Source organism: Stenotrophomonas sp. KH_036_B, assembly GCF_057839485.1.
Genome location: NZ_CM174491.1, coordinates 1,419,269 through 1,532,979 on the forward strand (window position 1 = coordinate 1,419,269; position 113,711 = coordinate 1,532,979).

96 protein-coding genes, 3 tRNA genes and 1 pseudogene (2 of these 100 running past the window's edge) are annotated in these 113,711 nt (G+C 67.6%); 40 read left to right on the forward strand and 60 right to left on the reverse strand.

Annotation, left to right across the window (positions count from 1 at the left end):
- The 8 genes from bamA to AC3ITN_RS06550 all read right to left on the reverse strand — a co-directional run.
- Window positions 1–2,052: the 5' portion of an outer membrane protein assembly factor BamA gene (bamA, locus tag AC3ITN_RS06515; protein ID WP_313348418.1), read on the reverse strand. The gene continues 315 nt to the left of window position 1, outside the view; only the first 2,052 of its 2,367 coding nucleotides appear in the window; the start codon lies at window positions 2,050–2,052; the stop codon falls past the left edge of the window.
- Between the two features lie 73 nt (window positions 2,053–2,125).
- On the reverse strand, window positions 2,126–3,484 hold the full coding sequence (gene rseP / locus AC3ITN_RS06520; protein ID WP_313348419.1) for an RIP metalloprotease RseP: 1,359 nt from the start codon (window positions 3,482–3,484) through the stop codon (window positions 2,126–2,128).
- A gap of 34 nt (window positions 3,485–3,518) precedes the next feature.
- Window positions 3,519–4,709: a 1-deoxy-D-xylulose-5-phosphate reductoisomerase gene (locus tag AC3ITN_RS06525; RefSeq protein ID WP_313348421.1), complete on the reverse strand. Its 1,191-nt coding sequence runs from the start codon at window positions 4,707–4,709 to the stop codon at window positions 3,519–3,521.
- A gap of 2 nt (window positions 4,710–4,711) precedes the next feature.
- Complete coding sequence (locus AC3ITN_RS06530; RefSeq protein ID WP_313348423.1) at window positions 4,712–5,536, reverse strand: phosphatidate cytidylyltransferase; 825 nt, start codon at window positions 5,534–5,536, stop codon at window positions 4,712–4,714.
- A complete protein-coding gene (uppS, locus tag AC3ITN_RS06535) occupies window positions 5,533–6,303 on the reverse strand; it encodes a polyprenyl diphosphate synthase (RefSeq protein WP_489392416.1) in 771 nt (256 codons plus the stop codon). Before uppS ends, AC3ITN_RS06530 begins: the two co-directional genes overlap by 4 nt.
- 5 nt (window positions 6,304–6,308) lie before the next feature.
- Window positions 6,309–6,866: a ribosome recycling factor gene (gene frr / locus AC3ITN_RS06540; RefSeq protein ID WP_313348427.1), complete on the reverse strand. Its 558-nt coding sequence runs from the start codon at window positions 6,864–6,866 to the stop codon at window positions 6,309–6,311.
- Between the two features lie 47 nt (window positions 6,867–6,913).
- Window positions 6,914–7,642 (reverse strand): UMP kinase, encoded by a 729-nt coding sequence (gene pyrH / locus AC3ITN_RS06545; protein WP_313348429.1) that lies wholly within the window; start codon window positions 7,640–7,642, stop codon window positions 6,914–6,916.
- 124 nt (window positions 7,643–7,766) lie between these two features.
- Window positions 7,767–9,266, reverse strand: a complete 1,500-nt coding sequence (locus tag AC3ITN_RS06550; RefSeq protein ID WP_313348431.1) for an HDOD domain-containing protein — start codon at window positions 9,264–9,266, stop codon at window positions 7,767–7,769.
- A 276-nt stretch (window positions 9,267–9,542) separates the two neighbouring features.
- On the opposite strand from AC3ITN_RS06550, the gene AC3ITN_RS06555 reads away from it, so the two are divergent.
- A complete protein-coding gene (locus AC3ITN_RS06555) occupies window positions 9,543–10,238 on the forward strand; it encodes an AIM24 family protein (RefSeq protein WP_313348433.1) in 696 nt (231 codons plus the stop codon).
- 299 nt (window positions 10,239–10,537) lie between these two features.
- Here AC3ITN_RS06555 and tsf read toward each other — a convergent pair whose 3' ends face one another.
- The 8 genes and pseudogenes from tsf to AC3ITN_RS06595 form a co-directional block, all read right to left on the reverse strand.
- Window positions 10,538–11,416, reverse strand: a complete 879-nt coding sequence (gene tsf, locus AC3ITN_RS06560; protein ID WP_313348435.1) for a translation elongation factor Ts — start codon at window positions 11,414–11,416, stop codon at window positions 10,538–10,540.
- A gap of 126 nt (window positions 11,417–11,542) precedes the next feature.
- Window positions 11,543–12,352 carry a 30S ribosomal protein S2 gene (rpsB, locus tag AC3ITN_RS06565; protein ID WP_313348437.1) on the reverse strand — a complete coding sequence of 270 codons (810 nt, stop codon included), beginning with the start codon at window positions 12,350–12,352 and terminating at the stop codon, window positions 11,543–11,545.
- Between the two features lie 585 nt (window positions 12,353–12,937).
- A pseudogene (locus AC3ITN_RS06570) lies at window positions 12,938–13,300 on the reverse strand (fimbrial biogenesis chaperone); the annotation flags it as partial.
- Window positions 13,279–13,497, reverse strand: a complete 219-nt coding sequence (locus tag AC3ITN_RS06575; protein ID WP_489392417.1) for a hypothetical protein — start codon at window positions 13,495–13,497, stop codon at window positions 13,279–13,281. The pseudogene AC3ITN_RS06570 and the gene AC3ITN_RS06575, both read right to left, overlap by 22 nt.
- 116 nt (window positions 13,498–13,613) lie before the next feature.
- Complete coding sequence (locus AC3ITN_RS06580; protein WP_489392418.1) at window positions 13,614–14,651, reverse strand: Csu type fimbrial protein; 1,038 nt, start codon at window positions 14,649–14,651, stop codon at window positions 13,614–13,616.
- The gene (locus AC3ITN_RS06585; RefSeq protein ID WP_489392419.1) at window positions 14,648–17,089 is read right to left on the reverse strand and encodes a fimbria/pilus outer membrane usher protein; all 2,442 of its coding nucleotides are present in this window, start codon (window positions 17,087–17,089) and stop codon (window positions 14,648–14,650) included. The genes AC3ITN_RS06580 and AC3ITN_RS06585 overlap by 4 nt, the downstream gene beginning before the upstream one ends.
- On the reverse strand, window positions 17,040–17,798 hold the full coding sequence (locus tag AC3ITN_RS06590; RefSeq protein WP_489392420.1) for a fimbrial biogenesis chaperone: 759 nt from the start codon (window positions 17,796–17,798) through the stop codon (window positions 17,040–17,042). The genes AC3ITN_RS06585 and AC3ITN_RS06590 overlap by 50 nt, the downstream gene beginning before the upstream one ends.
- 7 nt (window positions 17,799–17,805) lie before the next feature.
- Window positions 17,806–18,330 carry a Csu type fimbrial protein gene (locus AC3ITN_RS06595; protein ID WP_489392421.1) on the reverse strand — a complete coding sequence of 175 codons (525 nt, stop codon included), beginning with the start codon at window positions 18,328–18,330 and terminating at the stop codon, window positions 17,806–17,808.
- Between the two features lie 258 nt (window positions 18,331–18,588).
- Between AC3ITN_RS06595 and map the strand changes: the two genes are divergently transcribed.
- The 5 genes from map to dapE are packed head-to-tail and all read left to right on the forward strand — an operon-like array spanning window position 18,589 to window position 24,545.
- Window positions 18,589–19,362, forward strand: a complete 774-nt coding sequence (map, locus tag AC3ITN_RS06600; RefSeq protein ID WP_313348676.1) for a type I methionyl aminopeptidase — start codon at window positions 18,589–18,591, stop codon at window positions 19,360–19,362.
- 2 nt (window positions 19,363–19,364) lie between these two features.
- Window positions 19,365–22,004 carry a [protein-PII] uridylyltransferase gene (locus tag AC3ITN_RS06605; protein ID WP_489392422.1) on the forward strand — a complete coding sequence of 880 codons (2,640 nt, stop codon included), beginning with the start codon at window positions 19,365–19,367 and terminating at the stop codon, window positions 22,002–22,004.
- Window positions 22,004–23,050, forward strand: coding sequence for a 2,3,4,5-tetrahydropyridine-2,6-dicarboxylate N-succinyltransferase (dapD, locus tag AC3ITN_RS06610; protein ID WP_489392423.1), 1,047 nt, complete (start codon window positions 22,004–22,006; stop codon window positions 23,048–23,050). Before AC3ITN_RS06605 ends, dapD begins: the two co-directional genes overlap by 1 nt.
- Before the next feature lie 8 nt (window positions 23,051–23,058).
- Entirely contained in the window at window positions 23,059–23,421 is a 363-nt protein-coding gene (locus AC3ITN_RS06615; RefSeq protein ID WP_489392424.1) for an arsenate reductase, read from the forward strand.
- A complete protein-coding gene (dapE, locus tag AC3ITN_RS06620) occupies window positions 23,418–24,545 on the forward strand; it encodes a succinyl-diaminopimelate desuccinylase (protein ID WP_489392425.1) in 1,128 nt (375 codons plus the stop codon). Before AC3ITN_RS06615 ends, dapE begins: the two co-directional genes overlap by 4 nt.
- Before the next feature lie 476 nt (window positions 24,546–25,021).
- Here dapE and AC3ITN_RS06625 read toward each other — a convergent pair whose 3' ends face one another.
- A complete protein-coding gene (locus AC3ITN_RS06625; protein WP_313348670.1) occupies window positions 25,022–25,705 on the reverse strand; it encodes a pentapeptide repeat-containing protein in 684 nt (227 codons plus the stop codon).
- 82 nt (window positions 25,706–25,787) lie between these two features.
- Window positions 25,788–26,663, reverse strand: coding sequence for a tetratricopeptide repeat protein (locus AC3ITN_RS06630; RefSeq protein ID WP_489392426.1), 876 nt, complete (start codon window positions 26,661–26,663; stop codon window positions 25,788–25,790).
- 315 nt (window positions 26,664–26,978) lie between these two features.
- Here AC3ITN_RS06630 and asnB point away from each other — a divergent pair, with 315 nt between their 5' ends.
- On the forward strand, window positions 26,979–28,670 hold the full coding sequence (asnB, locus tag AC3ITN_RS06635) for an asparagine synthase B (protein WP_489392427.1): 1,692 nt from the start codon (window positions 26,979–26,981) through the stop codon (window positions 28,668–28,670).
- 178 nt (window positions 28,671–28,848) lie between these two features.
- Window positions 28,849–30,243 (forward strand): cation:proton antiporter domain-containing protein, encoded by a 1,395-nt coding sequence (locus AC3ITN_RS06640; RefSeq protein WP_489392428.1) that lies wholly within the window; start codon window positions 28,849–28,851, stop codon window positions 30,241–30,243.
- A 375-nt stretch (window positions 30,244–30,618) separates the two neighbouring features.
- On the opposite strand, the gene AC3ITN_RS06645 is transcribed toward AC3ITN_RS06640, so the two are convergent.
- Complete coding sequence (locus tag AC3ITN_RS06645) at window positions 30,619–32,949, reverse strand: penicillin acylase family protein (protein ID WP_489392429.1); 2,331 nt, start codon at window positions 32,947–32,949, stop codon at window positions 30,619–30,621.
- A 169-nt stretch (window positions 32,950–33,118) separates the two neighbouring features.
- On the opposite strand from AC3ITN_RS06645, the gene AC3ITN_RS06650 reads away from it, so the two are divergent.
- Complete coding sequence (locus AC3ITN_RS06650; protein ID WP_489392430.1) at window positions 33,119–33,607, forward strand: bacterioferritin; 489 nt, start codon at window positions 33,119–33,121, stop codon at window positions 33,605–33,607.
- Window positions 33,608–33,774: 167 nt separating this feature from the next.
- On the opposite strand, the gene parC is transcribed toward AC3ITN_RS06650, so the two are convergent.
- Together parC and AC3ITN_RS06660 are read right to left on the reverse strand one after the other, a co-directional pair.
- Complete coding sequence (gene parC / locus AC3ITN_RS06655; protein WP_489392431.1) at window positions 33,775–36,018, reverse strand: DNA topoisomerase IV subunit A; 2,244 nt, start codon at window positions 36,016–36,018, stop codon at window positions 33,775–33,777.
- A 58-nt stretch (window positions 36,019–36,076) separates the two neighbouring features.
- Entirely contained in the window at window positions 36,077–36,949 is an 873-nt protein-coding gene (locus AC3ITN_RS06660; protein WP_489392432.1) for an AraC family transcriptional regulator, read from the reverse strand.
- Between the two features lie 141 nt (window positions 36,950–37,090).
- Here AC3ITN_RS06660 and AC3ITN_RS06665 point away from each other — a divergent pair, with 141 nt between their 5' ends.
- From AC3ITN_RS06665 to AC3ITN_RS06680, 4 genes are read left to right on the forward strand one after another with little or no spacing between them, the layout of a single operon-like run.
- Window positions 37,091–37,534, forward strand: coding sequence for a MarR family winged helix-turn-helix transcriptional regulator (locus AC3ITN_RS06665; protein ID WP_313348655.1), 444 nt, complete (start codon window positions 37,091–37,093; stop codon window positions 37,532–37,534).
- Window positions 37,531–39,024 carry an efflux transporter outer membrane subunit gene (locus AC3ITN_RS06670; protein ID WP_489392433.1) on the forward strand — a complete coding sequence of 498 codons (1,494 nt, stop codon included), beginning with the start codon at window positions 37,531–37,533 and terminating at the stop codon, window positions 39,022–39,024. The genes AC3ITN_RS06665 and AC3ITN_RS06670 overlap by 4 nt, the downstream gene beginning before the upstream one ends.
- 10 nt (window positions 39,025–39,034) lie before the next feature.
- Complete coding sequence (gene emrA / locus AC3ITN_RS06675) at window positions 39,035–40,216, forward strand: multidrug efflux MFS transporter periplasmic adaptor subunit EmrA (RefSeq protein WP_313348651.1); 1,182 nt, start codon at window positions 39,035–39,037, stop codon at window positions 40,214–40,216.
- A gap of 7 nt (window positions 40,217–40,223) precedes the next feature.
- Window positions 40,224–41,810 carry a DHA2 family efflux MFS transporter permease subunit gene (locus tag AC3ITN_RS06680; protein ID WP_489392434.1) on the forward strand — a complete coding sequence of 529 codons (1,587 nt, stop codon included), beginning with the start codon at window positions 40,224–40,226 and terminating at the stop codon, window positions 41,808–41,810.
- A gap of 760 nt (window positions 41,811–42,570) precedes the next feature.
- Here AC3ITN_RS06680 and AC3ITN_RS06685 read toward each other — a convergent pair.
- Together AC3ITN_RS06685 and AC3ITN_RS06690 are read right to left on the reverse strand one after the other, a co-directional pair.
- Window positions 42,571–42,657 (reverse strand) — tRNA-Leu (locus tag AC3ITN_RS06685).
- Window positions 42,658–42,809: 152 nt separating this feature from the next.
- A tRNA-Leu gene (locus tag AC3ITN_RS06690) sits at window positions 42,810–42,896 on the reverse strand.
- Window positions 42,897–42,996: 100 nt separating this feature from the next.
- Here AC3ITN_RS06690 and AC3ITN_RS06695 point away from each other — a divergent pair.
- Complete coding sequence (locus AC3ITN_RS06695; protein ID WP_489392435.1) at window positions 42,997–43,686, forward strand: glutathione S-transferase family protein; 690 nt, start codon at window positions 42,997–42,999, stop codon at window positions 43,684–43,686.
- A gap of 44 nt (window positions 43,687–43,730) precedes the next feature.
- On the opposite strand, the gene AC3ITN_RS06700 is transcribed toward AC3ITN_RS06695, so the two are convergent.
- Window positions 43,731–43,817 (reverse strand) — tRNA-Leu (locus AC3ITN_RS06700).
- A 127-nt stretch (window positions 43,818–43,944) separates the two neighbouring features.
- Here AC3ITN_RS06700 and rnr point away from each other — a divergent pair.
- From rnr to rlmB, 3 genes are all read left to right on the forward strand, one after another.
- Entirely contained in the window at window positions 43,945–46,416 is a 2,472-nt protein-coding gene (rnr, locus tag AC3ITN_RS06705; protein ID WP_313348811.1) for a ribonuclease R, read from the forward strand.
- A 75-nt stretch (window positions 46,417–46,491) separates the two neighbouring features.
- Window positions 46,492–46,962, forward strand: coding sequence for a GFA family protein (locus AC3ITN_RS06710; RefSeq protein ID WP_489392436.1), 471 nt, complete (start codon window positions 46,492–46,494; stop codon window positions 46,960–46,962).
- A 136-nt stretch (window positions 46,963–47,098) separates the two neighbouring features.
- The gene (gene rlmB / locus AC3ITN_RS06715) at window positions 47,099–47,842 is read left to right on the forward strand and encodes a 23S rRNA (guanosine(2251)-2'-O)-methyltransferase RlmB (RefSeq protein WP_313348807.1); all 744 of its coding nucleotides are present in this window, start codon (window positions 47,099–47,101) and stop codon (window positions 47,840–47,842) included.
- Between the two features lie 425 nt (window positions 47,843–48,267).
- Here the strand turns inward: rlmB and AC3ITN_RS06720 are convergent, their stop codons facing one another.
- From AC3ITN_RS06720 to AC3ITN_RS06730, 3 genes are read right to left on the reverse strand one after another with little or no spacing between them, the layout of a single operon-like run.
- On the reverse strand, window positions 48,268–49,710 hold the full coding sequence (locus tag AC3ITN_RS06720) for a TolC family protein (protein ID WP_489392437.1): 1,443 nt from the start codon (window positions 49,708–49,710) through the stop codon (window positions 48,268–48,270).
- Complete coding sequence (locus AC3ITN_RS06725; protein ID WP_313348805.1) at window positions 49,707–51,677, reverse strand: MacB family efflux pump subunit; 1,971 nt, start codon at window positions 51,675–51,677, stop codon at window positions 49,707–49,709. Before AC3ITN_RS06725 ends, AC3ITN_RS06720 begins: the two co-directional genes overlap by 4 nt.
- Entirely contained in the window at window positions 51,674–52,915 is a 1,242-nt protein-coding gene (locus AC3ITN_RS06730; RefSeq protein ID WP_313348804.1) for an efflux RND transporter periplasmic adaptor subunit, read from the reverse strand. Before AC3ITN_RS06730 ends, AC3ITN_RS06725 begins: the two co-directional genes overlap by 4 nt.
- Before the next feature lie 219 nt (window positions 52,916–53,134).
- Here AC3ITN_RS06730 and AC3ITN_RS06735 point away from each other — a divergent pair, with 219 nt between their 5' ends.
- From AC3ITN_RS06735 to AC3ITN_RS06745, 3 genes are all read left to right on the forward strand, one after another.
- Complete coding sequence (locus AC3ITN_RS06735) at window positions 53,135–53,845, forward strand: response regulator (RefSeq protein ID WP_345785094.1); 711 nt, start codon at window positions 53,135–53,137, stop codon at window positions 53,843–53,845.
- The gene (locus AC3ITN_RS06740) at window positions 53,842–55,254 is read left to right on the forward strand and encodes an ATP-binding protein (RefSeq protein ID WP_313348800.1); all 1,413 of its coding nucleotides are present in this window, start codon (window positions 53,842–53,844) and stop codon (window positions 55,252–55,254) included. Before AC3ITN_RS06735 ends, AC3ITN_RS06740 begins: the two co-directional genes overlap by 4 nt.
- Window positions 55,255–55,404: 150 nt before the next feature.
- Entirely contained in the window at window positions 55,405–58,431 is a 3,027-nt protein-coding gene (locus tag AC3ITN_RS06745) for a two-component regulator propeller domain-containing protein (RefSeq protein ID WP_489392438.1), read from the forward strand.
- Window positions 58,432–58,491: 60 nt separating this feature from the next.
- Here AC3ITN_RS06745 and rnt read toward each other — a convergent pair whose 3' ends face one another.
- From rnt to AC3ITN_RS06805, 12 genes are all read right to left on the reverse strand, one after another.
- Window positions 58,492–59,079: a ribonuclease T gene (gene rnt / locus AC3ITN_RS06750; RefSeq protein WP_313348816.1), complete on the reverse strand. Its 588-nt coding sequence runs from the start codon at window positions 59,077–59,079 to the stop codon at window positions 58,492–58,494.
- Window positions 59,080–59,273: 194 nt separating this feature from the next.
- Window positions 59,274–59,618 carry an RcnB family protein gene (locus tag AC3ITN_RS06755; RefSeq protein ID WP_489392439.1) on the reverse strand — a complete coding sequence of 115 codons (345 nt, stop codon included), beginning with the start codon at window positions 59,616–59,618 and terminating at the stop codon, window positions 59,274–59,276.
- Window positions 59,619–59,749: 131 nt separating this feature from the next.
- The gene (gene phoU / locus AC3ITN_RS06760; protein WP_313348794.1) at window positions 59,750–60,457 is read right to left on the reverse strand and encodes a phosphate signaling complex protein PhoU; all 708 of its coding nucleotides are present in this window, start codon (window positions 60,455–60,457) and stop codon (window positions 59,750–59,752) included.
- 58 nt (window positions 60,458–60,515) lie between these two features.
- A complete protein-coding gene (gene pstB, locus AC3ITN_RS06765; protein WP_313348814.1) occupies window positions 60,516–61,346 on the reverse strand; it encodes a phosphate ABC transporter ATP-binding protein PstB in 831 nt (276 codons plus the stop codon).
- 19 nt (window positions 61,347–61,365) lie between these two features.
- A complete protein-coding gene (gene pstA, locus AC3ITN_RS06770; protein WP_313348792.1) occupies window positions 61,366–62,241 on the reverse strand; it encodes a phosphate ABC transporter permease PstA in 876 nt (291 codons plus the stop codon).
- Window positions 62,241–63,209 (reverse strand): phosphate ABC transporter permease subunit PstC, encoded by a 969-nt coding sequence (pstC, locus tag AC3ITN_RS06775; protein WP_313348790.1) that lies wholly within the window; start codon window positions 63,207–63,209, stop codon window positions 62,241–62,243. The genes pstA and pstC overlap by 1 nt, the downstream gene beginning before the upstream one ends.
- Window positions 63,210–63,316: 107 nt before the next feature.
- Entirely contained in the window at window positions 63,317–64,408 is a 1,092-nt protein-coding gene (gene pstS, locus AC3ITN_RS06780) for a phosphate ABC transporter substrate-binding protein PstS (RefSeq protein ID WP_313348789.1), read from the reverse strand.
- A gap of 772 nt (window positions 64,409–65,180) precedes the next feature.
- Complete coding sequence (gene pstS, locus AC3ITN_RS06785) at window positions 65,181–66,200, reverse strand: phosphate ABC transporter substrate-binding protein PstS (RefSeq protein ID WP_489392440.1); 1,020 nt, start codon at window positions 66,198–66,200, stop codon at window positions 65,181–65,183.
- A 336-nt stretch (window positions 66,201–66,536) separates the two neighbouring features.
- Window positions 66,537–67,748 (reverse strand): OprO/OprP family phosphate-selective porin, encoded by a 1,212-nt coding sequence (locus AC3ITN_RS06790; RefSeq protein ID WP_489392441.1) that lies wholly within the window; start codon window positions 67,746–67,748, stop codon window positions 66,537–66,539.
- A 181-nt stretch (window positions 67,749–67,929) separates the two neighbouring features.
- Entirely contained in the window at window positions 67,930–68,604 is a 675-nt protein-coding gene (gene nth, locus AC3ITN_RS06795; RefSeq protein ID WP_489392442.1) for an endonuclease III, read from the reverse strand.
- Window positions 68,604–68,966, reverse strand: coding sequence for a hypothetical protein (locus AC3ITN_RS06800; RefSeq protein WP_489392443.1), 363 nt, complete (start codon window positions 68,964–68,966; stop codon window positions 68,604–68,606). The genes nth and AC3ITN_RS06800 overlap by 1 nt, the downstream gene beginning before the upstream one ends.
- A gap of 3 nt (window positions 68,967–68,969) precedes the next feature.
- Window positions 68,970–69,752 (reverse strand): enoyl-CoA hydratase/isomerase family protein, encoded by a 783-nt coding sequence (locus tag AC3ITN_RS06805; RefSeq protein WP_489392444.1) that lies wholly within the window; start codon window positions 69,750–69,752, stop codon window positions 68,970–68,972.
- Window positions 69,753–69,919: 167 nt separating this feature from the next.
- Here AC3ITN_RS06805 and AC3ITN_RS06810 point away from each other — a divergent pair, with 167 nt between their 5' ends.
- From AC3ITN_RS06810 to AC3ITN_RS06820, 3 genes are all read left to right on the forward strand, one after another.
- Window positions 69,920–70,621 (forward strand): FKBP-type peptidyl-prolyl cis-trans isomerase, encoded by a 702-nt coding sequence (locus AC3ITN_RS06810; protein WP_489392445.1) that lies wholly within the window; start codon window positions 69,920–69,922, stop codon window positions 70,619–70,621.
- 86 nt (window positions 70,622–70,707) lie between these two features.
- Window positions 70,708–71,511 carry a CoA pyrophosphatase gene (locus AC3ITN_RS06815; RefSeq protein ID WP_313348336.1) on the forward strand — a complete coding sequence of 268 codons (804 nt, stop codon included), beginning with the start codon at window positions 70,708–70,710 and terminating at the stop codon, window positions 71,509–71,511.
- The gene (locus AC3ITN_RS06820; RefSeq protein ID WP_489392446.1) at window positions 71,508–72,416 is read left to right on the forward strand and encodes a sulfurtransferase; all 909 of its coding nucleotides are present in this window, start codon (window positions 71,508–71,510) and stop codon (window positions 72,414–72,416) included. The genes AC3ITN_RS06815 and AC3ITN_RS06820 overlap by 4 nt, the downstream gene beginning before the upstream one ends.
- A gap of 98 nt (window positions 72,417–72,514) precedes the next feature.
- Here the strand turns inward: AC3ITN_RS06820 and AC3ITN_RS06825 are convergent, their stop codons facing one another.
- On the reverse strand, window positions 72,515–73,084 hold the full coding sequence (locus tag AC3ITN_RS06825) for an N-acetylmuramoyl-L-alanine amidase (RefSeq protein WP_489392447.1): 570 nt from the start codon (window positions 73,082–73,084) through the stop codon (window positions 72,515–72,517).
- A gap of 57 nt (window positions 73,085–73,141) precedes the next feature.
- On the opposite strand from AC3ITN_RS06825, the gene AC3ITN_RS06830 reads away from it, so the two are divergent.
- Complete coding sequence (locus AC3ITN_RS06830; protein ID WP_489392448.1) at window positions 73,142–73,669, forward strand: alpha/beta hydrolase; 528 nt, start codon at window positions 73,142–73,144, stop codon at window positions 73,667–73,669.
- Window positions 73,670–73,867: 198 nt separating this feature from the next.
- Window positions 73,868–76,012 (forward strand): bifunctional 23S rRNA (guanine(2069)-N(7))-methyltransferase RlmK/23S rRNA (guanine(2445)-N(2))-methyltransferase RlmL, encoded by a 2,145-nt coding sequence (gene rlmKL, locus AC3ITN_RS06835; protein ID WP_489392449.1) that lies wholly within the window; start codon window positions 73,868–73,870, stop codon window positions 76,010–76,012.
- A gap of 65 nt (window positions 76,013–76,077) precedes the next feature.
- On the opposite strand, the gene AC3ITN_RS06840 is transcribed toward rlmKL, so the two are convergent.
- From AC3ITN_RS06840 to AC3ITN_RS06850, 3 genes are read right to left on the reverse strand one after another with little or no spacing between them, the layout of a single operon-like run.
- The gene (locus tag AC3ITN_RS06840; RefSeq protein ID WP_489392450.1) at window positions 76,078–76,410 is read right to left on the reverse strand and encodes a DUF3325 domain-containing protein; all 333 of its coding nucleotides are present in this window, start codon (window positions 76,408–76,410) and stop codon (window positions 76,078–76,080) included.
- The gene (locus AC3ITN_RS06845; RefSeq protein WP_489392451.1) at window positions 76,407–78,047 is read right to left on the reverse strand and encodes a PepSY-associated TM helix domain-containing protein; all 1,641 of its coding nucleotides are present in this window, start codon (window positions 78,045–78,047) and stop codon (window positions 76,407–76,409) included. The genes AC3ITN_RS06840 and AC3ITN_RS06845 overlap by 4 nt, the downstream gene beginning before the upstream one ends.
- Window positions 78,044–78,367 carry a DUF3649 domain-containing protein gene (locus AC3ITN_RS06850; protein WP_489392452.1) on the reverse strand — a complete coding sequence of 108 codons (324 nt, stop codon included), beginning with the start codon at window positions 78,365–78,367 and terminating at the stop codon, window positions 78,044–78,046. The genes AC3ITN_RS06845 and AC3ITN_RS06850 overlap by 4 nt, the downstream gene beginning before the upstream one ends.
- A gap of 286 nt (window positions 78,368–78,653) precedes the next feature.
- Between AC3ITN_RS06850 and AC3ITN_RS06855 the strand changes: the two genes are divergently transcribed.
- Window positions 78,654–79,889, forward strand: a complete 1,236-nt coding sequence (locus AC3ITN_RS06855; RefSeq protein WP_489392453.1) for an aminotransferase class V-fold PLP-dependent enzyme — start codon at window positions 78,654–78,656, stop codon at window positions 79,887–79,889.
- Between the two features lie 31 nt (window positions 79,890–79,920).
- Here AC3ITN_RS06855 and AC3ITN_RS06860 read toward each other — a convergent pair whose 3' ends face one another.
- The 4 genes from AC3ITN_RS06860 to aptA form a co-directional block, all read right to left on the reverse strand.
- Window positions 79,921–80,319: a DUF4124 domain-containing protein gene (locus tag AC3ITN_RS06860; RefSeq protein ID WP_313348309.1), complete on the reverse strand. Its 399-nt coding sequence runs from the start codon at window positions 80,317–80,319 to the stop codon at window positions 79,921–79,923.
- Between the two features lie 124 nt (window positions 80,320–80,443).
- On the reverse strand, window positions 80,444–81,736 hold the full coding sequence (locus tag AC3ITN_RS06865) for a DUF445 domain-containing protein (RefSeq protein ID WP_313348307.1): 1,293 nt from the start codon (window positions 81,734–81,736) through the stop codon (window positions 80,444–80,446).
- A 312-nt stretch (window positions 81,737–82,048) separates the two neighbouring features.
- Window positions 82,049–82,933: a ParB N-terminal domain-containing protein gene (locus AC3ITN_RS06870; RefSeq protein ID WP_489392454.1), complete on the reverse strand. Its 885-nt coding sequence runs from the start codon at window positions 82,931–82,933 to the stop codon at window positions 82,049–82,051.
- Window positions 82,934–83,004: 71 nt separating this feature from the next.
- On the reverse strand, window positions 83,005–84,357 hold the full coding sequence (aptA, locus tag AC3ITN_RS06875) for an omega-aminotransferase AptA (protein WP_489392455.1): 1,353 nt from the start codon (window positions 84,355–84,357) through the stop codon (window positions 83,005–83,007).
- A 208-nt stretch (window positions 84,358–84,565) separates the two neighbouring features.
- Here aptA and AC3ITN_RS06880 point away from each other — a divergent pair, with 208 nt between their 5' ends.
- Window positions 84,566–85,861 carry an MFS transporter gene (locus AC3ITN_RS06880; RefSeq protein ID WP_313348302.1) on the forward strand — a complete coding sequence of 432 codons (1,296 nt, stop codon included), beginning with the start codon at window positions 84,566–84,568 and terminating at the stop codon, window positions 85,859–85,861.
- Here AC3ITN_RS06880 and AC3ITN_RS06885 read toward each other — a convergent pair.
- Together AC3ITN_RS06885 and AC3ITN_RS06890 are read right to left on the reverse strand one after the other, a co-directional pair.
- Entirely contained in the window at window positions 85,842–86,303 is a 462-nt protein-coding gene (locus AC3ITN_RS06885) for a bacteriohemerythrin (RefSeq protein ID WP_489392456.1), read from the reverse strand. The genes AC3ITN_RS06880 and AC3ITN_RS06885 overlap by 20 nt on opposite strands.
- A gap of 70 nt (window positions 86,304–86,373) precedes the next feature.
- Window positions 86,374–87,714, reverse strand: a complete 1,341-nt coding sequence (locus AC3ITN_RS06890) for a GGDEF domain-containing response regulator (RefSeq protein ID WP_313348298.1) — start codon at window positions 87,712–87,714, stop codon at window positions 86,374–86,376.
- A 1,134-nt stretch (window positions 87,715–88,848) separates the two neighbouring features.
- Here AC3ITN_RS06890 and AC3ITN_RS06895 point away from each other — a divergent pair.
- Window positions 88,849–89,466: a DUF6338 family protein gene (locus AC3ITN_RS06895; RefSeq protein ID WP_489392457.1), complete on the forward strand. Its 618-nt coding sequence runs from the start codon at window positions 88,849–88,851 to the stop codon at window positions 89,464–89,466.
- A 148-nt stretch (window positions 89,467–89,614) separates the two neighbouring features.
- On the opposite strand, the gene AC3ITN_RS06900 is transcribed toward AC3ITN_RS06895, so the two are convergent.
- On the reverse strand, window positions 89,615–90,901 hold the full coding sequence (locus AC3ITN_RS06900; RefSeq protein ID WP_489392458.1) for an NAD(P)/FAD-dependent oxidoreductase: 1,287 nt from the start codon (window positions 90,899–90,901) through the stop codon (window positions 89,615–89,617).
- A 231-nt stretch (window positions 90,902–91,132) separates the two neighbouring features.
- On the opposite strand from AC3ITN_RS06900, the gene AC3ITN_RS06905 reads away from it, so the two are divergent.
- Both AC3ITN_RS06905 and AC3ITN_RS06910 read left to right on the forward strand, forming a co-directional pair.
- On the forward strand, window positions 91,133–92,584 hold the full coding sequence (locus tag AC3ITN_RS06905) for a glutamine synthetase family protein (RefSeq protein WP_489392459.1): 1,452 nt from the start codon (window positions 91,133–91,135) through the stop codon (window positions 92,582–92,584).
- A 162-nt stretch (window positions 92,585–92,746) separates the two neighbouring features.
- Window positions 92,747–93,853: a polyamine ABC transporter substrate-binding protein gene (locus AC3ITN_RS06910; RefSeq protein WP_313348290.1), complete on the forward strand. Its 1,107-nt coding sequence runs from the start codon at window positions 92,747–92,749 to the stop codon at window positions 93,851–93,853.
- 53 nt (window positions 93,854–93,906) lie between these two features.
- Here the strand turns inward: AC3ITN_RS06910 and AC3ITN_RS06915 are convergent, their stop codons facing one another.
- Window positions 93,907–95,247, reverse strand: coding sequence for a flavin-containing monooxygenase (locus AC3ITN_RS06915; RefSeq protein WP_489392460.1), 1,341 nt, complete (start codon window positions 95,245–95,247; stop codon window positions 93,907–93,909).
- A gap of 442 nt (window positions 95,248–95,689) precedes the next feature.
- Between AC3ITN_RS06915 and AC3ITN_RS06920 the strand changes: the two genes are divergently transcribed.
- From AC3ITN_RS06920 to AC3ITN_RS06935, 4 genes are all read left to right on the forward strand, one after another.
- Window positions 95,690–96,823, forward strand: a complete 1,134-nt coding sequence (locus tag AC3ITN_RS06920; RefSeq protein WP_313348286.1) for an ABC transporter ATP-binding protein — start codon at window positions 95,690–95,692, stop codon at window positions 96,821–96,823.
- Window positions 96,820–97,731, forward strand: a complete 912-nt coding sequence (locus AC3ITN_RS06925; protein ID WP_313348285.1) for an ABC transporter permease subunit — start codon at window positions 96,820–96,822, stop codon at window positions 97,729–97,731. The genes AC3ITN_RS06920 and AC3ITN_RS06925 overlap by 4 nt, the downstream gene beginning before the upstream one ends.
- Window positions 97,728–98,570, forward strand: coding sequence for an ABC transporter permease subunit (locus tag AC3ITN_RS06930; protein ID WP_489392461.1), 843 nt, complete (start codon window positions 97,728–97,730; stop codon window positions 98,568–98,570). The genes AC3ITN_RS06925 and AC3ITN_RS06930 overlap by 4 nt, the downstream gene beginning before the upstream one ends.
- 91 nt (window positions 98,571–98,661) lie before the next feature.
- Complete coding sequence (locus AC3ITN_RS06935; protein WP_489392462.1) at window positions 98,662–100,026, forward strand: NAD-dependent succinate-semialdehyde dehydrogenase; 1,365 nt, start codon at window positions 98,662–98,664, stop codon at window positions 100,024–100,026.
- Here the strand turns inward: AC3ITN_RS06935 and AC3ITN_RS06940 are convergent.
- The 8 genes from AC3ITN_RS06940 to miaB form a co-directional block, all read right to left on the reverse strand.
- A complete protein-coding gene (locus AC3ITN_RS06940) occupies window positions 100,023–101,027 on the reverse strand; it encodes a magnesium and cobalt transport protein CorA (protein WP_313348280.1) in 1,005 nt (334 codons plus the stop codon). The two genes, AC3ITN_RS06935 and AC3ITN_RS06940, sit on opposite strands and share 4 nt — an antisense overlap.
- Before the next feature lie 15 nt (window positions 101,028–101,042).
- Complete coding sequence (locus AC3ITN_RS06945) at window positions 101,043–102,293, reverse strand: lipoprotein N-acyltransferase Lnb domain-containing protein (protein ID WP_489392884.1); 1,251 nt, start codon at window positions 102,291–102,293, stop codon at window positions 101,043–101,045.
- A gap of 23 nt (window positions 102,294–102,316) precedes the next feature.
- Window positions 102,317–103,198, reverse strand: a complete 882-nt coding sequence (locus AC3ITN_RS06950) for a CorC family transporter (RefSeq protein ID WP_313348277.1) — start codon at window positions 103,196–103,198, stop codon at window positions 102,317–102,319.
- Window positions 103,199–103,262: 64 nt separating this feature from the next.
- Window positions 103,263–103,871: a hypothetical protein gene (locus AC3ITN_RS06955; RefSeq protein WP_489392463.1), complete on the reverse strand. Its 609-nt coding sequence runs from the start codon at window positions 103,869–103,871 to the stop codon at window positions 103,263–103,265.
- A gap of 32 nt (window positions 103,872–103,903) precedes the next feature.
- Window positions 103,904–104,389 (reverse strand): rRNA maturation RNase YbeY, encoded by a 486-nt coding sequence (ybeY, locus tag AC3ITN_RS06960; protein ID WP_489392464.1) that lies wholly within the window; start codon window positions 104,387–104,389, stop codon window positions 103,904–103,906.
- A 19-nt stretch (window positions 104,390–104,408) separates the two neighbouring features.
- The gene (locus AC3ITN_RS06965) at window positions 104,409–104,945 is read right to left on the reverse strand and encodes a hypothetical protein (RefSeq protein WP_489392465.1); all 537 of its coding nucleotides are present in this window, start codon (window positions 104,943–104,945) and stop codon (window positions 104,409–104,411) included.
- A 5-nt stretch (window positions 104,946–104,950) separates the two neighbouring features.
- Entirely contained in the window at window positions 104,951–105,934 is a 984-nt protein-coding gene (locus AC3ITN_RS06970) for a PhoH family protein (protein WP_489392466.1), read from the reverse strand.
- 594 nt (window positions 105,935–106,528) lie between these two features.
- On the reverse strand, window positions 106,529–107,989 hold the full coding sequence (miaB, locus tag AC3ITN_RS06975; protein ID WP_489392467.1) for a tRNA (N6-isopentenyl adenosine(37)-C2)-methylthiotransferase MiaB: 1,461 nt from the start codon (window positions 107,987–107,989) through the stop codon (window positions 106,529–106,531).
- Window positions 107,990–108,238: 249 nt separating this feature from the next.
- Here miaB and AC3ITN_RS06980 point away from each other — a divergent pair, with 249 nt between their 5' ends.
- The 6 genes from AC3ITN_RS06980 (at window position 108,239) to AC3ITN_RS07005 (ending at window position 113,372) form a co-directional block, all read left to right on the forward strand.
- Window positions 108,239–109,195 carry a lytic transglycosylase domain-containing protein gene (locus tag AC3ITN_RS06980; protein ID WP_489392468.1) on the forward strand — a complete coding sequence of 319 codons (957 nt, stop codon included), beginning with the start codon at window positions 108,239–108,241 and terminating at the stop codon, window positions 109,193–109,195.
- 159 nt (window positions 109,196–109,354) lie between these two features.
- On the forward strand, window positions 109,355–109,975 hold the full coding sequence (petA, locus tag AC3ITN_RS06985; protein WP_313348903.1) for a ubiquinol-cytochrome c reductase iron-sulfur subunit: 621 nt from the start codon (window positions 109,355–109,357) through the stop codon (window positions 109,973–109,975).
- A 2-nt stretch (window positions 109,976–109,977) separates the two neighbouring features.
- Complete coding sequence (locus AC3ITN_RS06990; protein ID WP_313348900.1) at window positions 109,978–111,237, forward strand: cytochrome b; 1,260 nt, start codon at window positions 109,978–109,980, stop codon at window positions 111,235–111,237.
- 37 nt (window positions 111,238–111,274) lie between these two features.
- Window positions 111,275–111,976: a cytochrome c1 gene (locus AC3ITN_RS06995; RefSeq protein ID WP_313348909.1), complete on the forward strand. Its 702-nt coding sequence runs from the start codon at window positions 111,275–111,277 to the stop codon at window positions 111,974–111,976.
- Window positions 111,977–112,134: 158 nt separating this feature from the next.
- On the forward strand, window positions 112,135–112,770 hold the full coding sequence (locus AC3ITN_RS07000; RefSeq protein WP_313348897.1) for a glutathione S-transferase N-terminal domain-containing protein: 636 nt from the start codon (window positions 112,135–112,137) through the stop codon (window positions 112,768–112,770).
- 161 nt (window positions 112,771–112,931) lie between these two features.
- Window positions 112,932–113,372 carry a ClpXP protease specificity-enhancing factor gene (locus AC3ITN_RS07005; protein WP_313348894.1) on the forward strand — a complete coding sequence of 147 codons (441 nt, stop codon included), beginning with the start codon at window positions 112,932–112,934 and terminating at the stop codon, window positions 113,370–113,372.
- 114 nt (window positions 113,373–113,486) lie between these two features.
- Here the strand turns inward: AC3ITN_RS07005 and AC3ITN_RS07010 are convergent, their stop codons facing one another.
- Window positions 113,487–113,711, reverse strand: the 3' portion of a protein-coding gene (locus AC3ITN_RS07010) for a DUF3301 domain-containing protein (RefSeq protein WP_313348891.1). 132 nt of this gene lie beyond the right edge of the window; 225 of the gene's 357 nt are visible here — the last part of the coding sequence; its start codon lies beyond the right edge, outside the window — the gene reads right to left on this strand; its stop codon occupies window positions 113,487–113,489.

Genomic DNA, 113,711 nt, shown 5'->3' on the forward strand with positions numbered 1-113,711 from the left:
CGGGCCCAGCGTGTTGTCTTCGAAGCCGCGCACCGAGTTGGTGCCGCCGGCGTAGAAGTTCTCGAAGAACGGCAGGCCCGACGCGGTGACCACCCGGGTGGTGCCGTCCGGGTTGGTGATCACGCGCGACGTGTCGTTGCCGTACGAGTCGCCATAGCCGATTTCGGCGCGGGTGTTGATGACCAGCGACGGGATGATCGGCCAGTACTTCGAGACCTGGTAGTTGAGCTTGTAGTACTCGACGGTGGAGCCGGGCAGGGTGGTTTCCAGGCCCACGCGCTGGTACATGCCGCGGGTGGGCATGAAGTAGTCGTTACGCGTGTCGCGCGCCCAGCCCAGCTCGGTGCGCCAGGAATGGAAGGTGCGCTGGCCGATGGCGTCGATGTAATCGATGATCGACTGCGGCGTGGAACCGGCGTAGGTCGTGATCTGGTTGCTGTCGATGCCCACCATCAGCGAGACCGTGTCGTTCTCGGTGATCGGCACGCCGAACACCACCTGCGCCGCACCGTTGGTGCTGTTGTACTGCGCGGTGTTGAAGTCGGAGTAGTCCAGCTCGCGCCACGACAGGTTGTAACCCAGCGAAACGCCGTCGTCGGTGAAGTACGGGTTCGTGTACGAGAAGCCGTAACGCTGCAGGTAGCTGCTGCGCGACGCTTCCACGGACACGCGGTTGCCGCCGCCCAGGAAGTTGTTCTGCGACAGCTGCACCGACGTGGTCATGCCGTAGGACTGCGAATAGCCCAGGCCGAACACGAAGCTGCCCGACGTGGTTTCCTTCACGTTGTAGACCACGTCGACCTGGTCATTGCTGCCCGTGACCGGCGGGGTCTCGACGTCCACCGATTCGAAGTAACCCAGGCGCTGCAGGCGGATCTTGGAGCGGTCGATCGCCGCCTGCGAGTACCAGGTGTTCTCGAACTGGCGCATTTCACGACGCAGGACCTCGTCGGAGGTGCGCGTGTTGCCCTTGAAGATGATGCGGCGCACGCCCACGCGCGGGCCCGGCACGACCTGCATGTTGATCGCCACGGTGCGGTCGGCGCGGTTGCTGGTCGGGATCGGGTTCACCTTGGCGAACGCGTAGCCGATGTTGGACAGCGAGTTGGTGATGGTGTCCGAGCTGAACTCCAGCAGCGAGCGCGAGAAGATGTCGCCCGACTTCTGGAACACCATGCGTTCCACGTCCTCCTGCGGGAGGATGGTTTCGCCGGTGACCTTGATCTCGGAGATCTTGTACTGCTCACCCTCGGTCACGCCGGCGGTGATGAACATGTCGCGCTTGTCGGGACTGATCGAGACCTGGGTGGAGTCGATGCTGAAGTCCACGTAGCCGCGGTCCAGGTACCAGGCGTTGAGCTTTTCCAGGTCGCCGGACAGCTTTTCCTTGGAGTACTGGTCATCGCGGCGGTACCACGACGCCCAGTTGTGTTCCTTGGACTCCCAGGTTTCCAGGATGTCTTCAGACGGGTACTTCTCGGTACCCACCAGGTTCACGTGCTGGATCTTGGCGGCCTTGCCTTCCTTGATCGCGATGGTGATGTCCACGCGATTGCGGTCCAGCGGGCTCACGGTCGGGGTGATCTCGACGTTGTATTTGCCGCGGTCGTTGTACTGGCGGCGCAGTTCCTGCGTCACGCGGTCCAGGCTCAGGCGGTCGAAGGTGCCGCCCTCGGTCAGGCCGATGTCGCTCAGGCCCTTGAGCAGCTGGTCGCTCTTGATGTCCTTGTTGCCGGTCACGGTCAGCTTGTTGATCGCCGGACGCTCCTTGACCGTGACCACCAGGATGTCGCCCTGGCGGTCCAGCTGGACGTCTTCGAAGAAGCCCGTCTTGTACAAGGCGCGGATCGACTCGCCGACCTTGTTGTCGGTCAGCGTTTCGCCGCGTTCCACCGGCAGGTAGGTGAACACGGTACCGGAGGTGATGCGCTGCAGACCATCGACACGGATGTCGCTGACGGTGAAGGGCTCGGCTGCCTGGGCCAGGGCGGGCGCGCCGAAACCGGCGGCTAGTGCGAGGGCCAGCAGGCGGCGATTGGGGAGTCGCGTCATGTCACGTCCGGTTGGAGTCGAATGCAATGTTGCGGGATGCCGGCGCATAAGACGACGACAAAAGGGAAAAAGTTCATCGCTGGACCAGACCAAGGATGTCGTTGTAGAACGCCAGTCCCATCAGTCCAGCCAGCATTGCCAGGCCGATGTATTGGCCGGCCGCCATGGCACGCTCGCTCAGCGGGCTGCCCTTGACCAACTCAATAAGGTAATACAGCAGGTGCCCGCCGTCCAAGATGGGGATGGGCAACAGGTTGATGATGCACAGGCTCAGCGACATCACGGCCAGGAACCAGAGGAACCAGTCCAGGCCACGCTGGGCGGTCTGGTTGGCCACGCGGGCAATGGTGATCGGGCCGGAAACGTTCTGCAGTGAGGCGTTGCTGGTGACGATCCGGCGCATCATGCCCAGCGAATCGCTGGCGGCGCGCCCGGTCTCGCGCAGGGCCGCCGGCACTGCGGCGAAGGGGCCGTACTGGAGCGTGGTGTCGTAGGCCGGGGTGCTGGTCTCGGGGAAGCCGATGCCGATCTGCCAGGTGGGCTGGCCACGGCCGTCCTTGCCCTGGCGCGGGGTGAGTTCCAGCGCCAGGCGCTCTCCAGCGCGCTGAACCTCGATCATGCCGGGTCCGCCGCGCTGGCCCAGGGCCAACACGGCAGGGGACACCTGGTCGGCGCCGTCGATGCGCTGGCCATCCACCGCCAGCACCAGGTCGCCGGGCATCAGCACCCCCTGCGCGGCCGAGCCGGGCAGGACCTGCTCGACCAGCGCCGGTTGTACGCGGAACTGCCAGGTCAGGCCGACCAGCGAGGGCACCCAGCGCTCATCGAATCCGGCCGGCAGCTGCGACAGCGGCAGCACCCGGGTGCGCCGCTGGTCCTGGCCATCCAGCACCTCCACCTGCGCGTCCTGGCGGTCCATGGCGGCGGTGGTCAGGGCCATGCTGGCCTGGCCGGCGGTGGCCACGCTGCGCGCGTCCACGCTCAGCACGCGGTCGCCGGCCTGCAGGCCGGCGGCCTGCGCCATGCCGGTGGTGCGGCCGATGGTGGCCGAATAATCCTGCTTGCCGATCACGAACATCGCCCAGAGCAGGGCGACGCAGAGAATCAGGTTGGCGAGCGGGCCGGCGGCCACGATCGCGATGCGCTGCCAGACCGTCTTGTGATTGAAGGCCTGGCCGCGCTCGGCCGGGTGCACCTCGACCTCGCGTTCGTCCAGCATCTTCACATAGCCGCCCAGCGGAATGGCGGCGATGGCGAATTCGGTGCCCGCGCGGTTGCGGCGCATGAACAGCGGGCGGCCGAAGCCGACCGAGAAGCGCAGCACCTTGACCCCGCAACGGCGCGCAACCCAGTAGTGGCCGAACTCATGGAAGGTCACCAGCACGCCAAGGCTGACGATCATCCACCAGACAGAGCCGATGAACTCACCCATGGTGGACGTCGCGGGAAGGGAGCGGAAGGGGCATTCAGGCGTGGTCGATGGCGGCTTGGGTGATCTGTCGGGCGTGCTGGTCGGCGGCCAGCAGGCCCTCCAGTGTATCGGCGGACGTGACCGACAGTGTTGAGAGAGCGTTAGCGACCAGCGTCGGAATGGCTAGGAAAGCGATCCGCCCCTGAAGAAACGCTGAAACGGCGATTTCGTTGGCGGCATTGAGGATGGCCGGGGCGGTACCGCCGGCGGCCATGGCCTGCCAGGCCAGGCCCAGGCAGGGGAATGCCTCGATGTCGGGCGCCTCGAAATCCAGCCGGCCCTGGGCCAGCAGGTCCAGCCCGCCCACCCCGGATTCGATCCGCTGCGGCCAGCCCAGGCCCACCGCGAGGGTGGTGCGCATGTCCGGCAGCCCGAGCTGGGCCAGGGTGGACCCATCGACGAATTCGACCAGCGAATGCACCAGGCTCTGCGGATGCACCAGCACTTCGATGCGCTCGCCCGGCACGTTGAACAGGTGGTGGGCCTCGATGACTTCCAGCCCTTTGTTCATCAACGTCGCCGAATCGACCGAGATCTTCGGGCCCATCGACCACTTCGGGTGGGCAACGGCCTGCGCCGGGGTCACGTCGGCCAGCGCGGCGCGGCTGCGTCCGCGGAACGGGCCACCGGAGGCGGTGAGCAGGATGCGGCGCACACCGGCCTGGTCCAGGCTGGCGTCGCGCGAGCGCAGGCACTGGAAGATCGCGCTGTGCTCGCTGTCGATCGGGATGATCTCGGCACCGGCGGCGGTGGCGCGCTGCATCAGCAGCTCGCCGGCCAGCACCAGCGATTCCTTGTTGGCCAGCAGGATGCGCTTGCCCGCGCTGGCGGCGGCCAGCGTGGAGGACAGCCCGGCGGCGCCGACGATGGCCGCGACCAGGGTGTCGCAGGCGTCGCTGGCGGCCAGCTGGTCCAGCGCGGCCGCGCCGGCGTGCGGCTGGGTGTCCAGGCCGGCCGCGCGCAGGCCGTCGCGCAGTTCGGCGTAGCGGCCCTCGTCGGCGATCACCGCATGCACCGGGCGGTGGGCGGCGCACAGCGCGACCAGCGCCTGCACCTGGGTGCCGGCGGCCAGTACGGTGGCGCGGTAGCGGTCCGGGTGGCGCGCGATCACGTCCAGCGCGGATGCGCCGATCGAGCCAGTGGCGCCGAAAACGGCGACCTGACGGGGGGCGGAGGCGGTGTCCATGCTCAGAACCCGAAGATTTCCTTGCCCAGCGCGAACACCGGCAGCGCGGCCAGCACGCCGTCGATGCGGTCCAGCACGCCGCCATGGCCCGGGATGATGTGCCCGGAGTCCTTGGCGCCGGCATGGCGCTTGATCAGGCTTTCGTAAAGGTCGCCCAGCACCGACGCGAACACGCTGACCACGGCCGTGATGACCAGGCCCACCACGTGGTCCGGCTGGATGCCGGCGATCCAGCCGAACACCAGGGCGACCAGCAGGCCGGCCAGCATGCCGCCGCCCAGGCCTTCCCAGGTCTTGTTGGGGCTGATGCGCGGCGCCAGCTTGGTGCGGCCGAAGGTGCGACCGGCGAAGTAGGCGCCCGAATCGGCGGCCCAGACCACGGCCAGTGCGGTCAGCAGCCACAGGTGGCCCTGGTCGCCGCTGGCGTGGATGAGCACCAGCGAGGCCCACGCCGGCACGATGGCCAGGGTGCCGGCCAGCAGTTTGAGCGAGCGCGCCGGGCTGCCCGGCTCCGCACCGAAGGTGAAGAAGCGCAGCCACAGCAGGGCCAGCAGCCACCAGCCGATGCCGACCAGTGCGGCGATCTGGTACAGCACCAGCGTGCCGGCGTCGGCCCACACGATGAGCACCATCAGCACCAGGTTCAGCACCAGCAGCACGGTGCGGGCGAGGGTGTCTTCCACGTCGGCCAGCTTCAGCCATTCCCACAGGCCGATCAGGAACACGGCGGCGGCGGCGGCGGCCAGCCACTGGGTCGGCAGCAGCAGGATGGCCGCGATGGCGACCGGCGCCATGATCAGCGCGGCGATGACTCGGGTTTTGGTCATGGGTTGGACGTCTCGGTGGCCAGGGCGGCGATCTGGGCGCTGGTCAGGCCGAAGCGGCGTTCACGCGCGGCGTAGGCGTCCAGCGCCTGCTGCAGGATGGCGGCGTCGAACTCGGGCCACAGCACATCGGTGAACCACAGTTCGGTGTAGGCAAGCTGCCAGAGCAGGAAGTTGCTGATGCGGGTATCGCCGCCCGTACGGATGAACAGGTCGGGCGCCGGCAGGTCGGCCAGGGCGACCCGGCTGCCCAGCAAGGCCTCGTCGATCTGCTCGGGCAGCAGGCGGCCAGCGGCGACTTCAGCGGCCAGTTCGCGTGCGGCACGGGCGATGTCCTGGCGGCCACCGTAGCTGGCGGCAATGCTCAGGGTCATCGCCGTGTTGTCGGCGGTACGCTGCTCGGCCAGCTGCATGCGGCTGACCAGGCCAGCGCCGAAACGCTCGCGTTCGCCGATGAAACGCACGCGCACGCCACGCCGATGCAGCTCGTCCACTTCGCGGTCGAGGGCATTGAGGAAGAGCTTCATCAGCGCGTCGACTTCCTCGCTCGGCCGTCCCCAGTTTTCACTGGAAAACGCGAACAGGGTCAGCGCGGACACGCCGCGCTCGAGGCAGAAGTCGATGGTGCGGTTCACCGCGCGCGCGCCGGCACGATGGCCGATGACGCGCGGGCGGCGACGCTTCTGTGCCCAGCGGCCGTTGCCATCCATGATGATGGCAACGTGGCGCGGCACGGCGGCGGTGGAGCTGCTGGTCGGGGCCTGGGTCATGGGGCTCAGACCGACATCAGTTCCTTTTCCTTGTCGGCCACCACACTGTCGACGTCCTTGATGGACTTGTCGGTCAGCTTCTGGATGTCGTCCTCGCCACGCTTCTTGTCGTCTTCGCTGATCGACTTGTCCTTGATCAGCGCAGCGATGGCCTTGTTGGCATCCTGGCGGATGTTGCGGATGGCGATCTTCGCGCCTTCGCCTTCCTTCTGCACCTGCTTGCCCAGCTCCTTGCGGCGCTCTTCGGTCGGCGGCGGCAGGTTCAGGCGGATCACGGTGCCCATCACGTTCGGGGTCAGGCCAAGGTCGGAGGCGTAGATGGCCTTCTCGACTTCCTTGATCAGGCTCTTGTCGAACACGGAGATCACCAGCGAATGGCCTTCCGACACGGAGATCGAGGCGGCCTGGTTCAGCGGGGTGTCGGTGCCGTAGGCCTTGACGGTGATCCGGTCCAGCAGCGCCGGCGAGGCACGGCCGGTGCGGATGGAGGTGAGGGTGTGCTTCAGAGCATCGATGCTCTTTGCCATGCGCGTCTGCGCGTCCGTCTTGATATCGTTGAGCATCGCCCGAATCCTGGATGTCACTGGTAATCGGGCGATTATATCCCCTCTCAGGCGTTGTCGCGGCCCCGGACCAGGGTGCCGATGTTCTCGCCGTGCAGGATCTTCAGCAGTTCACCCGGCTGGCCCATGTCGAATACGCGCAGCGGCAGGTCGCTGTCGCGTGCCAGGGCGAAGGCGGCGGTGTCCATCACTTCCAGGCCGCGGCGGATCACTTCATCGTAGGTGAGGCTGTCGAAGCGGACCGCGTCGCTGTACTTGTTCGGGTCCTTGTCGTACACGCCGTCCACCTTGGTGGCCTTCAGCAGCAGGTCCGCGCCGATCTCGATGGCGCGCAGGGCCGCACCGGAATCGGTGGTGAAGAACGGGCTGCCGACGCCGGCGGCGAAGATCACCAGGCGGCCCTTTTCCAGGTGCCGGATGGCGCGGCGGCGGATGTAGTCCTCGCACACGTCGTTTATTTTGATGGCGCTCATCACGCGCGCCTTGGCGCCCAGCTTCTCCAGCGCGTCCTGCATGGCCAGCGCGTTGATCACGGTGGCGAGCATGCCCATCTGGTCGCCGGTGACGCGGTCCATGCCGCCTGCGGCCAAGCCGGCACCGCGGAAGATGTTGCCGCCGCCGATGACCAGGGCCACTTCGGCGCCAGCCTGCTGGGCCTCGATGACTTCACGGGCCAGGCGGTTGATGACCTTGGGGTCGATGCCATAGTCCTCGTCTCCCATCAGCGCCTCCCCGGAAACTTTCAGCAGGATGCGGCGATAGATGAGATTGGACATGGTGGCCTCTGGATACGTGGAAAACGCGGGAATTCTACTGGAAGCAGCGTCACCAGGTGCGGAAAACTTGCTGCACTGCGGCGCGGCCCCGTCGTGGCTTCCTGTGGCGCGTTGCTGACTCCGTTCAGGCCGGCGCGGTTTGCGGTGAACGCGCGATGACGCGGTTCCTTCCGAGGTTCTTGGAACGGTAAAGCACATCGTCCGCCGCCTTCAGCAGGTCCTGAACATCGGCGAAACGCTCGTAACCGCCCTGGGTGGCCACGCCGGCGGAGAAGGTGACGAACAGGGGGCCGCCAGCCACCTCGGCCATGGGCGTATTGACGATGCTGGCCAGGACCCGGCGCACCACTTCCAGCGCCACCGGCTCGGTGGTGTTGGGCAGCAGGGCGATGAATTCCTCGCCGCCGAAGCGGGCCACGGTGTCGCTGTTGCGCAGGTGTTCCTGCAGCTTGGTCGCGAACACGCGCAGGACCTGGTCACCCATGAGGTGGCCATGGGCGTCGTTGATCTTCTTGAAGTCGTCCAGGTCGATGAAGGCCACCGACAGCGGCCAGCCATGCCGGGTGGCGCGCAGGAACTCCTCTTCCAGCACCGCTTCCAGCTGGCGGCGGTTGAGCACGCCGGTCAGGGCGTCGCGGTGGGCCTGCTCGGCCAGGCGGTTGGCGCGCGCTTCGAACTCGTCGGCGCGCTGGCGGGCCAGGGCGGCGTCCTGCATTTCGCGCAGGTTGCGCAGGGTCGCCAGCTCCTGGGCGTGTTCGATCAGCTGCTGCACCCGCGCCGGCGAAATCACGCTGGTCTCGAACAGGGCGCTGATCTCGGGCAGGGCTTCGCTGATGCGCGCCAGCACCTGGTCGAACTGGGCGCTGTCCAGCTGCAGCGTCTCGTTGACACGCTGCAGGGCATGTTCGCGCGCCGCGTCGGCGTCGGCGCTGAGCCAGATGTCGGCCACGGCACCAGACAGGGCGACGCAGGCCTGGAAGGTGTCTTCGGCGGTGGCGGGCGCCTCGCTGTGGGCGATGGCATCGACCAGGTAGCGCGGCAGGTCCCACTGTTCGGCCATCCAGGCGCCGACCTCGGCGTGGGTGCAGTCCAGGTGTTCGCGCTCCAGCGCCACCAGGGCGTCGTTGTCGCGGGCCTGGCGCAGCAGGGGCAGGTAGCGGTCCGGCTCGCTCTGGGCCAGTACCAGGACACCCAGGTCCTGGAGCAGGCCGGCCAGCATCAGCTCTTCGGCCTTGCGCAGGCCACGGGCCTGGCCCAGCAGGCTGGCCGCCAGGGCGCTGAGGATGCTGCGGCGCCAGGCGCGCTCGCGCACGTCCTGGCCGTGGCCGGGCGCGGTCAGGTCCTGGGTGACGGTGAAGCCCAGGGCGAGGCTCACGGTGGCGTTGAGGCCGAGCATGGTCAGGGCCTGGCCGAGGTTCTCGATCCGGCGGCGGCTGGCGTAGAGCGGGGAATTGGCAATGCGCAGCATGCGCGCACTCAACGCCATGTCGATGGCGATGATGTCGGCGGCGGTGGTGATGTCCGTTTCCGGGTCCTGTGCCAGTTCGATGATGCGCAAGGCAATACCGGGCGGCGAGGGCAGGTTGCGGCAGAGCGCCAGGGCGGCTGTCAGCTCGGGAGGCATGGCGGGACTACTAAGGTGATGTGGCAAGAATACATGGAGTGCGTCACGGATTTGAGTGCCGGGGCTTGCGTTACTGGGCTGAAGTGGCAGCCGACTGGGTGTCCGGCGCGCCTTGCAGGGCAAAACCAGCGGACCCATCGGGTGGCGCGGGTCAATGGCGTCTTTGGTATCACATTCGCTGCCGGATGGGGGAGCTTGGGTGCAGGAAGCGCGATGCTGCGCTGCGCCGGCGGGCGCAGGTACCATGCGCGCTCAAACCAAAAAGGATGCAGTCACATGGCGGTGAAGTCGCTTCAGGAATTCCTCTCGAGCACGCATGAGAAGGATGTCAGTGCGGATGCGTTCGAACTTGAAAGCCTGCACATGCTGGAGGTCCGGGTGGACGGCATGGTCTGGGCCAAGTCCGGGTCGATGGTGGCGCGCAAGGGGGCGGTGAAGTTCACGCGCCAGGGGCTGCTGGAGCAGGGGCTGGGCACGCTGCTCAAGAAAATGGTCAGCGGGGAAGGCCTGCAGCTGATGAAGATCGAGGGACAGGGGCGGGCCTATCTGGCCGATGCGGGCAAGCAGGTAACGCTGCTGCGGCTGGCGGGCGAGTCGATCTTCGTCAACGGCAACGACGTGCTGGCCTTCGAGACCGGGATCGAGTCGAAGATCACGATGATGCGCAAGGTGGCCGGGATGCTGTCGGGCGGCTTGTTCAACATGCGCCTGAGCGGCCATGGGATCGTGGCGATCACGTCGCACTACGAGCCGTTGACCTTGCCGGTGACGGCGCAGGGTGGTCCGGTATTCACCGACCCGAACGCGACGGTGGCCTGGTCCGGTTCGCTGACGCCGGAGATCGTCACCGACATTTCGCTCGGCACGCTGGTCGGTCGCGGCTCGGGCGAGAGCCTGCAGCTGCGTTTCGCGGGCGAGGGTTGGGTGGTAGTGCAGCCGTATGAGGAAGTTACGTTCCAGGCTAAGGGCTAAGAGCTTTGAAGCAGACGCGGCTGCCGGTGGGGCGAGTGCGGGGCCGCCATACCCATGTCTGCGAATGTCCCTCAACAGCGGCTGCCGGTGGATCGAGCGCCGGGCCGCCTTACCCTTTCCGGCGAATGTCCCCCGGCGGCGGCGCATGCCGACGCCGGGGGACATTTGCATTGGGGCCTGCCGGCCGCGGCGGGGCCCTCAACGCTCGCGGCAGATCGGATCGAAGCCCGTGCGCCACGCTTGAAAAAAAACCCGGCGTAAGCCGGGTTTTTTCGTTGCATCGCGTTGGAGGCGATAAATCAGGCCAGACCGGCCTGCTTCATCACTTCGGCGGCGTAGTCTTCCACGACCTTTTCGATGCCTTCGCCAACGGCCAGGCGCTTGAAGCCGATCACTTCGGCGCCGGCAGCCTTGAGCACCTGCTCAACGGACTGGTCGGTGTTCAGCACGTACGGCTGGCCGTACAGCGTGACTTCGTTGACGATCTTGGCGATCTTGCCGCTGATGATCTTTTCCAGGATGTCGGCCGGCTTGGACTTGTCCTTGTCGGACATCTTGGCCAGTTCGATTTCCTTTTCCTTCGCAACGAACTCGGCCGGAACGTCGGCCGCCTTGTTGTGCGGCGGGTTCATGGCAGCCACGTGCATGGCCAGACCACGGGCCAGCTCGGCGTCGCCGCCGGCCAGTTCAACCAGCACGCCGATGCGGCCACCGTGCACGTAGGCAGCGACGGTGTTGGTCGATTCCAGGCGCACGATGCGACGCACGTCGAGCTTTTCGCCGACCTTGGCGATGACCGCTGCGCGGGTCTCTTCAATGGTTTCGCCGGTCGGCAGCTTGGCGGACTTCAGCGCCTCGATGTCCGCAGCGCCCGAGCTCAGTGCCGTGGCGACAACAGCCTTCGAGAAGTCCAGGAAGTTGGCGTCCTTGGCGACGAAGTCGGTTTCGGAGTTGATTTCGACCAGCACGGCGGTGTTGCCGTCCTGTGCAGCCACGATCACGCCTTCGGCAGCAACGCGGTCAGACTTCTTGTCGGCCTTGGCCAGGCCCGACTTGCGCAGCCACTCGGCCGAAGCGTCGATGTTGCCGCCGTTTTCGGTGAGTGCCTTCTTGCACTCCATCATGCCGGCGCCAGTGCGCTCGCGCAGTTCCTTGACCAGGGAAGCAGTGATTTCCACGGGAATTCCTCACGAAAGAAAGGGGTTGGGCCGGCATGGTGGCCGGCCCGTGTGACAGTGTCCTGTCGTCGCGCCGTCGGCAGCGGACAGGAGCGGTGGGCGCCAGGCACCCACCGCGGGCCTGGATCAGGCCTGGGCTTCGCCAGCCTTGTCGGCAGCAGCCTTCTTGGCCGGAGCGCGGCGGGCCGGCTTGGCGTCTTCAGCAGCCGGAGCTTCGGCGAACTCTTCTTCACGAACGGTGGCGGCGTGCGGAGCAGCAGCCTTGCCTTCCAGCACGGCGTCAGCAGCGGCGCGGGCGTACAGCTGCACAGCGCGGATGGCGTCGTCGTTGCCCGGGATCGCGTAGTCGACCAGTTCCGGGTTGTAGTTGGTATCAACCACGGCGATCACCGGGATGCCGAGCTTCTTGGCTTCCTTGATGGCGATGTCTTCGTGGCCGATATCGATGACGAAGATCGCGTCCGGCAGACGGTTCATGTCCTTGATGCCGCCCAGCGAGGCTTCCAGCTTGTCGCGCTCACGACGCAGGCCCAGCACTTCGTGCTTGACCAGCTTCTCGAACGAACCGTCGGTCTCACCGGCTTCCAGTTCCTTCAGGCGGGCAACCGACTGCTTCACGGTACGGAAGTTGGTCAGCGTGCCGCCCAGCCAACGCTGGTTCATGAACGGCATGCCGCAACGCTCGGCTTCTTCGCGGATCGATTCGCGGGCGCTGCGCTTGGTGCCCAGGAACAGGATGGTGCCGCGCTTCTGGGCAATGCTGGAAATGAAGTTCATCGCGTCATTGAAGAGCGGAACGGTCTTTTCCAGGTTGATGATGTGGATCTTGCCGCGGGCGCCGAAGATGTACTGGCCCATCTTGGGGTTCCAGTAACGGGTCTGGTGGCCGAAGTGGACGCCGGCTTCCAGCATCTGACGCATGGTGACCTGGGGCATTGCAATACTCCTGATAGGGAACCGGCCGCCACGGGTAATAGATGGGCGGTCCGCCGTGAGGCGGGAGGTTCCGGGGTTTGGCTTCCCTGTCGCTTCCGTGTCCGAACTCCTTGCGGAGCACCCCGGCACGGATATGGGCGGCAGGTGTGGATTCACCGGTGACGTCCGGTGTTGACGGGTTTCCTGCGCCAAGGCGCGAAGAAATCCGGTCGATTTTAGCCCGGGCAGCGCCGGCAGCGCAATTGGCGGGGTCGGACCGGCCAGCCGCTGCTGCCCCGCGTCGCCCAGGCGGGCGCTGAAATGACCGCCAGCGTAGGCCGAGGCCGGGCCGGGCAAGGGCCAGCGGCGTGAGCGCTGGGCCAGTACGTAACCGGCCAGGTCGGGCAGGATCGGGCGCTCGCGGCCGTCGGCGTCGATGAAGACCAGGTCGGCCAGGCGCGCGTGGCTGCCACCGGCATTGTAAAGCTCCAGCGCGGCGCTGCCGGCGTCGACCTGTACCCGCGCCGTCAGGGCGGGGGCGGCGGCGGGCTGGGGGCCGGCGATGAACACGGGCAGCGATACCTGCAGCGGCGGGGAGTCCGGGCCGGCCCGGATCACCAGGCGATAGCCCTGCTCGGTGGCGGGCGGCGGACCCAGCCGCACCACCCGCACGCGCTGCCTGGCCTGCGCGGCAACACGGAGTACGACGGGGCTCAGCACCACGTCCTGTGCCGGAACCAGGACCTCGGTCTCGCGGGTCTGGTCCCAGTGATACAGCCGCGCCTGGCCGTGCCAGGGTTGCGCCGTGTCGTTGTACAGCCACAGCTCGCCATCGCGCTGGCCGGCGGCGAGGGTGAGGCGCAGCGGCGACACCTCCAGTGCCTGCGCGGCGGCGGGTGCCAGCAGGGCCAGCAGTGCCAGCAGTGCCAGCAGTGCCCAGGCGCGGGTCAGAACGTGAGGGTGAGCCATGGGTGCGCGTCGTCGTCGGCGCCGTCCGGGGCTGGGGTAAGGGCCTGCACCTGTGGCGGGGCCGGGGCATCACCATCGCTGCGCTGGTGGTCCACCGTGCAGCGTGCGGCGGCATCGGGGCGGTCCAGGGTGCACGCCTCCACGATGCGCAGATGCACGCGCAGCGGCGTGGCCGGCTCGGCCAGGGCGGAGGGCATGCAGGTCAACAGGGCGGCGCTCAATGCGAGGCGGACTGCGTTGCGTCGGTTCATCCGGATCGGCGGCGAGGGGTCGCTGCCGGTATCGGCCTGCCGGCGCCGGACTTGAGCGCGGCTCAGTAGGTGATGGTCACCTTGATCTGGTCACTGTAGCTGCCTGCGGCCACCGGACCGGTGCTGGCCGGTGCGCGACCATACACGGTGAGCTGCTGGGCACTGCCCGTACCGGTGCCGCTGACCCTGTCGACATTGGCCGTGCTGCCCCAGCGCTGGCTGCGGTTGCTGTCGCTGTAGAGCTCGTAGGGGATGAACCACGTGGGATCGGTGGCGTGTCGCATTCGCCTGACCGTCCCGGACGGGTACAGGCCGTTGTCCAGTGCGATCGTGTAGGCGGTGCGGTTGAGGCAGGTCAGCCCGATGGTCGAGGTGCGGTCGATGTTGGCGGCGATCGCGCCGGGGTTGCTGCCGAAATCCATGTCGGTGGTGACATAGGTGCTGCACTGGGGAAGCACGTTGGCGGTGACCGTGAACGGGAAGCCGCCGGTGGCGGTCTTGTGGCCGCTGACGCCGCTGCTGGTGGTGCACAGCGCCGGCGCGGAGGCGGTGCCCAGCAGCACTTCGTTGAAGGCGTATTCCAGGCGCACGTTGGCCAGGGTGAACGCGCTGCTGTAGCTGCCCGACGACAGCGTCTGCGACGCCGGCACCCGCCCGTAGATCACCACGGTGGCTTCGCCGCTGCCGCCCAGCAGCGGCACGGAATAGTTGAGGTCCACCACCAGCGGCGCCGGGCTGGTGCCGGGCGTCAGGCCCCAGATCGTGCTCATCGCCGCGCTGGTGTACAGCTGGTAGCTCATGGGGTCGCTGGTGGCGTTGGTCATCTGGCGCAGGGGCGACAGCGTGGCCCCGGTGCTGCCGGTGCCCAGCCCGACACAGGCGCGCACCGAGGCGGTTGCCAGCAGGCTGAGACCGGCGGTACTGCAGGAGATCTTGAAGGTGGTGGTGCTGCTGGTGGGGGTGCCGGCGGCATTGGTGATGTTGCCGAACGCCAGGGTCACCGGCGTCGTGGTGGTGCAGGTCGTATCGGCGCGGGCCGCACCGGCGCCGCCGAGCGCCGCCAGCAGGAACAACCACGGCAGCCACGCGCGCAGGCTCATCGTGGCGGTTCCGGCAGGCAGCGCAGCGGGCCCATCCGCGCCGGCGCCGTGCCGTTGGCGTAGGTCATGCTCAGCGTCACCCGGCAGCGGCCCTGCGCGGTGTCGACCTGCAGCGGGGTCTGGGCGGGCAGGTCTTCCAGGTAGGCTTCGCCGTCATATCCGACCGTGGTGCGGCGACCGTCCGGCAGCTGCACCTGGCTGCCCGCGGCCAGCGGACGCCCTTGCGCGTCATGCAGCACCACGGTGGTGGACCGAGTCCGGCGCAGCCCGAAGTCCACCCCGAGCCCGGCGCTCTGCCGGGGCGTGACCCAGGTGTCGACCCGCTCGGCGCGCATGTCGGCCGGCAGATCCAGGGTATCGATCGACAGCCGGTTGCGCTGCCAGGACAGCAGCGGCGTGACCAGCAGCAGGCCTTTGTCGTTGGTGGTCCCGATGGGCCGGTTTTCCAGCCGCACCGGAATGCCGCCGAATCCATCGGTGGACACCACGGCGAACGCATCGGGCACTTCGCGCGCTGCGAACAGGTGTCCGCCCATCCAGACCACGCTGCCGCTGGCGTTGGCATAGGCGAAGTCGGCGTCGCCCTGGCGGGCCACGCCCAGCGAGTAGCGCCCGACCCGGTTCAACCAGCCCAGCTCGGCCAGCCCGCCGGTGCCGTCGTCGCCGTGCCGGGCCTGCACGCGCCAGCCATAGCCACCCTGGCTGCCGTCGCCGGGCACCGGCTGCGAAACATCCACGGCATACAGGGTGCGGTCGCCGTTGCGCTGCGCCGAGACGCTGCCCTGGCGGTTGCGCCCCAGGTTCACCGACAGCGAGAGGTAGACGCTGCGGTCACGGCTGTCGGACAGGTTCTGGTTGGCCGACACATACGCGGAGAAACGATCGGAGAAGGTGCGGTTCCAGAACAGGCTGGCGTAGCGCGTGTCGTCGCCATCGGGGTAGGACAGGCGCAGATAGCTCGCGCTCAGCGAGCCACCCCGGCCGAGACTGGCGCCGACGGTGAGCTGGTCGATGACTTCCGGCGGGAGTGCGCCCTGCAGGCTGCCCAGGTCCTGGAACTGGCCGTGGGTGCGGCGGGTGGCGGCATTGATATTGAATACCCGGTTGTTCCAGCTGTAGCCCAGCGCCCACTGGCCGCCATCGCGTCCGTCGCGGCGGCTGTGCGCGTAGGACGCATTGAGCACGCCGCCCCGGCCCAGCAGCAGCCACCCGCCGGCGCCGGCGGAGGCCACGCCGCCGCCGCCTTCGGCATGCAGCTCGGCGGTGAAACGCTCGCTGGCGCCATAGCGCCACGTGCCGCTGCCCACCGTGGCGCTGTCGTAGGAGAACGAGCGGATGCCGTAGTCGCGACGCATGCGACCCGCGCCCACCGACCAGTCCGACAGTCCCGGTGCCAGCAGCTGCTGGGTGCCGTAGAAGGCGAAATCCAGGGTCTGCATGCGCCCGTAGGCATCGGTGATCACCACCTGCGCATTACCGGTGCCGCTGATGCCGGGCTGCGCGGCCAGCTGGAACGGCCCGACCGGCACCTCGCCGTTGTATTGGCGCAGGCCATCGACATACAGCTCGACACTGGAGGGCACCACGGCTTCGCCGAGAAAGCTGGGGGTGGGGGTGAGTACGCGGTACGGCTGCAGCCCGTAGTTGCGCCCCACCTGGATGCCGCCCATGCGCACCGGCCGGCTCCAGTCCACGAACCCGCTGAAGAAATCGCCGACGGTGAGGGTCACCGCGCTGTCGGGGAAGTCCAGCTGCCAGCGGCTGTCCAGGCGCACGCTTTCGCCGCGCCAGTCGCGGTCCAGGCCATCCTGATAGGTGCGCAGCAGCTGGCTGCTCTGCAGCACGCCGTTGCCGATCCCGAACACGCGCCATTCGGTGGTGAGGGCCAGGTTGCCCACATCCTGGTTGTGGCTGGCGTACAGGTCGTAGTTGAGCAGCGCGCCCGGCGAGGCGCGGGCCTCCGGCGTGGTCTCGGCGCTGGGGCCAAGCTGGGTGGTCGGCAGGCTCAGCTGCGCCAGGGGAACCTCCAGCGCGAGGGTCTGCAGCGCGGCGTCGTAGCGCATCACCACGCCGCTGATCTGCTCCAGCGGCACGGGGGCGTCGCCGCGCGCGCTGAAGCCCAGCTGCCGCAGCACGGCCGGGTCGGCGCGCAGCTGGCCGGCCAGTTCGGTGAACGGCAGCAGCCCGCGTGGGCTGCCATTGAGGGTGACGTCCAGGTACAGCGTCTGCGGCGCGGTCAACGGCGTGGGCGAGGGCAGCATCGCTTCGCCCGAGGCGCCGCTGGCCCCGATGTCGGCGCCGCCCTCGAGCACGCGCCCGGCGGCCAGCGCGGCGGGCGCCAGACCCGACGAAGCCACGCCTGTCGCCAGCGCGATCCGCACGCAGGCCTCAGCGAGCCGGTGGTGTCGGGGACAGTGGCGTGGGATCCGACGCGCCATTGATCTTTGCCGAAAGCGTCGCCCCGACCATGCGGGCGGCAGTAATGTCCAGCGGCCAGCGCATGGTCTGGCCGCTGAGCACGTAACCCACCAGGCCGGGCTGGACTATCTGCGGCTGCTGCGGCGTGCCTACCGCAAGGTCGGCCAGCTGGGCATGGCCGGTGCCGCGGTTGTGGACCTCCAGCACCAGTCTGCCGTCGGCCTCGGGCAGCACGCGGGCCTGCAGGTCCGGGCGTGGCGCCAGATCGCCTTCGGGCTGGATGAACACCGGCAGCGAGTAGCGCAGCACGAACTGCATCCCCTGCCGACCCGGGTCCAGGGCCGGCACCTCATCGACGATGACCCGGTAGGCCAGCTGCGCCGGCGGTGGGGTGGGGTCGGCGCGGACCACCCGGATCAGCTGCTGCTGACCGGCGGCCAGCGTCTGCATCGGCGGGCTCACCACCAGCTCGGTGGTGGGGTCGAGGGTGTCGCGCCCATCATGCTGGGTCCAGCGGTATACCCGCGCCTGCACATCCACCGGCGCGGTACCGCTGTTGCTGATCCACAACGCTTCGGCATTCTGGCGTGGCGTCAGCTGCAACGAGGTCGGCGCCACCTGCAGGCTGGCCGCCGACGCACCCGCGCAGGCGAGCAACAGCAGCAGCATCCCCCAGGCGCGCCCGCCCGTCGTGGCGCGCGGTGCGCGCCCTCGTTCGAGTTCCGGCATGGCGACCTCAGTAGGAGATGGTGGCGGTGACCGTGTCCTGGTAGCTACCGGTAGCGGCGTTGTTCACGCTGGGATTGGCCACCTGGCCATAGACGTTGTAGGGCACCGCAAGGCCGGTCCCCGTGGCGGCAACGGTATTGGTGCCGGTCGTGGCACCCCATACCGTGTTGTGGCCGGCATCCTGGTACAGCTGGTAGCCCACGAAGTTGTTGGTGGTCACCGCCGCATTGGTGTTCTTCATGCGGCGGGTGGTGACGTCGTTCGCGGTGCCCGGGTTGGAGCCGGCATTGAGCGCGATGGTGTATGGCGTCAGCGCCGAGCACTGCGCGGTGATCGTGCCCTGCGCGTTGGACGGGGTGGTGGCGGTGGACAGGGCCGAGCCGAAATCGACGTCGGTCGCCGCGGCGGCCGTGATCGTGCAGGCCTTGGTGATGATGATCTTGACGTTGAACGTGGTGGTATCGGCCGCAATGGCGGGCGCGGAGACGGCCGCCAGGCCAAGGCTGAACAGCAGGGGTCGCAGGGATCGCATGGGTTTTCTCCTTGGACTGAGGTCCTGGATGAACGAATCGATGCCGCCGTACTGCAGGGGGAGGGCGCCCGGAGGCGCTGACCCTCTTATAAGAGCGGGGTTGTAGGGGGGATGTGACGAAAACTGGCCGGTTTTCACACTTTTTACGTTGCGGGCGGGGCGGCGGCGCCTCCGGGACCCTCACCGGCCCGAACACGGGCTGTCAGCGTTCCAGCAATTCCCGTTCAGAATGGCTCCGGATCGGCGATAATGGCCGGCATGAGCGTGAATCTGAAAACCCCCCAGGAAATCGAACTGATGCGCATCGCCGGCCGGCTGGCCAGCGAGGTGCTCGACATCGTCACCCCCCACGTCAAGCCGGGCGTGACGACCGAAGAGCTGGACCGCATCTGCCACGACCACATCATCAACGTGCAGAAGGCCACGCCGGCCAATGTCGGCTATCGCGGCTTCCCGAAAACGGTCTGCACGTCGGTCAACAACGTCATCTGCCACGGCATCCCCAGTGAAGCCAAGGTCCTGAAGGACGGCGACATCGTCAACATCGATGTGACCGTGATCAAGGACGGTTGGCACGGCGATACCAGCCGCATGTATTGCGTCGGCACGCCGTCGACGATGGCCAAGCGCCTGGTGGATACCACGTACCAGGCGATGTGGGCCGGCATCCGCGCGGTGAAGCCGGGCGCGACGCTGGGCGACATCGGCCATGCGATCCAGTCGCTGGCCGAAGGCGAGCGCTTCAGCGTGGTGCGCGAGTATTGCGGACACGGCATCGGCAAGGTCTACCACGACGAACCGCAGGTGGTTCACTACGGACGTCCCGGCCAGGGCCTGGTGCTGCAGCCGGGCATGACCTTCACCATCGAGCCGATGATCAACGAGGGCACCCGCTACAACAAGGTGCTTCCGGATGGCTGGACCGTGGTCACCAAGGACCGCAAGCTGTCGGCGCAGTGGGAGCACATGATCGCGGTCACCGAGACCGGCGTGGATGTGCTGACGCTGTCGCCCGGCGAATCGCAGGTCTGAGCATGCTGCCGGCGAGCCCGACCCTGGACGCGCCGGCCACCGTCGTCGCCGACCCCGAGTGGGCCGCGGAGGCGCGCCAGACCCTGCAGCAGGCCGATGCGCGCCTGTACCGCCGCTTCGACCAGGGCGACAACATCGAGCGCCTGCTGGCGCTGCGCGCGCGCGCAGCCGATCACCTGATCCGCCTGGCCTGGCAGCGCTGCGTGCCGGCCGGTGCCGGCCTGGCGCTGTTTGCCGTGGGCGGTTACGGACGCGGCGAGCTGTTCCCGCGCTCGGACATCGACCTGCTGGTGTTCGGGCCGACCGCCGCACAGCGCGCGCATGAAGGTGCGCTGGCGCGCCTGTTCGCCCTCCTGTGGGATTGCGGTCTGCCGGTGAGCCATGCGGTGCGCTCGGCGCAGGAATGCGTGCAGGCCAGTGCCGATCAGACGGTCCTCACCGCGTTGATCGAAGCACGCCCGCTTTCCGCGGACGACGCGGCGCGGCAGGCCCTGAAGCAGGCCGTCAATGCCGACGGTCTGTGGCCACCGCGCGACTTCTTCCTGGCCAAGCGCGACGAACTGCTGGCGCGCCATCAGCGTTTCGGCGACACCGCCGACAACCTGGAGCCGGACATCAAGGACGGCCCGGGCGGGCTTCGCGATCTCAATACGCTGGGCTGGATGGCACTGCGCGCGTTTGGCGTGCGCGAGCTGGAAGCGCTGGTCGGGTTGGGGCATCTGGGCCCGGACGAGGCCGCCGCGTTGAAGCGCGAGCGCTGCGCGTTGGCGCAGCTCCGCTTCGGCCTGCACCTGGTGGCCAACCGGCCCGAAGAACGCCTGCGGTTCGACTACCAGAAGACCCTCGCCACGCGGCTCGGTTTCGTTGACGACGTCGAGAGCCTGGCGGTCGAGAAGATGATGCAGGGCTTCTACCGCAGCGCCACCGTGGTGCGGCGGATCAGCGACCGGTTGCTGCAGCGTTTCGAAGAGCAGTTCGACGGCGAGGCCGTGCCCGAGCCGGTCAGCGTGGGCTTCTCGCTGCGCCGCGGCTACCTGGCCGCGAACGACCCGAGCTGGCCGCAGGGCGACATCGAACAGGTGTTCGCGTTGTTCGCCAGCTGGGCCTACAACCCCGACGTGCGCGGCCTGCATTCGCTGACGGCGCGCGCGCTGGCCGAATCGCTGGCCGACCTGCCGCCCTACGAACAGGCCGGGGAGAAAGCGCGCGAGCAGTTCATGGCGCTGCTGCGCAGCCCGCGTGCGGTCGATACGCTGGCCCGCATGGCACGACTGGGCGTGCTGGGTCAGTGGATTCCCGCCTTCGCGCAGGTCTCCGGGCGCATGCAGTTCGACCTGTTCCATGTGTACACGGTGGACCAGCACACGCTGATGGTCCTGCGCAACATCGGCCTGTTTTCCAGCAGCCGTGCCGACGAGCGCTTCTCGATCGCACACGAGGTGTGGCCGCGCCTGCGCAAGCCCGAGCTGCTGCTGCTGGCCGGGTTGTTCCATGACATCGCCAAGGGCCGTGGCGGCGATCACTCGGAGCTGGGCGCGGTGGACGCACGCGCGTTCTGCCAGGCGCATGGCTTGAGTGCATCCGACACCGAACTGGTGGCGTGGCTGGTGGAACAGCACCTGCGCATGTCGGTGACCGCGCAGAAGCAGGACATCTCCGACCCGGACGTGATCCATCGCTTCGGCAGCCTTGTTGCCAGCCGCGACCGCCTGGACTATCTCTACCTGCTGACCTGCGCCGACATCGCCGGGACCAGCCCGAAGCTGTGGAACGCCTGGAAGGACCGGCTGCTGGCCGACCTCTATTTCGCGGCGCGGCGCGCGCTGCGCGACGGCCTGGAAAACCAGATGCCGGCCGCCGAACGCGTGCTGGAGGCGCGCGACTCGGTGCGTGCGCTGGTGCGCGAACGCGGCTATGACGATGCCACCATCGACCGCCAGTTCACGGTGATGCCCGACGAGAGCTTCATCCGCCTGCGCCCCGAGCAGCTCGCCTGGCAGGCCGCCGCGCTGGTGCCGCTCAAGCAGGGCCAGACCCTGGTCAAGGTGCGCCGGATCAGCGCCGATGACGATGCACTGGAAGTGTTCGTGCATTCTCCCGACCGCGATGGCCTGTTCGCCGCGATCGTGATGACCCTGGACCGCAAGGGCTACGGCATCCACCGTGCGCGGGTACTGGACGGTCCGGTGGAGACGATCTTCGATACCTTCGAGGTGACCCCGGCCGACAGCTTCGCCGACGGCGACCCGGTGCGGCTGGAAGCGGCCCTGCGCGATGCGCTGGCCGGCGACCTCACCCGGTTGCGTCCCTCGCGGCGGGTGATTCCGCGCCAGTTGCGGCATTTCCGTTTCGCGCCGCGGATCGAGTTCCGCGATGCCAACGACAACGACACCGGCGGCACGCGCTTCAGCCTGGTCGCACCCGACCGCCCCGGGCTGCTGGCCGACGTCGCTTTCGTGTTGCGCAACCAGGGCCTGCGCGTGCATGACGCGCGCATTGCCACGTTCGGCGAACGCGCCGAAGACATGTTCGTGATCAGCGATGAGCACGACCACCCCCTGACCGACACCGCCAGGCAGCAGCTGCACGACGCCATGCTGGCCTGCCTGGATCCTGATCGAAACGCCGGAGACCCCCACTGATGGCCACCAAGCCTGCCAAGAAGACTGCCGCCAAGACCGCGGCGGCCAAGACCACCGCTGCCAGCGCCACGCCCGCGCCCGCCGTGAAGAAGCCGGTTGCGGCCAAAAAGGCCGTCAAGAAAGCCACCAGCCCGGCCGAGAGCGCGGCCAAGCGCAGCGCCAGCCGCGACGCCAACATCGCGCGCAAGTCGCTGCGCAAGCCGGCCACGCCGGGCGTGGAAGAACTCAAGTTCGGTATTGAAAGTGCCTTCGAGCGCCGCGCCACGCTGACCCTGCACGAACTGGAAGGCTCGACCAAGCCGCTGGTCGGCCGGGTCATCGACGGCCTGGAAACCGGCGAATTCCGCGTTGCCGAGCCGGATGGCCACGGTGGCTGGAAGGTCAACGAGTGGCTGAAGAAGGCGGTGCTGCTGTATTTCCGTGTCAACGACATGGCCGTGGTCGATGCGCGTCCTGCGCCGTTCTGGGACAAGGTCGAATCGCGTTTTGCCGGGTTCGATGAAGCCAAGTTCCGCCGCGCCGGCGTACGCGTGGTACCGGGCGCGATCGCCCGTCGTGGCAGCTACTTCGGCAAGGACGTGGTGCTGATGCCGAGCTTCACCAACATCGGCGCCTACGTGGGCGAGGGCACCATGGTCGATACCTGGGCCACGGTGGGTTCGTGCGCGCAGATCGGCAAGCATTGCCACCTGTCCGGCGGTGCCGGCATCGGCGGCGTGCTGGAGCCGCTGCAGGCCAGCCCGACCATCATCGAGGACCACTGCTTCATCGGCGCGCGTTCGGAAGTGGTGGAAGGCTTCGTGGTCGGCCACCACAGCGTGATCGGCATGGGTGTGTTCCTGGGCCAGAGCACCCGCGTCTACAACCGCGCCACCGGCGAGATCAGCTACGGTTCGGTGCCGCCCTACAGCGTGGTGGTCTCCGGCCAGCTGCCGTCCAAGGACGGTTCGCACTCGCTGTACTGCGCGGTGATCGTCAAGCAGGTCGATGCAAAGACGCGCAGCAAGACCAGCGTCAACGACCTGCTGCGCGGCCTGGCCGACTGAGTCCCGCGATGACGACCACCGTCTACGGATTGAAGAACTGCGATACCTGCAGGAAGGCCACCAGGTGGCTGGACCGTTTCCAGGTGCCGTACACCTTCGTCGACTACCGCGAGCAGAAGCCTTCGCCGGAGACCCTGATCGACTGGGCCGCCCAGGCCGGTGGTTTTCCTGCGTTGATCAACCGGTCCTCCACCACGTGGCGGCAGCTGCCCGAGAACCGCAAGGCGGCCGACTCCGAGGCCGAATGGAAGCTGCTGCTGCGCGAGTACCCGCAGCTGATCAAGCGGCCGGTGCTGGTCAGCGCCGACGGCGTGATGACCCAGGGCTTCTCGGACAACGGCTTCAAGCAGCGGTTCGGAGTGGGCGCGTGAACGACGTCGTTGCCTTGACCTGCGACCTGATCGCGCGTGCCTCGGTGACCCCCGAGGACGCCGGTTGCCAGGCAGTGCTGGCCGGGCGGCTGGAGCGCGCGGGTTTCCAGTGCGAGCACCTGCGGCTGGGCGAGGTCGACAACCTGTGGGCCACCCATGGCGCCGGTTCGCCGGTGCTGGTGCTGCTCGGCCACACCGACGTGGTGCCGGCCGGGCCGGTGTCGGCGTGGACCAGCGATCCGTTTGACCCGGAGATCCGCGACGGCGTGCTGTACGGGCGCGGCGCGGCGGACATGAAAGGCAGCGTGGCCGCGTTCGTGGTCGCCGCCGAACAGTTCGTCGCGGCGCATCCCGATCACCCTGGCACGCTTGCGGTGCTGCTGACCAGTGATGAGGAGGGTGATGCCATCGACGGCGTTCGCCGCGTGGCCGATCTCTTCCGCACGCGCGGCCAGGCCATCGACTGGTGCATCACCGGTGAGCCGTCGTCCACGGCGGTGCTCGGCGATCTGCTGCGGGTGGGACGTCGCGGCAGCCTGTCGGCCACGCTGACGGTGAAGGGCGTGCAGGGGCATGTGGCCTATCCGGACAAGGCGCGCAATCCCATCCACCTGGCGGCGCCCGCGCTGGCCGAGCTCACTGCCCGGCAGTGGGACGACGGCTTCGAGAGTTTCCCGCCGACCAGCCTGCAGGTGTCCAACCTCCAGGCCGGCACCGGGGCCAACAACGTGATTCCCGGCGAGCTGCGGGTGCTGTTCAACCTGCGCTACAACCCGCACTGGAATGCGCCGGTGCTGGAGCAGGAGATCGCCGCGCTGTTGGACCGCCATGCGCTGGACTACACCCTCGCATGGCATCGCAGCGGCGAACCGTTCTATACGCCGGAAGGCACGCTGCGCCGGGTAGCGCGTGAGGTGCTGGGTGAGTTCGCCGGCGGCCCGCCGGAGGAAAGCACCGGCGGCGGGACCTCGGACGCGCGCTTCATCGCGCCGCTGGGCGCGCAGTGCATCGAGGTGGGGCCGGTGAATGCCAGCATCCACCAGGTCGATGAGAATGTGCGGGTCGCGGATCTGGAGCGGCTGCCGGCGCTGTACCTGCGGCTGGTGGAGCGGTTGCTCAGTTGAGCTGGCAACGGGGTACAACCGGCTGATCGCAACGGGCAGATCACAACCGGCCGATGACAACCGATCGATGACAACCGATCGATGACAACCGATCGATGACAACCGATCGATGACAACCGATCGATGACAACCGATCGATGACAACCGATCGATGACAACCGATCGATGACAACCGATCGATGACAACCGATCGATGACAACCGATCGATGACAACCGATCGATGACAACCGATCGATGACAACCGACCGATGACAACCGATCGATGACAACCGACCGATGACAACCGACCGATGACAACCGACCGATGACAACCGACCGATGACAACCGACCGATGACAACCGACCGATGACAACCGACTGGGTAGAGCCGACTGTTAGTCGGCTGCCGTTTGCCGGAACAGCCGACTAACAGTCGGCTCTACCCAGTCGGCTCCACGCAGTTGGTCGTTCCCACCCAGCCATTCCCACCCTGCCATCACGCCACGATCAACCCGAACGCGGCCAGCGCCGCCGCGGCCTGGCGCTGCGAGATCACCGCCTTCTTGAAGTGCTTGCTGTCCATCACGTTCAGCCCGGTGATGTCGGTGCCGCGCAGGTCCGCGCCTTCAAACCGGGTCAGCCGGGTCTGCGCGTTGCGCAGGCTGCCGCCCTCGAACACCGCGTCGCGGAAGTCACAGCCGGAGAGTTCGGCGTCGGAAAAATCCATGCCCTCCAGCTGGGCCTTGCGGAACGACAGGCCGCGCAGGTCGGCGCTGACCAGCAGGCAATCGCGGAATTCCAGCGCCCAGCCGGTCACTTCCTGCAGGTGCGCGCCGGTCAGCTTGCAGTCCTCGAAGCGTACCGAAGACAACGTCGCGCGACGCCAGTGACTGTTGTTCAGATCGCAGTGCGAGAAGCGCGCATCACTGAGCAGGGCTGAACTGAAATCGCACTGGCCACCGCGGCATTTCGTCCACTGGCTCTCCTCCAGCGACCCCGCCAGCCAGCAGGCGCCGGCGACCGAGCAGTGGTTGAACTGGAATCCATCCATGTCCAGCCGCGAGAAGTCGCCGTTGTCGAACGTGCAGCCTTCGAACACGGCCGCGCGTGGATGCGCAGCCACGATGGCCTGCATGCGTTCGCGGGTGATGGTCTCGTCGCGGAAAGTGGCGGTATTCATGCCGCTATTCTGGGCGATGCCAAGGCGAAGAGGCAGACTTGAAAGCGCTCGCGCGGTGTGTACAGCCTGCGCTGCCGCGCCCTCAGTCAAACGTCCAGAACGGCGGCTCGATGGTCTTGCGCCAATACGTCTCGCCGGCCAGGTAGAACCGCTGTGCATACGCCTTCGCGAACCAGCCGGCGGCCGCATCCACATCGCGCGCCACGCCCGCTCGACCGCGGCCCAGCAGCAGGCCGCTGAAATACTGGCCATGGACATTGCCCTGTGCCGCCGCCTGCCCGTACCAGTGCAGGGCCTGTTCGCCATCGCGAGGCAGCCCCATGCCGGTTTCGTACAGGGTGCCGAGATCGACCTGCGCATCTGCGTCGCCACGACGTGCACGCGCCTGGATATCGAGCACCAGCGGGTGCGTCACGCCGTCCTTCGGCGCAATGGCCTGGGGCAGCCGCGAGGATTCCGACGACATGCGGTGGTAGATCGTCGCGCGCAGATCCCAGCGCAGCGCGCTGGCCGCGTCACCGCGGTCGCGGTAGAACCTGGCCAGCATCAACATGGCCATCGGGTTGCCGTGCGCGGCGGCGGCGCGATACCAGCGCTCGGCGCGGCGCGGGGACGGGCGCAGCGCGGCGCCCTGCACGATGTTCGGTCCGCTGCCGTGCAGCAGCTCACCGTGGGTCCAGATCCGGCCCAGCGCTTCTTCGGCCTGGCTGTTCTGGAACGTCCAGGGCGTGACGGCGGCAGCACGCTCGTAGGCGCCCACCGCACGCGGATCATTGAAGGTCTCGTAGGTCCGGGCCGCGTCCAAGAGGCTGTCGACGCTGCCGTCCGCTGCTGCGGTCTCCAGCGACTGGGCGATGCTGGCCGGGGTCCGTAGGGGGGCCGTGCCGCAGGCGGCCAGGGCGAGGCTGAAGGCGACGACGCCAAGCCGCAGGGCGGTGCGTCCGATGCAGGGGTTCATTCCGGTCCGGTGCTGCAGAAGGGGCATGATTATCGCCCCCGACAACCGAAGGTTGCCATCGCAACAGTTGCACCCCGCGAAAAACCGGGGTACGGTCGATCCATGTCCACGCTCCTGGCCACCGCCGTCAACACCACCAACCGCAATAATCTGCGCGCGAATAATCGTGCGCGGCCAATGCGGGACTGCGACCAGGGCTAGAACAAGCAACAAACGCCCGGACCCCAGAAAACCCGCATCGGCCGATGCGGGTTTTTTTTTGGCCGATCGGATGCAGAGACGACGTGTATTCCCCCATCATCAGGAGCTGTTCCCATGTGTTCGATCTTTGGAATGTTCGGCCTGCAGGCCGGCGATGACCTCGCGGCACTGCGCCGCCATGCGCTGGACCTGTCGCAACGCCAGCGGCACCGTGGCCCGGACTGGAGCGGTGTGTATGTCGACGCCGGCGCCATCCTCGTCCACGAGCGGTTGGCCATCGTGGACCCGGCCGGCGGCTCGCAGCCGCTGCTGTCCGAGGACGGCCGCCTGGCGCTCGCGGTCAACGGCGAGATCTACAACCATCGCGAACTCAAGGCCGAGCTGGCCCAGCCGTACGCGTTCCAGACCGGCTCGGACTGCGAAGTGATCAACGCGCTGTACCAGCAGGACACACCTGCATCGTTCCTCAACCGCCTCAACGGCATCTTCGCGTTCGCGCTGTGGGACCGCGACCAGCAGCGGGTGCTGATCGCGCGCGATCCGATCGGCGTGGTGCCGCTGTACTGGGGGCACGATGCGCACGGCAGGCTTGTGGTGGCGTCCGAGCTGAAGTCGCTCGTCGACATCTGTGCCGATGCCGCGCAGTTCCCGCCGGGTCACTGGTACGACAGCGCGACCGACACGCTCACCCGCTACTACGAGCGACCGTGGCGCGACTACGACGCGGTCGAGGGCGTCGAGGCCGACCGGGCCGCGCTGCGCGACGCCTTCGAGCGCGCGGTGCACCGCCAGTTGATGACCGACGTGCCGTACGGCGTGCTGCTCTCCGGTGGCCTGGATTCGTCGTTGGTGGCCGCCGTGGCCGCGCGCTATGCCCGCCACCGCATCGAGGACGGCGATCAGAGCGAGGCCTGGTGGCCGCGGCTGCATTCGTTCGCGATCGGCCTGAAAGGCTCGCCCGACCTCGCCGCGGCCGCCATCGCCGCCGAGGCGCTGGGCACCGTGCACCACGGTTTCGAATACACCTTCGAGGAAGGCCTGGATGCACTGCCGGAGGTGATCCGCCATGTGGAAACCTACGATGTCACCACCATCCGTGCGTCGACGCCGATGTTCCTGCTGGCACGGCGGATCAAGGCGATGGGGGTGAAGATGGTGCTGTCCGGTGAGGGCAGCGACGAGATCTTCGGCGGCTACCTGTACTTCCACAAGGCACCCAACGCGCGCGAGTTCCACGAAGAGCTGGTGCGCAAGCTCGATGCGCTCAACAACTACGACTGCCTGCGCGCCAACAAGTCGATGATGGCCTGGGGCGTGGAGCCGCGCGTGCCGTTCCTGGACCGCGAGTTCCTCGACGTGGCCATGCGCATCGATGCGCGCCACAAGATGGTGGGGCAGGGCGCAAACGGCGCGCGCCGGATAGAGAAGGCGGTGCTGCGCGAAGCGTTCGAGGGTTACCTGCCCGATTCGATCCTGTGGCGGCAGAAGGAGCAGTTCAGCGATGGCGTCGGCTACGGCTGGATCGACGGCCTCAAGGCACACGCCGAGACGCAGATCAGCGACCGGGTGATGGCCGCGGCGGACAAGCGCTTCGTACACAACCCGCCGCAGACCAAGGAGGCCTACTACTACCGGCACGTATTCGAGCAGTTCTTCCCGACCCAGGCCGCGGCCGAGACCGTGCCCGGCGGGAAGTCCATTGCCTGTTCGTCGCCCGCGGCGATCGCGTGGGACGCCAGCTTCGCAGCCATGGCCGACCCCTCCGGCCGCGCCGTGGCCGGCGTGCACGAGCAGGCCTTGGCGTAACAAGGCCGGGGGGCTGGCATCGGGTAGTGCCGGCCGCTGGCCGGCTCCTCGTACGCCACGCATCGCGCGCAGCCGGCGTAGTGCCGGCCGCTGGCCGGCTCCTCGTACGCCAGGCATCGCGCGGAGCCGGCCAGCGGCCGGCACTACCGGGTAACATTCGCTCCTCATGCATTGGGGAATGTTCATGGACGTACAGACCGGAGGCGACGTGCCGCGGATGAAATGGGGTTGGCACTACCTGGCCTGGGCCGGGATTCCGCTGGTCATCGGCCTCGCACTGGCGCGCTACGCCGGGCCGGAGCTGCCGGCCGCCGCAGCAAAGGCGGAGGCCGTGGTCGGCAGCGACTGGGCCCACCACCTGGCGTCGCCGCTCGGCCTGTTCCTGCTGCAGCTGCTGGTGCTGCTGGTCGTCGCCAAAGGCGCCGGTGCGCTGCTGAAGCGGCTGGGCCAGCCGGCCGTGATCGGCGAAATGGCCGCGGGACTGATGATGGGGCCGCTGGTGCTGGGCAGCCTGCTGCCCGACCTGCACAGTGCCCTGTTCCCGGCCAGCTCGCTGGGCCCGCTGGGCATGCTGAGCCAGCTGGGCGTGCTGATGTTCCTGCTGGTGGCCGGGGCCGAGCTCGACCTGGGCGGGCTGCGCGGCCGCCGCCGTTTCGCCTTTACCGTCAGCCATGCCGGCATTGCCGTGCCGTTCGTGCTGGGCGTGCTGCTGGCGATCTGGCTGTTCCCCGAACATGGCCCGCAGGGCGTCAGCTTCACTGCGTTCGCGCTGTTTGTCGGCATCTCGCTGAGCATCACCGCGTTCCCGGTGCTGCTGCGCATCCTGGCTGATCGGGGCCTCACCCACACGCCGCTGGGGCAGACCGCCATCGCCTGTGCGGCGCTCGGCGATGCCACGGCATGGTGCCTGCTGGCGCTGATCGTCGCGGCGGCGCAGGCGACCGGCTGGGTCCCGGCCAGCCTCAGCCTGCTGTGCGTGGTGGCGTTCATCGCGCTGATGCTCGGCCTGGTCAAGCCGTGGTTCTCGCGCCAGGTCATCCGACCGGGCAGCGAAGGCCGCTGGCTGCTGGGCGTGCTGCTGCTCTCGCTGGCCAGCGCGCTGGTCACCGAGGTGCTGGGCATCCATGCGCTGTTCGGCGCGTTCGCCGCGGGCGTGGCGGTGTCGTCCAATGCACAGCTGCGCACGCTGTTGATCGAGAAGGTCGAGCCATTCGCCGTCACCCTGCTGCTGCCGTTGTTCTTCGCCATGACCGGCCTGCGCATGCGCGCCGATGCCTTGCAGGCCAGCGACCTGCTGCTGTGTGCGGTGGTGATCGCGGTGGCCACGCTGGGCAAGCTGTTTGGCACCTGGAGCGCGGCACGCAGCGCGGGCATGCAGAGTCGTGAGGCATGGAAGCTGGGTGCGCTGATGAACACCCGTGGCCTGATGGAGCTGATCGTGCTCAACCTGGGCTATGAGCTGGGCTTCCTCGGCGACCGCCTGTTCGCCGTGCTGGTGATCATGGCGCTGGTCACCACGGCGATGACCGGGCCGCTGCTGAGCGGGATGGAGCGCTGGAAGGCGCGCCCCTGACCGCAACGGCGGGATAGGCGGCGCCGGGATACACGACGGCGGTATGCACCGCGGCCGGATACACGACGGTCGGATACACGACGGCGGGATACACGACGGTCGGATACACGACGGGGTAGAGCGGACTGTTAGTCCGCTGCTCTACGCGTGGCCGGTGAGGGCATCGCCAACGGCAGCGGACTAACAGTCCGCTCTACAGTCCGCTGCTCTGCGCGCGGCCGGTGAGGGCATCGCCAACGGCAGCGGACTAACAGTCCGCTCTACCGTCCGCTGCTCTACGCGCGGCCGGTGAGGGCATCGCCAACGGCAGCGGACTAACAGTCCGCTCTACCGTCCGCTCTACAGTCCGCTCTACCGTCCGCTCTACAGTCCGCGCTACGGCTCGAGCACCAAGGTGTAACGGGCTTCGCCCGGCAGGAACGGCGTCGGCGTGCCCTGCACCCAATCCTCGTGTCCTGCCCCCCAGAACGGCGACAGCGGATGCCCGCTCTGGCCGCCGGGCATGTGGATCAGGCCCTGGTCCTCGTGCCCGGGCGATACCACCATGCGCTGCGAAGCGCCGAATGCCGGTCCCTGTACGCGCGGCATGTCGCGGTCGCCGGGCAGGCCATCGGCCGGCATGCACAGCCACGGCCGCGCGAACGCGGGCAGGGCGCGGCTGATCGGGTGGCAGATGGACGCCGTGTTGCGCTCGCCCCAGGTGCGCCTGGCCAGGTCCGGCCCCTGTCCGGCCAGCTCGGCCTCCGCCTGGCGCGCCGCATCGGCCAGCAGCGCGTCCCAGTCCTTGTACGGTGGCGGCAGCAGATGCGCAGGCCGCTCCGTGACCAGCGGCCACAGCACCCCTTCGATCTGCGCCAGCTTCGGCTCCAGGTACGCCGCGCCCAACGTCGCTTTCGCCTGTGCCAACAGGCCGGCGGACACGATGTCCTGCACCTTGCCGCGGAATCCGCGCGTGATCCGGTAGCTCACCGCATCGGGCGCCGCGCGGCCCTCCCAATGGCGGCTGGCCACCTCCAGCCGCTTCAGCGCCGGATCGTCGCTGTGTTCGACCACCTGCCGCAGCACACCCCACCACCGTTCCAGGAACACCGCGCGGTCGTCCAGCTGGATGGCCAGCAGGTCGTTCTCGTTGAAGCGTTGTTTCGCCAGGAGGTCGTCGCGGATCTGCCGGCCGCGCGCGCCCAGGTCATAGCCGGCATTGCCGGCGACCGCGAGGTCGGCCCCATCCAGCACGCGCCCGTTGGCGGTCCACAACCGCTGCGTGGGTGGGTCGACCAAGGCGGGTGAGTGGTCGCTGCGGATTGACCAGGGGGCGCAGGTCGCGGGCGCGACGGAGGTGGCGCCGTTCGGCGGGCACTCCGCCGCACGGTCGGGGCGTGCGCCGATCAGGCGCCACGCGATCCGGCCGTGCTGGTCGGCCAACAGCAGGTTCTGGGTCGGAATGCCGGCGCGGTCGGCGATCCGCAGGGCGTCGTCCAGGTCCCGCGCACGCGCCAGGTGGGCGAAGTCCAGGCGCACCGCACCGGGCAGCTGGGCGGTCCAGCGCAGTGCCTCGCCGCTGCCATCCGCACGCTCGTGCAGCAGCGGCCCCCACGCGCTTTCGCGCACGCGCAGCATCACATCAGGCTGGCCGGCAACCTGGATCCGCTCCTGGTGCGTGGTGATGCCGCCCGCACCGGCCGGTACGGCCACGTAGTCGGCATTGTCGATGTAGCTGTTGGTGAAGCCCCAGGCGACATGCCCGTTGCTGCCCACCACGATGGCCGGCAGGCCCGGCAATGAGAAGCCGCTCGCATCCACCTTGCCGCCGGGCGCGTCCGGATCGGGAAAACGCACGCGCACGCGGAACCACAGGTTCGGTGCGCGCAGGCCCAGGTGCATGTCGTCGGCCAGGATGGCGCGGCCATCGGCGGTCAGCGCACCGGCCACCGCGAAGTTGTTGCTGCCGTGCACGTCCGCGTCCGCCGCTTTCCCGGCCGCTGCCGAACCTTGATCCTTACCCAATCGCACTGCGTCCGCGTCCGGCAACACGGCATTGCCGCGCGCCTCACCGAACAACGGCGCATCCCATTCGCTGCCATCGTGGCTGAGCAGCGCATACAGCGCCGGCGGCACCACGTCACGGATGCGGCGCATCGCCAGTTCGTTCTGGTTGGTGGGGTCCTGCAGGTCCGCATACATCGCCAGCCCGGTGAGCACCGAATCGGTGGCGGTCCATGCGGCCGGCGCCTGGCGCAGCAGCAGGTACGGCCACGGGCGCACGCGCAGGTCCTGGAGGCCACTGTTGACGCCTTCCACATACGCCTGCACGACCTGCGGGCGGTCACCCATCGCCACAGCAAGATGGGCGTCGGTGCGCGCGCGCAGGCGGTGCGCGCGCATGCGCTGGTCCATCGGCACGGCGGCCGGTCCGAACAGCGCCGACAGCTCACCGGCGGCGGAGCGGCGCATCAGGTCCATCTCGAAGTAGCGTTCCTGCGCGTGCACCAGGCCCAGGGCGCGCATCGCATCGGCTTCGCTGCCGGCGTCGATGGTGACCACGCCCAGCGCATCGCGGGTAACGCTGGCCCGCCCCTGCAGCCCGGTGAGGTGCTGTTCCCCGTCAAGCGTGGGCAGGCTGCCGCGCAGCAGCCACCACACCAGGCCGATCACGACCAGCACCAGCAGCACCAGACCCCACGCACCCCGCTTCAGCCAACGACGCATCCCGGCTCCCTGAAAACCACGTAAGGCCGGGGCGTGCCCGGTTATCCACCCTGCGGTGGAACGCGTTGCCGCCGGCCCCGACTGCGCCTGCGCATGCAACTGATTCCGATTAGATCACGGCGGTCCGGGATAGGGCACCATGGCCCCATCGATTCACTGGAGACCCCCCATGAAAGGCCATCCCGACGTCATTGCCTGCCTGAAGGAGCTGCTGCGCGGCGAGCTGGCCGCGCGCGACCAGTACTTCATCCATTCGCGCCGCTACGAGGACCAGGGCCTGTTCGCCTTGTACGAGCGCCTCAACCACGAGATGGAAGAAGAGACCCAGCATGCCGATGCGCTGCTTCGCCGCATCCTGTTCCTGGGCGGCGATCCGGACATGCGCCCGCACGTGTTCGCGCCCGGCGTGACCGTGGAAGAAATGCTGCGGAAGGACCTGGACACCGAGTACAGCGTGCGCGACAACCTGGCCGCCGGCATGAAGCTGTGCGAACAGCACCAGGACTACGTGAGCCGCGACATGCTGCTGGTGCAGCTCAAGGACACCGAGGAAGACCACGCCTGGTGGCTGGAGCAGCAGCTGGGCCTGATCAAGCGCCTCGGCCTGGCCCTGTACCAGACCAGCAAGATCGACGCGAAGGGCACCGCCGCGCATTGAGTGCTTTCCGGGACCTGCATGCCAGCCAGCGTCTGCCAGCACGCCGCAGGAACCTCGCCCGCTTTGGAGCGACTGGGTAGAGCCGACTAACAGTCGGCTCTACCGTGCAACCAAACGAAAAACGGCCGGGTTTCCCCGGCCGTTTTTTCATGTCCGTCGCAAGGACATCATTCCACCGACAATCCTTCCACCTTCTGCCAGCCACGCGGCAGCAGATGCCCACGCGTCGCACGCGTGCCCAGGTACGTGTCCAGATCCTTGAACGACAGGTTCATGGTGCGCGCGCCGCTGCGCACCAGCAGCGTGTTGCCGGGGCTCACCGATACCACCGCGACCACCCGCTCGGTGGCGAGCTTGGCCTTGGGGATGTCGATGATCTTGTTGCCCTTGCCCTTGTCCAGTTCCGGCAGGTCGGTGGCCGCAATCGCCAGCAGGTTGCCCGAACTGGTGACCGCCACGATCCGGTCGGTGTCCGGGTTGGCGACCACGGCCGGGGTCAGCACCTTGGAACCGGAGGTCAGGTTGAGCATCGCCTTGCCGGCCTTGTTGCGGCCGGTGAGGTTCTCGAAGCGCGTCACGAAGCCGTAGCCATGCGTGGATGCCAGCACGAAGCGGGTGGTGTTCTCGCCACTGGCCAGGGTCATGAACGCACTGCCCGGGGCCGGCGAGAAGCGGCCGGTGAGCGGTTCACCGTTGCCGCGCGCCGAGGGCAGGGTGTGGATCAACGTCGAGTAGGCGCGGCCCTCGCTGTCCAGGAACGCCACCTGCTGGGTGCTGCGCGCGCGCACCGAACCCAGCAGCGCGTCACCATCACGGTAGGACAGCGTGGACGGGTCCATGTCGTGGCCCTTGGCCGCGCGGATCCAGCCCTTCTCCGACAGCACCACCGTCATCGGCTCGCTCGGCACCAGCTCGGTCTCGTCGATCGCCTGCGCCGCGCCCCGCTGCACCAGCGGCGAACGCCGCGCATCGCCGAACTTCTTCGCGTCGGCCACCAGCTCGTCGCGGATCAGCTTGCGCAGCTTGGTCTTGCTGTCCAGGATCGACTGGATCCTGTCGCGCTCCTTGGCCAGCTCATCCTGCTCGCCGCGGATCTTCATTTCCTCCAGGCGCGCCAGCTGCTTCAGCTTGGTTTCCAGGATGTACTCGGCCTGGTCGTCGCTCAGCGCAAAGCGCGCGATCAACGCCGCCTTGGGCTCGTCCTCGGTGCGGATGATGTGGATCACTTCATCCAGGTTGAGGAACGCCACCAGCAGGCCTTCCAACATGTGCAGGCGGCGCTCGACCCTTTCCAGGCGGTGGGTCAGGCGCCGGGTCACGGTGGTGCCGCGGAACTGCAGCCACTCGCTGAGCAGCATCTTCAGGTTCTTCACCTGCGGACGCCCGTCCAGCCCGATCACGTTCATGTTGACCCGGTAGCTGCGCTCCAGGTCGGTGGTGGCGAACAGGTGGCCCATCAGCTGTTCGGCATCGACCCGGTTGGAACGCGGTATCAGCACCACCCGCACCGGGTTGGCATGGTCGGATTCGTCGCGGATGTCTTCCAGCCACGGCAGCTTCTTGGCCCGCATCTGCGCGGCGATCTGTTCGATCACCTTCGATGGCGAGACCTGGAAGGGCAGCGCGTTGATCACGATGTTGGTGCCTTCCTTGAGGAAGGTAGACCGCGCGCGCACGCTGCCGTAGCCGGTTTCGTACATGCTGCGCAGGTCGGCGGCCGGGGTGATGATCTCGGCCGCGCTTGGGTAGTCCGGGCCCTTCACGTGCTCCAGCAGGTCGGCGATGCTCGCCTCCGGATCGTCGAGCAGGTGCAGCAGCGCACTGACGATCTCGTTGAGGTTGTGCGGCGGCACATCGGTGGCCATGCCCACGGCGATGCCGGTGGTGCCGTTGAGCAGCAGGTGCGGCAGGCGTGCCGGCATCCACGTCGGCTCTTCCAGGGTGCCGTCGAAGTTCGGGGTCCAGTCGGTGGTGCCCTGGTTGATTTCGCCCAGCAGCACTTCGGCGATCGGGGTCAGCTTGGATTCGGTGTAACGCATCGCCGCGAACGACTTGGGATCGTCAGTCGAACCGAAGTTGCCCTGGCCTTCGATCAGCGGGTAGCGGTAGGAGAACGGCTGGGCCATCAGCACGAGCGCCTCGTAACACGCGCTGTCACCGTGCGGGTGGTATTTACCGATCACGTCGCCGACGGTGCGCGCGGACTTCTTGGGCTTGGAGCCGGCGTTCAGCCCCAGCTCGCTCATCGCATAGATGATGCGGCGCTGCACCGGCTTGAGGCCATCGCCGAGGAACGGCAGCGCACGGTCGAGCACCACGTACATCGAATAGTCGAGGTACGCCCGTTCGGCGTACTCGCGCAGGGGCAGCTGTTCAAAGCCGTGGAAGGCGGGGCGGGCAAGATCGGTCATGCGGCATTGTTACCTGTGGCAAGGGACGGCGACGGCTGACGCCCTCGCAGGCGGTCGATTATCCGGATGCGGCGGGGGATGCCAAGCCGCGTGTTGCAGGCAGGGGGTGGCTGCCGCGCGCCAGGTAGCGTCCGGGCGGACTGCCGAAGTGGCGGCGGAACACGGTGACGAAGGCGCTGGGGCTGCTGAAGCCCAGTTCGTGGGCGATGGCCGAGACGCTGGCGCCGTCGGACAGGCGGCGCAGCCCTTCGGCCAGGCGCGCCTGCTGGCGCCACTGCGCGAAGCTCAGCGTGGTCTCGTCGCGGAAGTGGCGGGTCAGGGTGCGCGGCGAGAGCCCCGCCCACTGCGCCCACTGCTCCAGGCTGCGGTCGTCGGCGGGCTCGGCGATCAGCTGCGAGGCAATCCGCAACAGGCGGCGGTCGCGCGGCATCGGCAGGTGGGTGCGCTGGCGCGGGGCATTGCGCAGTTCATCGAGCAGCACTTCCATGATGTGGCGCTGTGCGGGCGTCGCCTCGGCGCTGGGCGCCCAGGTGGTCACCCGCAGCGCCAGGGCCTGGAGCAGGTCGGAGATGCCCACCACGCAGGGCTCGGCGGGCAGGTCCCGGGCCAGCGCCGGGGCGATGATGACCCCCCAGCCGCGCAGCGGCCCGCGGATATCCACGGTGTGCGGTTCCCCGGGCGGCATCCAGCCCGCGCAGCCGGGCGGCATCGACCACGTGCCGTGGCGGGTGCGCACCGTGAGCAGGCCCGCATCCACGCAGATCAGCTGGGCCCGGTGGTGTTCGTGCCAGTCGACCTCGCGTTCCAGCCCGCGCGGGCTGTCCACCCGGAAGCCCAGCACGCCCAGCCCGTCGTCGCGCTCGAACCAGTCGAGCACGTCGCTGCGGATCTGGACGCCGGGCGCGTCCGTTGGCCTGAAAGTGTTATCCATTGTCCATATTGTAATACCGGGCCAGTCAGCGCCGCCATTAAGGTAGCGCCTCCCATCGTTCCATCTGCTGCAACACAGCATTTTGTTCCAATTTAAATATTTCTATTGAGAAATATATTTTTTGGAACAAAATACGCACCCATGATCTGCCCTGATGCCAATCCCCCCAGCTTCGGCCTGCTGCTGCGCCAGGTGCGCGACGGCCTGGTCCGCCAGCTCGACACGTCGATGGCCGAGGAAAACCTCGGCATCGGCTTCACCCACTACCTGGGCCTGAAGGTGTTGTCGGCGCGTGCGCCGTGCACCGCCAACGAACTGGCCCAGGCCCTGGACCAGGTGCCCAGCGCGGTCACCCGCCTGCTGGACAAGCTGGAAGCGCTCCACTGCGTGCGGCGCGAGCCCCACGCGCAGGACCGGCGGGCGCTGCAGATCGTGCTTACCGATGAAGGCCGCCAGCTGTGGGCCCGGCTGAAGCAGCGGGGCGACCAGACGATGGACGACGCCATGCGCGACCTGTCTTCGGACGAACGCGCGCACCTGCTTTCCCTCATGACCCGTGTACGTGACTCCCTCAATACGCCATGACCTCTTCAACTGATCGCACCTCATCGCTGCGGCCCCTGCGCCCGGTGCTGCCGGCCGTGCTGGCGCTGGCGCTGGCCGCCTGTGCCAGCACCGGTGGCCTGCAACCCCAGGGCCAGCTGCTCGACGCCGACAGCCTGCAGACCCAGCGCACCCTGGCCGGCCACTCCCTGAGCCCGGCCGCCTGGCCCGCCACCGACTGGTGGCGCGCACTGGGCGACCCGCAGCTGGACGCACTCATTGCCGAAGGCCTGCAGCGCAACCCGGGGCTGGACGCGGCCGACGCGCGCCTGCGCCAGGCACGCTCGCAGATCGGCACCGCGCATGCCGATCGCCTGCCCAGCCTGTCCGCATCCGGTGGCTACACCGGCGTGCGACTGCCCGAATCGATGGTCGGCGATGAGCTGGGCGGCAGCTATGCCGGCAGTGGCCAGGCCTATCTCAGCTTCAGCTATGGCATCGACCTGTGGGGCGGCAAGCGCGCCGCCTGGGAAGCGGCCGTGGACAGCGGCCATGCCGCCGAGGTGGATGCACAGGCGGCGCGCCTGAACCTGTCGGCCGGCATCGCCGAGGCATACGCGCAGCTGGGCTTTGCCTGGCAGCTGCACGACGTGGCCAGCGAAGAGCTGGCACGCTCGCAGAAGACGTTGACCCTGACCCGCCAGCGTCGCGCGGCCGGCATCGACAGCGACCTGCAGACCCGCCAGGCCGAAACCCGCATCCCGGCCGCGCAGCAGCAGCGGCAGGCCGCACAGCAGCAGATCGACGAGGCCCGCACCGCGCTGGCCGCGCTGGTCGGGCAGGGCCCGGATCGCGGCCTGCAGATCGAGCGGCCGCAGGTGCTCGATCCGTTGGCGCTGCAGCTGCCCGGCGTGCTGCCGAGCGAACTGCTGGGTCGCCGCCCGGACATCGTCGCCGCGCGCTGGCGCGTGGAGGCGGCCGGTCGCGAGATCCATGCGGCCAAGGCGAAGTTCTATCCCAGCCTCAACCTCACCGCACTCGGCGGCGTGGTGTCCAGTGAAGTGGACCAGCTGCTCAAGAGCGGCTCGACGTTCGCCTTCATCGGCCCGGCGCTGAGCCTGCCGATCTTCGACGGGGGCCGCCTGCGCGCCAACCTGGACAAGACCGATGCGGCGTACGACCTGGCCGTGGCCGACTACAACCAGTCGGTGGTCAACGCGCTGCGCGATGTCGCCGACCAGGTCAACGCGGTGCGCTCGCTGGCCGACCAGGCCGCCTCGCAGGCGCAGGCCGTGGCCACCGCGCGTGCCGCCCACGATCTGGCGCAGCAGCGCTACAAGGCCGGCATTGGCAGCTACCTGGACGTGCTCAGCGTGGAATCGCAGCTGTTGCAGTCGCAGCAGCAGCTGGCCTCGCTGCAGTCGCGGCAGATCCTTGTTTCGGTACGGCTGAGCCAGGCACTGGGCGGTGGCTTCACCCCGTCCGGCGACGCCGCCACGCTCGCCACCGCCCCCGAATCCACGCATTCCTGAGATACCTTCCATGAGCCAGACTTCCGCTCCTGCTGCCGCACCGGCAGCCCCCTCCCGTCGTGGCAAGCTGCTGCGCGGCCTGCTGGTCATCGTGGTGCTGCTGCTGGCTGCCGCCGCGCTGTGGTACTTCATGTTCGGCCGCTGGTTCGAAGACACCGACGATGCCTACGTGCAGGGCAACCAGGTGCAGATCACCCCGCTGGTGACCGGTACGGTGGTGGCCATCAATGCCGATGACGGCATGCGCGTCGAGCGCGGCCAGCTGCTGGTGCAGCTGGACCCGGCCGACACCGAAGTGGCGCTGCAGCAGGCCCAGGCCAACCTGGCCAAAACCGTGCGCCAGACCCGCGGCCTGTACCGCAGCGTGGAAGGCGCGCAGGCCGAGTTGAACGCCCGCCAGGTCACCCTCAACCGCGTCCGCGAAGACTTCGCGCGCCGCAAGGGGCTGGCCGCGACCGGCGCCATTTCCGATGAAGAGCTGGCCCACGCGCGTACCGAGCTGGCCGCCGCCGAGGCGGCAGTGGCCGGGTCGCGCGAAACCTTCGAGCGCAGCAATGCGCTCGTCGATGACACCGTGATCGCCACCCAGCCGGACGTGCAGGCGGCCGCCGCGCAGCTGCGCCAGGCCTACCTCAACAATGCGCGCGCCGGCATCGTCGCGCCGGTCACCGGTTATGTGGCCCGTCGTTCGGTGCAGGTCGGCCAGCGCGTGCAGCCGGGTACTGCGCTGATGGCGGTGGTGCCGACCGAGCAGATGTGGGTGGAAGCCAACTTCAAGGAAACCCAGCTGCGCCACATGCGCCTGGGCCAGGAAGTGGAACTGCGCTCGGACCTGTACGGCGGTGACGTGCACTACAAGGGCCGCATCGACAGCCTGGGCCTGGGCACCGGTTCGGCGTTCTCGCTGCTGCCGGCGCAGAACGCGAGCGGCAACTGGATCAAGATCGTGCAGCGCGTTCCGGTGCGTATCGCGATCGATGCCAAGCAGCTGGCCGAGCACCCGCTGCGCATCGGTCTGTCGATGAAGGCCGAGGTGAGCCTGCGCGACCAGAAGGGCACCGTGCTGCCGACCGCTGCGGCCAAGGGCCAGGTGTTCGACACCGACGTGTACGCCAAGCAGCTGCACAACGCCGACGACGCGATCCACGAGATCATCCAGAACAATCTGCCGCGCACGGCAAAGGCAAGCTGAGGTCCCCATGTCCGCACAAGCTCCCGCCGCGCCCGGTAACCCGGGCGCGCCGTCGGCGCCAGGTGCGACCGGCGCGTTCCGGCCGGCCAATGTCGCGCTGTGTACTGCAGGCCTGGCCATGGCCTCGTTCATGCAGGTGCTCGACACCACCATCGCCAATGTGTCGCTGCCCACCATCGCCGGCAACCTCGGTGCCAGTTCGCAGCAGGCCACCTGGGTCATCACGTCGTTCGCGGTCAGCACGGCGATCGCGCTGCCGCTGACCGGTTGGCTCAGCCGCCGTTTTGGCGAAACCAAGCTGTTCATCTGGGCGACGCTTTCGTTCGTGGTCGCGTCGCTGCTGTGTGGCCTGGCGCAGAGCATGGGCATGCTGGTGGTGTCGCGGGCGCTGCAGGGTTTCGTGGCCGGTCCGATGTACCCGATCACGCAGTCGCTGCTGGTCTCGATCTACCCGCGTGAGAAACGCGGGCAGGCGCTGGCGCTGCTGGCGATGATCACGGTGGTGGCGCCGATCTGCGGCCCGATCCTGGGCGGCTGGATCACGGACAACTACAGCTGGGAATGGATTTTCCTGATCAACGTGCCGCTGGGCATCTTCGCGGCGCTGGTGGTCGGCAATCAGTTGAAGGGGCGCCCGGAGCAGATCGAAAAGCCGAAGATGGATTACGTGGGCCTGATCACGCTGATCATCGGGGTGGGCGCGCTGCAGCTGGTGCTCGACCTGGGCAATGACGAGGATTGGTTCAGTTCGCCGACGATCGTGGCGCTGGCCTGTGTGTCGGTGGTGGCGTTGGCGGTGTTCCTGATCTGGGAGCTCACCGACAAGGACCCGATCGTGGACCTGCGTCTGTTCCGCCACCGCAACTTCCGCGCCGGTACGCTGGCGATGGTGGTGGCCTATGCGGCATTCTTCAGTGTGTCGCTGCTGATCCCGCAGTGGCTGCAGCGTGACATGGGCTATACGGCGATCTGGGCGGGTCTGGCAACGGCGCCCATCGGCATCCTGCCGGTGATCATGACGCCGTTCGTGGGCAAGTACGCGTCGCGGTTCGACATGCGCTGGATTGCGTCCTTCGCGTTCGTGTTCCTGTCGTTCACGAGTTTCCTGCGTTCGGGCTTCAACCTGCAGGTAGACTTCGCGCATGTGGCGGGGGTGCAGCTGATCATGGGTATCGGTGTGGCACTGTTCTTCATGCCGGTGCTGCAGATCCTGCTGTCGGACCTGGACGGGCGCGAGATCGCGGCCGGCTCGGGCCTGGCGACGTTCCTGCGCACGCTCGGCGGCAGCTTCGCGGCGTCGTTGACGACGTGGCTGTGGGCACGCCGCACGCAGCAGCACCACGCGCACATGACCGAGAACATCTCGGGCTACACGCCGGGGATGCAGGACCAGGTGGCGGCGATGGGGCAGGGCGACCTGCAGCACGGGGCGGCGGCGCTCAACAACATGATCAACCACCAGGCATCGCAGATGGGTTTCAACGACATCTTCTTCCTGCTGGGCTGGATCTTCCTGGCCATCATCGCCTTCCTGTGGCTGGCCAAGCCGCCGTTCGGCGCAGGGGCGGGCGCAGCCTCCGCCGGCGGGCATTGATGCGCTGACCTGTTGAAACAAAGAACCCCGCCGAAGAGCGGGGTTTTTTGTTGTGTGCTGCTGACAGCGAACGGCGCACAGCAGCGTTTTTGTTGTTCCGTGCTGGGGAGGCCGGCGGGCAGCCCCTTACGGGACACGCCGCAAGTACGTCCGTGTAGGCTTGGCAAAAACATCCATGTTTTTGACAGTCCCTTCAGGGGCTTCCCGCCGGCCTCCCCCGATGGATGGTCGCGTGCGGGAAGAAAGAGCAGACACGCATGGCGTGCCTCTACGAGGTCGCGTTGATGCATTCCGCGTGATGCCGGTAGGGGCGGTTCCCGAACGACTGCACGGAACAACTCAACATCCGGTAACGCATGAAAACCATCGAAGCCCGCTTCTGATCTCCCCGGGCCACCAACACACCGTCGAGGGTCGGTGGGGGCGGGTTTGCGGGACCGTAGAAAACATGGGCCGGGCGCATGCGCCCGGCGGGTTGGGCAGGACGCCCAACCCAGGCCTTGCCGTGTACGCAGGACTGCGTACACGCGCAAGTTTTCTACGATGGACGGGTTCACGGCGTGTCCCGCAAACCCGCACCCGCCGGCCCAGCTCAGATCATGCGATGGCCACCGGCTGTTCGCACGGATGCATGAGGCTGCCGGGCAGGGCCCGGCACTACAGGATGGGGCGCAATCGCGATTCAACCCGGGAGGGAATGCGCACCAAACCCCGGAAACGAAAAAACCCGCTTGCGCGGGTTTGATCATTTACTGAGTCATGGTGCCCAGGAGAGGACTCGAACCTCCACGAAGTTGCCCCCGCTAGCACCTGAAGCTAGTGCGTCTACCAATTCCGCCACCTGGGCGACTCAGGAGGAGAATTCTGCGGGAGAACCATGAATGTGTCAACAGCATTTCGCAGAAAAGTTTTCGTTCCCGGCGCGTTGCTGCGTCATCGCGATCGCTGTTGCAGAAACGAAAAAACCCGCTTGCGCGGGTTTGATCATTTTCCAAGTCATGGTGCCCAGGAGAGGACTCGAACCTCCACGAAGTTGCCCCCGCTAGCACCTGAAGCTAGTGCGTCTACCAATTCCGCCACCTGGGCGACTTAGAAAGGGAATTATGCGGAACCACCCCGGGGGCTGTCAATGCATGCTGACGCGCCGATGGGCATACTCGGCCGACACCGACGCTCTGGAGTTTCCATGGCACTTCCGATCCTGCACGCCCACCCGCTGTCGTCCTGTTGCCAGAAGGTGCTGATTGCCGCCCGCGTGCTCGGTGTGGCGCTGGACGAGCGGATGCTCAACCTCGGTGACCCCGAGGATCGCGACCGGCTCAACCGCCTGTCCCCGGCCGGGAAGATGCCGGTGCTGGTCGACCAGGGGCGGGCAGTGGCCGAGACCAGCATCATCATCGAGTACCTGCAGCAGCACCTGGCCGGCGAGGGGGCACGCCTGATTCCGGCCGACCCCGATGCGGCGCTGACGGTGCGGTTCTGGGATCGGTTCTCGGACTTCTATCTCATGACCCCCATGCAGGCGTTGACCGCCGAGCTGCTCAAGCCCGAGGGCGGGCGTAACGGGGACGCTGCCGCGGCGGCGCGGTCGACGCTGCTGAACAGCTATGCGGCCATGAACCGTCAGCTGCAGGATCGGACGTGGTTGGCCGGCGAGGGGTTCAGCATGGCCGATTGTGCGGCGGCACCGGCGTTGTTCTATGCGGTGGCCTATGTGGCGGTTCCCGGGAAGGACGCGCACCTGCTCGCTTACATCGAGCGGTTGATGGCGCATGCCGCCGTGGCGGCGGTCGTCGACGCGGCGCGGCCCTGGTTCAAGTACTTCCCGGGGCGGGCGGGGTTGTCCGCCCGGTTTTATACGCCCGACGACGCCTGAAACGAAAAAACCCGCTTGCGCGGGTTTGATCATTTACCGAGTCATGGTGCCCAGGAGAGGACTCGAACCTCCACGAAGTTGCCCCCGCTAGCACCTGAAGCTAGTGCGTCTACCAATTCCGCCACCTGGGCGACTCAGGGGGCGAATTCTGGGCATGTCCGCGAGGCTTGTCAACGGTTTTGTTAAATTTCTTCACAATCCTGCACAGGAGTGCCGCTGACCGGTTCTGCACACGCGCAGCGGTTACTATTGAGGTCAATGAAACCAAAGAAACCGACCCAGGGCGCGAAAGCCCCCAAGTCCCCGGCGCCCAAGAAGGCAGCCGGTCCGTCGGGCAACCCCCGCGCTGCCGCCAAGAAAGCCGGCAAGCTGCCACCCTGGATGCCTGAGTCCCTGAACACCCCTGAGCCGCCGCGCGGCAACAAGCGGGGCGCCAAGCCGGCGCACGCCGGGCCCGTCCCGACCCGCCGCCGCCCGCACCCGGCGCCGCTCGACGGTGAAGTGCAGCTGGATCCCTTCGCGGCCCGCGAAGCGGAACGCTACGCCCAGCCCATTGCCAGCCGCGAGGCGATCCTGCAGCTGCTGGAACGCTGCGATGGTCCCCAGACGGCCGAGGAAGTCGGCATCCATCTGGGCCTGACCGAACCGGACCGTGCCGATGCCCTCGGCAAACGCCTGGGTGCCATGGTCCGCGACGGCCAGCTGGTGCAGAACCGCCGCGGCGGCTTTGCCCCGGTGCAGGCCACCAACCTGATCACCGGCGTGGTGATCGCCAACCCCGAAGGGTTCGGCTTCCTGCGCCCGGTGGACGGCGGTGGCGACGACCTGTTCCTGCCACCGTATGAAATGCGGAAGGTGATGCACGGCGACCGTGTGCTCGCCAACGTCACCGGCATCGACCGTCGCGGCCGTCGTGAAGGCAGCATCGCCCGCGTGCTCGAGCGCGGCATGACCCGCCTGATCGGTCGCTTCAGCATCGAGTTCGGCATCAACTACGTGGTGCCCGACGACAAGCGCATCCAGCGCAACGTGCAGGTTCCGCCCGACCAGACCGGCGACGCCCGCGATGGCCAGCTGGTGGTGTGCGAGATCACCCAGGCGCCGGATACGCGCCGCCCGCCGATCGGCCGCATCATCGCGGTGCTGGGCGACAAGCTCACCGCGTCGTTGATCGTGGAAACCGCGATCCACGGCCACGAGCTGCCGTTCGAGTTCCCGCAGGAAGTGCTGAACGAAGCCGCCGCGGTGCCGATGCAGGTCGAGCCGGCGATGATCGGTGATCGCGTCGACCTGCGCAGCACGCCGCTGGTGACCATCGACGGCGAAGACGCCAAGGACTTCGACGACGCCGTCTACTGCGAACCCAACGACGAAGGCTTCCGCCTGGTCGTGGCGATCGCCGACGTCTCCAATTACGTCCGTCCCGGCACGCCGCTGGACGACGAGGCACAGAAGCGCGCCACCTCGGTGTACTTCCCGGGCTTCGTGGTACCGATGCTGCCGGAGACGCTGTCCAACGGCATCTGCTCGCTGATGCCCAAGGTCGACCGCATGTGCTTCGTCTGCGACATGCAGGTGAACCGCGACGGTGAAGTCATCCACTCGCGCTTCTACGAAGCGGTGATGAACTCGCATGCGCGCCTGACCTACACCCAGGTCTGGCAGGCGGTGGGCGAGAACGACGTGGCCGTGCGCAACCAGATTGCCGCGGTACTGCCGCAGGTCGAGCGCCTGCACCAGCTGTACAAAGTGCTGGCCAAGGCGCGGACCCGTCGCGGCGCGATCGAATTCGAATCGTCCGAAGTGCGCTTCGTGCTGGACAACACCGGCGAAGTCACCCAGGCCGGCATGCTGGTGCGCAACGATGCGCACAAGCTGATCGAGGAATGCATGATCGCGGCCAACGTGCAGGCGGCGCGCTACCTGCTGCACAAGCAGGTGCCGGCGCCGTTCCGTGACCACGCCAAGCCGCCGGAAGCGAAGTTCGACGACCTGCTGGAGTTCCTGAAGGAATTCAAGCTGAGCCTGCCGCCGTGGTCCAAGGTGCAGCCCGGCGATTACACCAAGCTGCTCAAGAAGGTGCGCGAGCGCCCGGACGCGGCCCTGCTGGAATCGGTGCTGCTGCGCAGCCAGAGCCTGGCGGTGTATTCGCCGGACAACCAGGGCCACTTCGGCCTGTCGCTGGACGCCTACGCACACTTCACCTCGCCGATCCGCCGTTACCCCGACCTGCTGGTGCACCGCGCGATCAAGCATGCACTGAGCGGCAAGCCGCTGGAGAAGTTCACCTACTCCGCGCGCGAGATGGCCGCGCTGGCACTGCAGTGCTCCGAACGCGAGCGCCGTGCCGACGAGGCCGAGCGTGAGGTCGACGAACGCTACCGCGCGGCGTGGATGGAAAAGCACGTGGGCGGCCAGTTCGAGGGCGTGATCAGTGGCGTCACCAGCTTCGGCCTGTTCGTCGAACTGGATGAGTCCAAGGTCAACGGCCTGGTCCATGTCACCCAGCTGCCGCACGACTATTACCAGTTCGACGCGACGCGCAAGACGCTGAGCGGCGAGCGCCGCGGCAAGAGCTATCGCCTCGGCGACCGCGTGCGCATCCTGGTGCTCAAGGCCAGCATGGAAGAGCGCAAGATCGACTTCCGTCTGGTGGAAGAGCAGGGCGATGAGGAACCGTCGCCGCCACCGCGTGGACAGCCGGCCAAGCGTCAGAAACAGAAATACTGAACGCGGGCGGCCCCAGGCCGCCTCAATCCGGTAGGTGCCCCCCGTTGGTGGGCACTCCACGCGAGGGATCGACCCATGAACCCCGTTCCCGAGTTCTCCGGCGGTTGCCAGTGCGGCGCGATCCGCTTCCACGTGCGCGGCGCGCTGCCGGACCGCTCGATCTGCCATTGCCGTATGTGCCAGAAGGCCTTCGGCGCCTACTACGCGCCGCTGGTGTCGGTGCGTGGCGCCGATTTCCGCTGGACCCGCGGCGAACCGAAACGGTTTCAATCGTCCAACCATTTCCGTCGGGGCTTCTGCCCCGACTGTGGCACCCCGTTGACCTACGAGGGTGAGGACGGCATGGCCGTGGCGGCCGGTGCGTTCGATCAGCCTGAATGCCTGCCGCCGACCGTCCAGTACGGCACGGAGTCCAAGCTGCCGTTCGTGGACCACCTCGGGGCGCTGGAGGTGATCCTGCAGGAGGACGATCCGGACGCCGAGCGGTTGCGCACCCTGGTGTCCCACCAGCACCCCGACCGTGACACCGAGCGCTGGCCCCGCTGACCCTGACGGCCCGTAGTGATGGGCGCTGCCGGGCAGGCGTCAGACCTCCGGCCGACCCAGGGGCCGGGCCTCCGCCCGGCAACCGGGCCGGCAATGCTCTACCATTACCACCCCCTGTACCGGTCCCGCCCCTGCAATGAGCAAGCAAAGCCAGTGGATCGTCGGCGTCAACGCCGTCGCCTCCTCGATTGAGAACGATGCCGAGAATGTCCGCGAAGTGCTCATCGAGGCCAGCGCGAAGAATCCGCGGCTGACCGAGATCGAGGAAAACGCGCGGCGCAAGGGCATCGACGTGCGCAAGGTCAACACCCAGGCGCTGGACGGCGTGGGCGGCTCGGTGCGTCACCAGGGCGTCGCGGCGCGTTACCAGGCCGCACGCACCTACGGTGAGAACGAACTGGAGGCTCTGGTGGAGGCTGCCGAGGGCAAGGCCCTGCTGCTGATCCTCGACGAGGTGCAGGACCCGCACAACCTGGGCGCGTGCCTGCGCAGCGCGGCGGCCGCCAATGCCACCGCGGTGATCATCCCCAAGGACAAGTCGGCCACGGTGAATGCCACCGTGCGCAAGACCTCGGCCGGCGCTGCCGACCGCATTCCGGTCGTGGCCGTGACCAACCTGTCGCGTTGCATGAAGGACCTGCAGAAGCTGGGCGTGTGGATCTACGGGCTGGCCGGCGAAGCCAGCGACTCCCTGTACGCCATCGACCTCAAGGGCAACGTGGCCCTGGTACTGGGCGGCGAAGCCGACGGCATGCGTCGCCTGACCCGCGAGAACTGCGATGGCCTGGTCAAGATCCCGATGCCGGGCGACATCGAAAGCCTCAACGTCTCCGTCGCCGCGGGTGTGAGCCTGTTCGAGGCCGTCCGGCAGCGCAGCTGACGCACCCGCGTAGAGCCACGCCCTGCGTGGCTGCGCTTCGATCGGGCACCGCGAAGCCACGCAGGGCGTGGCTCTACTTGGGTGATCGGGCGCCGCGAAGCCACGCAGGGCGTGGCTCTACTTGGGTGATCCGGTACCGCGAAGCCACGCAGGGCGTGGCTCTACTTGGGTGATCCGGTACCGCGAAGCCACGCAGGGCGTGGCTCTACTTGGGTGATCCGGTACCGCGAAGCCACGCAGGGCGTGGCTCTACTTGGGTGATCCGGTACCGCGAAGCCACGCAGGGCGTGGCTCTACTTGGGTGATCCGGTACCGCGAAGCCACGCAGGGCGTGGCTCTACTTGGGTGATCCGGTACCGCGAAGCCACGCAGGGCGTGGCTCTACTTGGGTGATCCGGTACCGCGAAGCCACGCAGGGCGTGGCTCTACCCGGCGTTGGCGCTGCCCCCCAGCGCCTTGAACAGGGTCACGTCGTTGACCAACTGCTTCTGCTTCACCGAGGCCAGCGACAGCTCCGCGTCGCGGCGGGTCTGCTGCGCTTCCAGCCAGGTGCGCAGGTCGGTGGCGCCCACCCGGTAACGCACTTCGTACATGCGCTCGATGGCCACCGCTTCGTCATACGAGGCCTGCGAGGCGGCCACCTGGGTGGCGAACTGCGTGCGCGCGGACAAGGCGTTGTCCACCTCTGACAGCGCGGTGTAAAGCGTGCGGCGGAAACTGTTGGCCGCGATCTGGTAATCGGTCCCGGCCATCTGCGTGTCCAGCTGCGCCTGGCGGATATTGAGGAACGGCAGCGACAGCCCGGCACCGAGCGCGGCGACCGGATTCCTCAGCACGTCCGACAACGAGGTGGCACCGCTGCTCACGCCGCCGGTCAGGCTCAATGCCGGGTAGTAGCTGGTGGCGGTCACCTTGATGTTCTTCAGGCTGTTGCGCAGGCGCAGTTCGGCCGCGCGCAGGTCCGGGCGGCGGCCCAGCAGGTCGGCCGGCAGGCCTTCGGCGATGGCCGGACCGCCCGTGCTCTCCAGCGCCTGCGGCTCGTCGGCCTGCGGCCACGGCTGCCCATCCAGCAGCACGGTCAGCGCATTGCGGCTGGCCACGCGCTGCTGCTCCAATGCGCTCTGCGCGGCGCGCTGCGCCTCCAGGCTCTGCGTGGCCTGGCGCACTTCCAGTCGCGACACCGCGCCGGCGTCGAAGCGCGCCTGCACCAGTTGCCGGGTGCGCTGCAGCCGCGCCAGGTTGGCCTCGCCGGCGCTGATGGACTGGTTGAGATAGGCCAGCGTCCAGTACTGCGTGGCCACGTCGCCGATCACCAGCAACGCGGTGTTCTGCAGGTCCTCTTCGCTGGCCTGGGCCTCCCACTGGGCGATGTCGCGCTGTGCGCGCAGCCGGCCCCACAGGTCGATTTCCCACTGCAGTGACACGCCGGCCGAGCTGCCGCGGTTCCAGTCGGCGCTCTGGTCGATGGGGCGGCTGCCGCTGCTGCTGACGCTGCCCGACGGCTGTGGCCACAACGCATTGTCGGCCAGGCCGGCCTGCAGGCGGGCGCGTTGCACGGCCAGCCCGGCCGTGGCCAGGTCGGTGTTGGCCTGCAGGGCGCGCGCGATCACCCGGTCCAGGCGCGGATCGCCGAAGCCGGTCCACCAGGCATCGTCACGCACGTCGGTGCGCAGTGTCGCCGGTGCATGCGATGGCTCGGTCGGGGCATTGCGCTGCGCGTCGCCGCGGCCATACACGGCCGGCACGCTTGGCGGGTCCACCCGGTACTGGCCGGTGCTCACGCAGGCAGACAGGAGCAGGGCAGTGGTGCAGGCCAGCGCCAGCGGGCGCACGGCGGGAACCAACGGATACAGGAAAGGAATCTTCATTCGCGCGCCAGCGCCTCCACGGGGTCGAGTTGGGCCGCATTGCGTGCCGGAAGGAAGCCGAATGCCACACCGATCAGGCTCGAGCACGCAAATGCGGCCACGATGGAGAAGGTGGAGAACAGCATCTGGAAATCAGGGGCGAAGCGGCCGAACAGCCACCCCACCAGCAGCGACAGCCCAACCCCGAGCAACCCGCCCAGCAGGCAGACCAGCACCGCTTCGATCAGGAACTGCTGGCGGATGTCGCTCTGCCGCGCGCCGACGGCCATGCGCACGCCGATCTCGCGGGTGCGTTCGGTCACCGACACCAGCATGATGTTCATTACGCCGATGCCACCGACCAGCAGTGCGATCGCGGCGATGGCACTGATCAGCAGGGTCATGGTGCGCGTGGTCTGTTCGATGGTCTCGCGGATCTCGGCGCTGTTGCTGAGGAAGAAGTCCTCCGTGCCATGGCGCATGACCAGCAGCTTGGAGATGGCCGCCTGCGCCGCATCCATCGGGGTGGCGTCATCCACACGCACGGTGATGCTCGAGACATGACTCTGGCCGAGCATGCGCGACATCACGGTGGTGTAGGGCACCCAGATCGACAGGCTGGTGCTGCTGCCAAACCCCATGCTCTGGCGCTGGGCCACGCCGATCACGCGCACCGGCACGTTGCCGAGCAGGATCACCTGGCCCACCGGGTCGGCGCCGTTGGGGAAGAACTGGGTACGGGTGTTCTCGTCGATCACCGCGACCTGCGCCAGACCCTTCACCGCGTCCGCGTCGAAGAAGCTGCCCGCGCTGAGGGTCACGCCCTTGACCCGGAAGAACTGCTCGCCGACGCCACTCACCTGCGCGGTGGCCGACTGGTTGCGGTAGCGCGCCGTGGCCGAGGACGACACGCTGGGGGTGACGCTGTCGATGTAGCTCTGCCGCGACAGCGCGTCGGCATCGCTGGCCTTGAGCGTCTGCACGCGCGCCGAGCGCATGTCGCCGAAGCCGCGCCCCGGATAGACATCGATGGTGTTGGTGCCCAGCGCGCTGATGTTCTGCAGGATCTGCTGCTGCGAGCCGTTGCCCATGGCCACCACCGACACCACCGAGGCGATGCCGATGATGATGCCCAGCATGGTCAGGAAGGTGCGCAGGCGGTGGGCGTTCATCGCCAGCAGCGCCATGCGGAAGGCTTCGGTGAAGCGGTCGCGCGCGGCGCGCCAGCTGTGGCCCTTGGCGGCGGCCACGGTCGGCGTGCGCTGGGCGCGGTAGCGCGGTGCCTTGTCGTTGATGCGGTCGGCGATGATCTCGCCGTCGCGGATCTCGATGATGCGCTGGGCGTGTTCGGCCACCGACATGTCGTGGGTGACGATGATGATGGTGTGGCCTTCGGCATGCAGCTCGCCCAGGATGCCCATCACTTCCTCGCCGGATTTCGTGTCCAGCGCGCCGGTCGGCTCGTCGGCCAGGATCACCTCGCCACCGTTCATCAGGGCGCGCGCGATGGACACCCGCTGCTGCTGGCCACCGGAGAGCTGCCCCGGCTTGTGCTGCATGCGGTCGCCCAGGCCCAGCCGCTGCAGCAGCTGCTCGGCGCGCGCGGTGCGCACGGCCGCCGGGCTGCCCGCATAGACGGAAGGCACTTCCACGTTGCCGCGCGCATCCAGGTCGCCGAGCAGGTGGTAGCGCTGGAAGATGAAGCCGAAGTGCTCGCGGCGCAGTTCGGCCAGCTCGTCGGGCAGCATGCTGCCGGTCTCGCGGCCGGCCACCTGGTAGCTGCCCCGGGTGGGGCGGTCCAGGCAGCCCAGGATGTTCATCAGGGTGGACTTGCCCGAGCCGGACTGCCCGACGATGGCCACGATCTCGCCCGCCGCGATGTCCAGGTTGACGTCGCGCAGCACGGCGATGGTCTCGTCGCCGGCCGGAAACTCGCGGCGCAGGTCGCGCAGCCGCAGCAGCGGCGTGCCGGTGGGGGCGGTCTTCATCGACGCGGCCCGCCCATGCCCGGGCCGCCCATGCGCATCTGCGCGCCGCCGCGGTTGCCGCCGCTGTTCGCAGACGGGGTGGCGCTGCCTTCGCCGACCACGACCTTCTCGCCTTCGTTCAGACCCGAGAGCACCTCGGCGCTGGAACCGGTGTTGATTCCGATCTTCACCTTGCGCGGCTGCGGCACGCCATCGGCGTCGGCCACTTGCACCACGTACTGGCCGTCACGCGCCTTCCGACCCAGCGCCACCGACGGAATGGTCAGCACGCCCTTGGCCTGCTTCAGCAGCACCGACACCTGCGCGGTCATGTCGATGCGCAGCGTGCCGTCCGGGTTCTCCACGTCGAACAACGCGTTGTAGTACACCGCCGAACTGGCGCTGGAGCTGGACGAACTGGAGCTGCTGGCGCTGTCGCTGGCAATCGACGACGGCGCCGGATTGATCTGGCGCAGGGTCGCGTGGTACTTGCGGTCCGGATCGCCCAGCGTGGTGAAGTACACCGGCATGCCGGCCTTGATCTTGACCACGTCCGCTTCGGATACCTCGGCGTTCACCGTCACCAGATCCAGCCGCGCCAGCATCACGATGGTCGGCGCGGTCTGGTTGGCGTTGACGGTGCGGCCTTCCTCGGCCACCACCGCCACCACGGTGCCGTCCATCGGCGCGGTGATGCGGGTGTAGGCCAGGTTGGCGTTCGCCGTGCCCAGCTCCGTTTCGCGGCCCTTGATCTGCGCATCGTAGGACTTGACCTGCGCGCGCGCGGTCTTGAGCTGTGCCTCGGCGGTGTCGTACTCCGCACGCGAGGTGGCCTCGGCGGCGAGCATTTCCTGCTGGCGGGCGAATTCGAGTTCCGCCTGGCGCAGGCTGGCCTGCTGCACCGCGCGCTGCGCGGTGACCTGGTCCAGCGATGCCTGCGCGTTGAGCACGGCGTTGCGCTGGGTGGTGGCGTCGATTTCGGCGATCAGGTCGCCTTGCTTGACCGAATCACCCAGCTGCACCTTCAGCGACTTGATCTGGCCCGAGGCCTGGGCACCGACGCTGACCAGCTTGTAGGCATCGATCACGCCGGTCGCTTCCACCGTCTGTTCCAGGTCGCCGCGGGTGACCGGGCTGGTGGCCAGGGTCGGGGCGGTCGGTTTACGCAGGGTCCATGCGACAATGCCGCAGGCCACAGCGACGACGGCAAGCAGCAGCAGCACGCGGCCGCGGCGGGTGGTGGGCAGGCGGGGCTTCACGATGATCGTCAACTCGACAGGCCGGCATGCGGCGTTGTCAGCATTGTGAAGAGCGGCCGCGGAGGGCTCAACGCTCGCCGTGTAACAGGATGTAACCGCGCCCCTGTTTTCGCGTGTCCGTGTGTATCGTGCGCACTGCCTGAAACATGCGTACGCAAACCAGAGGATGCGGTTCAGCTCCCGACAGGGGATCATCGCCGCATGGAGAACACGACTACGATGCAACGCCTGCTGATCGTCGATGACGACAACGACATCCGCCAGCTGCTGGCCGAACAGCTCGGCCGCGCCGGCTACCAGGTCAGTACCGCCAGCGATGGCCAGGGCATGCGCCAGGTGCTGGAGCGCGAGCACGTGGACCTGATCGTGCTCGACCTCAACCTGCCGCGCGAGGATGGCCTCACGCTGTGCCGCGACCTGCGCGCACGCTCGAGCACGCCGGTGATCATGCTCACCGCGCGCAGCGAGCCGATCGACCGCGTGCTGGGCCTGGAGATGGGCGCCGACGACTACCTGGGCAAGCCGTTCGAGCCGCGCGAGCTGCTGGCGCGCATCCGCAACGTGCTGCGCCGGACCGAGGCACTGCCGGCCAATCTGGAGCCGCTGGCGATCCGACGCGCGCGCTTCTCGCAGTGGACCTTCGACCTGGAACATCGCCACCTGGTGGATCCCAACGGCCGCGTGGTCGTGCTGTCCGGCGCCGAGTTCCGCCTGCTGCGCGTGTTCGTCGGCCATGCCAACAAGGTGCTGTCGCGCGAGCAGCTGGTGTCGCTGAGCAGTGGCCGCAGCTACGAGTCGCAGGACCGTGCCATCGACCTGCAGGTCAGCCGGCTGCGCAACAAGCTGGCCGATGACGGCGGCAGCGATGGCCTGATCAAGACCGTGCGCAACGAAGGCTATGTGCTGGCCACGGCGGTCACGCTGGAATGATGCGCCTGCGCCGCTTCTTCGCCTCGATGGTCGGGCGCCTGTTCGTGATCCTGCTGCTGGGCATGAGCGTGGCTGCGATCGGCGCCACCATGCTGGCCAGTGCCAAGCGGCAGCAGGAATTCGAGCGCCAGAACCTCACCCGCATCGCCGACCGCCTGCAGGGCTTCGTCAACATGCTCGACGGCGACCCCGAGCTGCGCGACCGCCTGCTCACGGTGGGTGGGCCCGCGGTACGCAGCCTGCCGGAGGGTGCCCGCCTCGGTCGCGAGGACGTGGCGCTGATGGATGTGCTGCAGGACCGCCAGGGTCCGGTGGCGCAGGCCACGGTGCACTTCACTTCATTCCGGTCGTGCCTGGCCAAGGCGCAGGAGCTGCTGCCGCCGCCGCCGCCGCAGGACCGCCGCCGCAAGCCGCCGCATGAGCGCGACCCGGCCTTCATTCCGCCCAAGTGCCGCGCCGTGCAGCTGCCGCTGAGCGATGGCACCGTGCTGTCACTGGCGCTGGAGTCGCCGGCCATCGCCCACAACGGCATCCTCGCCGTGGACCCGCTGTTCCTGACCCTGCTGGTGCTCGCCATCGGGGCCCTGGCCTACGTGGTGGCGCGCATGGCCAGCGCGCCGCTGCAGCGCCTGGCCTCGGCCGCCGCCGAGCTGGGCGATGACCTGCAGCGTGCCCCGATGCCGGTCACCGGGCCGCTGGAAGTGCGGCGCGCCGCCGAGGCCTTCAACGCCATGCAGAAGCGCCTGCAGCGCACGCTGGGGGAACGCACCCAGATGCTGGCGGCGATCACCCACGACCTGCAGACCCCCGTCACCCGGCTGCGGCTGCGGCTGGAGAATGTGGGCGATGAAGCGCTGCGCGAGCGCCTGATCGGTGACCTCGGTGCCATGCAGGCCCTGATCCGCGAAGGCCTGGAGCTGGCGCGCAGCGCGGAGAGCGCCGAGCCGCGGGCGGCGCTGGACCTGGACTCGCTGCTGGAGAGCATCGTCGAGGATGCGGTCGAGGCCGGCGCCGAGGCCCGCTTCGAGCAGGGCAGCGGCGCGGTGCTGATGCTGCGGCCGCTGGCCATGCACCGGCTGTTCTCGAACCTGGTCGACAATGCCATCGGCTACGGCGGCATCGCGCTGGTCCGGGTCGAGCAGGGCGCGGACGGCGTGGTGGTGCGGGTGCGCGACAACGGCCCTGGCCTGGCCGAGGACGAGCTGGAGATGGTGTTCGACCCCTTCGTACGCCTGGAGACCTCGCGCTCGCGGGCGACCGGCGGGGCCGGGCTGGGCCTGACCATCGCCCGCGCGCTGGCCGAGAAGGACGGCGCGACCCTGCATCTGCACAACCCGCCCCAGGGAGGTCTGGAGGCCGTGGTGCACTGGCCGGCACCGCCCCGACCGCCAGCCACGCGCGCCGGCTGATCGCTGACGAGGCAAATCGCTGCGGATTTGCCTACTATGGGCAACCCCCGCCGGTTTCCGCCGCATGAGCGTGCCCAACCTGGCCGGTCTCCACAACGGCGCAGCGCTTCCCGCGCTGCGTCATTCCTGCTCCCCGCCAGGTCCTCACGGATGAGGCAAGGGGGATGCCGGAGCCGGTGGCGGCCGGTACAACCTCGAGTGCCCCTGCAGCGCCTCTGGCTGGCGCTGGTCTGGCTGTGCCTGCTGTGTGGCGTGCCGGCGACGCTGGCCGCGCAGGACGGCCCGCCGCCGCTGCGCGACTACGCCATCGATGTATGGACCTCGCGCAACGGCCTGCCGCACAACTCGCTGCGCGACATCGCGCAGACCCCGGAAGGCCACCTGTGGTTCGCCACCTGGGAAGGGCTGGTGCGCTACAACGGCCTGGACTTCACCGTGTTCGACCGCAGCACCCGCCCGGGCCTGCGCGACAACGGTGTGGGCGCGCTGTACGTGGACCGCTCCGGCGGGCTGTGGATCAGCGACTCGCGCGGCAACGTGACCCGGCGCAGTGCCGACGGCCGGTGGCAGGTGTTCGAGCACCAGCCGCCCGCACCGCAGGTGCTGATCCAGGCCATGCAGATGGACAGCCACGGGCGGCTGTGGCTGCTGTACGAAGGCAATGGCATCGGCAGCCTGTCGCAGGGCGGGCACTTCGAGTACCAGAAGCCGCCGGCCGACGTGCCGATGGCGATGAGCTTCACCAAGCTGGTGGTGGATGCGCAGGACCGGGTCTGGGTCGGCACCCTCGACGGGCTGGTGGTGCGCGGCAGTGATGGCGTGCTGCGCCGCGCGCCGGAGAGTTACGGCCTGGGCCGTGGGCTGGTGTGGCCGTACCGTGCCCCGGACGGGGTGCTGTGGATCGTCGCCGGCGAGCGCATCTACCGCATGCAGGACGGTGTGCCACAACTGCAGCACCGTCTCTCCGGCGGCATGCACATCACCGCGATGCTGCAGGACCGCCATGGCGATCTGTGGCTGGGCACCGAGAACCAGGGGCTGCTGCGGCTGTCGCGGCACGGACTGGAACGCCTGCCGACCGGGCTGTCGCTGCCGGGCGGGCGCGTGGTGAGCCTGCGCGAAGATGCCGAAGGCAGCATCTGGGTGGGCGCCAATGGAGGCCTGTACCGGCTGCGCGAAACGCTGTTCAGCAGCTTCACCGAGCGCGACGGGCTCAGTGGCGACTACGTGCGCACCGTGCTGGAAGATCGTGATCGCCAGATGTGGATCGGCAGCGCCAGTGGCCTGGACCGCCGCGATGCGCAGGGCGTGTTCCACCCGGTGCCGCTGCGCAACAGCGGCGGCAAGACGCCGTCCGTGCTCAGCCTGGCGCAGGACCACCAGGGCGGGTTGTGGGTCGGCACCTTCGGTGACGGCATCCTGCGCCTGGATGCGCAGGGCCGCATGCTGCGCCATTACGGCGCGGAGGATGGCCTGCCGGGCGGCAACATCCGCGCGATGAGCGTGGACCGCGAGGGCGCGGTGTGGGCCGGGACCCAGAAGGGCGTGGCGCGTATCGATGCCAGCGGCGTGTCGGTGCCCACCGTGCCCGGGCTGCCGACCGGCCTGGTCACCGCGCTGGCGCATGACGCCGACGGCGATCTGTGGGTCGGCACCATCGAAGGCATCCGCGTGCTGCGCGGCGACCGGGTGCAGGCCATCGACCTGGCGCCGCTGGGCGGCGGGCGCAGCGTGTTCGGGTTCCAGCAGATCGGCGATGCCATGTGGATCAGCAGCGATCGCGGCCTGTACCGCTACCAGGACGGCACGCTGGCCCGGGTCGGGCTGGAACAGGGCATGCCGGTGGACACGGTGTTCCAGCTGGTGCCCGACCGGGTCGGCAACGTCTGGATCAGTTCCAATCGCGGCGTGCTGCGTACCGACATGGCCATGCTCAACGACGTGGCCGACGGCCGCACGCGGCGGGTCGAGGTCGAGCACTACAACGAAATCGACGGCATGGCCAATTCGCAGGCCAATGGCAGCTCCGGGCCATCGGCGATCCTGCGCCACGACGGCACCTTCTGGGTGGTCACCGCCGGCGGCCTCAGCATGGTCGACCCGCTGCGCCTGCAGCGCTTCCGCGAGCGCCTGGCCCCACCGGCGGCGATCGAAACGGTGCTGGTCGACGGGGTGCCGCTGCACTGGCAGGGCGCCAACCACAACACGCTGCCGGGCGGGCGCCGGCTCAGCATCAGCTACGTGGGCCTGAGCTACCTGCTGTCCGAGCGCATCCGGTACCGCACCCGCCTGGAAGGGCTCGACAGCAGCTGGATCGAACGCGGCCAGCAGCGCAGCGTGGAATTCATCGGCCTGCCGCCGGGCGACTACACCCTGCATGTGGCCGCCGCGCATCCGGGCGGTACGTGGAGCGGCAGCGAGGCGACATGGTCGTTCACCGTCGAACCGTTCCTGTGGCAGCGGCGCAGCGTGCAGTTCATCGGCGGCCTGCTGTTGCTGGCCGGGCTGGTGGCGTTGTACCGCTACCTGATCAAACGCTACAAGGCCAGCAACGTGCGCCTGGCGCGCAAGGTCGACGAAGCCACCCGCGACCTCAAGGCGCAGACCGCCAGCCTGCAGGCATTGAACGAGGAGAAGACCCAGCTGGCCGCGCGCCTGGCGGTGCAGGCCGAGCAGTTCGAACGGCAGGCCCGCGAGGATGCGCTGACCGGGCTGCCCAACCGCCGCGCGTTCGACGAGGCGCTGGCGCGCGACTTCGCGCGTTCGCAGCGCAGTGGCCACCCGCTGTGCCTGGTGGTGCTGGACATCGACCACTTCAAGGAAGTCAACGACCAGCACAGCCACAGCGTGGGCGACGTGGTGCTGGTCGAAGTGGCGCGGGTGATCGCCTCGGCCTGTCGTGATTCGGACATGCCGGCGCGTACCGGTGGCGAAGAGTTCACCCTGCTGCTCAATGACACCCGCCTGGCCGAAGCCGCGCAGGTGTGTGCGCGGCTGCGCGGGCTGTTCCATGACCACCCGGACTGGGCCGGCGTGCCGGGCCTGCAGGTGACCTTCAGTGCCGGACTGGTCGAGCTGGACGCCGCCGACCGCACCCCGATGCTGCTCTACCAGCGCGCCGACCGCGCGCTGTACCGCGCCAAGAGCGAAGGCCGGGATAGAACCGCGATCGGTTGATCACCCGGCCGCAGGGCACCGCACGGAAGAAGGGACGCGCGGATTACCGGCGTATGCCGATCAAGGACGCGGCCAGGCGTTCGCGATGGTGCAGAACAGCTTCGCGGTCTGCTCGGTGTCGTACACCGCGCTGTGCGCTTCGTCCGCATCCCAGCCCAGGCCGGCCGCCGCAGCCGCACGGGCCAGCACGGTCTGCCCGTACGCGATGCCGGCCATGGTGACCGTATCGAACACGCTGAAGGGATGGAACGGATTGCGCTTGTGGCCGACCCGGTTCACCGCCGCGTTGACGAAGCCCAGGTCGAAATGCGCGTTGTGCCCGACCAGGATCGCGCGCTGGCAGCCGTACTTCTTCATCGCGGCACGCACCGGCGCGAAGACGTGGTCCAGCGCGTCCTTCTCGGACTTGGCCAGCCGGAACGGGTGGTCGAGGATGATGCCGGTGATTTCCAGCGACTTCGGGTCGATCTCCAGGCCCTCGGCCGGGATCACGTGGGCGCTGGCGGTCTGCCCCGGATAGAGCAGGCCGTTGTCGTCCATCTCGATCGGCACCGCCGCGATTTCCAGCAACGCATTGCGGTTGCAGTCGAAACCGCCGGTTTCCACATCGACCACCACCGGCAGGAAGCCACGGAAGCGGGTCGCCATCATGCGCGGGGCGGCAGAGGGCACGTCTTCAGCCACCGCCGGCGTGCCGGCGGCCTGGGGGAGGTCTTGGGTCATCGACGCAGTTTAGCAGAGGCGCCTGACCGGCCCATGGCCGGGTCTGGCGATCCGTTGCCGGCCCCACGCGCCGGCAGGCCCGGCGCGTGGGATGACCCGGAAAGGCCGTGCGGCCCCGCTCAACGCCCGTTGAGCACCACGTCGGCGATCAGCCCGGTGGCCACGGCGATCAGTACGTAGCGGTTGTCGACCTTGCGCCACTGCTGGCCACGCTTGGGCGCATGCAGGCCGTGGCGCTTGTAGTCGCTGACGTAGTCGCCGCGATGGTCCTTCTGCAGGTGGCCGCCCCGACGCGGCGGATCATGACGGTCGTGCCCGCGCGATGGGCCATGGCCGCGATCATCGCGCTGGTCATGGCGGTCGCGGGTGTCGCGATCGTTGTCGTACCGCGGCGGAGCGGCAAAGGCGGCGCCGGTAGCGGCAAGCAGGCTCAGGGACAGCGTGGCGGCAATCAGTCGTTTCATGGTGGTTCCTCTGGATCGGGTGGGGTGGAACGCAGGTCCAGAGTGGAATTTTTTTGATGAATAGGGAATTAAAAAAGGCCGATACGCGGTATCGGCCTGTAACGGCGTGTAACACCCGCGGGCGCGGGCGTTTACGGGTGCTCGGTGCTGCTGGTTTCGTCGCGCTTCTCACGCGGCGGCAGGACCTGTTCGCCGTGCACCAGGAACCACACGTTCTCGGCGATGTTTGTGGCATGGTCGCCCACGCGCTCCAGGTTCTTGGCCATGAACAGCAGGTGGGTGCACGGGGTGATGTTGCGCGGGTCTTCCATCATGTAGGTCAGCAGCTCGCGGAACAGCGCGGTGTACTGGGCGTCCAGGCGCGCGTCGTCGTCGCGCAGCGCCAGCGCGGCAGCGGCGTCGTTGTCGCGGTACGCCTCGATGGCGCGACGCACCTGCTGCGCGGCCAGCCGGCCCAGCGAACGCAGGCCCTGGATCTGCGGCAGCGGCGGCACCTTGCTCAGCGCGATGGAGCGCTTGGCGACATTGGCGGCATAGTCGCCGATGCGTTCGATGTCGGCCGGGATGCGCAGGCCCGCCAGGATCTCGCGCAGGTCGCGTGCCATCGGGCCGCGCAGCGCCAGGCGCATGACGTCATGGCTGATCTGCTGCTCCAGGCTGTCGATGGCCTCGTCGTTGGCGATGATGCGCTGGGCGGCGTTCTCGTCGCGCTTCTCGATGACGTCCATCGACGCATCCAGCTGGGCCACGGCCATCTCGCCCATGCGCACGATCTCGGCCACCAGGCGCTGCTGTTCTTCGTCGTAGCTTTTGACGATGTGGTCGTTGGGGAAGTTCATGTCGGTTTCCGTAGCGCCAGGCCAAGCCCGGCTGAAGGGTGTGGAGAAGCAGCTGGATTCAACCAAACCGCCCGGTGATGTAATCCTCGGTCTGCTGCTTGTTGGGCTGCGAGAAGATCACTTCGGTACGGTCGTGCTCGATCAGGTCGCCCAGGTACATGAAGGCGGTGTAGTCCGACACGCGTGCGGCCTGCTGCATGTTGTGGGTCACGATGACGATGGTGTAGTCGTGCTTGAGCTCCTCGACCAGCTGCTCGATGCGGCTGGTGGAGATCGGGTCCAGCGCCGAGGTCGGCTCGTCGAGCAGCAGCACGTCCGGGCGCAGGGCCACGGCGCGGGCAATGCACAGACGCTGCTGCTGGCCACCGGAGAGGCCCAGTGCGCTCTGGTTGAGCTTGTCCTTCACCTCGTCCCACAGCGCACCCTGGCGCAGGGCATGCTCCACGCGGTTGTTCATGTCCGCCTTGGACAGCTTCTCGTGGTGTCGGATGCCGTAGGCGACGTTCTCGAAGATGGTCATCGGGAACGGCACCGGCTTCTGGAACACCATGCCGACCTTGCTGCGCAGGCGGTTCATCGGGTACTTGGGCGAGAGGATGTTCTCACCGTCCAGCAGCACTTCGCCGCGCGCTTCCAGCTTCGGGTACAGCGCGTAGATGCGGTTGAAGATGCGCAGCAGGGTGGACTTTCCGCAGCCGGACGGACCGATCAGCGCGGTGACGCGCTTTTCCGGGATTTCCAGCGCGATGTTCTTCAGCGCGTGGAACTTGTCGTAGTAGAAGTCCAGACCCCGTGCAGCCAGTTTCACCGGCGCCGGGTTGTGCAGGTTTTCATGCGAGGCCGGGACCACGATGCGCTGCATCGGCACGGCATTGGAAAGATCGTTCATGGCGATGTCCGCGGAAAGGTCAGTCATGGGAGATGCGGTTGCGCAGCAGGATGCCGCGCGCGGAGAGGCTGACCAGGAGCACGAACAGGGTCAGCACCAGAGCGCCGGCCCAGGCCAGCGTCTGCCAGGATTCATACGGGCTGCCGGCGAACTGGTTCATCACCACCGGCACGCTCGCCATCGGCTGGAATACGTTGCTGTTCCAGTACTGGTTGCCGAAGGCGGTGAACAGCAGCGGCGCGGTTTCACCGGAGATGCGCGCCAGCGCCAGCAGGATGCCGGTGACGATGCCGGCGGCCGCACTGCGGTACAGCACCTGCACGGTCACCTTCCACTGGGGGACGCCCAGCGACAGCGCCGCTTCGCGCATCTGCGAGGGCACCAGGCGCAGCATCTCGTCGGTGGTGCGCACCACCACCGGCAGCACGATGAAGGCCAGCGACAGCGCACCGGCGAAGGCCGAGAACTGGCCACCGGTCTGCATCACGTACAGGGTGTAGACGAACAGGCCCAGCACGATGGACGGCGCCGAGAGCAGGATGTCGTTGACGAAACGCACCACGGTGCCGGCCTTGCGGAAGTTGCCATACTCGGCCAGCCAGGTGCCGGCCAGCACGCCCAGGGGCGTACCGATGGCGATCGCCAGCGCGCACATCACCGCGCTGCCGAAGAAGGCATTGGCCAGGCCGCCGTCCTGCATGGGCGGTGGGGTCATCTTGGTGAAGAGGTCGAGATTGATCCCGGCCAGGCCCCTGGAGGCCAGGGTGTACAGGATCCAGCCCAGGAAGAACAGGCCGAACAGCGCGGTCAGGCACGACAGCAGCAAGGCGACGACGTTGACGATGCGACGGCGCAGGTACAGCGGCTGCGCGGCGGAATTGGCGGCGGTGGACATCAGTTGCCCTCCTTGCGGGACAAGCGCATCAGCATCAGGCGGGCAATGGCCAGCACCACGAAGGTCACGATGAACAGTACGAAGCCGAGCAGCAGCAGTGCCGAACGGTAGGTCTCGGTGGCTTCACCGAAGTCGTTGGCGATCAACGCGGCGATGGTGGTGCCCGGTTCCAGCAGCGACGGCGACAGGCGCACGCTGTTGCCGATCACGAAGGCCACGGCCATGGTCTCGCCAAGCGCGCGCCCCAGGCCGAGGAAGATGCCGCCGATCACCGCCGAGCGGGTGTAGGGCAGCACGATGTCCCAGCTCACTTCCCACTTGGTGGAGCCCAGCGCGTAGGCCGATTCCTTCAGGCGGGTGGGCACGGTCAGGAACACTTCGCGCATCACCGAGGAGATGAAGGGGATGACCATGATGGCCAGCACGAAGCCGGCGGTCAGTACGCCGATGCCGAGCGGCGGGCCTTGGAACAGTGGGCCGATGATCGGCCACTCGCCCAGGGTTTCATTGAGGACGGGGGTGACATACTCGGTCATCACCGGCACCAGCACGAACAGGCCCCACATGCCGTAGATGATGGAGGGGATGCCGGCCAGCAGTTCGATGGCGGTACCGACCGGGCCACGCATCCAGCGCGGGGCCACTTCGGTGAGGAAGAAGGCGATGCCGAAGCTCACCGGAACCGCGATCACCATGGCGATCAGGGCGGTGACCAGCGTGCCGTAGATCGGTGCGAGCGCACCGAACTTGTTCTCGACCGGATTCCAGTCGGAGGAATAGAAGAAGCTCAGGCCCTGTTCCTGCAGGGCATGGCGACCGCCCCACAGCATCGAGAGCGCGGCGCAGGCCAGGGCGGCCAGCACCAGGATCACGGTGGCGATCAGCGCCCATCGGAACAGTTTGTCGTTGCGTGCATCACGCAGGTCGCGCGAGGACGGTGCGGGTACAGGCTGGGCGATGGCATTCATGGGAAAGGCGGGGGCCCAAGATTAGGTGAGGTAGTGCCAGGCCATGCCTGGCAAAACGTTGTCAAGGCACGAAAAAGCGGACCCGCGCAGCGCAGGTCCGCTCTGGATCATTTGAATTCAGTGGTCCAGTACCCTTCGATCTGCTTGACCAGTTCGGCCGGCAGCGGCACGTAGTGCAGTTCGTTGGCCTGGGCCTGGCCGTTTTCGAAGGCCCACTTGAAGAACGCCAGGGTGTCCTTGCTGCGCTGGGCATCCTTGGGCTGCTTGTGCATCAGCATGAAGTTGGTGGCGGTGATCGGCCACGCCTGGTCGCCGGGGGCGTTGGTGATGACCAGGTTGAAGTCCTTGGCGCTGGCCCAGTCGGCACTGGCGGCGGCGGCACCGAAGGTCTCGGCGGTCGGCTGCACCCAGTTGCCTGCGGCGTTCTGCATGGAGGCGTACGGCATGCCATTCTGCAGCGCGTAGGCCAGTTCGACGTAGCCGATGGAGCCCTTGATCTGCTTCACGTACGAGGCCACGCCTTCGTTGCCCTTGCCACCCACGCCGTCAGGCCACTGCACCGAGGTGCCTTCGCCGACCTTGCTCTTCCAGTCCGGGCTGACCTTGGACAGGTAGTTGGAGAAGTTGAAGGTGGTGCCTGAGCCGTCGGAACGGTGGACCAGGGTGATCTTGCCGTCGGGCAGCTTCACGCCCGGGTTGGCGGCCACGATCGCCGGGTCGTTCCAGGTCTTGACCTTGCCCAGGAAGATATCGGCCAGCAGGGGACCGCTCAGGCGCAGTTTGCCGGCTTCGAGACCGTCGATGTTGACCACCGGGACCACGCCGCCGATGGCGGACGGGAACTGGCCAAGGCCGGCCTGGGCCAGCTCTTCGCTGCTCAGCGGCTTGTCGGAGGAACCGAAATCAACGGTGCCTGCCTTGATCTGGGCGATGCCGCCGCCCGAGCCGATCGACTGGTAGTTGATCTTGGCGCCGGTGGCGGTGTTGTAGTCGGCCGACCACTTGGACACCAGCGGGAAGATGAAGGACGCGCCGGCGCCGGAGATTTCGGCGGTCAGCTTGTCGCCGGCAGCCGGCGCGGCGGCCGGAGTACCAGCGGCCGGTGCGGTGGCCTGGCCTTCAGCGGCCGGCTTGCAGGCGGACAGACCCAGCGCGATGGCCAGGGAAAGGGCGGCGAAGCCGGCCGTATGCAGTTTCATGCGTCACTCCGTAGCGGGATAGGGTGCCGGTCTCGCCGGCTGACGCTGCTATGAAATGATGTTTTTGTTACAGCTTGATGACGTCGTGACCGGGGGCACACCAGATGCCCGCACCACAAGGCCTGGCGGGCAACCTGGCCCGGCTGCTGGTGGGGCGAGTGCGGGGGCCGCCATACCCTTGCCGGTGAAGGTCGCTCAACAGCGGCTGCCGGTGGGTCGAGCGCGGAGCCGCCATACCCTTGCCTGCGAAGGTGCCTCAACAGCGGTTGCCGGTGGGGCGAGCGCGGGGCCGCCATACCCTTGCCGGCGGAGGTCCCTCAACAGCGGCTGCCGGTGAATCGAGCGCCGGGGCGCCTTACCCTTTCCGGCGAATGTCCCCCGGCGTCGGCCTGCGGCCGCCCCCTCCTCCTTTACTTCGCCTACAAGGGCAAGGCGCCCCGGCACTCGACCCACCGGCGTTGGCACCGTGACATCCGCTTGTCCATCGCGAACCGCAAGCCGAGCCCCGTCGCGGGCGGTAGGTCCCTGGCAAAGTAAAGGAGGAGGCGGCGGCGCATGCCGACGCCGGGGGACATTTGCATAGGGGCCTGCCGGCCGCGGCGGGGCCCTCAACGCTCGCGATGAAGTTGATCGAAGACCGTGCCCCAGGCGTCCACAAAAAAAAGCGCGGACCTTTCGATCCGCGCCGCTGGTGCCGTCAGGGGGAGAGAGGACCCGACGGCACCGTTGCTCCCGACCGGTGGGTCACGGCCGCTGGCCGTGACGCCTTCGATCAATATTTCAGATTCTGCGACCAGTAGGTCTCGATCTGCTTGACCAGCGCGTCCGGCAGCGGCACGTAGTCCAGCTGCTTGGCCTGGGCGTCGCCGCTCTTGTAGATCCAGCGGAAGAACTCCTGGGTGGCCTTGGCGTTGGCCACGCTCTTGGGCTGCTTGCGGACCAGGATGAAGTTGGTGGCGGTGATCGGCCACGCTTCGGCGCCCGGGGCGTTGGTCATGACCAGGTAGAAGTCCTTGGCGTTGGCCCAGTCGGCGCTGGCGGCAGCGGCGGCGAAGGACTCGTCGCTCGGCAGCACGACCTTGCCCGAGGCGTTCTTCATCGCGGCGTAGGACATCTTGTTCTGCAGGGCATAGGACAGTTCGACGTAGCCGATGCCGCCCTTGATCTGCTTCACGTACGCGGCAACGCCTTCATTGCCCTTGCCGCCAATGCCGACCGGCCACTGGACGGAGGTGCCTTCGCCGACCTTGCTCTTCCACTCCGGGTTGACCTTGGAGAGGTAGTTGACGAAGTTGAAGGTGGTGCCCGAACCGTCCGAGCGGTGCACGACGGTGATCTTGCCGTCGGGCAGCTTCACGCCCGGGTTCAGCGCGGCGATCGCCGGGTCGTTCCAGGTCTTGATCTTGCCCAGGAAGATGTTGCCCAGGGTCGGGCCGTCCAGCTTGAGCGCGCCCGGGGCGATGCCGGCCACGTTGATCACCGGCACCACGCCGCCGATCACCGAGGGGAACTGCGCCAGGCCGGCAGCGGCCAGCTCTTCGGGCTTCAGCGGGGCGTCGGACGAACCGAAGTCAACGGTCGCGGCCTTGATCTGCGCGATGCCACCACCGGAACCGATGGACTGGTAGTTGACCTTCTTGCCGGTCGCGGTGCTGTAGTCGGCCGACCACTTGGACATGACCGGGTAGATGAACGAGGCGCCCGCGCCGGTCACATCGGCGGCATTGGCGGCGAACACGGACGACGCGGCGAGGACGGCAACGGCGGCGCGCGACTTGAAGGCGTGGATCACGGGGTGGCTCCTGGGATGGATGAAAGTGCGGGGTGTCCCGCCCGGTGCTCATTGCATAACGGTTCGATGACAGGGCAGCGACTGTCATATGACGGCGGGATGACACGCGTTCCCGGCGGTTCCAGCCACGCAGGGCGTGGCTCTACGGCAACCGCACCAGCGTGATCACGCGTACACCCGGATGCACCGCGTAGAGCCACGCCCTGCGTGGCTGCCCGTACACCCGGATGCACACCGCGTAGAGCCACGCCCTGCGTGGCTGCACGTACACCCGGATGCAACAAAAAAGGGCGCAGCCCAAGCTGCGCCCTTCCCATTACAACTGTTTTTGACGACTTACCAGAAGAACTGCAGGCGCGCTTCCAGGATGTTCGGGTCGTCGTTGACGAACGTACGGGTCGCCGAGCTGTACTTCTTGCTGTCCACCATCACGTAGTTCAGCGCGAACTTGGTGTTGGAGCGCCAGTAGTAGTTCACGCCCACCGTCCACATATCCATCTTGCCGCCCAGCACGCCGTCCACGATCGGCGGACGACCCGCAACCGGGTTGGCAAGCAGGTTGCCGTCGTCCAGGTTCATCGAGTCATAGCGTGCGCCCAGCTGCCACATCCCACGGCCCGGCTCGTCCGGCAGACCGGTGGTCGGCACGCCGCTCTTGTAGCCCCAGCTCTCGCCGGTGATGTTCCACAGGCCGCTGACATAGAAGCCGTCGCTCTCGTAGTTGTCGTGCGAGTAACGCTTGGCCTTGCTGGTGTAGTACTCGCCCTGTGCCTTGAACGGGCCGCCGATGTACATCGCTTCGGCGCCGATCGTGGTCAGGCGGTCGGTGTCGACCATGTTCCCGCTGTCGACCAGGCGCGCGGTGGCCAGGTCCGCATTCGGACGGGCGCGCACGCGCAGGGTGTCGGCGTCGGTGTCGTAGTCGACGTAGCTCAGGCCGAAGTGCAGGACCTGGCCCTTCTCGTTGATCGGTGCCCAGGTGCCACGCGCGCCGTAGCCGCTGCCGTGGGCCAGGTTGCGGGTCAGCTCGCGGCCGAAGGCGCTGGCGGTGACCGACCAGTTGTTGTCACCGTAGCTGTAGGCGCCACCGAGACGGCGGGCCACCGCGTAGGTGTTGGTGACCGCGGCCTTGGAGATGAAGTCGTTGTTCTTGGTGCTGGACAGCTCTTCCAGGCTGTTGGGCTGCTTGAACTGGCCCAGCTGCACGAAGTGGTTGGCGTTGCCGGCCAGCTTGTACTTGACGTTGGTGTCCAGGAACTTGTCGGCCTTGGCGTCGTAGCCGACCACCCATTCCACGTTGCCCGGGCCCTTGCCCTTGAGGACCAGCTCGGCGCGGCGCAGTTCGAACTCGCTGTCCTTGCCGTTGGCAGCATCGCCACCGTTGAGGTCGGTCACATCGTTGTCGAACCAGTTGCCGTCGGCCTGGACCAGACCCTCGAAGGTGATCTCCGAGCCGCCGATCACGTCGATGGCCACTTCAGCGTGAGCGGCCGGCACGAACAGCGCAGCAGCCACGGCCGCAGTGAGGAGTTGGCGATGCAGTTTCATGGAAAGGAGCCTTGCAGGCAGGTGGGAAGATGCTGCGCAGGCTAATAAGTGAAGATTGCGTAAATATGACAGTTTCGGACAAAGCGTCCCCCGGCCCGGGGCAGGCGGCGGCTGGGGTTGCCAAAAATGCCTGAAACAGATGACTGCCCGGTTGCGCCCAGATGGCAGTCGCGCCGCCCGCTCAGGCGGCGGTTTTCTGCTTGAACCGGCACAGGTCGCGGATCACGCACTGCGGGCAGTCGGGTTTTCGCGCCTTGCACACGTAGCGCCCGTGCAGGATCAGCCAGTGGTGCGCATCCAGCAGGAACTCGGCCGGAATCACCTTCACCAGCAGGTCCTCGACCGCACGCACGTCCTTGCCCGGGGCCAGTCCGGTGCGGTTGGAGACCCGGAAGATGTGGGTGTCCACCGCCATCACCGGTTCGCCGAAGGCGGTGTTGAGCACTACGTTGGCGGTCTTGCGGCCAACACCCGGCAAGGCCTCGAGCGCGGCGCGGTCGCGCGGCACCTCGCCACCATGCTGCTCCACCAGCAGCCTGCACGCGGCAATCACGTTCTTCGCCTTCGCGTTGAACAGCCCGATGGTGGCGATGTAGTGCTTCAGCCCGTCTTCGCCCAAGGCCAGGATCGCCTGCGGCGTGTTGGCGACCGGGAACAGTTTGCGCGTCGCCTTGTTCACGCCCACGTCGGTGGCCTGCGCGGACAGCGCGACGGCGACCAGCAGTTCAAACGGCGTGGTGTAGTCCAGTTCGGTTTTCGGATGTGGATTGAGTTCGCGCAGCCGCGTGAACATTTCCACGACGTCGGCGTTCGGCATGCGCGCGCTGCGCGGGGCGGCTTTTACGGCGGTAGGCATCACGGAAGCTTTCCTGCGGCCTTGGCCTTGGCGCGCGCGAGGATCGCGGCGGCGGCAGGCGGCAGGGCCGGTTTCAATTCGGGTGTGGGCGCCGGTGGGGCACGCCGGGCGTCGCGTTCGGCGGCGCGTCGTGCCAGCCGCTGCGCGCGCTGGCGGTAACGCGCACGCGCGTCCCATGCACGCTGCAGCTGCTGCTGGGCCTGCAGCAGGCGCGCCGGCAGCTCCGGGTGGCCCGGCAACAGCGATGCATCGGCCGGGCCGGGCACGTAGTCCATCAGGCCCGCGGCCAGCGCGCCATCCAGGTCGTCATCGAGCACCAGCAACAGCAGCCGGGCGGGCAGGGGCGTGTCGGTGTGCGTCATGGTTCAGCGGTTCTGGAACACCGGCGGGCGGCGCGCCAGGAACGCCGAGGTGCCTTCGCGCATGTCCTCGGTGGCGAACATCAGGCCGAACTGCGCGCTCTCGTATTCCAGGCCTTCGCCGAGCGCGCATTCGCCGCCGACATGCACCGCATCGAGAATGCCGCGCAGCGCGAGCGGGGCCGAGCGGGCCAGCTGCGCGGCCAGTTCGCCGACGCGCGCATCCAGCTGGTCGGCGGCCACCACCTCGTTGACGATGCCCAGCTGCAGTGCGCGCTGCGCGCTGATCGGCGTGCCCAGCAGACACAGCTCCAGCGTGGCCGCGCGGCCGCACAGGCGCAGCAGCCGCTGGCTGCCGCCGAAGCCGGGAATCAGCCCCAGATTGATCTCGGGCTGGCCCACCTTGGCGGTGTCCGCGGCGACGCGCAGGTGGCAGGCCATGGCCAGTTCCAGGCCGCCGCCGAGGGCAAATCCGTTGATCCTGGCGATGACCGGTTTGCGCAACCGTTCGATGCGGCGCATCAATCCCTGGCCCAGCAGGGAGAAATCGCGACCCTGAACCGGTGTCAGCCCGTTCATTTCGGCGATGTCGGCGCCGGCCACGAAGGCCTTCGGGCCGGCGCCGGTGAGCACCACCACACGCACCTGCGGGTCGGCGTCCGCACCGGCAAAGGCGGCATCCAGGGCTTCCAGCGTGGCCTGGTTGAGGGCATTGAGCTTGTCCGGCCGGTTGACGCTTATCCAGCGGATGGCGCCGTCGTCGATAATGGCAAGGGGGGCGTCGGCCACGGCGTGCTCCTCGGAAACGTTAAAAAAAAGTGATATTGAACTCTGGAAACAAAGACAGGTCATAGCCTGCGTCGTTAGTGGCGGTTCAACGTTGCGGCGGCTATCCTAACCCGTCGCCTCAGGGCGGCCCAACGCGTCCTGAGTTACCACCCCTGGAGAAACGTTTGATGAAGTTGCGTTCTATCGCGGTCGCCGTCGCGGCCCTGGCCCTGACGGGCAATGCCTTCGCCCAGGACACTTCGTCCGAAAAGGGCAAGCTGAGCTATTACTTCGGTTACGACTACGGCAACAACCTGGCCGAGCTCACCGCACGCGGCGAGCAGCTGGACATCAACTCGGTGGTCAAGGGCCTGCAGGATGCCTACGCCAAGAAGCAGCCGTCGATCACCGCCGACCAGTTGAAGCCGGCCGTCGAAGCCTTCCAGAAGCGTGAGCAGGGTCGTGCCCAGGCCGCCAAGGCCGAGTACGAAAAGGCTGCCGCCGAAAACAAGACCAAGAGCACCCAGTTCCTGACCGCCAACAAGGCCAAGGCCGGCGTGCAGGCGCTGCCGAGCGGTGTGCAGTACCGCATCATCGAAGCAGGCAAGGGTGCCAAGCCGACCCAGGCCAGCACCGTGCAGCTGGAAGTCGCTGGTCCGTACCCGTTCGGTACCCGTCCGGCCGAAGCCCGCCCGGCGCAGCAGATTCCGTCGATCAAGGTCAGCGAAGTCGAAATGAAGGCCATGCGCGAAGTACTGCTGCAGATGCCGGCCGGTTCGAAGTGGGAAGTCACCCTGCCGCCGGAACAGGCGTATGGTGCCGACCCGCGCACCCCGTTCCCGCCGAACGTGGCCGTGCAGTTTGAAATCAAGCTGGTCAGCGTCAAATAAGAAAGTGCTGGAACAAACAAACGCGCCGATGGCAACATCGGCGCGTTTTTTGTTTCCGATCGCGTTACTGTTGCCGTGTGCAATCCCTGGAAGAATCCCCGCGTGCCGTGCCGACACCCTGCATTGGAATCTGCGCGCTGGACCGTGCCGGTCTGTGCAGCGGCTGCCTGCGCACGGTGGACGAAATCACCCGCTGGTCAACGATGACCCGACACGAACACGATCATGTGATGCAGCAGGTCCTGCCGCTGCGCGAACAGCTGCGGCAGTCGCTGGGCAGTTCGCTGGCCGGGCACGAACGCCTGCTGCGCGCACTGCATCCGCTGGATGCCCCACCCACCGGCGATGGCTGGAACCACAGTGAACTGGCCGACCTGCTGCCCCCCGGACCTCCGGTGGAGGCGGCGGTGCTGGCCGGGATCATTCCGCGTGCCGGTGGCGCGCAGGTGCTGCTGACCCGGCGCACCGATACGCTGCGCCAGCACGGCGGCCAGGTCGGATTTCCCGGCGGCCGCCAGGAGCCGGATGATCGCGACGCGGTGGCGGCGGCCATTCGCGAGAGCCACGAAGAAATCGCCCTCGCGCACGACCAGGTGCAGGTCCTCGGCTACCTGGACCCGTTCGTGACCATTACCGGTTACCGGGTGATGCCGGTGGTGGCGGTGATCGACCCGGCCTTCGTGGCCGTGCCGCAGCCGGACGAAGTGGCCGAAGTGTTCGAGGTGCCCTTGGCGTACCTGATGGACCCGGCCAACCTGCACCAGGTGGAGATCGACCACCGCGGGCGCATCCGCCACGTGCTGGAATACGGCTGGCCAGGCCAGCGCATCTGGGGCGCCACCGCCGCCATCCTTTACAACCTGCGTCGCCGCCTGGAGCAGCTCGAATGACCACCGCCCCCCCCGATGGCTGGACCACGATCGTCGATGTGGCCACGCTTGCCGCCGCGCTCGAACAGGGGGCGCCGCGCCTGCTGGATGCACGCGCCACCGCCAGCGCCGCACCGCGCCTGCTCGACGCCCGTTTCTCGCTGGGTGATCCGCAGCCCGGTGCACGGGCGTACGCGCAGGGCCATCTGCCGGGCGCGCTGCAGGCCGACCTCAATCGCGACCTGGCCGACATGACCCGGCACGGTCACGGACGCCATCCGCTGCCGGACAGCGACGCCTTCGCGGCGCGCCTGGGGCAGTGGGGCATCGCCCCCGACACGCAGGTGGTGGTGTATGACGCCGGTGACGGCAGCATGGCCGCCGCACGCGCGTGGTGGCTGTTGCGCCTGATCGGTCACACCCGGGTGGCCGTGCTCGATGGGGGCGTCGCGGCCTGGCAGGCGGCGGGGTTGCCGTTGACCACGGAGGTGCCGGAGGTGGCGCCGGCGCCGGCCTATCCCCGGCGTTTCGACACGACGCAGATCGCGTCGGTGGAGGAAATCGCCGCGCGCCTGAAGCATGCGCCGGGCTGGCTGCTGGACGCGCGTGCCGGCGAGCGCTTCCGCGGGGAGGTCGAGCCGTTGGATCCGGTGGCCGGGCATGTGCCTGGGGCCGTCAACCGACCCTTCGGATTGAACGTGGCCGACGGACGCCTGCGCCCGGCGGCAGACCTGCTGGCCGCGCTGCTGCCACTGATCGGCAGGCATGATCCGCAGCAGGTGGTGCTGATGTGCGGCTCGGGCGTGACCGCCTGCCACCTGCTGTTGGCGATGGAAGTGGCCGGTCTGCACGGCGCGCGGATCTATGCCGATTCGTGGAGCGGGTGGGTGAGCGATTCAAGTCGGCCGGTGGCCACCGGCGCGTGATGGAGGCGCGGGATTGCGGCGGGTGATGCGCGGCGCGTTGCGCGGTTGACACGCACGGCGTGTCACTACGACCTGTTACGGGCCCCTCTGGATCCGGATCAAGGCACCAGTGGTTTCAATGGCGTTGCCGCCAACACCCGTGGCCACGGGAACAACGGACCCGGGTCGCGCTTGCGTGGGACGCGGCGTTCCGGGTCATCGGTTGCCACTTCTTCCCTGGTGTCCAGTTGTTCGTGGCCGGCGATGCGCTCCAACCCCGGCAGGGTGTCACACAGATGCTGCAGCAGGTCGATCAGTGCCGCGATCTGGGCGTCGGGGTAGGGCTCGTCCATCGCCTGGTGGCGCGAGTCCAGCCAGTGTGGGTAGCGGCCGGTGTTGACCAGCTCGATGCCGATCGAGCGTGGGTTGCAGCCGCTGACATGGTGGGCCACGCGGTCGGCGGGAACGTACTGGACGATGCTGCCGTCGCGGTCGATGTAGTAATGACCGCTGTTGCCGCTGCCGCTGTCGTACAGCACGCGCTCGCCGTAGCTGCGTGCCATGGCCAGGTCCGGCAGCTCGGTGCAGTGGATCACCACCAGGTCGATGTCTTCCGGCGCGCGCGCCGCCAGCTTCGCCACGTAATGCAGCGGCTGCAGGTCGATGCGGGGAAGGGCACGGTCGGGCATGCGGCGATGCTAGCATTCAGCCATGAACGCTTACATCCATTCCCGCGCGGTGCGTGCATGAGCCGCGGCCACTGCATCCTCTCCCACGGCTTTGAAAGCGGCCCGGACGCCACCAAGGTGACCGCGCTGGCCGAGGTCGCGCAGCGGCTGGGCTGGAGCCACGAACGCCCGGACTACACGGACCTGGACGCCCAGCGCGAGGTCAGCAGCGTCGGCGACGTGCGGGCGCGCCTGCAGCGCCTGATCGAACGTGCCGCCGCGGCTGCCGCACGCGGCCCGGTGGTCCTGGCCGGCTCCAGCCTGGGCGCCTACATCTCCGCCATTGCCTCGCTGCAGGTGCCGGTGCATGGCCTGTTCCTGATGGTCCCACCGACCCGCATGGGGCCCATGCCGGCGCTGGACGCCGCGCCGGTGCCGACGAGCGTGGTCCACGCCTGGCACGACGAACTGATTCCCGCCGCCGACGTCATCGCGTGGGCGCAGGCCCGTTCGGCCCGGCTGCTGCTGGTGGACGACGGCCACCGCCTCAACAACCACGTCGCGGCGTCCGCGCAGGCCTTCGAGACGCTCCTGCAGGCGCTGTAATGCCAGGCCCTGCCTGACTGCCATGGTGGCGCCGGGTGCCCATGTCACAGGCGGTCGGGTCCCCCCGGCGGGGGCGCGGGCATCCCGCGACGGCGCTTTCGGCGACCTCACGTACAATGCGCGGTCCGGCCCCGCGGTCGGGCCGTCTGCCGTGCCCGTGGGCACGCCCCCCTTTTGCTGACCTGCGATACCGATCCCGTGAAATTCTTTGTTTCCTGCGCCAAGGGCCTGGAGTACCTGCTCGCCGATGAACTGCTGGCATTGGGCCTGGACAAGGCCACTGCCACCATTTCCGGCGTGAACGCCGAGGGCGAGCTGCCGCAGGCACTGAAGGTGGTGCTGTGGTCGCGCCTGGCCAGTCGGGTGCTGTGGCCGCTGGCCGAGTTCGAGTGCCCCGACGAGGGCTCGCTGTACCAGGGCGTTTCGTCGATGGCCTGGGAGCAGCACATCCGCCCCGAGCTGACCCTGTCGGTGGACGCCCATGTCTCCGGGACCGAGATCACGCACGCGCGCTTCGCCGCGCAGCGGGTCAAGGACGGCGTGGTCGACAGCCTGCGTTCGCAGGGCATGGAGCGGCCGTCGGTGAACACCGAGTTCCCCGACGTGCGCATCAACCTGTCGCTGCGCAAGGGCCGCGCGACGATCTCGATCGACCTCGGCGGCGGCCCGATGCACCGGCGCGGCTGGCGCATGGCGCAGAACGAGGCGCCGCTGAAGGAGAACCTGGCGGCAGCCGTGCTGATGCGGGCCAACTGGCCCAAGATCCACGCCGAAGGCGGTGGCCTGCTCGACCCGATGTGCGGCAGCGGCACGCTGCTGATCGAAGGCGCGCTGATGGCCGCCGACGTCGCCCCCGGCCTGCAGCGCCACGGGAGCATTCCGCCGAGCCGCTGGCTGGGTTTCGACCGGGATGCATGGAACAGCCTGATGGACGACGCCCGCATCCGCGAGCAGGCGGGGCGCGCCGCGCTCAAGCAGGTCATCCACGGCAGCGATATCGATCCGCATGCGATCCGCGCGGCCAAGGAAAACGCGGAAACCGCCGGCGTGTCCGAGGCGATCTGGTTTGGCGTGCGCGACGTGGCCGACATGCAGGTGCCGCCGCAGGAAACCGGCTGCGTGGTGTGCAACCCGCCTTATGACGAGCGCCTCGCCGCGGACGCGGTGCTGTACCGCCGCCTGGGCGATGCGCTCAAGCGGGCGGTGCCGCAGTGGCGCGCCAGCCTGCTGTGTGGCAGTGCCGAGCTGGCGTTTGCCACGGGCCTGCGCGCCACCAAGAAATACCAGCTGTTCAACGGTGCCATCGAGTGCGCGCTGATCGTCTGCGACCCGATCGCCGTGCCGCAGCGCGAGAACGCCGGGCAGCCGCGCGAGCTCAGCGAAGGCGCGCAGATGGTGGCCAACCGGCTGCGCAAGAACATCAAGAAGTTCAAGAACTGGCGCGCCCGCGAAGGCATCACCTGCTACCGTGTGTACGATGCCGACCTGCCCGAATATGCGGCCGCGATCGACGTCTACGAAGAGGATGCCGGCGCGCGCCGTACATTCCTGCACGTGCAGGAATACGCGGCACCGGCGACCATTCCCGACGTGGACGTACGCCGCCGTCGCAACGAGCTGCTGTCGGCCGCGCGCGAGGTGTTCCAGGTGCCGGCCGAGCAGGTCGCGCTGAAGTCGCGCGAGCGGGGCAAGGGCGGCAGCAAGTACGGTCGCTTCGAACAGCGCGGCGAGTTCGTGCTGGTGCGCGAGAACGACGCGCTGCTGCGGGTGAACCTGTTTGATTATCTCGACACCGGCCTGTTCCTGGACCACCGCCCGCTGCGTTGGCACATGGCGCAGGAAGCGATCGGCAAGCGCTTCCTCAACCTGTTCTGCTACACCGGTGTTGCCAGTGTGCAGGCGGCGGTGGCCGGTGCGGCTTCGACCACCAGCGTGGACCTGTCCGGCACCTATCTGCAGTGGTGCGCCGACAACCTGGCCCTGAACGGCAAGGGCGGCAGCCAGCACCAGTTGATCCAGGCCGATGCATTGGCGTGGCTGGAGGCCGAGCGGCATCGTTTCGACGTGATCTTCTGCGATCCGCCGACGTTCTCCAACTCGGCCCGCGCCGAGGACTTCGACGTCCAGCGCGAACACGTGCGCTTGCTGCGCGCCGCCGTGGCGCGGTTGAGCCCCGAGGGCGTGCTGTACTTCTCCAACAATTTCCGCCGCTTCAAGCTGGACGAAGACGCGATCAAGGAATTTGCCGAGTGCAGGGAGATCTCCGCCGACACCATCGGCGACGATTTCGAGCGCAACCCGCGCATCCACCGTGCGTGGGAAATCAGGCGGTTTACCGCCTGATTGGACGTCCGAGGCGCCAGCGCCAATGCGGAATCCCCGACTGGGTAGGCGTTACCCAGCCGGCTCTACCCCAGCGCAGCCACCACCAGGCCCACCACCGGCAGCGCGCACGCCAGCGGCGCGATCCAGCGCGGCCGCCACGGGTACAGGCCGAAGGCGATCAACATCCCGCTGATCGTCATCGCGCCCAGCCACAACACCGGCCCGGCGGCCCAGCCGTGGTCCCGGACGCACAGCGCGAACGAGAGCGTCAGCAGCGCCCAGCCCAACGCGCGCCACACGCGCATCCGCGTTGCACCCGCATGGGCCTTGCCGTGCAGCTCCAACTGGTGCTTCTCCATCGCGAACGACAGGGCGGCAAAGGCCGAAAAACCCACCGTGATCGCCAACAGCATCATGCGCTGGCCTCCGCTTCCACGCCGACCTTGGCGGCCGCCGCCGCGGCGGCCTGACGCTTCTTCTTCTCCGACGCACTCAGCGCCGGCTGCCAGCGCTGCATGCGCAGGCCGCAATAAGCCAGCATCACACCGAAGGCCAGCATCACCAGATCCACACTGGCCAGCACCCAGTCGCCGTTGCGCAGGGTCACGCCCAGATGCGCATGCGTGGTGAGTGCATTGAGCACCGGAATCAACGCAAACAGCGCGGCGCCCAGGTACAGCTGCCAGGCCCACATCAGCCGCTTGGGCCAGACGAAGGCCGCGAGCAGGGCGGCGCCCCAGGCATAGAAGAACACGTTGGCTTCGGCGTCGGCGCGCTCGGCCAGCTGCAACGGCAGCAGCCGGTTGCCCCAGAAGTAGGCGGCGAAAGCAATCGGCAGGCCGGCCACCGCGCCGATGTTCAGCGCATCGACCAGTCGCAGCCCGAACCCGATGCGGCCCGACTTGGCGTGCTTGGGCCGCTCCTTCACCGCCCACAGCACCACGCCGCTCGCCACCATCAGGCAGCCGATCAGGCCGGACAGGAAGAACAGCGCACGCAGGCCCCAGTCGGCGAAGCGGGCCAGGTGCAGGCCATACATCACGCCGCGGGTCTGGGTGGCGCCGCCGGACAGCGGGCTGGCCTCGATCAGCGCGCCGCTCACCGCGTTGTAGCGCAGCGAGGGGGTATCGACCGACAACCGCTTGCCGTCACGCTGGTAGATGTCGATCACCGCATTGGCCGCGCCCGGGCGGAACACGGTGAAGCCACTGACCTGCGCGCCCTTCCATTCGGCGCGCGCGCTGTCCAGCAGCTGCTGCACCGGCAGCGACGCGGCGCGGCCCTCGGCCGGGCCCTCCACGTCGGCCAGGCGCGCGAACGCTTCGCTGAAGAAGGCGTCTTCGTCCTTGGGGTAGGCCACGTTCACGCCCCACGGCAGGTACATGAACATCAGGGTGACGATGCCGGTGTAGGTGATCATGGCGTGGTAGGGCAGGGCCATCACCGCGCTGACGTTGTGGAAGTCCAGCCAGGAGCGCAGGCCTTTCTCCGGGCGGAAGGTGAAGAAGTCCTTGAAGATTTTCTTGTGGGTGATCACACCGGTGATGATCGCCACCAGCATGAACATCGCGCAGAAACCCACCAGGTAGCGCGCCCACAGCACCGGGATGTAGTGCAGGTCGAAATGCAGGCGGTAGAAGAAATCGCCCCCGCGTGTTTCGCGCGCGGCCACTTCCTCACCGCTGCCCGGGTCCACCGTGGCATCGCCGAACCGGCCACCGCCGCGGCGGCGCTTTTCGCCGTCCACCGGCGGTTTGACCATGGATTCGGGGTTGCGCCAGAACATGCGCATCGCCGGGTTGCGCGGGTCGGGCAGGGTGACGTTCCAGCTTTCGGCCCGCGGCGCCTTGTGCTCCAGGAACGCAAGCGCGCGTGCGGCGGCCACGTTGGCATCCACGCTCACCCGCGGCAGCTCCGGACGCATCCAGCGGCTGATTTCCTCGCGGTAGTAGCTGGCGGTACCGGCCATGAAGATCAGCAGCAGCAGCCAGCCGACCAGCAGCCCGGTCCAGGTGTGCAGCCAGGCCATCGACTGGCGGAATCCGTTCTTCATGCGCGTGCCCCCAGCATGAGCGTGCCCAGCCAGAACACGGCGGTGGGCAGCGCGATGCCGACCCAGGCGCGCAGCGCGGTGCGGGTGGCAAACGCCCACAACGCCGCGCAGGCGCACAGCACGATGGCCACCAGCATGCCGGTCAATACCGCCTGCGCGCGTGCGATCGGCAGGGCGACGGCGAAGAACATCGAACACGTCGCGGCCAGTGCGTAGCCGCCGACGATGGCGGCCAGCGAGCGCGACAGGACGCCCAGCCAGGGACGGGCGAGCGTGTTTCCGAGGCGGTTCAACCAGCGGGCGTCAGGCGTGCGTTCCACGGAATCCTGCAATGTCGGGTCCTGCAATGGGGCGTCCCCGGTCAGCGCCGGGCACGGGTAAAAGGTGGCCATCCGTGGCCCAGCCACCGCGCGTGACGATGGTTTCCCTGGAGAACGTTGCCCGCGCCTCCGGTGTCCGCGCAGCGCTGCGCAACCCAGTGACAGGGCGACAGGTGCGGAAACGGTTCCAAGGGTGCAGGCGGGGCGTGCAACTGATTCGGTAATGATAGGCATTATCATTTGAGAGGGCAAGCAGGATTGATGGCTTCACTGCGATACTCGCGTCATGAACGAAGCAGAGCGTTGCCTGGAGGACGGCGTGGTGCTGCCCGATCGCGCCGGATGCGATCCCGCGGTGCTGGCCGGCGATGAAGCCTGGTGGGGTCAGGTACGGGCGCTGTACGACCTGACCGACGACGTGGTCATGCTCGACAACGGTTACTGGGGCGCCATGGCCGATCCGGTCCTGCGGGCCTACCAGCAGGCGACCGTGACGGTGAACCGGGGCAACGCGTGGTTCGGGCGGCGCACGTTCCCGGCGCTGCTCGAACAGGCCCACGCGCACCTCGCGCAGGTGCTGGGCGTGGCGGTCGACGAGATCGTCCTGACCCGCGGCGCGACCGAGGCGATGCAGCTGCTGATCGGCGGCTATCGGCGGCTCGCCCCGGGCGATGGCGTGCTGTATGCCGACATCGACTACGACAGCATGATCGGCGCGATGCAGTGGTTGCAGCAGCGCCGCGGCGTTGACGTGCAGCGCATCGCCTTGCCCGAGCCCTTCGACCACGATGGCATCGTGGATGCGTACCGCCAGGCCCTGGCGAGGTACCCGCGCACCCGGCTGCTGCTGCTCACCCAGGTCAACCACCGCAACGGCATGCTGCTGCCGGTGGCCGAGATCTGCGCGCTGGCGCGTGCGGCGGGCGTGGACGTGGTCCTCGATGCGGCGCACGGCCTTGGCCAGGTGGAGACGCCACTGCGCGAGCTGGGCGCGGACTTCGTCGGCATCAACCTGCACAAGTGGTTCGGCGCGCCGGTCGGCCTGGGCGCCATGTACGTGCGTCGGGGGCGCGTGCGCGACCTGGACCCGTACATGGGCGAGCCGGATGAGGACGATATCCGCACCCGACTGCATACCGGGACAGTGAACTTCGCCGCCTGCATGGCGCTGCCGGTGGCGCTTGCGCTGCACCAGCGCATCGGCGTGGCCGCCAAGCGCGCGCGCCTGCTGCGCCTGCGCAACCAGTGGCTGGACGCAGTGCGCGACGATGCACGGGTGCAGGTGCTGGCCAGTGCGGACCCGCGGCTCTCCAGCGCCATCGCCGCCTTCCGGCTGCGTGGGCAGCTGGGCATGGACGCCAACATGGCCACCGCCGAACGCATGCTCCAGCAGTCGGGCGTGTTCGTGGTGGCGCGCGAAGGCCTGGCCTCCGGGGCCTGCCTGCGCGTCACCCCGGGCATCTTCAGCACGCCTGCGCAGATGGACGCGCTGGTGCAGGCGGTACGCGCGGTGGCGGGGTAGCGCCGCAGGCGATTGCCGGCGGAGCAGGTGTTCAGCGGTTCGCGCAGGCCTTGGTGATGTCGTTGTTGATGCGTTCCGGTACCGGGCGGCCGAACACCTGGCTGATCTCGCGCCGCGCCCGGAGCTCTTCGCACTGCTCCGGATCGGCCGCACCGTCGATCACCGAGCCGCGTACCGGCGGCTGGCCACGGCCGGCGTCGGCCTGCATGCGGCGGCGCGCCTGGTACAGGTCGCGCTGGGCACGCGTGCGCTCTTCCCAGGTGAGGTTCGGGTCCTTGGTGATGGGCCGGGTCACCCCCGTATCCTGCTCCGGCGGGCACGGCACCGTCTGGTAGATGGTCTGGCCGCCGGCCAGGCATTTGTACACGCGCCCGGCATGGGCATTGCCGGCCAGCGCACACAACGCCAGCATGATGATCGTCCTTCGCATGGATCCCCCCAGCGGGCCACTCCAGCCCTGAATGCGCGGCAGAATACGCGAACCACGTCGCAAAAACACCCGGTCAAACTGTCAACCACCGCGACGGGTCACGAGCGTTGCTGGTGACGCGGCGTCACCAATGCATCCACACCGTCAACGCATGCAGCAGCAAGCCGATCAACCCGCCCACCAGGGTGCCGTTGAAGCGGATGAACTGCAGGTCGCGGCCGACGCTCAGCTCCAGCTGTTCCACCAGGTGGCGCTCGTCCCAGCCCTTCACGGTCTGCGCGATATGCGTGGTCACGCCGTCGCGCAGGCGGCTGGTCAGACGCTCCGCGCCGTCCATCAGGTGCTGGTTGAGCGCCTCGCGCAGCGACGGGTCGTCCTGCAGCGCCTGGCCGATCTTGGCCAGGCTGCGGTGCAGGTAGCCGGCCAGCGCCGAGTCCGGGCTGGACAGGTCGGCGCGCAGGCTGGCGTGGATGCGCGCCCACAGCCCCTGCACGTAGTCCTGCACCGCCGGGTGGTCGATCACCTGCTGTTTGAGCTGGTCGACCTTCCCGGCCAGCGCCGGGTCGCTGCGCAGGCGCTGGATGTACTCGCCCAGCCAGGTTTCGTAGTCACGCCGCAGCGGGTGTTCGGGCTGGGCCAGGATCTGCTGCAGCTCGGCCAGTACCGCATGGGCCATGCGTTCGGCCAGGCTGTCGCCGATCTCGTCGATCGGCTTGACCCAGTTCACCGTGCTGGCCAGCTTGGGCCATTCGCGCTGGATGTAACGCACGATCAGTTCGGAGGCGCGCTGCTTGACCGCCTCGTTGTCCAGCCACTGGCTGATCCGGGTCAGTCCTTCATCGAGCACGCGCTGGTGGCGGTTGTCGGCGGTGAGCAGCCCCAGCAGCTCGCCGGCGGTGGCGGCGGCATTCCACTGGCGCAGCTGTTCCACCACGAACGCCTGGATGCTGCGCCGGACCGCCGCCTCGTCGAGGAAGTCCAGGGCCTGCAGCGCCCAGCCGCGCGCCATGTCGGCGAGCATCTGTGACCGCGCTGGATCGGCCAGCCAGCTGCCCAGCCGGCTGGCCGGGTCGAACACCTGCAACCGCGCCAGCAACGCCTGCGGTTCCAGGAACTGGTCGCGCACGAACACCGCCAGGCTGTCGGCGATGCGGTCCTTGCTGTGCGGGATGATCGCGGTGTGCGGAATCGGCAGGCCCAGGGGACGGCGGAACAGCGCCACCACCGCGAACCAGTCTGCCAATGCACCGACCGCGGCGGCCTCGCAGAATGCCGACACCCACGCCCAGATGCCACGCTCGCCGTACAGGTGGCTGACGACGAAGCCGGCCAGCATGGCGAGCAGCATCGCCAGGGCGATGGCCTTGAGGCGGCGCAGCTGGGCGCGGCGTGGGTCTGCAGGTGGCGATGCATTCATGCCGCAAGTCTACCCAGCACCAAATGACGACGTAGTGCCGGCCGCTGGCCGGCTCTGCAAGGATGCCGGGATTGTCTGGAGCCGGCCAGCGGCCGGCACTACGGGATGCCGGGATTGCTTGGAGCCGGCCAGCGGCCGGCACTACGGATGCCGGGATTGTCTGGAGCCGGCCAGCGGCCGGCACTACGCGATGCCGGGATCGTCTGGAGCCGGCCAGCGGCCGGCACTACGCGATGCCGGGATCGTCTGGAGCCGGCCAGCGGCCGGCACTACCGGATGCCGGGGTCGTCTGGAGCCGGGCAGCGGCCGGCACTACCGGGGCTGTTCCGCCGATACGTTCGCGCGCAGCGCGGCCAGCTGTCTGCGCAGGGCGTCGTTTTCCAGGGTCAGCGCGATCACCCGCTGGCGCAGCTCGGCCGGGCCTTCGCCCAGCGCGTTCAGCGCATCGGCGATCTCGACTTCGCGACCGGCTTCGATCTCCAGTTCGCCATCGGGGCTGTGCAGCACGTCCTGCACCGGCTTGCGCGGCTTGCGCTTGGCCTCGCGGACGCGCTTGGCGGCCTGCTTCAGCTCGTCCTTGCCGGCCACGGCGGCCGCGCGCTGTTCGTCTTCCGGCAATGCGGCCACCGCGGCGGCCGCGCTGATCGAAATCACGCCGCTCCTGACCGCCTCCACCAGCTCGGGCGCGGCCTGGGTGTGGATGCGTTCGATCATCGTCACCTGGCTGCTGCTCAGCCGCGCCTCGCGCGCCATGTCGGCGCGGCTGACCTTCGGTGCCGGCGCCCACGGCGGGCTGTCTTCATCGCCTTCCGGGGTGGCATCGGCGATCTCGCCGTCGCTTTCCTGCTGCAGCCTGGCCTGGTCGGCGCGGTGGCGCTCGGCCAGGATGTCGCGCTTGCGCAGCGCCAGCACGCCGCGCTGGAAGTCCGACACGCTGCGCCGGCCCAGGTGTTGTTCGATCATCCACAGGTGCACGTCGTCCATCGACTGGAAGCGGGTGTTCTGCACGGTCTGGAAGGGCAGGTCGTGCTTCTGGCAGATGCCGTAGCGGTTGTGCCCGTCCACCAGCACGTCGTTCCACAGCACCAGCGCGTCGCGGCAGCCCTCGGCCAGGATGCTGCGCTCCAGCGCGTCATGTTCGTCGGCGGTGAGCGGATCGATGTAAGCCTTGAGTTCTTCTTTGACGACGATGTCCATGCAATCCGAGGCGAGCGGGTAATGACCGCCCATTGTACCCGTCGCGTCGGGGCGACTCTGCCCGGCACCGCTCAGCCCGTTGCGCGGATCATCTCGCCCAGCACGTCCACGATCCGGTCGATCTGGTCCCTGTCGATGATCAGCGGCGGCGACAGGGCGATCACATCGCCCGTGCAGCGCACCAGCAGCTCGCCGTCGCGGAAGCAGCGCTCGAACACCTCGTAGCCGCGGTTGCCGGGCGCGTCCTTGCGCGGGGCCAGTTCGACCGCGCCGATCAACCCGAAGGTGCGGATGTCCACCACGTTCGGCAGCCCGCGCAGGCTGTGCAGCCGTGCCTGCCAGTACTCGCCCAGCTCGATGGCGCGGTCGAACAGGCCTTCGGCGGCGTAGGTATCCAGCGCCGCCAGTGCGGCCGCACAGGCCAGCGGGTGGCCCGAATAGGTGTAACCGTGGAACAGCTCGATGGCGCCGGGCGGCCCCTGCATGTAGGCGGCGTGGATCGCGTCGGAGACCATCACCGCGCCCATCGGCACCGCGCCGTTGGTCAGGCCCTTGGCCAGGGTCAGCAGGTCGGGCGTGACCCCGAAGCGCTGTGCGGCGAACGCGTTGCCGACCCGGCCGAAACCGGTGATCACCTCGTCGAACACCAGCAGGATGCCGTGCTGGTCACAGATCTCGCGCAGGCGCTGCAGGTAGCCCGGAGCCGGCAGGATCACCCCGGCCGACCCGGCGATGGGTTCGACGAAGACCGCCGCGATGGTGGAGGCATCGTGCAGCGCGATCAGGCGTTCCAGGTCCTCGGCCAGCTCGGCGCCGTGGCGGGGCAGGCCGGGGCTGAACGCATTGCGTGACAGGTCCAGCGTGTGGCGCAGGAAATCACTGCCGGCCAGCAACGGTCCGAAGCCCTTGCGGTTGTTGGGCAGCCCGCCGATCGACAGACCGCCGAAGCCGACACCGTGGTAGGCCTTCTCACGACCGATGAAGCGGGTGCGCTGACCCTCGCCACGCAGCCGGTGGTAGCCCAGCACGATCTTCATCGCCGTATCCACCGCCTCCGAACCGGAATTGGTGAAGAACGCATGGTTCAGCGGCCCGGGCGCCAGCGCGGCCAGCCGCTGCGCCAGCACGAACGGCAGCGGCGAGCCCATCTGGAAGGGCGGCGCGAAATCCAGCGTGGCGGCCTGCGCTTGGATGGCCTGCACGATGCGCGGCCGCGCATGACCGGCATTGCAGCACCACAGGCCGGCGGCCCCGTCGAGGATGGGGCGGTCGTCAACGTCGTGGTAGTACATGCCCTCGGCCCGCACCAGCAGGCGCGGCGCCGCCTTGAACTGGCGGTTGGCGGTGAACGGCATCCAGTACGCATCCAGTGCCGCCGGCACCTGTTGGGACAGCGACGACGGCGAGAGTTCGGTGCGCGGCATGGTGTTGATCCCGTTGGCCTGGATGAGCTCGACTCTACTGTGGGATGCGTTGCCTTGCCGTGCAACGCCGGGTCCGGCCAACGGCCGGGTCTGCCGCGGATTGCGCTCCGCATGGCCAGGGCCACCCAACGTTGCGTGTGCAACCATCGTGCCGTGCGGTGGTGCGCCCGTGGCAGAATCGGGCAGCTGCTCCTTCTGCCTGTGAACGATGTCGACTCCTGCCGCTGCACCCGCCGCCAACGCTCCACGCCGCATCCTGCTGGCCAGCCTGATCGGCACCACCATCGAGTTCTTCGACTTCTACATCTACGCCACGGCGGCGGTGCTGGTGTTTCCGCACCTGTTCTTTCCCGACAGCAGCGACGGCGCGGCCTTGCTGCAATCGCTGGCGACCTTCGCGGTGGCCTTCATCGCGCGTCCGGTCGGGTCGGCAGTGTTTGGCCACTACGGCGACCGCATCGGGCGCAAGGCCACGCTGGTGGCGGCGCTGCTGACCATGGGCGTGTCCACGGTGGCGATCGGCCTGCTGCCCACGCACGCCAGCATCGGCCTGGTGGCGCCGGCGCTGCTGGCGCTGTGCCGGTTCGGGCAGGGCCTGGGGCTGGGCGGCGAATGGGGCGGAGCGGTGCTGCTGGCGACGGAAAACGCGCCGCCCGGCAAGCGTGCCTGGTACGGCATGTTCCCGCAGCTGGGTGCACCCCTGGGGTTCCTGTTGTCGGCCGGCATCTTCCTGCTGCTCGGGCGCGCGATGAGCGATGCCGACTTCCTGCAGTGGGGCTGGCGCGTGCCGTTCCTGGCCAGCTCGCTGCTGGTGGCGGTGGGCCTGTGGGTGCGCCTGAACATCCATGAGACCCCGCAGTTCCGCGCCGCGCTGGCGCGCAACGAGCGGGTGCGGCTGCCCATGTGGACCGTGATCCGCCATCACTCCCGCAGCCTGGTGCTGGGTACGCTCGGTGCCTTCGCCACGTTCGTGCTGTTCTACCTGATGACCGTGTTCACCCTGGGCTACGGCACCACCGTGCTCCACTACACCCGTGAGCAGTTCCTGCTGATGCAGATGGTCGGCATCCTGTTCTTCGCCGCCGGCATTCCGCTGTCGGCGCGTTACGGCGACCGCTGGGGAACCCGGCGCACGATGATCGTGGCCAGCGGCCTGATCCTCGGTTTCGGCGTGGTGTTCGCCCCGCTGTTCCAGGCGGGCAGCCCGTGGATGGTGCTGGGCTTCCTGTCCTTGGGGCTGTTCCTCATGGGCTTGACGTACGGGCCCTGCGGCACCTTCCTGGCCGAGATCTACCCGGTGCAGGTGCGCTACACCGGCGCCTCGCTGTCGTTCAACCTGGCCGGCATCCTCGGTGCCGCACCGGCCCCGTACGTAGCGACGTGGCTGGCCGAGCGCTTCGGGCTGGTCGCAGTGGGCTACTACTTGTGCCTGACTGCCGTAGTGACCATCCTGGCATTGCTGGCGATGGGTCGGCCGGTCCGGGTCAGTGGAAGAACCGCTTGAGCGTACGGCCCAGCCAGCCACCCTGCTGGTGGTCGCGCGCGAACTGGTTGAGGTGCTGCTTGACCGACTCGGCGTAGGCCTTGTCGTCGCCACGGATGTGGTTGAACAGCCAGCGCGAGAGCATCGTGCGCAGCTCGTCGGTCACGTCTTCGCCGGCCTGGAAGCGCAGCCGGTACTCGGCCACCCGCTTGACGAAAATCTCGTGCACGCGCTTGTGCGCGGCGCAGAACGGATAGCCGGCTTCCTCCATCAGCTCTTCTTCGAAGGCGAAGTGCGACATGGTGTAGTCCACCAGTTCGTCGATCACCTCGGCCACCGCCACCTTGTGCAGGCTGGTCTGCGCCACGTGCAGGTGGTTGAGCATCTCGACGATCCGCATGTGCTGGTGGTCAATGACGTCGATGCCGATGTTCAGGTCGTCCTGCCAGACCAGAAGTGCCATGTCGTGTTTCCTGCGCTGTTCAACAGGAAACGACTCTAGGCAGGGCGGGGCGGCCCTGCGTTGATCTGGATCAAGGCGCCAGCGCGGGTTCCCGGGCGGCGGTGGCCACCCGCGTGCTGCATACCCGGTTGCGGCCGGCGGCCTTGGCCAGGTACAGCTGGCGGTCGGCCTCGGAAATCAGCCGGTGCAGCGAGTCGTGCTGCGGGCGCAGGCAGCACAGGCCGATGCTCACCGTCATGCGCAGCGTGGTGTGGCCCAGGTCCACTTCAAGCGCGGCGATGCGCTGGCGCAGGATCTCGAAGTAGCCCACCGCCTCGTCTTCTTCCAGCCCCGGCACCAGCAGGCAGAACTCTTCGCCACCGAAGCGTGCGATCAGGTCCTGGTCGCGCGCGTGGTCGGCCACTGCGGCGGCCACCGCGCGCAGCGCGTCGTCACCGGCTTCATGCCCGTGGGTGTCGTTGATGTGCTTGAAGTGGTCGATGTCGATCATCGCCACGGCGACCTGCTCGCCCTCCAGCTGCAGCTTGGGCAGTTGGCGCTGGCTGTGTTCCAGGAAGAACCGGCGGTTGGGCAGGCCGGTGAGGAAGTCACGCGTGGCCAGGTCCTGCAGCGTGCCGATCAGCTCCAGCTGGTCCACGTTCTGCGAGACGCGGCAGAAGAACTCCTCGCGCGAGAACGGCTTGCGCAGGAAGTCATTGGCGCCGTTCTTGAGGAAGCGCGGAATCAGCGACGGGTCGGTGTTGCCCGAAATGCCGATCACCGCCACCTTGTCGCGCGAGCGCAGGGTCCGCAGCCGGCGGGTGAATTCCACGCCCTCCATGCCGGGCATTTCCTGGTCGACCACCGCCAGCCGGATCGCCGGGTGTGCCTCGATCGCCTTCAGTCCCTCGGCGCCGTCGGCGGCTTCGTAGACGTCATGCCCGTACATGCGCAGCAGCGAGGCGGCGTACATCCGCGCGGACATCGAATCATCCACCACCAGCGCCGCGATACGGCGGTTGCGGTCCAGTCGCTGCACCAGCCACACCAGGTAGTCGATGCTGCCGGGCGTGTTCTTCAGTACGTAGTCGATGATCTGCTGCTGCAGCACGCGCTTGCGCAGGTCTTCGTCATAGACCCCGCTGACCACGACGGTACGCAGCCCGCGCGACAGGAAATATTCCACCACCTTGTCGCGGTCGCCGTCGGCCAGCACCAGCCCGGTCAGCACCAGGAACCAGCCTTCCTCCTCATCCAGCAGGCGCCCGGCCTCGGCCAGGGAGGTGGCCACGGACACCGGCAGCTCAAGCCGCTGTTCGATGGCTTCCTTGAGCATGCTGGTGAACGTGCGCGAGTTCTCCACCAGCAGGATCCGCTGGGGGAGGGAGTCAGCGGGTTCGCTGTCGAAGGCGCCCTGAAACAGTGCCGGCATGTCGCGTACGCTCGATTTCCGAGAGGGTCGGAAGGAATATCGGCGTCTTCACACGCGACTTTAGGGTCAATGTGCGGATCTGTGATCCGCGACCCCCGTCCGAGGCGCACCACGCGTTGATCGACCCATATCCAAATGGGCCCTCAACAACGCGTAATGACACGCCATGCGTGTCAACCGCGCGCAGTGCGGCACAAGCCGCCGAAGCCGGGCGCCATCTGCACCCGGCCCATGCATCCGGCGTTGACCGCGGGCCGAAGCCGCCTACAAGTTCCTCGACGTGCCCAGCCTGCAGCCTCAGGCGGCGAACTGGCGGTCCCAGCGAGCTTCGTACTCGGCGCTGTCCATTGGCCTGGCTGAGACGAGATCCAACCCCCATTGGGCATCGAAATGACGCGCCCGGCAGAGCTCGTGAAGAAGGATTCGCAGTACTCAAGTGCGCTGCGAGCCTCATCAAGGAGGGGTACTCTTCCCTTCGGCAACGGGAGATCACCCAGTTTGAACATGTCGACGAAGTCAGCCAGTTGTTTGCGAACCTCGTCTTTGCTCTTGCATTCAACGAGCTTACCAATGAGTGCATCCCCAGCGGCAGTGCCAGCCCAATCACTCAAGGATGTGCCCAAGTTGTTAGGTTGGCTCCCAGCGTATGTCGCATTGCTCAGCAGCCTCGCGCAAACGATGCCAGCGAGTGCCTGCGCTCGGACCCGCATGGTGTCGATCAGTGCGTGACCATGTCACTGGGCGTTGGAAGCGGTAAGCGGGCGTACCAAGACTGTAGGCAGGGCTTGGCGGCTGAAGCACAGCGCGTCGTCTATCTGGATGCCTTCGAGGCTGTGCTGGAGGCTGGCAAGGCCCGGGGTATTCCCGTGCGGATGGGGCGCTGAGGTGCAAGACGACCTGTTCGCATTAACTGGGCTCACGACGATGCTGAAGTTCTCGTGGTTCGGCGCGCCAGTGTGGTCAAGTCCCTTGCTCGTGACCTTCACGAATCGATCATCTCATTCGTCCTGACTCCAGCCGGTCAATCCGAAGGAAGAATCAATCGCAACCTCAATTGAATGAGAGCTCGGGCACGTACAAGCTTGTTTCCGGTCACTACGATTCCTCTGTGCCCGCAACTCTGGTCCGCAACGCATGGACAACCTCTACAAGGAAGTGACCCCACTACTCACGTTCCTGCTGCCAGGCTTCCTTTCCGCATGGATGTTCTATGGACTTACGTCACATCCCAAGCCAGGACAGTTTGAAAGAACCATTGAAGCATTGGTTTTCACATTTGTCGTACAAGGCCTTATCGAACTGATCCAGCTGTTGCTGGAAGTCGTTGGAAGAACCTTTGCGATCGGAGCGTGGACGGCCCCCAGCCAGGTGGTGTGGTCGGTGATTGTCGCAATACTGTTGGGATCGACCGTAGCGGCAGCGGTGAACAAGGACGTGTTCCACACTTGGCTGCGAAGGAAGGGATTAACGTCGCGCAGTTCGCATCCCAGCGAATGGTTCTGCGTTCTGGCTTCCCATTCTTCGGACGTCATTCTTCATCTCAAGGATGGCAGGCGGCTGACAGGTTGGCCCAAGGAATGGCCTGTCGATCCATGCATGGGGCAGTTCTATCTTCAGGACCCGGCGTGGATACTCGAGGACGGCCCCCCGCTCGTGCTTGCTGCCCTCGATGGCATAATCATTCGCGCAGAGGATGTTCGATGGGTCGAACTGTTACCCGCTAAAGGAGGCGACGATGGCATTTCTCCGTAAAGGCTCAAATCCGCCACTTCCGGCTGGCCGGCGCCCTGATCCTGCGACCCCGGGTGCGCCACCGCGCATCAAACGCCCTCAGCTCCCCCCCAATCCGCCGCCTGCACCCAAGCGGCCGTAGTGCCACGCCCTGCGTGGCAACCTCGGCTCACCCCACCACATCCCGCAACTTGTACCAGGACATCGCCGCCACCAGCAGTGGCATGCGCAGCAGCTTCCCGCCGGGGAAGCGCCCATGCGGAATGCGTTCGAATACATCCAGCCGTTCGTTCTGCCCGGCAATGGCCTCGGCGATGATCGCGCCGGCCAGCCCGGTGGCCGCCACGCCATGGCCCGAGAATCCCTGCGCGAAGTACACGTTCGGGGTGAGCCGGCCCCAGTGCGGGGCGCGGTTGCGGGTGATGTCCACGTAACCGCCCCAGACCTGGTCCATGCGCACGTCGGCCAGCTGCGGGAAGACCTGGTGCATGCGCCGCGTCATCACCCCGCGCAGCCCGGGGGGCGGCAACGCGGAGTAGCTGGCGCGCCCGCCGAACAGCAGCCGGTGGTCGGCGCTGAGCTTGAAGTAGTCCAGCGCCCAGCTCACATCGGCCACCGCCATGTCGTTGCGGATCAGCGAGCGTGCGCGCGCCTCGCCCAGCACCTCGCTGGCGCCGATGTAGGTGCCCACCGGCATGATCCGGCTCTCCAGCTCCGGCGCGATGCCCTGCAGCCAGGCGTTGCCCGCGATCACCACCTGCCCGGCGCTGACCGTCCCCTGTGCGGTGCGCAGCTGCGGCCGGGTGCCGCGGACCAGTTCGACCACCGGGCTTGCTTCATGGATGAGCACGCCCAGGCCCTCGGCGGCCCGCGCCAGGCCCTGCGCATACGCGAGCGGGTGCAGGTGGCCACTGGCCGCATCGAACATCGCGCCTCGATAGCGCGGGCTGTCCAACTGCGTGCGCAGCGCGACCTGGTCCCACCACTGCAGCGGGTAGTCGTAGCGTTCGGCGAGCGTCAGCAGCCCCTGGCGCAGTGTTTTTTCCTGGCGCAGGCTGATCGGCACGCTGGCATGGCCGTCGCGCCAATCGCAGTCGATGGCGTAGTGCTGCAGGCGGTGACGCAGCAGGGCCATGCCGTCGCGCGAGAAGTCGAACAGCCGTCGTGCATCGGCATGGCCGACCAGCCGTTCCAGCGTATCCACCTCGCAGCCGTAACCGACAATGGCTTGCCCCCCGTTGCGCCCGGATGCGCCCCAACCGACGCGGTGCGCCTCCAGGATCGTCACCCGGTAGCCACGCTCGGCCAGCGACAGCGCCGCCGAGAGGCCGGTATAGCCCGCCCCCAGCACGCACACGTCGGTGGCATGGTCGCCGCGCAGCGGGGTACGCAGTGCGGAGACCGGTACGCTGTCGGCATACCAGCTCGGTGCGTGTGCCTGGCCGGGGAGGGTCATGGTCGGCACGCAGCAGCAGGGGAGCGAACGGCAGTCATGGGTACAGCATGCCAGCAACCGGCGCCCGACAGGCGTGACGGCAGCGCACGGTTGCGCGGTGTCAGCGGGCAGGCGTAACGTGCAGCCAGGCCATTCGGGCACGACGCAGGTGCGTCGCACCCGGTTCAATCACGGCATTTTCCACGCCTTCGGCGATGCTTGTCGCCGTTGCTCACGCACAGCAGACCGCTCATGACCACCCGAACGCGTTCGCGCAAATCCCCTTCTCCGTCGCGCAAGGCGGCCGCACCGTCGCGCAAGGCACCCTCGCGCAAGGCCGCAGCCAAGCCCGTGGCCGAGGAGAGCGCCCTGCTGCGCTGGCTCAAGGAGCGCCACATCACCGAGGTGGAATGCCTGGTGCCGGACATCACCGGCAACGCCCGCGGCAAGATCATTCCTGCCGACAAGTTCTCGCACGACTACGGCACACGCCTGCCCGAAGGCATTTTCGCCACCACCGTCACCGGCGAATTCCCGGACGACTATTACGAACTGACCTCGCCGTCGGACTCGGACATGATCCTGCGCCCCGACCCGGACACCGTCCGCATGGTGCCCTGGGCCACCGACCCCACCGCGCAGGTGATCCACGACTGCTATACCAAGCACGGCGAGCCGCATGAGCTGGCGCCGCGCAACGTGCTGCGCCGGGTGCTGGACGCCTACGCCGAGCTGGGCCTGCGCCCGGTGGTGGCCCCGGAGCTGGAATTCTTCCTGGTCCAGAAAAACACCGACCCGGACTTCCCGCTGCTGCCGCCCGCCGGCCGCTCCGGCCGCCCGGAGACCGCGCGGCAGTCCTATTCGATCGATGCGGTGAACGAGTTCGACCCCATTCTCGATCTCATGTACGACTACTGCGATGCGATGAAGCTGGACGTGGACACGCTGATCCACGAGTCCGGCGCGGCGCAGCTGGAGGTCAACTTCACCCACGCCAACGCGATGGACCTGGCCGACCAGGTGTTCCTGTTCAAGCGCACCATGCGCGAGTCGGCCATGCGCCACGGGGTCTATGCGACGTTCCTGGCCAAGCCGATGGAGACCGAACCGGGCAGTGCCATGCACATCCACCAGAGCCTGGTGCGGATCAGCGACGGCCACAACGTGTTCAGCGGCGACAACGGCGGCGAGGACTTCAGCCCGCTGTTCGGCCATTACCTGGCCGGCCTGCAGAAATACGTCCCGGCGGCGATGGCGTTCTTCGCCCCCAACGTGAACTCCTACCGTCGCCTGGTATTTGGCGAGGTGTCGCCGAGCAACGTGCACTGGGGCTTCGACAACCGCACCTGTGGGTTGCGCGTGCCGATGGACACCCCGGAAAACATGCGCGTGGAGAGCCGCTTCGCCGGCTCCGACGCCAATCCGTACCTGGCCATGGCGGCCACGCTCGCGGCGGGCCTGCTGGGCATCCGTGAGCAGGGCTCGCCCACCGCGCCGATCGCCGGCAGCGCCAAGGAGCTGGGCTACGACCTGCCGCGCTCGCTGGGCGAGGCGCTGGACGGGCTGGAACGCTGCCCGGAACTGCGCGAGATGCTGGGCGAACGCTTCTGCCGTGCCTACGTGTCGGTCAAGCGCAAGGAATACGAGACCTTCTTCAGGGTGATCAGCTCCTGGGAGCGCGAGTTCCTGCTGCTGAACGTCTGACCGGGGCAGGGCTGGGCAGGGCGCCGGCGGACCTGCCCGCCCGATCAGGCATGGCCGTGAGGAGCGCGTGCTGGGAAAATGGTCGCCTGCCCGTTAGGCTGACACCGGTCGTACCGGCCTGGCCGGTTCCCCCACCTCGCACCCGATCTGTTGGAGAGTCCGATGAAGCTGCGAATCCTCACCCTCGGCATTGCCGTCACGATGCTCAGCGCCTGCGGCGGCGGTGCCAAGCAGGACGACAGCAAGGTGCTGAACGTCTACAACTACAGCGACTACATCGCTGAAGACACCATCCCCAACTTCGAGAAGGCCACCGGCATCAAGGTGACCTACGATGTGTTCGACAGCGACGAGATGGTGGAAACCAAGCTGCTGGCCGGTGGCAGTGGCTACGACGTGGTGGTGCCCACGCTCAACTTCTTCGGCCGCCAGATCCAGGCCGGCGTGTTCCTGCCGCTGGACAAGAGCAGAATTCCGAACCTGGCCAATCTCGATCCGGAGATGATGAAGCGCATCGCGCAGCAGGATCCGGACAACAAGTACGGCGTGCCGTACATGATCGGCACCACCGGCATCGGCTACAACGTGGAGATGCTCAAGGAGCGCTTCGGCGGCAGCACCGAGATCGCCAACAGCTGGGACCTGATCTTCAAGCCGGAAAACATCGCGAAGATGAAGGATTGCGGGATCACGATCCTGGATACCCCGGCCGACATGATTCCCATCGCGCTGCACTACCTGGGCGAAGATCCGCACAGCCACGACCCGGCCGTGATCCAGAAGGCGGCCGACCTGCTCAAGAGCATCCGGCCGTACGTGCAGAACTTCCACTCGTCGCAGTACGTGGGCTCGCTGGCCAACGGTGGCACCTGCCTGGTGGTGGGCTGGTCGGGCGACATCATCCAGGCCCGCGACCGCGCTGCCGAGGCGGCCAACGGCGTGACCGTGGCCTACTCGATTCCGAAGGAAGGCGCGCCGCAGTGGTTCGACATGCTGGCCATCCCCAAGGATGCCAAGCACCCCGAAGCGGCCTACGCCTTCATCAACTACCTGCTGGACCCGAAGGTGGCCGCGGCCAACACCAACTTCATCCACTACGCCAATCCGGTCGGCGCGGCCACCCCGTTGGTGGACGAAGCGATCCGCACCGATGCGACCATCTACCCGCCGGCCGACGTGGCCGCGAAGATGTTCACCTACTCGATCAACCCGCCGGAAGTGGACAAGCTGTATACCCGGTTGTGGACCGAGGTCAAGACGGGTCGCTGAGCCACCCGAGTGCTTGAATGCCAGGCCGCCGGCGTACATCCCGGCGGCCTTTTTCATGCATGTGGTGCAGGCGTGGCCGATGCAGCAAGGTGACGCATGATGGCGGGCAACAACTCAGCCGCATCGCGCCCGCCGTTGCACAGGAAGTTGGAACTCGGCCGCTGCAGGTTGTACATGCCGAGGAAGAACAGCCCGGCCTGGGGAGACACCCCATGTTCGCCCAGCGGATAGCCGCGCGCGTCGAGCACGCCGGGTACATCGAGCCACGGCCAATGCGCTTCGAATCCGGTGGCGAGCACGAGCGAACCGATGCCCTCGTCATCCAGGCGGAGGCAGCGCGGCGCGGCCTCGGGTTCCCAATCCAGGTAGACCTCTTCGGGCAGGTAGCGCGCGTCGTCGGTAGGTACCTCGAGCGTCGAGGCGTAGTGCGCGTCCGCCATGTCGTTCAGATGGTTGAACTCGGCACGCGTGCCGGCGACCGCCGCACGGATCTGCGGCCGTACGTCGCCGAACTGCGCGATGTGGCCTTCCAGGTGTTCCAGCTTGCCGAGCAGCACGATGCCGTCGCGGTGCATCGACAGCAGGCTGATCGAGCTGCCCATGCCCAGCGCACCGGTTCCGGACACCAGGGGAAACTCTGCCGTCCTTGCCTTCTGCAGTGCGCCCGGCACACCAGCGACCACGTCCGGGTGCTCGCGCACATGGCGGTGCAGCAGCCCCTGCATGTCCCACCAGTGCATGGAATCGCGGCCGCGTACCCGGCGGATGTGCGAGAAGCGGTCGGCCATCGACCAGAACACCTTGCGTCCCGCCGCGCGCAGGTCCTGCGCGATCTGCGCGCCGGACTGGCCACCGCCGATCACCAGCACGGCGCCCGGGCCAAGCTGTTGTGGCCGCCGGTAGTCGCCGGAATGAAGGACCTCCAGCCCGGGAGCGGGGGAGAAGAACGGCCGCGGCCAGCGCGGGCGCCGGTACTCCCCGCTCGCCACCACGAGGCAGCGTGCATGCAGCATGCCGTCACTGGTTTTAACGCGATATCCATTCCCTGCAGCGAACACCCGCTGCACGGTGCAGTTCTCCACGACGGGCAGCTGCCGCTGACGCGCGTAGCCGGTCAGCATGTCGATGACCTCCGGCGCGGTGGCAAAGCCGGTCGGGTCCGGACCCTCGTAGCGGTAACCGGGCAGGGCGGTGAGGAAGTTGGGCGTGTTGAGGCGGAAGGAATCCCATCGTCGGGTCCAGCTGGCGCCGATGGTCTCCGCCTCCAGCACCTGGTGGCGCACACCGGCCTCCATCAGGGTGGCACTGAGTGCCAGGCCCGAATGGCCCGCGCCGATGACCACCACATCAACCGGTGGCGGGGAGGGGGTCGGTGTTGTTTGATTCGTCCGCATGCGAGGCTCCTTGCGCGTTTGCCATCCACGCAGGTATCGCCTTCGCACCGCCGCTGGGTCAACGCGGTCTCGCCCAGAGTGTGATGGGCCGCGTGGCGCACGCGTCCTGCCGTGCCGAGGTGTGTCGTCGATCAAGAAACCCTCCAAGGTGGGTGCCCAGACGGCCACAGACGTCAGCCGACCGTTCGCAACCGCCCCGTTCCATCGGCCGCCCGGGCGCGGCGGCGTCAAGGCGCAGATGAACACCGAGGTGGGTCATGCGGAAGGCCGGCCGTGTCGCAGTCGAGCCGTTCACCTCGCCTCGGCAGCCGCCTGACTAGGGTGGGTGGGGTCAACTCCAGTCAGTGGGTGCCCAACCGCCACGATCCGGTATCGCTGCTGTCGCCAACGGCCGCTAAAATGGGCCATTCCCCTCCTGTCGCCGCTCGCGGAGCCGCTGCCCATGCCATTTGAAGCCAAGCCGGAAGGCGAGGTCGTCCCGGCCCTGGAGCCGGGCTATCTGTCCATCCGCGCGCTGCGCAAGGAGTTCGACGGGTTCGTCGCGCTCGACGATGTCAGCCTGGACGTGAATAAGGGCGAGATCTTCGCGCTGCTGGGCGGGTCGGGCAGTGGCAAGTCGACCCTGCTGCGCTGCCTGGGCGGCTTCGAAACGCCCACGGCCGGCACCATCGACCTGGATGGCCAGCGCATCAACGCGCTACCGCCCTACCAGCGGCCGCTCAACATGATGTTCCAGTCGTATGCGCTGTTCCCGCACATGTCGGTCGAGCAGAACATCGCCTTCGGCCTGAAGCAGGACGGCCTGGCCCGCGACGCGATCCGCACGCGGGTGGGCGAAATGCTGGACCTGGTGCAGCTGGGCAAGCTGGCCAAGCGCAAGCCGCACCAGCTTTCCGGCGGCCAGCAGCAGCGCGTGGCGCTGGCCCGTTCGCTGGCCAAGGGGCCCAAGCTGCTGTTGCTGGACGAACCGATGGGCGCGCTGGACAAGAAGCTGCGCTCGCAGATGCAGCTGGAGCTGGTCAACATCATCGAAACCTCCGGCGTGACCTGCGTGATGGTCACCCATGACCAGGAAGAGGCGATGACCATGGCCACCCGCATCGCGGTGATGGACGCGGGCTGGATCCAGCAGGTGGGCAAACCGGACGAGATCTACGAGCAGCCGGCCAACCGCTTCGTGGCCAGCTTCATCGGCTCGGTGAACCTGTTTGAAGGGGTGATCGACGAGGACCTGCCCGAGTACGTCACCGTGCGCACGCCGTTGTTCCCGGCGCCGATCTATGTCGCGCACGGCATCACCGGCTACGAAGGCCAGCCGGTGGCGTTCGCGCTGCGCCCGGAGAAGGTGATGATCGGCAAGCAGGAGCCGGCCGGTGACACGAACAAGGCGCAGGGCGTGATCGAGGAGATCGCCTACTTCGGCAGTCACTCGGTGTACCACGTGCGCCTGCCGAGCGGCGCCAAGGTGCTGTCCAACTTCGCCAATTCGCAGCGCTGGGCCAGCGACGGGCTCACCTGGGGCGACAACGTGTGGGTGCACTGGCGCGACAACGACGGCGTGGTGCTCACCGCATGAACGCCACCGGCTGGAAGCGTTGGCTCCCGGGAACGCGCAGCGGTGTGATCGCCGCGCCGTACCTGTGGCTGCTGCTGTTCTTCGCGGTGCCGTTCGTGATCATCCTGATGATCTCGTTCGCGCGCACCCAGGTCGGCTCACCACCGTACACGTGGCTGCTGGAGTACGTGGACGGGGCCTTCTCGCTGAAGCTCAGCCTCGGCAACTACGCCGCGCTGGTCAAGGACAGCCAGTACCTGCTGGCCTACCTGAGCTCGATCAAGATCGCGGTGATCGCCACGCTGTTCACGCTGCTGATCGGCTACCCGATGGCGTACGTCATTTCGCGGATGCCGCCGGCGGCACGCAACGTGGCGATGATGCTGGTGGTGCTGCCGTCGTGGACCTCGTTCCTGATCCGGGTGTATGCCTGGATCGGCATCCTCGACCGCAATGGCCTGCTGAACCAGCTGCTGCTGAAGATCGGGCTGATCGATGCGCCGCTGCAGATCCTGTACACCCCGACCGCCGCCTACATCGGCATCGTGTACTGCTACCTGCCGTTCATGGTGCTGCCGCTCTACGCCAACCTGGTCAAGCTCGACAACCGGTTGCTGGAGGCGGCCTACGACCTGGGCGCCAAGCCGTGGCAGGCATTCCTGACGATCACGTTGCCGCTGTCGCGCACCGGCATCATCGCCGGCTGCATGCTGGTGATGATTCCGGCGGTGGGCGAGTTCGTGATTCCGGAGATGCTGGGTGGGCCGGACACGCTGATGATCGGCCGGGTGCTGTGGGGCGAGTTCTTCAACAACCGCGACTGGCCGACGGCATCTGCGGTGGCGATCGTGATGCTGGCGCTGCTGCTGGTGCCCATCCTGCTGTTCAACCGCGTGCAGCAGCGTGAGCTGGAAGGGAAGCTGACATGAGCATGGTGCGTCGCAGCCGCTGGCTGGGCTGGTCGGTGCTGGGGCTGGGCTTCGCCTTCCTGTACCTGCCGATCCTGCTGCTGATGGTCTATTCGTTCAACGCCTCCAAGCTGGCCACGGTCTGGTCGGGCTTCTCCACGCGCTGGTACGGAGCGCTGTTCAACAACCGGCAGATCCTGGACGCGCTGTGGATCAGCCTGAAGGTGGCGTTCTGGACGGCCAGTGCGTCCACGGTGTTGGGCACGATGGCGGCGATGGTGATGACGCGCTTCCGGCGCTTCCCTGGCAAGACCCTGTTCGGTGCGTTGATCACCGCGCCGCTGGTCATGCCGGAGGTGATCCTGGGTTTCTCGCTGATGACGCTGCTGGTGGCGATGGGCGGAATTCCGGGCTTCCCCAGCCGGGGCGTGACCAGCATCTGGATCGCGCATGTGACCTTCACCCTGTCGTTCGTGACGGTGGTGGTGTCCTCGCGCCTGCAGGAGCTGGACCGTTCGCTCGAAGAGGCGGCGATGGACCTGGGCGCGAGCCGCCTGAAGGTGTTCTTCCAGATCACGCTGCCGATCATCGCCCCGGCGCTGGTGGCCGGCTGGCTGCTGGCGTTCACCCTGTCGCTGGACGACGTGGTGATTGCCAGCTTCGTGGCGGGCCCGAACTCGACCACGCTGCCGATGAAGGTATTCGCCTCCGTGCGGATGGGCATCAAGCCGGAGATCAACGCACTGGCGACGCTGATGGTGCTGGCGGTGTCGATCGCGGCGGTGGTGGGCTGGTTCATCACCGCCCGCAGCGACAAGCGCCGGCAGCGCGACATGCAGATGGCGCTGCAGGACCGGTAGCGCGGACGGGTAGGGCGGCGCCGCCAACACCGGCAACATCCGGCTCACGGGGGCGGGCGCAGAATAGGGGCCTGTCTTTCGGAGCACCGCGATGACCGTTGAAATCGTCAACCCCGCCACCGGCCAGGTCACCTACCGGCATGAACTGCTGAAGGCCGCCGACATCGAGCAACGGCTGGCTGCCGCCGCCACGGCGTTCCCGTTGTGGTCGGCACATTCGCTGCAGGAACGCGGCGCGATCCTGCATGGCATCGCCGCCCAGCTGCGTGCGCGCAAGGACGACATCCAGCAGGCCATGACCAGTGAAATGGGCAAGCTCAAGGGCGAGGCGCTGGCCGAGGTGGAAAAATGCGCGCAGGCCTGCGAGTACTACGCCGACCACGCCGCCGACTACCTGAAGCCGCAGCTGATTGATACCGAAGCGCAGCGCAGCTACGTACGCTACGAGCCCATCGGGTGCGTGTTTGCGGTGATGCCGTGGAACTTCCCGATCTGGCAGGTGTTCCGTTTCCTCGCGCCGGCCTTCATGGCGGGCAACGTGGCGCTGCTCAAGCACGCCAGCAACGTGCCGCAGTGCGCCGACCTGATCCTGGCGGTCTGCCGTGACGGTGGGCTGCCCGACGGCGTGTTCGATGTGCTGCACATCGACAACGACCAGGCCGCCGACGTGCTGCGCGACAAGCGGGTCAAGGCGGTGACGCTGACCGGCAGCGAGCGCGCCGGGCGCTCGATCGCGGCCAATGCCGGCGACCAGCTCAAGAAATGCGTGATGGAGCTCGGCGGCAGCGATGCCTTCGTGGTGCTCGATGACGCCGACCTGGACAAGACGGTCGCCGCGGCAGTGAAGTCACGCTTCGACAACAGCGGGCAGACCTGCATCGCCGCCAAGCGCTTCATCGTGGTCGATGCGATCGCCGATGCGTTCGTGGAAAAGTTCGTGGCCGCCTCGGCGCAGCGGGTGTACGGCGACCCGCAGGACGAGAAGACCACCCTGGCCCCAATGGCCCGCGCCGACCTGCGCGAGGAACTGCACAAGCAGGTGCAGGCCAGCGTGGCCAAGGGCGCGAAGGTCCTGCTTGGCGGTGAGCCGGTGCCGGGAACCCATGCGGGCTATCCGGCCACGATCCTGGACCAGGTGGTGCCCGGCATGCCCGCCTATGACGAAGAGCTGTTCGGGCCGGTGGCCGCGATCCTGCGCGTACGCGATGACGCCGACGCGCTGCGGGTGGCCAATGACACTACCTTCGGGCTGGGCGGCAGCGTGTGGAGCGGCGACCCGGTACGCGGCGAGGGAATCGCCAAGCGGCTGGAATGCGGCGCCGCGTTCGTCAATGCCATCGTCAAGAGCGACGTACGGTTGCCGTTCGGTGGCAGCAAGCGCTCGGGCTTCGGCCGTGAACTCGCCGACCACGGCATCCATGAGTTCATGAACATCAAAACCGTCTACGTGGCCTAGAGCCACCGCACCCGCTTGAACAACCGGTACAGGCCGACGCAGATCGCGCCGACACCGACGATCATTGCCGGGTACGCCCATGGCTGGTTCAGCTCGGGCATGTGGCTGAAGTTCATGCCGTACCAGCTGGTGATCAGGGTAGGGGCGGCCAGCAGTGCCGCCCATGCGCCCAGGCGCTTGACCGTCTCGCCCTGGGCCAGCGTCACCAGCGACAGATTGACGCTCAGCGCGGTGCCCAGCATCTCGCGCAGCGTATCGATCACATCGCTGATCCGCACCGCGTGGTCATGCACATCGCGCAGGTACAGCTTCACTTCCTCGGGCACCAGGTCGCCCTGGTAGCGCTTGATCTGCGCCAGCATGTCCTGCAGCGGGGCCACCGCCATGCGCATCTTGTTGAGTTCGCGCTTCAGTTCGTACAGGCGCACCACGGTCTGCCGCTTGTAGCTGTCGGAAAAGATGTCCTTTTCCAGCAGTTCCAGCGTGTCGCGGTAGCGCTGCGTGATGGGCAGGTAGTTGTCGACGACGAAATCCAGCACCGCGTACAGGCAGTAGGACGGGCCCATCCTGCGCAGCAGGTCCGGCTCGCGTTCCACCCGCGCGCGCGGCGCGGCGTACGACAGCGAGGCGCCGTGCCGCACCGTGACCAGGAAGCGGGGGCCAAGGAATGCGTGGGTCTCGCCGTAGGCGATGCGCTCGTCGACCATCTGCGCGGTAGTGACCACCACGAACAACGAGTTGCCGTAGGCCTCCACCTTCGGCCGCTGGTGCGCGTTGCGTGCGTCCTCGATGGCCAGCGAGTGCAGGCAGAACTCTTCCTGCAGCTTGAGCAGCACGCTGTCGGCGGGCTCGTACAGGCCCACCCAGACAAAGCCGTTGCCGCTCTCGATCACATCGCTGATCGCGTCCAGGCTGATGTCGTGGCGCTTGCCCTGGTCGTCGTAGTGCACGCAGTTGATGACGCAGGGCGGGTTGGGCGTGGCAATGGCCGTGTTTTCCATGGGCGGTATCGTGCGTCAGCGGACCGTGACAGGCGGGTCACGACGGCCCAGTACCCAAGCCAGGGCAACGTGCAGCGGTAGCAGCAGCACGATCCATTGCAGGTTGTACTGGGCCTGCAGGCTCAACCAGTGCAGCACCAGCCCCAGCCCCGAGAGTGCGGCCACGGTCCACAGCAGCCAGCGGAATGCGGCGCGCGGCGTTCGTCCGCGCAGCAGCGTCACCGCGCCCGGCAGCAGCGCAAGGCACAGGGGCGAGAGCTGCAGCAGGTTGCGGTTGGCCCAGGCGGCCTGGTGGGCGCTGAAGCCCCACAGGAAGGTCAGCAGCGCACCGGCGATACCGCAGAACAGCCACAGCGGCAGCGCCAGCCCGCCCAGCAGCCGGCGGCGCTGGCGCAGCGCGACCACTGCGGCGGCCAACACCAGCCCGCACAGCAGCCACGGCCACCAGCGGCGCGCCGATTCCGCCGGCTCCGGGGCAACCCGGTGCGGCAGCAGTTCCTGTTCGGCCTGCACCAACGGGCGGCCGTCGCTGTTGCGCACCTGGCGCAGCGCATCGGCCAGGCGCATCGGCACGAAGGCTTCCTGCCAGCGCGACAGCGGCTGGTCGGCGAAGGGACCCAGACCGATGTCGAAGCCCAGCCACATCCACGGCGCCGGCGACGCCAGGCGCACCGATTCACTGCGGTAGGTGTTGCCGCGCGAGCGGCCCGAGAGCTGCGAATGCAGCCCGCCACCCAGTGCGCCATCGATCGCATCGCGGACCATGGTGGCGCAGTTGGCGGTGTAGTAGTCGTAGCGGTAGCGGGCGTTTTCAGGCTTGGCGCGCTCGGCCAGCGACGCGGCGAGGGTGCGCGCCTGTTCCGGGCTGAGGTCCAGCCACTGCAGGTTGGCGCCGCGCCCACTGTCGCGGTAATAGGACAGGTCCTGCTCCAGCGGCAGCGCGACCAGGTAATACATCATCTCGCCGCGGATGAAGCGGCCGATGAAGTCCGGTTCGGACGGGTCGAAGTAGCCGAAGTTGTACGAGGTCGCCTGCCCGGTGACCGGGTCCAGCACTACGATGGCATCGTGCCCGAAGCGCTCGAAGAAGATCGAGCCGGGCTTCATGGTCACGATGCCGATGCGCGGCGGCGGCGCATCGGCCGTTGCAGCCGCCTCCGCGACGGGCGTGGCGGGCGGCTCAGGGGCGGCCAGCGCGGCAAGGGGCAGGCCGGCGACGCCGACCAGGACCAGCAGGAACAACAGGCGGCACAACGGCCACCGCATCAGCAGGGGCCGCATGGCGGGACTCAATCCTCGTTGTTCGTGTCGGCCGGCAGCACCGTCACATGGAAAGCCTGCACGCGACGGGCATCGGCACGCGCGACCCGGAACACGAAACGGTCCAGGGTGAGTTCGTCGCCGGTCTCAGGCAGGTGCCCGATCGCCTCGGTGACCAGGCCGCCGATGGTGTCGTAGTCATCGTCGGGGAACGTGGCGCCGAAGCGCTCGTTGAAGTCCTCGATGGCGGTCAGCGCATCGACCACGTACTGGCCGTCGGCCTGGATCGCGATCTGTGCGGTGTGATCCTCGGCCTCGTCGTGCTCGTCGTCGATCTCGCCGACGATCTGTTCCAGCACGTCCTCGATGGTGACCAGGCCGGCGACGCCGCCGTACTCGTCCACCACGATGGCCATGTGGTTGCGCGAGAGCCGGAACTCCTTGAGCAGCACGTTGAGCTTCTTCGCCTCGGGAATCAGCACCGCCGGGCGCAGCAGTTCGCGCACGTTGGCCGGACCGTTGTCGGCGACCACGCCGCGCAGCAGGTCCTTGGCCAGCAGGATGCCCAGGATGTCGTCCTTGTTGTCGCCGTGCACCGGGAAGCGCGAATGGCCGGATTCGACCACCTGCTTCATCAGTTCAAGGAACGGGGCTTCCACGGGCAGCGAGACCATCTGCGAGCGCGAGATCATCACGTCGCCAACGGTGAGCTCGGCCACCGAGATCGCACCTTCCATCATCCGCAGCGTATCGGCGGCGATGAGGCCGTCGTCGTGCGCGGTGTGCAGTACCGCCACCAGCTCGTCGCGGGTGTGGGGTTCGCCGGAGAAGGCAGACGTCAGGCGTTCAAGCCAGCTGCGCTTCTTCTCATTTTGCTCCGCACTGGAGCCACTACTGTCGTCGTCAGACATCTCTGGAAAAAAGGCACCCGGCGAGCCGGGCGTTGGCGCCAGTCTATCAGGATGCGGGGCGCTGTCAGCGCCCGTCCGGCGGGGTATTCACGGACGGGGGCAGCGGGCGGGCCGGCGCCTGCGGGGCATCGGCCGGCAGCGCGTCCTCGGCCGGCAGGTCCAGGCTGTAGGTGCAGCCGGCCAGGGTCTTGCCGGGGTGGGTCTTGACCGTGGACAGGCTCAGGATGATCGATTCGATCATCGGCTCGCCCGTGCGCGGATCGGTCACGTCCTGGCTGACCACCTCGCGCCCGGCCATGAACTTGTCCGGGTTGTCGACCCCGTCCTCCAGCGCCAGGGTCCTGGCCAGCGGGCGCGGATCGGCCACGTCCAGGATCGCCATGATGCTGGCCCCGGATACCGTCACGTACTCGGTGCGCTGGCCGAACACGGTCAGCGGCGTGGCCAGGCGGAACTCGCTCATGAACGGGTTGGTCTGCGGCAGCGGCTGCAGGCCGTTGGCCACGGCCTTGAGCGGGTCCGCCACCACCGGTGCCAGGGCGTCGTAGTCGGCCAGGCGCTGGCGGCATTCGATCAGCGCGGCCAGGTCGAGCGGGGCGGCGGAGGCGGTGGCGGTGGCGGTGGCGGGCAGCAGGGCCAGCAGGCCCAGGCAGGCGGTCTTGAAAGCGGTCATCGAAAGATCCGTGGGGTTGCCGGTGGTGCGGCTCAAAGCTCGTTGGCGTAGGGGTCGTCGATGCCCAGTTCGGCGAGGATGTCGCGCTCCAGCTGCTCCATGGCCTCGGCTTCCTTGTCGTCTTCGTGGTCCCAGCCGAGCAGGTGCAGGACGCCGTGTACCGTCAGGTGCGCGTAGTGGGCGTTCAGCGCCTTCTCCTGCTCGCCGGCCTCGCGTTCCACGACCGGGGCGCAGATCACCAGGTCGCCGAGCAGCGGGAACTTGACCCCCTTGGGCAGACCCTCGGGAAGCTCGGCGGGGAAACTGAGCACGTTGGTGGCGTAGTCCTTGCCACGGTAGTGCCGGTTCAACGACTGGCCCTCCTTGGCATCCACCAGGCGGATGGCCAGGTCGGCTTCGCGGATGCGGCCCTTGAGCGCGGCCGCGACCCATTTGCGGAAACTCACCGCGGACGGCAGCCCGGCCCGGGGCAGGGCGTAGCTCACGGCGACATCGAGGCGGACGGGACCTTTGGTCATGACAGGCAATTCCGGGTAATCAAACAACACAGGTGACAAGGTGGAAGAACGGCTGGCCGTTCTCCAATCGATAGCTCCACATGCCCAACGGCCCCTCATGGCAGGTGGTTTCGCGGAGCATGACAGTAGCTTCGGCGCGGGCCTGTCCGTCCACGGTGGCCATGGCCTGGCCGGATTTCAACAGCTGGCCGAGTAGATATTGTGCATCGCCCAACCGTTCCAGCGGAACGCTGCGGCAGCCGTAGCGGTCCGCGGTGTCGGCATCCAACTGGACCCACGCGTGGGCGCGGTCGCCCCATACCCGCGCCAGGTGCTCCGGGTCGGGGGCGCCCTGCGGCCTGGGTCCGGTCGGCCGCGCGGCAACGTAGCGCTGCAACACCGCTTCGGGCACCGCGACGGACACGTCGCTGGATACCCGCACCGACAGGCACGGCGCGGTCATCGTCTGCAGCGTCGCCACGCGCTGGCGAAGCACGGGCGCACGTGCACCCTCGTCGGCCCGTGCGGTCGCCAGTGTCGCCAGTGCAGCGGCCAACAGCAGCGTGCGCGCCTGCATGGGGCCTACTCCGCCCCCGGCTTGAGCTGCTGCAGGTCGCGGCGGTCGTAGGCGCTGACGATGCGGGCCACCAGCGGGTGGCGGACCACGTCGCGCGCCTCGAAGAAGGTGAAGCTGACCCCGTCCACGTCGCGCAGCACCTCGATCGCATCGCGCAGCCCGGATTTGACGTGCTTGGGCAGGTCGGTCTGGGTCAGGTCGCCGGTGACCACGGCGGTGGAGCCGAAGCCGAGCCGGGTCAGGAACATCTTCATCTGCTCCACCGTGGTGTTCTGCGCCTCGTCCAGGATCACGTAGGCATCGTTGAGCGTTCGCCCGCGCATATACGCCAGCGGCGCGATCTCGATGACGTTCTTCTCCAGCAGCTTGAGCACTTTTTCCACGCCCAGCATTTCATACAGGGCGTCATACAGCGGGCGCAGGTAGGGGTCCACTTTCTGGCTCAGGTCGCCGGGCAGGAAGCCGAGCTTCTCGCCGGCTTCCACCGCCGGGCGCACCAGGATCAGCCGCTGCACGCGCGATTCATTGAGCGCATCCACGGCGCTGGCCACGGCCAGGAAGGTCTTGCCGGTACCGGCGGGGCCGATCCCGAAGTTGATGTCGTGGGTGGTGATCTGGTGCAGGTAGCGGGCCTGGTTGGCGCCGCGGCCGCGTACCGTGCCGCGCTTGACCTTGATGGTCACTTCCTGCGCCTCGTAGCTGCGTTCGACCACGTGCTCGACGTTGGCCTGGTTCAGGCGCAGGTGGATGGCGTGGCTGTCGAACGGTGCCTCGCCCGCTTCGATGTACAGCGCCTCGATCAGCTTCTGCGCTTCCTCGGCCACGAGCGCGGGACCGGTGACCCGGAACACGTGCCCGCGGTTGGCGATCTCCACGCCGAGCTTGAGTTCGATCTGGCGCAGATGCTCATCGAAGGGGCCGGCCAGGTTGGCCAGGCGTTCGTTGTCTTCCGGGGCCAGGGTGAAGTCGCGGTGTGCCAGTGCTGTCATTGCGTTCGGCGGCCGCGGTCGCAATGACCCTGCCGCGAGCTTGGGAAAGGAACCACAGGGTAGCGCGCGCACCCGGGCGCCGCCACAGCATCGACCCTGCCGCGCTTTTCCACAGCCGCTGTGCAGCGCCGGTGCAGCAACCTGTGGATAGTCGGTGGCGGCCCTAGTGCCGCAACGATCCCGTGCGCATGGTCAAAAAAGCGTCAAACCCGGCGGGGTTTTCCACACCGCTTGTGGGCGGTTGCGCGGGAAACATGTGGATAAGCCGCCGTACCCCAATGAGGGCAACGGCTGCGCGGCCGTGATCATTTCATGACCACCGTCGCGCGGCCTGACCAGCCCTTCACACCTGTATGCGCAAGGTGACGAATCGCGCCGCCGCGTCCTTCCTGCCGGAGTTCCGCCCCTGGCGATCCTGCGCTTCCGCAAGCGCCTGGATTGAGCCGGGACCGCGCAGCCACGCAGGGCGTGGCTCTACGCCAGTGGCGCGAATAGCGTAGAGCCACGCCCTGCGTGGCTGCAACAACGTAGAGCCACGCCCTGCGTGGCTGCAATAGCGTAGAGGGACGCCCTGCGTGGCTGCGCGGTGCCCGATCAGGCGATGACCAACCGCCCGCGCAGTGAATTGCTGTACGCCTCGGTGATCTCCACCTCCACCAGCTCCCCGACCAGGCGCGCCTGCCCCGGAAAATTCACCGAGCGCATGTTCTCGGTCTTGCCGGTCAGTTCGTTCGGATCACGGCGCGACGGCCCTTCCACCAGCACGGTCTGCACGGTGCCGACCATGGCGTGCGAGATCGCGGCGGCCTGCTCGTTGATGCGTGCCTGCAGGCGCGACAGGCGCGCGTGCTTTTCCGCATCGGTGATGGTGTCTTCCAGGTCGGCGGCCGGCGTGCCGGGACGGCGCGAATAGATGAAGGAGAAGCTGTGGTCGAAGCCCACGTCCTCGATCAGTTTCATCGTCTTCTCGAAGTCCGCCTCGGTCTCGCCGGGGAAGCCCACGATGAAGTCCGAGCTGATGGAGATGTCCGGGCGCACCGCGCGCAGCTTGCGGATCTTGGCCTTGAACTCCAGCGCGGTGTAGCCGCGCTTCATCGCCGACAGGACCCGGTCACTGCCGGCCTGGACCGGCAGGTGCAGGAAGTTGGCCAGCTGCGGCACATCGCGGTAGGCATCCACCAGCGAATCGCTGAACTCCAGCGGATGGGAGGTGGTGAAGCGGATGCGGTCCACCCCGTCGATCTCGGCGATGGTGCGGATCAGCAGGCCCAGATCGGCGAGCTCGCCGTCGCCATACGGGCCACGGTACGCATTGACGTTCTGGCCCAGCAGGTTGATCTCGCGCACGCCCTGCGCGGCCAGCTGGGCCACTTCCACCACCACGTCCTCGAACGGGCGGCTGACTTCGGTGCCACGGGTGTAGGGGACGACGCAGAAGGAGCAGTACTTGGAGCAGCCTTCCATGATCGACACGAAGGCCGAACCCCCTTCGGCGCGCGGCTCGGGCAGGCGGTCGAACTTCTCGATCTCCGGGAAGCTGATGTCCACCTGCGACTTGCCCGATGCGCGCCGCTGGCGGATCAGCTCCGGCAGCCGGTGCAGGGTCTGCGGGCCGAACACCAGGTCCACGTGCGGGGCGCGCTTGATGATCGCTTCGCCTTCCTGCGAGGCGACGCAGCCGCCCACGCCGATGATCACGCCACGACCGTTGTTCTTCAGCGCCTTCCAGTAGCCCAGCTGGCTGAACACCTTCTCCTGCGCCTTCTCGCGGATCGAGCAGGTGTTCATCAGCAGCACATCGGCCTCGGCCGGGTCGTCGGTGAGCTCCAGGCCCTCCTCGGCGGCGAGCACGTCGGCCATCTTGGTCGAGTCGTACTCGTTCATCTGGCAACCGTGGGTCTTGATGTACAGCTTGCCGCGCACCGGTCCATCCACCCGCGGGCGGGTGCCGGGCAGGGGCAGCAGGTCCGCGCGGGGCGGGGAGCTGTCAGGGGCGGAGGCAGGCGCGGCGGAGCCGGCCGAAGGTGGCACGGTCGAAGCTGGCGTCCCGGTCATGGCGCTTATTCCAGTCGGGTGGGCGGGCAGGCGGCCCCGAAGGGCCGCGGATAGCCGGAAATTGTAGCGTGGTCGGCTGCCCAGCCACGCATGGCGTGGCTCTACCAGGAGGGGGGGCATTCACACGCCCCGTAGAGCCACGCCATGCGTGGCTGTCCCCGCACAAATCCGTGACGCAGGGCAAGGTGTCCGGGTTAACAACGCGTCAAAGGCTTGGCAAGGGGGCGCGAAACAGGGACACTCGCGCCCATGAAGGGGATCTTGGGGATCGCTGCGCTGGCCTTGGCTGCGCTGACCGCACTGCCGGCCAGTGCGGGCACGCTGTACAAGTGTGTCGGTGCCGATGGCATCCCCAGTTACGTGAGCAAGCGGGTCTCTGGCGCCAGCTGCAGCGTGGTCAGCAACTACCGGCCCGACCGCAACGCCCCCTCCCGCTATATCCCGCCGCCCGCTCCGGCGCCCGCTCCGGCGCCCGTTCCGACCCCGGCCGCCGTGGCTGTCGGCAGCGCGGCACCCGCCGACGGTGCCGGCACCCGCACCGCACTCGCCCCGACCCCCGCTCCGGCGCAGGCCGCCACCGTGCTGACCGCCGCGTCCGCGCCGGCGCCGCGGACCGGCAAGGCCCAGCGTGTGGTCAGCGGGCAGGTCTACTCCTATATGAAGGACGGGGTGCGGCACTACACCAGCAGCCGGCCGGGCCAGCTGGCCAGCCTGGGCCAGGTGCGCACCATCCATTACAGCTTCATCGAGCGCTGCTATGCCTGTGGCGCCAATCCCGGGGTGAACTTCGGCTCGGTGCGTCTCAACACCACCGCGTTCCAGAGCGAGATCTCGGCCGCCGCGCGCGAGTTCGGGGTTGAAGAAGCCGTCGTGCGCGCCATCATTCACGCCGAATCGGCCTACAACCCGACCGCGCTCAGCCGCGCTGGCGCGCAGGGCCTGATGCAGCTGATGCCGCCCACCGCGCGCCGGTTCGGGGTCACCGACTCCTACGACGCCGCGCAGAACATCCGTGGCGGCGTGCAGTACCTGTCGTGGCTGCTCAAGCGCTTCAACGGCAACCTCACCCTGGCCGCGGCGGGTTACAACGCCGGCGAGGGTGCGGTGGACCGTCATGGCGGCGTGCCGCCCTACAGCGAAACCCAGTACTACGTGAAGCGGGTGGCCCAGCTGGCCGAGCGCTACCGCGGCGCCTCAACGCAGTAAGCGGGTGCCGTCGGTTGGAGGCGCCTTCGCAGATTGGTGACGTACCCGCATTGTGTCGCTGAGTCAGGTTCCGCTATAGTCGATCCGGATTCATTGTGGACTGGCCCCCACCGGTCTGCTGGCAGCCTCAAGCTACCTAAATCAATATCGGAGTGCCGGATGGCCAACGATGGGGTAAACGATCCAGTCAACACTGGACGTCGACGATTTCTTTCGGCAACGACAGCAGTGGTCGGAGCAGTCGGCGTCGGTTTCGCAGCAGTCCCGTTCATCAAGTCCTGGAATCCCAGCGCCCGCGCCAAACTGGCCGGTGCTCCCGTGGTCGCCGACATCAGCGCCCTGCAGGAGGGCCAGCGGCTGGTCATGGAATGGCGTGGACAGCCGATCTGGATCGTCAAGCGCTCCAAGGCCATCCTTGAGGCCCTGAACGGGCTGGATGGGCGGCTGAAGGACCCGGAGTCGAGCGTTGCCGACCAGCAGCCGGCGTACGTGCTGAAACAGAACCCCGAATTCCGCTCGATCAAATCCGACATCTCGGTGCTGGTCGGGCTGTGCACCCACCTGGGCTGTTCGCCTGAAATGGTGGCCGAGATCCGCCCCGAGCCGTTCGATCCGCAGTGGAAGGGCGGCTACTTCTGCCCCTGCCACAAGTCGCGCTTCGACATGTCCGGTCGTGTGTTCCAGGATGTTCCGGCACCGATCAACCTGCTGGTGCCGCCGCACCACTACCAGGACGACAACACCATCATCATCGGCGTCGATCCGCAGGGGGCGGCTTGATCATGGCCAATATTCTTTCCCGCACCGCCAACGGGGTCGCCGATTGGGTCAATGCGCGCGCGCCCGGGCTGATGCCGGTGTACCGCAAGCACGTGAGCGAGTATTACGCGCCGAAGAACTTCAACCTCTGGTACTACTTCGGTTCACTGGCACTGCTGATCCTGGTCAATCAGATCGTGACCGGCATCTTCCTGACGATGCATTACAAGACCAGCGCGGCCGAGGCATTCAACTCCGTTGAATACATCATGCGCGACGTGGAGTGGGGGTGGCTGATCCGCTACATGCACTCCACCGGTGCCTCGCTGTTCTTCATCGTGGTCTACCTGCACATGTTCCGTGGGCTGCTGTACGGCAGCTACCAGAAGCCGCGCGAGCTGGTGTGGATCCTGGGCATGCTGATCTACCTGGTGCTGATGGCCGAAGCCTTCATGGGCTACGTGCTGCCCTGGGGGCAGATGTCGTTCTGGGGCGCGAAGGTGATCATCTCGCTGTTCGGCGCCATTCCGGTGATCGGCACCGGGTTGACCGAATGGATCATGGGCGACTACCTGCCCAGCGACGCCACCCTCAACCGCTTCTTCGCCCTGCACGTGATCGCGCTGCCGCTGGTGCTGTTGCTGCTGGTGGTGCTGCACCTGGGCGCACTGCATGAAGTGGGGTCGAACAACCCGGATGGCGTGGAGATCAAGAAGGGCCCGAAGGGCAACCGGTGGTCGCCCACGGCACCCACCGACGGCATTCCCTTCCACCCGTACTACACGCTCAAGGACGGCGTGGGCGCAGGCTTCCTGCTGGTCATTGCCGCCTTCATCATCTTCTTCGCGCCGGCGTTCGGGGGGCTGTTCCTCGAACATGACAACTTCACCGAGGCCAACCGCCTGGTCACGCCCGAGCACATCAAGCCGGTGTGGTACTACACCCCGTACTACGCGATGTTGCGCGTGGTGCCGAACAAGCTGGGCGGCGTGATCGTGATGTTCTCGGCGATCGCCATCCTGTTCCTGGTGCCCTGGCTGGATCGCGCACGGGTCAAGTCTTACCGCTATCGCGGCTGGCTGTCGCGCGCGCTGCTGGGCGTGTTCGCGGTGTGCTTCGTCTGGCTCGGCGTGATCGGCTCCGGTCCCGGCACCGACGCGCACGAAACCTATGTGGGGCGCGTGCTGACCTTCCTCTACTTTGCCTTCTTCATCACCATGCCGATATGGACCAAGCTGGACAGGACCACGCCGGTACCGGACCGGGTGACCACGCATGACTGACCACTGGATTGTCCGGCTGGCCTGCGCGGCCGCCCTGATGCTGGCCAGCGCGGTGGCCGGCGCCGCCGAGGGCGGCAAGACCCTGCAGGCCGGCAACGACCTGGGTGACCGCGCCTCGCTGCAGCGGGGTGCGCAGTTGTACATGAACTACTGCTCGGGCTGCCACGCGCTCAAGTACCTGCGCTATTCGCGGATGGCGCAGGACCTGGGGCTGAGCGAAGAAGAGGTCATGAACAACCTCAACTTCACCGGTGTGCCGATCGGCGAGCCGGTGCCGGTGACCATGCCCAAGGCACAGGCCGAAAAATGGTTCGGCAAGATGCCGCCGGACCTGAGCCTGATTTCGCGGGTGCGGGGGAGCGACTGGGTTTACACCTACCTGAAGTCGTTCTACCTGGACACCAGTCGACCGCTGGGCTGGAACAACACGCTGTTCCCCAATGCCTCCATGCCCAACCCGCTGTGGGAAATGCAGGGCCTGCAGCACGCTGTGCACGGCAAGCCGGAAAGCCCGGGTGCCGATGCGCCGGTGATCGGGCTGAAGCTTGCCCAGCCGGGGTCGGTCGATCCGGGTCAGTACGACCAGGCGGTGCGCGACATCACCAATTTCCTGGAATACGCGGGCGAACCTGCGGCACTGAAGCGGCAGAAGCTGGGCGTCTGGGTGATCCTGTTCCTGGCCCTGCTGACCTTCCTGGTCTATCTGTTGAAGAAGGAGTACTGGAAGGACGTGCACTGAGTCCGATGGCAGGGCCTTGCCGATCGATGCGGTCTACCGCCGATCGGCCTATTGGCTTTTGTGATGGGCAGTTGCACACTCGGGTACTGTGACGACTGTCGGCAATGGGCCGGCGGCGCCGATGCGGCCGGCGGATATCGGTCGTTGGAGAGCCTTTGATGGCGGCGAGCGTACGCATGCGGAACACCCTGACGCTGTTTTCCTCGAACGACGACGTGCTGTGCCATCGCGTACGCCTGGTGCTGGCGGCCAAGGGCGTGAACTATGACTTCGTCCCGGTTGACCCGCAGAACCCGCCCGAGGATCTGATCGACCTCAACCCGTACCACTCCGTGCCCACCCTGGTGGAGCGCGAGATGGTGCTGTACGCGGCGTCGGTGGTCAGCGAATACCTTGACGAGCGCTATCCACATCCGCCGCTGATGCCGGTTGACCCGCTGTCGCGCGCGCGCATCCGTCTGGCGATGCTGCGCATCGAACACGACTGGGTGCCGCAGGTGCAGGCCATCCAGCTGGGCAACAAGACCCAGGCCGAAGTCGGGCGCAAGCGGTTGAAGGAACTGCTGACCAGCGCGGTGCCGCTGTTCAAGGCCAGCAAGTTCTTCCTCAATCCGGAAATGAGCCTGGCCGATTGCGCCATGGCCCCGATCGTCTGGCGCCTGCAGTCGTTGGACGTGCCGTTGCCCAAGGATGGCAAGTCGATCGAAGACTACGGCAACCGCATTTTCCGCCACCCCGGTTTCATCCGCAGCCTCACCGACCAGGAAAAGAAGCTGCGCGACCTGCCGGCGTGAACGAAGCCGGCGGGGTCGCGGCGACGTCGTCGCGGACACACCTGCCTGCATCCACGCTTTACGTCGGGACAGCCCCCTGCTGACCGCTGCGGGGGCTGGCGCGTACACTTGCACCAGGCAACCAGAATCCAGAGCCGCCTAGCGATACGCGGCGCCACATAATGACTGAAGACACTTTCCGCATGACCAGCCACCGTCCGTACCTGTTGCGGGCCCTGGTGGAATGGATCAACGACAACGACCTGACGCCGCACATCCTGGTCGACGCCGGCATGCCCGGCGTGCAGGTGCCGCAGAGCGCGGTGAAGGACGGTCGCGTCGTCCTGAACATCGCGGAACGCGCGGTGGTACGTCTGCACATCGACAACGAGACCGTGAGTTTCTCGGCCCGTTTCTCGGGGACCAGCTACCCGGTGCAGGTGCCGATCTCGGCCGTGCTGGCCGTGTACGCGCGCGAAACCGGGCAGGGCATGGCATTGCCCGACGATATCCCCGGCCACGAGCCGAGCCCGGACGATGCGCTGCCGCCCGACGACACGCCGACCCCGGACGACACCCCGCCCAAGCCCAGCGGCCGCCCGCACCTGCGGGTCGTGAAATAAGCATCGCCGCCCAAGGGCGGCGATTTCATTGGTGGCGCCCCATCGTCGTCACAGAAACGGGGACCGAGGACGTTGATCGCCTGCCGTGTTCGATTAACGTCCTCCGTCCCCCTTTCAGATGTCTTCGGCGTTGCTGGTGTCCACGCCGCGCCGGATCTCGCTGATCCGCGCCGCGGACGGGCCCACGAAGGCGATCAGCTGGTCGCCACGCAGCACCATGCGGCCGGTGTGGCGATCGATGCCGTCGTGCGAATACTCGAACCGGTACGTGCGCTCCCAGCCCAGCCAGCCGTTGTCCTTGCGGCACACGCGGATGCCGCTGGCATGCACCGCCTGGTC

Coding starts and splice junctions, on each gene's coding strand:
- rseP (WP_313348419.1), bottom strand. CDS start 3,484: ATGGGTGAGTTCATCGGCTCTGTCTGGTGGATGATCGTCAGCCTTGGC.
- AC3ITN_RS06525 (WP_313348421.1), bottom strand. CDS start 4,709: ATGGACACCGCCTCCGCCCCCCGTCAGGTCGCCGTTTTCGGCGCCACT.
- AC3ITN_RS06530 (WP_313348423.1), bottom strand. CDS start 5,536: ATGACCAAAACCCGAGTCATCGCCGCGCTGATCATGGCGCCGGTCGCC.
- uppS (WP_489392416.1), bottom strand. CDS start 6,303: ATGACCCAGGCCCCGACCAGCAGCTCCACCGCCGCCGTGCCGCGCCAC.
- frr (WP_313348427.1), bottom strand. CDS start 6,866: ATGCTCAACGATATCAAGACGGACGCGCAGACGCGCATGGCAAAGAGC.
- pyrH (WP_313348429.1), bottom strand. CDS start 7,642: ATGTCCAATCTCATCTATCGCCGCATCCTGCTGAAAGTTTCCGGGGAG.
- AC3ITN_RS06550 (WP_313348431.1), bottom strand. CDS start 9,266: ATGCCTCCCGAGCTGACAGCCGCCCTGGCGCTCTGCCGCAACCTGCCC.
- AC3ITN_RS06555 (WP_313348433.1), top strand. CDS start 9,543: ATGGCGGTGAAGTCGCTTCAGGAATTCCTCTCGAGCACGCATGAGAAG.
- rpsB (WP_313348437.1), bottom strand. CDS start 12,352: ATGCCCCAGGTCACCATGCGTCAGATGCTGGAAGCCGGCGTCCACTTC.
- AC3ITN_RS06575 (WP_489392417.1), bottom strand. CDS start 13,497: ATGCCCTCCGCCCTGGCCGAGCCGGCCACGCCGCTGCGCGTGCATCTG.
- AC3ITN_RS06580 (WP_489392418.1), bottom strand. CDS start 14,651: ATGAGCCTGCGCGCGTGGCTGCCGTGGTTGTTCCTGCTGGCGGCGCTC.
- AC3ITN_RS06585 (WP_489392419.1), bottom strand. CDS start 17,089: ATGGCGCGTCGGATCCCACGCCACTGTCCCCGACACCACCGGCTCGCT.
- AC3ITN_RS06590 (WP_489392420.1), bottom strand. CDS start 17,798: ATGCCGGAACTCGAACGAGGGCGCGCACCGCGCGCCACGACGGGCGGG.
- AC3ITN_RS06595 (WP_489392421.1), bottom strand. CDS start 18,330: ATGCGATCCCTGCGACCCCTGCTGTTCAGCCTTGGCCTGGCGGCCGTC.
- map (WP_313348676.1), top strand. CDS start 18,589: ATGAGCGTGAATCTGAAAACCCCCCAGGAAATCGAACTGATGCGCATC.
- AC3ITN_RS06605 (WP_489392422.1), top strand. CDS start 19,365: ATGCTGCCGGCGAGCCCGACCCTGGACGCGCCGGCCACCGTCGTCGCC.
- dapD (WP_489392423.1), top strand. CDS start 22,004: ATGGCCACCAAGCCTGCCAAGAAGACTGCCGCCAAGACCGCGGCGGCC.
- AC3ITN_RS06615 (WP_489392424.1), top strand. CDS start 23,059: ATGACGACCACCGTCTACGGATTGAAGAACTGCGATACCTGCAGGAAG.
- AC3ITN_RS06625 (WP_313348670.1), bottom strand. CDS start 25,705: ATGAATACCGCCACTTTCCGCGACGAGACCATCACCCGCGAACGCATG.
- AC3ITN_RS06630 (WP_489392426.1), bottom strand. CDS start 26,663: ATGAACCCCTGCATCGGACGCACCGCCCTGCGGCTTGGCGTCGTCGCC.
- asnB (WP_489392427.1), top strand. CDS start 26,979: ATGTGTTCGATCTTTGGAATGTTCGGCCTGCAGGCCGGCGATGACCTC.
- AC3ITN_RS06640 (WP_489392428.1), top strand. CDS start 28,849: ATGTTCATGGACGTACAGACCGGAGGCGACGTGCCGCGGATGAAATGG.
- AC3ITN_RS06645 (WP_489392429.1), bottom strand. CDS start 32,949: ATGCGTCGTTGGCTGAAGCGGGGTGCGTGGGGTCTGGTGCTGCTGGTG.
- AC3ITN_RS06650 (WP_489392430.1), top strand. CDS start 33,119: ATGAAAGGCCATCCCGACGTCATTGCCTGCCTGAAGGAGCTGCTGCGC.
- parC (WP_489392431.1), bottom strand. CDS start 36,018: ATGACCGATCTTGCCCGCCCCGCCTTCCACGGCTTTGAACAGCTGCCC.
- AC3ITN_RS06660 (WP_489392432.1), bottom strand. CDS start 36,949: ATGGATAACACTTTCAGGCCAACGGACGCGCCCGGCGTCCAGATCCGC.
- AC3ITN_RS06665 (WP_313348655.1), top strand. CDS start 37,091: ATGATCTGCCCTGATGCCAATCCCCCCAGCTTCGGCCTGCTGCTGCGC.
- AC3ITN_RS06670 (WP_489392433.1), top strand. CDS start 37,531: ATGACCTCTTCAACTGATCGCACCTCATCGCTGCGGCCCCTGCGCCCG.
- emrA (WP_313348651.1), top strand. CDS start 39,035: ATGAGCCAGACTTCCGCTCCTGCTGCCGCACCGGCAGCCCCCTCCCGT.
- AC3ITN_RS06680 (WP_489392434.1), top strand. CDS start 40,224: ATGTCCGCACAAGCTCCCGCCGCGCCCGGTAACCCGGGCGCGCCGTCG.
- AC3ITN_RS06695 (WP_489392435.1), top strand. CDS start 42,997: ATGGCACTTCCGATCCTGCACGCCCACCCGCTGTCGTCCTGTTGCCAG.
- rnr (WP_313348811.1), top strand. CDS start 43,945: ATGAAACCAAAGAAACCGACCCAGGGCGCGAAAGCCCCCAAGTCCCCG.
- AC3ITN_RS06710 (WP_489392436.1), top strand. CDS start 46,492: ATGAACCCCGTTCCCGAGTTCTCCGGCGGTTGCCAGTGCGGCGCGATC.
- rlmB (WP_313348807.1), top strand. CDS start 47,099: ATGAGCAAGCAAAGCCAGTGGATCGTCGGCGTCAACGCCGTCGCCTCC.
- AC3ITN_RS06720 (WP_489392437.1), bottom strand. CDS start 49,710: ATGAAGATTCCTTTCCTGTATCCGTTGGTTCCCGCCGTGCGCCCGCTG.
- AC3ITN_RS06725 (WP_313348805.1), bottom strand. CDS start 51,677: ATGAAGACCGCCCCCACCGGCACGCCGCTGCTGCGGCTGCGCGACCTG.
- AC3ITN_RS06735 (WP_345785094.1), top strand. CDS start 53,135: ATGCAACGCCTGCTGATCGTCGATGACGACAACGACATCCGCCAGCTG.
- AC3ITN_RS06740 (WP_313348800.1), top strand. CDS start 53,842: ATGATGCGCCTGCGCCGCTTCTTCGCCTCGATGGTCGGGCGCCTGTTC.
- AC3ITN_RS06745 (WP_489392438.1), top strand. CDS start 55,405: ATGAGGCAAGGGGGATGCCGGAGCCGGTGGCGGCCGGTACAACCTCGA.
- rnt (WP_313348816.1), bottom strand. CDS start 59,079: ATGGCGACCCGCTTCCGTGGCTTCCTGCCGGTGGTGGTCGATGTGGAA.
- AC3ITN_RS06755 (WP_489392439.1), bottom strand. CDS start 59,618: ATGAAACGACTGATTGCCGCCACGCTGTCCCTGAGCCTGCTTGCCGCT.
- phoU (WP_313348794.1), bottom strand. CDS start 60,457: ATGAACTTCCCCAACGACCACATCGTCAAAAGCTACGACGAAGAACAG.
- pstB (WP_313348814.1), bottom strand. CDS start 61,346: ATGAACGATCTTTCCAATGCCGTGCCGATGCAGCGCATCGTGGTCCCG.
- pstA (WP_313348792.1), bottom strand. CDS start 62,241: ATGTCCACCGCCGCCAATTCCGCCGCGCAGCCGCTGTACCTGCGCCGT.
- pstC (WP_313348790.1), bottom strand. CDS start 63,209: ATGAATGCCATCGCCCAGCCTGTACCCGCACCGTCCTCGCGCGACCTG.
- pstS (WP_313348789.1), bottom strand. CDS start 64,408: ATGAAACTGCATACGGCCGGCTTCGCCGCCCTTTCCCTGGCCATCGCG.
- AC3ITN_RS06790 (WP_489392441.1), bottom strand. CDS start 67,748: ATGAAACTGCATCGCCAACTCCTCACTGCGGCCGTGGCTGCTGCGCTG.
- nth (WP_489392442.1), bottom strand. CDS start 68,604: ATGCCTACCGCCGTAAAAGCCGCCCCGCGCAGCGCGCGCATGCCGAAC.
- AC3ITN_RS06800 (WP_489392443.1), bottom strand. CDS start 68,966: ATGACGCACACCGACACGCCCCTGCCCGCCCGGCTGCTGTTGCTGGTG.
- AC3ITN_RS06810 (WP_489392445.1), top strand. CDS start 69,920: ATGAAGTTGCGTTCTATCGCGGTCGCCGTCGCGGCCCTGGCCCTGACG.
- AC3ITN_RS06820 (WP_489392446.1), top strand. CDS start 71,508: ATGACCACCGCCCCCCCCGATGGCTGGACCACGATCGTCGATGTGGCC.
- AC3ITN_RS06825 (WP_489392447.1), bottom strand. CDS start 73,084: ATGCCCGACCGTGCCCTTCCCCGCATCGACCTGCAGCCGCTGCATTAC.
- AC3ITN_RS06830 (WP_489392448.1), top strand. CDS start 73,142: ATGAGCCGCGGCCACTGCATCCTCTCCCACGGCTTTGAAAGCGGCCCG.
- AC3ITN_RS06840 (WP_489392450.1), bottom strand. CDS start 76,410: ATGATGCTGTTGGCGATCACGGTGGGTTTTTCGGCCTTTGCCGCCCTG.
- AC3ITN_RS06845 (WP_489392451.1), bottom strand. CDS start 78,047: ATGAAGAACGGATTCCGCCAGTCGATGGCCTGGCTGCACACCTGGACC.
- AC3ITN_RS06855 (WP_489392453.1), top strand. CDS start 78,654: ATGAACGAAGCAGAGCGTTGCCTGGAGGACGGCGTGGTGCTGCCCGAT.
- AC3ITN_RS06860 (WP_313348309.1), bottom strand. CDS start 80,319: ATGCGAAGGACGATCATCATGCTGGCGTTGTGTGCGCTGGCCGGCAAT.
- AC3ITN_RS06865 (WP_313348307.1), bottom strand. CDS start 81,736: ATGAATGCATCGCCACCTGCAGACCCACGCCGCGCCCAGCTGCGCCGC.
- AC3ITN_RS06870 (WP_489392454.1), bottom strand. CDS start 82,933: ATGGACATCGTCGTCAAAGAAGAACTCAAGGCTTACATCGATCCGCTC.
- aptA (WP_489392455.1), bottom strand. CDS start 84,357: ATGCCGCGCACCGAACTCTCGCCGTCGTCGCTGTCCCAACAGGTGCCG.
- AC3ITN_RS06880 (WP_313348302.1), top strand. CDS start 84,566: ATGTCGACTCCTGCCGCTGCACCCGCCGCCAACGCTCCACGCCGCATC.
- AC3ITN_RS06885 (WP_489392456.1), bottom strand. CDS start 86,303: ATGGCACTTCTGGTCTGGCAGGACGACCTGAACATCGGCATCGACGTC.
- AC3ITN_RS06890 (WP_313348298.1), bottom strand. CDS start 87,714: ATGCCGGCACTGTTTCAGGGCGCCTTCGACAGCGAACCCGCTGACTCC.
- AC3ITN_RS06895 (WP_489392457.1), top strand. CDS start 88,849: ATGGACAACCTCTACAAGGAAGTGACCCCACTACTCACGTTCCTGCTG.
- AC3ITN_RS06900 (WP_489392458.1), bottom strand. CDS start 90,901: ATGACCCTCCCCGGCCAGGCACACGCACCGAGCTGGTATGCCGACAGC.
- AC3ITN_RS06905 (WP_489392459.1), top strand. CDS start 91,133: ATGACCACCCGAACGCGTTCGCGCAAATCCCCTTCTCCGTCGCGCAAG.
- AC3ITN_RS06910 (WP_313348290.1), top strand. CDS start 92,747: ATGAAGCTGCGAATCCTCACCCTCGGCATTGCCGTCACGATGCTCAGC.
- AC3ITN_RS06915 (WP_489392460.1), bottom strand. CDS start 95,247: ATGCGGACGAATCAAACAACACCGACCCCCTCCCCGCCACCGGTTGAT.
- AC3ITN_RS06920 (WP_313348286.1), top strand. CDS start 95,690: ATGCCATTTGAAGCCAAGCCGGAAGGCGAGGTCGTCCCGGCCCTGGAG.
- AC3ITN_RS06925 (WP_313348285.1), top strand. CDS start 96,820: ATGAACGCCACCGGCTGGAAGCGTTGGCTCCCGGGAACGCGCAGCGGT.
- AC3ITN_RS06930 (WP_489392461.1), top strand. CDS start 97,728: ATGAGCATGGTGCGTCGCAGCCGCTGGCTGGGCTGGTCGGTGCTGGGG.
- AC3ITN_RS06935 (WP_489392462.1), top strand. CDS start 98,662: ATGACCGTTGAAATCGTCAACCCCGCCACCGGCCAGGTCACCTACCGG.
- AC3ITN_RS06940 (WP_313348280.1), bottom strand. CDS start 101,027: ATGGAAAACACGGCCATTGCCACGCCCAACCCGCCCTGCGTCATCAAC.
- AC3ITN_RS06945 (WP_489392884.1), bottom strand. CDS start 102,293: ATGCGGTGGCCGTTGTGCCGCCTGTTGTTCCTGCTGGTCCTGGTCGGC.
- AC3ITN_RS06950 (WP_313348277.1), bottom strand. CDS start 103,198: ATGTCTGACGACGACAGTAGTGGCTCCAGTGCGGAGCAAAATGAGAAG.
- AC3ITN_RS06955 (WP_489392463.1), bottom strand. CDS start 103,871: ATGACCGCTTTCAAGACCGCCTGCCTGGGCCTGCTGGCCCTGCTGCCC.
- ybeY (WP_489392464.1), bottom strand. CDS start 104,389: ATGACCAAAGGTCCCGTCCGCCTCGATGTCGCCGTGAGCTACGCCCTG.
- AC3ITN_RS06965 (WP_489392465.1), bottom strand. CDS start 104,945: ATGCAGGCGCGCACGCTGCTGTTGGCCGCTGCACTGGCGACACTGGCG.
- AC3ITN_RS06970 (WP_489392466.1), bottom strand. CDS start 105,934: ATGACAGCACTGGCACACCGCGACTTCACCCTGGCCCCGGAAGACAAC.
- miaB (WP_489392467.1), bottom strand. CDS start 107,989: ATGACCGGGACGCCAGCTTCGACCGTGCCACCTTCGGCCGGCTCCGCC.
- AC3ITN_RS06980 (WP_489392468.1), top strand. CDS start 108,239: ATGAAGGGGATCTTGGGGATCGCTGCGCTGGCCTTGGCTGCGCTGACC.
- petA (WP_313348903.1), top strand. CDS start 109,355: ATGGCCAACGATGGGGTAAACGATCCAGTCAACACTGGACGTCGACGA.
- AC3ITN_RS06990 (WP_313348900.1), top strand. CDS start 109,978: ATGGCCAATATTCTTTCCCGCACCGCCAACGGGGTCGCCGATTGGGTC.
- AC3ITN_RS06995 (WP_313348909.1), top strand. CDS start 111,275: ATGCTGGCCAGCGCGGTGGCCGGCGCCGCCGAGGGCGGCAAGACCCTG.
- AC3ITN_RS07000 (WP_313348897.1), top strand. CDS start 112,135: ATGGCGGCGAGCGTACGCATGCGGAACACCCTGACGCTGTTTTCCTCG.
- AC3ITN_RS07005 (WP_313348894.1), top strand. CDS start 112,932: ATGACTGAAGACACTTTCCGCATGACCAGCCACCGTCCGTACCTGTTG.